The 115,343-nt window shown below is 33.5% G+C and carries 98 protein-coding genes and 4 pseudogenes (1 of these 102 cut by a window edge); 53 read left to right on the top strand and 49 right to left on the bottom strand.

What is annotated here, in order from left to right; translation table 11 throughout:
- Window positions 1-169: 169 nt before the first annotated feature.
- From V6M85_RS07920 to narI, 5 genes are read left to right on the top strand one after another with little or no spacing between them, the layout of a single operon-like run.
- Window positions 170-1,480 (top strand): MFS transporter, encoded by a 1,311-nt coding sequence (locus V6M85_RS07920; RefSeq protein ID WP_338598581.1) that lies wholly within the window; start codon window positions 170-172, stop codon window positions 1,478-1,480.
- Between the two features lie 33 nt (window positions 1,481-1,513).
- Window positions 1,514-5,029, top strand: coding sequence for a nitrate reductase subunit alpha (locus tag V6M85_RS07925; RefSeq protein ID WP_338598582.1), 3,516 nt, complete (start codon window positions 1,514-1,516; stop codon window positions 5,027-5,029).
- A gap of 1 nt (window position 5,030) precedes the next feature.
- Window positions 5,031-6,515 (top strand): nitrate reductase subunit beta, encoded by a 1,485-nt coding sequence (gene narH / locus V6M85_RS07930; protein ID WP_338598583.1) that lies wholly within the window; start codon window positions 5,031-5,033, stop codon window positions 6,513-6,515.
- Complete coding sequence (narJ, locus tag V6M85_RS07935) at window positions 6,512-7,012, top strand: nitrate reductase molybdenum cofactor assembly chaperone (RefSeq protein WP_338598584.1); 501 nt, start codon at window positions 6,512-6,514, stop codon at window positions 7,010-7,012. The genes narH and narJ overlap by 4 nt, the downstream gene beginning before the upstream one ends.
- Window positions 7,005-7,691 (top strand): respiratory nitrate reductase subunit gamma, encoded by a 687-nt coding sequence (gene narI / locus V6M85_RS07940; RefSeq protein ID WP_338598585.1) that lies wholly within the window; start codon window positions 7,005-7,007, stop codon window positions 7,689-7,691. The genes narJ and narI overlap by 8 nt, the downstream gene beginning before the upstream one ends.
- A 490-nt stretch (window positions 7,692-8,181) precedes the next feature.
- Here narI and V6M85_RS07945 read toward each other — a convergent pair whose 3' ends face one another.
- The 5 genes from V6M85_RS07945 to V6M85_RS07965 form a co-directional block, all read right to left on the bottom strand.
- Window positions 8,182-8,430, bottom strand: a complete 249-nt coding sequence (locus V6M85_RS07945) for a hypothetical protein (RefSeq protein WP_338598587.1) — start codon at window positions 8,428-8,430, stop codon at window positions 8,182-8,184.
- A gap of 27 nt (window positions 8,431-8,457) precedes the next feature.
- The gene (locus tag V6M85_RS07950; protein ID WP_338598589.1) at window positions 8,458-9,741 is read right to left on the bottom strand and encodes a transposase; all 1,284 of its coding nucleotides are present in this window, start codon (window positions 9,739-9,741) and stop codon (window positions 8,458-8,460) included.
- Between the two features lie 234 nt (window positions 9,742-9,975).
- Window positions 9,976-10,125 (bottom strand): hypothetical protein, encoded by a 150-nt coding sequence (locus tag V6M85_RS07955; RefSeq protein ID WP_338598590.1) that lies wholly within the window; start codon window positions 10,123-10,125, stop codon window positions 9,976-9,978.
- Window positions 10,107-10,346, bottom strand: coding sequence for a VapB-type antitoxin (locus V6M85_RS07960; protein WP_338598591.1), 240 nt, complete (start codon window positions 10,344-10,346; stop codon window positions 10,107-10,109). The genes V6M85_RS07955 and V6M85_RS07960 overlap by 19 nt, the downstream gene beginning before the upstream one ends.
- A gap of 541 nt (window positions 10,347-10,887) precedes the next feature.
- Window positions 10,888-11,382, bottom strand: coding sequence for a hemerythrin domain-containing protein (locus V6M85_RS07965; protein WP_338598592.1), 495 nt, complete (start codon window positions 11,380-11,382; stop codon window positions 10,888-10,890).
- Between the two features lie 100 nt (window positions 11,383-11,482).
- On the opposite strand from V6M85_RS07965, the gene V6M85_RS07970 reads away from it, so the two are divergent.
- Window positions 11,483-12,478, top strand: a complete 996-nt coding sequence (locus V6M85_RS07970; protein WP_338598594.1) for an alcohol dehydrogenase catalytic domain-containing protein — start codon at window positions 11,483-11,485, stop codon at window positions 12,476-12,478.
- 10 nt (window positions 12,479-12,488) lie between these two features.
- On the opposite strand, the gene V6M85_RS07975 is transcribed toward V6M85_RS07970, so the two are convergent.
- Window positions 12,489-12,728 (bottom strand): hypothetical protein, encoded by a 240-nt coding sequence (locus V6M85_RS07975; RefSeq protein ID WP_338598595.1) that lies wholly within the window; start codon window positions 12,726-12,728, stop codon window positions 12,489-12,491.
- 151 nt (window positions 12,729-12,879) lie between these two features.
- On the opposite strand from V6M85_RS07975, the gene V6M85_RS07980 reads away from it, so the two are divergent.
- The 4 genes from V6M85_RS07980 to V6M85_RS07995 all read left to right on the top strand — a co-directional run bounded on the left by V6M85_RS07980 (window position 12,880) and on the right by V6M85_RS07995 (window position 15,498).
- The gene (locus tag V6M85_RS07980; protein WP_338598596.1) at window positions 12,880-13,476 is read left to right on the top strand and encodes a DUF2249 domain-containing protein; all 597 of its coding nucleotides are present in this window, start codon (window positions 12,880-12,882) and stop codon (window positions 13,474-13,476) included.
- A gap of 396 nt (window positions 13,477-13,872) precedes the next feature.
- Window positions 13,873-14,286, top strand: coding sequence for a metal-sulfur cluster assembly factor (locus V6M85_RS07985; protein WP_338598597.1), 414 nt, complete (start codon window positions 13,873-13,875; stop codon window positions 14,284-14,286).
- Window positions 14,287-14,891: 605 nt separating this feature from the next.
- A complete protein-coding gene (locus V6M85_RS07990) occupies window positions 14,892-15,122 on the top strand; it encodes an AbrB/MazE/SpoVT family DNA-binding domain-containing protein (protein WP_338598599.1) in 231 nt (76 codons plus the stop codon).
- Window positions 15,109-15,498: a PIN domain-containing protein gene (locus V6M85_RS07995; protein WP_338598601.1), complete on the top strand. Its 390-nt coding sequence runs from the start codon at window positions 15,109-15,111 to the stop codon at window positions 15,496-15,498. Before V6M85_RS07990 ends, V6M85_RS07995 begins: the two co-directional genes overlap by 14 nt.
- A 709-nt stretch (window positions 15,499-16,207) precedes the next feature.
- Here V6M85_RS07995 and V6M85_RS08000 read toward each other — a convergent pair.
- Window positions 16,208-16,639, bottom strand: coding sequence for a universal stress protein (locus V6M85_RS08000; protein WP_338598602.1), 432 nt, complete (start codon window positions 16,637-16,639; stop codon window positions 16,208-16,210).
- Window positions 16,640-17,377: 738 nt separating this feature from the next.
- On the opposite strand from V6M85_RS08000, the gene V6M85_RS08005 reads away from it, so the two are divergent.
- The gene (locus V6M85_RS08005; protein WP_338598603.1) at window positions 17,378-18,895 is read left to right on the top strand and encodes a hypothetical protein; all 1,518 of its coding nucleotides are present in this window, start codon (window positions 17,378-17,380) and stop codon (window positions 18,893-18,895) included.
- A gap of 169 nt (window positions 18,896-19,064) precedes the next feature.
- Here V6M85_RS08005 and V6M85_RS08010 read toward each other — a convergent pair whose 3' ends face one another.
- The 3 genes from V6M85_RS08010 to V6M85_RS08020 are packed head-to-tail and all read right to left on the bottom strand — an operon-like array spanning window position 19,065 to window position 22,032.
- Window positions 19,065-20,000, bottom strand: a complete 936-nt coding sequence (locus tag V6M85_RS08010; RefSeq protein ID WP_338598605.1) for a dipeptidase — start codon at window positions 19,998-20,000, stop codon at window positions 19,065-19,067.
- Window positions 19,945-21,141 carry an MFS transporter gene (locus V6M85_RS08015; RefSeq protein ID WP_338598607.1) on the bottom strand — a complete coding sequence of 399 codons (1,197 nt, stop codon included), beginning with the start codon at window positions 21,139-21,141 and terminating at the stop codon, window positions 19,945-19,947. Before V6M85_RS08015 ends, V6M85_RS08010 begins: the two co-directional genes overlap by 56 nt.
- 42 nt (window positions 21,142-21,183) lie before the next feature.
- Window positions 21,184-22,032, bottom strand: a complete 849-nt coding sequence (locus tag V6M85_RS08020; protein WP_338598609.1) for a KaiC domain-containing protein — start codon at window positions 22,030-22,032, stop codon at window positions 21,184-21,186.
- A 566-nt stretch (window positions 22,033-22,598) separates the two neighbouring features.
- Between V6M85_RS08020 and V6M85_RS08025 the strand changes: the two genes are divergently transcribed.
- Complete coding sequence (locus V6M85_RS08025) at window positions 22,599-26,918, top strand: hypothetical protein (RefSeq protein WP_338598611.1); 4,320 nt, start codon at window positions 22,599-22,601, stop codon at window positions 26,916-26,918.
- 290 nt (window positions 26,919-27,208) lie between these two features.
- On the opposite strand, the gene V6M85_RS08030 is transcribed toward V6M85_RS08025, so the two are convergent.
- Both V6M85_RS08030 and V6M85_RS08035 read right to left on the bottom strand, forming a co-directional pair.
- Window positions 27,209-28,618, bottom strand: coding sequence for an aldehyde dehydrogenase family protein (locus tag V6M85_RS08030; RefSeq protein ID WP_338604682.1), 1,410 nt, complete (start codon window positions 28,616-28,618; stop codon window positions 27,209-27,211).
- Window positions 28,619-29,039: 421 nt separating this feature from the next.
- Window positions 29,040-29,525 carry a hypothetical protein gene (locus V6M85_RS08035; protein WP_338598613.1) on the bottom strand — a complete coding sequence of 162 codons (486 nt, stop codon included), beginning with the start codon at window positions 29,523-29,525 and terminating at the stop codon, window positions 29,040-29,042.
- Between the two features lie 359 nt (window positions 29,526-29,884).
- Between V6M85_RS08035 and V6M85_RS08040 the strand changes: the two genes are divergently transcribed.
- Entirely contained in the window at window positions 29,885-31,876 is a 1,992-nt protein-coding gene (locus V6M85_RS08040; protein WP_338598614.1) for a DEAD/DEAH box helicase, read from the top strand.
- 504 nt (window positions 31,877-32,380) lie between these two features.
- Here V6M85_RS08040 and V6M85_RS08045 read toward each other — a convergent pair.
- Window positions 32,381-33,220, bottom strand: a complete 840-nt coding sequence (locus V6M85_RS08045; protein WP_338598616.1) for a DMT family transporter — start codon at window positions 33,218-33,220, stop codon at window positions 32,381-32,383.
- A gap of 665 nt (window positions 33,221-33,885) precedes the next feature.
- On the opposite strand from V6M85_RS08045, the gene V6M85_RS08050 reads away from it, so the two are divergent.
- On the top strand, window positions 33,886-34,407 hold the full coding sequence (locus V6M85_RS08050; protein ID WP_338598617.1) for a DoxD domain-containing protein: 522 nt from the start codon (window positions 33,886-33,888) through the stop codon (window positions 34,405-34,407).
- Between the two features lie 6 nt (window positions 34,408-34,413).
- Window positions 34,414-34,932, top strand: coding sequence for a TQO small subunit DoxA domain-containing protein (locus tag V6M85_RS08055; RefSeq protein ID WP_338598618.1), 519 nt, complete (start codon window positions 34,414-34,416; stop codon window positions 34,930-34,932).
- A 464-nt stretch (window positions 34,933-35,396) separates the two neighbouring features.
- Here V6M85_RS08055 and V6M85_RS08060 read toward each other — a convergent pair whose 3' ends face one another.
- From V6M85_RS08060 to V6M85_RS08085, 6 genes are all read right to left on the bottom strand, one after another.
- Entirely contained in the window at window positions 35,397-36,896 is a 1,500-nt protein-coding gene (locus tag V6M85_RS08060) for a cation:proton antiporter (RefSeq protein ID WP_338598619.1), read from the bottom strand.
- A 230-nt stretch (window positions 36,897-37,126) separates the two neighbouring features.
- Window positions 37,127-38,005, bottom strand: a complete 879-nt coding sequence (locus V6M85_RS08065) for a DUF4143 domain-containing protein (RefSeq protein WP_338598620.1) — start codon at window positions 38,003-38,005, stop codon at window positions 37,127-37,129.
- The gene (locus V6M85_RS08070) at window positions 37,995-38,354 is read right to left on the bottom strand and encodes an ATP-binding protein (RefSeq protein WP_338598621.1); all 360 of its coding nucleotides are present in this window, start codon (window positions 38,352-38,354) and stop codon (window positions 37,995-37,997) included. The genes V6M85_RS08065 and V6M85_RS08070 overlap by 11 nt, the downstream gene beginning before the upstream one ends.
- A gap of 853 nt (window positions 38,355-39,207) precedes the next feature.
- Entirely contained in the window at window positions 39,208-40,467 is a 1,260-nt protein-coding gene (locus V6M85_RS08075) for a TM1812 family CRISPR-associated protein (protein ID WP_338598623.1), read from the bottom strand.
- An 851-nt stretch (window positions 40,468-41,318) separates the two neighbouring features.
- Window positions 41,319-41,987, bottom strand: coding sequence for a hypothetical protein (locus V6M85_RS08080; RefSeq protein WP_338598625.1), 669 nt, complete (start codon window positions 41,985-41,987; stop codon window positions 41,319-41,321).
- Window positions 41,988-42,482: 495 nt separating this feature from the next.
- The gene (locus V6M85_RS08085) at window positions 42,483-42,620 is read right to left on the bottom strand and encodes a hypothetical protein (protein ID WP_338598627.1); all 138 of its coding nucleotides are present in this window, start codon (window positions 42,618-42,620) and stop codon (window positions 42,483-42,485) included.
- Window positions 42,621-42,979: 359 nt separating this feature from the next.
- Between V6M85_RS08085 and V6M85_RS08090 the strand changes: the two genes are divergently transcribed.
- Both V6M85_RS08090 and V6M85_RS08095 read left to right on the top strand, forming a co-directional pair.
- Window positions 42,980-43,990, top strand: a complete 1,011-nt coding sequence (locus tag V6M85_RS08090; RefSeq protein WP_338598629.1) for a DUF4322 domain-containing protein — start codon at window positions 42,980-42,982, stop codon at window positions 43,988-43,990.
- Window positions 43,991-44,151: 161 nt separating this feature from the next.
- The gene (locus tag V6M85_RS08095) at window positions 44,152-44,901 is read left to right on the top strand and encodes a glycosyltransferase family 2 protein (RefSeq protein WP_338598630.1); all 750 of its coding nucleotides are present in this window, start codon (window positions 44,152-44,154) and stop codon (window positions 44,899-44,901) included.
- Between the two features lie 334 nt (window positions 44,902-45,235).
- Here V6M85_RS08095 and V6M85_RS08100 read toward each other — a convergent pair whose 3' ends face one another.
- Complete coding sequence (locus tag V6M85_RS08100; protein WP_338598632.1) at window positions 45,236-46,438, bottom strand: glycosyltransferase; 1,203 nt, start codon at window positions 46,436-46,438, stop codon at window positions 45,236-45,238.
- Between the two features lie 163 nt (window positions 46,439-46,601).
- Here V6M85_RS08100 and V6M85_RS08105 point away from each other — a divergent pair, with 163 nt between their 5' ends.
- A complete protein-coding gene (locus V6M85_RS08105) occupies window positions 46,602-48,749 on the top strand; it encodes a hypothetical protein (RefSeq protein WP_338598634.1) in 2,148 nt (715 codons plus the stop codon).
- Between the two features lie 851 nt (window positions 48,750-49,600).
- Here V6M85_RS08105 and V6M85_RS08110 read toward each other — a convergent pair.
- From V6M85_RS08110 to V6M85_RS08125, 4 genes are all read right to left on the bottom strand, one after another.
- Window positions 49,601-49,969 carry a hypothetical protein gene (locus tag V6M85_RS08110; RefSeq protein ID WP_338598636.1) on the bottom strand — a complete coding sequence of 123 codons (369 nt, stop codon included), beginning with the start codon at window positions 49,967-49,969 and terminating at the stop codon, window positions 49,601-49,603.
- A gap of 291 nt (window positions 49,970-50,260) precedes the next feature.
- Window positions 50,261-51,256: an IS110 family transposase gene (locus tag V6M85_RS08115; RefSeq protein WP_338598638.1), complete on the bottom strand. Its 996-nt coding sequence runs from the start codon at window positions 51,254-51,256 to the stop codon at window positions 50,261-50,263.
- Between the two features lie 183 nt (window positions 51,257-51,439).
- Window positions 51,440-51,688: a hypothetical protein gene (locus tag V6M85_RS08120; protein WP_338598639.1), complete on the bottom strand. Its 249-nt coding sequence runs from the start codon at window positions 51,686-51,688 to the stop codon at window positions 51,440-51,442.
- Between the two features lie 330 nt (window positions 51,689-52,018).
- Entirely contained in the window at window positions 52,019-53,068 is a 1,050-nt protein-coding gene (locus tag V6M85_RS08125) for a glycosyltransferase family 4 protein (protein WP_338598640.1), read from the bottom strand.
- A 54-nt stretch (window positions 53,069-53,122) separates the two neighbouring features.
- On the opposite strand from V6M85_RS08125, the gene V6M85_RS08130 reads away from it, so the two are divergent.
- On the top strand, window positions 53,123-54,532 hold the full coding sequence (locus V6M85_RS08130) for a lipopolysaccharide biosynthesis protein (protein WP_338598642.1): 1,410 nt from the start codon (window positions 53,123-53,125) through the stop codon (window positions 54,530-54,532).
- 18 nt (window positions 54,533-54,550) lie between these two features.
- Here the strand turns inward: V6M85_RS08130 and V6M85_RS08135 are convergent, their stop codons facing one another.
- Window positions 54,551-54,853 carry a glycosyltransferase gene (locus tag V6M85_RS08135; RefSeq protein WP_338598643.1) on the bottom strand — a complete coding sequence of 101 codons (303 nt, stop codon included), beginning with the start codon at window positions 54,851-54,853 and terminating at the stop codon, window positions 54,551-54,553.
- Window positions 54,854-55,563: 710 nt separating this feature from the next.
- Window positions 55,564-56,565, bottom strand: coding sequence for a glycosyltransferase (locus tag V6M85_RS08140; RefSeq protein WP_338598644.1), 1,002 nt, complete (start codon window positions 56,563-56,565; stop codon window positions 55,564-55,566).
- A gap of 72 nt (window positions 56,566-56,637) precedes the next feature.
- On the opposite strand from V6M85_RS08140, the pseudogene V6M85_RS08145 reads away from it, so the two are divergent.
- The 4 genes and pseudogenes from V6M85_RS08145 to V6M85_RS08165 all read left to right on the top strand — a co-directional run.
- A pseudogene (locus tag V6M85_RS08145) lies at window positions 56,638-56,793 on the top strand (IS110 family transposase); the annotation flags it as partial.
- 423 nt (window positions 56,794-57,216) lie between these two features.
- Complete coding sequence (locus V6M85_RS08150) at window positions 57,217-58,662, top strand: methyltransferase domain-containing protein (RefSeq protein ID WP_338598646.1); 1,446 nt, start codon at window positions 57,217-57,219, stop codon at window positions 58,660-58,662.
- A gap of 867 nt (window positions 58,663-59,529) precedes the next feature.
- Window positions 59,530-60,027 (top strand): annotated as a pseudogene (locus V6M85_RS08160) (IS110 family transposase); the annotation flags it as partial.
- A 144-nt stretch (window positions 60,028-60,171) separates the two neighbouring features.
- Entirely contained in the window at window positions 60,172-61,173 is a 1,002-nt protein-coding gene (locus V6M85_RS08165) for a glycosyltransferase (RefSeq protein WP_338598644.1), read from the top strand.
- Window positions 61,174-61,234: 61 nt separating this feature from the next.
- Here V6M85_RS08165 and V6M85_RS08170 read toward each other — a convergent pair whose 3' ends face one another.
- The 5 genes from V6M85_RS08170 to V6M85_RS08190 form a co-directional block, all read right to left on the bottom strand.
- Window positions 61,235-61,387 carry a hypothetical protein gene (locus tag V6M85_RS08170; RefSeq protein ID WP_338598647.1) on the bottom strand — a complete coding sequence of 51 codons (153 nt, stop codon included), beginning with the start codon at window positions 61,385-61,387 and terminating at the stop codon, window positions 61,235-61,237.
- Window positions 61,388-61,486: 99 nt separating this feature from the next.
- The gene (locus V6M85_RS08175) at window positions 61,487-61,864 is read right to left on the bottom strand and encodes a transposase (RefSeq protein WP_338598648.1); all 378 of its coding nucleotides are present in this window, start codon (window positions 61,862-61,864) and stop codon (window positions 61,487-61,489) included.
- 69 nt (window positions 61,865-61,933) lie between these two features.
- A complete protein-coding gene (locus tag V6M85_RS08180; protein ID WP_338598650.1) occupies window positions 61,934-62,089 on the bottom strand; it encodes a hypothetical protein in 156 nt (51 codons plus the stop codon).
- Window positions 62,090-62,273: 184 nt separating this feature from the next.
- Window positions 62,274-63,236, bottom strand: coding sequence for a hypothetical protein (locus V6M85_RS08185; protein WP_338598652.1), 963 nt, complete (start codon window positions 63,234-63,236; stop codon window positions 62,274-62,276).
- Window positions 63,237-63,596: 360 nt separating this feature from the next.
- Entirely contained in the window at window positions 63,597-64,640 is a 1,044-nt protein-coding gene (locus V6M85_RS08190; protein WP_338598654.1) for a glycosyltransferase family 4 protein, read from the bottom strand.
- A gap of 885 nt (window positions 64,641-65,525) precedes the next feature.
- On the opposite strand from V6M85_RS08190, the gene rfbB reads away from it, so the two are divergent.
- Entirely contained in the window at window positions 65,526-66,509 is a 984-nt protein-coding gene (gene rfbB, locus V6M85_RS08200) for a dTDP-glucose 4,6-dehydratase (RefSeq protein ID WP_338598655.1), read from the top strand.
- A gap of 519 nt (window positions 66,510-67,028) precedes the next feature.
- Window positions 67,029-68,102, top strand: coding sequence for a glucose-1-phosphate thymidylyltransferase (locus V6M85_RS08205; RefSeq protein ID WP_338598656.1), 1,074 nt, complete (start codon window positions 67,029-67,031; stop codon window positions 68,100-68,102).
- Between the two features lie 284 nt (window positions 68,103-68,386).
- Here V6M85_RS08205 and rfbC read toward each other — a convergent pair whose 3' ends face one another.
- The 5 genes from rfbC to V6M85_RS08230 form a co-directional block, all read right to left on the bottom strand.
- On the bottom strand, window positions 68,387-68,944 hold the full coding sequence (gene rfbC / locus V6M85_RS08210; RefSeq protein WP_338598657.1) for a dTDP-4-dehydrorhamnose 3,5-epimerase: 558 nt from the start codon (window positions 68,942-68,944) through the stop codon (window positions 68,387-68,389).
- Window positions 68,945-68,948: 4 nt separating this feature from the next.
- Window positions 68,949-69,830: a dTDP-4-dehydrorhamnose reductase gene (gene rfbD, locus V6M85_RS08215; RefSeq protein ID WP_338598658.1), complete on the bottom strand. Its 882-nt coding sequence runs from the start codon at window positions 69,828-69,830 to the stop codon at window positions 68,949-68,951.
- 712 nt (window positions 69,831-70,542) lie between these two features.
- Complete coding sequence (locus V6M85_RS08220; RefSeq protein ID WP_338598660.1) at window positions 70,543-71,784, bottom strand: hypothetical protein; 1,242 nt, start codon at window positions 71,782-71,784, stop codon at window positions 70,543-70,545.
- A gap of 432 nt (window positions 71,785-72,216) precedes the next feature.
- The gene (locus V6M85_RS08225; protein ID WP_338598662.1) at window positions 72,217-74,007 is read right to left on the bottom strand and encodes a hypothetical protein; all 1,791 of its coding nucleotides are present in this window, start codon (window positions 74,005-74,007) and stop codon (window positions 72,217-72,219) included.
- A gap of 14 nt (window positions 74,008-74,021) precedes the next feature.
- On the bottom strand, window positions 74,022-75,107 hold the full coding sequence (locus V6M85_RS08230) for a hypothetical protein (protein WP_338598664.1): 1,086 nt from the start codon (window positions 75,105-75,107) through the stop codon (window positions 74,022-74,024).
- 254 nt (window positions 75,108-75,361) lie between these two features.
- On the opposite strand from V6M85_RS08230, the gene V6M85_RS08235 reads away from it, so the two are divergent.
- Window positions 75,362-75,892 (top strand): PaREP1 family protein, encoded by a 531-nt coding sequence (locus V6M85_RS08235; RefSeq protein ID WP_338598665.1) that lies wholly within the window; start codon window positions 75,362-75,364, stop codon window positions 75,890-75,892.
- A 140-nt stretch (window positions 75,893-76,032) separates the two neighbouring features.
- On the opposite strand, the gene V6M85_RS08240 is transcribed toward V6M85_RS08235, so the two are convergent.
- A complete protein-coding gene (locus V6M85_RS08240; protein WP_338604683.1) occupies window positions 76,033-77,265 on the bottom strand; it encodes a glycosyltransferase in 1,233 nt (410 codons plus the stop codon).
- A 558-nt stretch (window positions 77,266-77,823) separates the two neighbouring features.
- Between V6M85_RS08240 and V6M85_RS08245 the strand changes: the two genes are divergently transcribed.
- From V6M85_RS08245 to V6M85_RS08255, 3 genes and pseudogenes are all read left to right on the top strand, one after another.
- Window positions 77,824-78,360 (top strand): adenosylcobinamide amidohydrolase, encoded by a 537-nt coding sequence (locus tag V6M85_RS08245; protein ID WP_338598667.1) that lies wholly within the window; start codon window positions 77,824-77,826, stop codon window positions 78,358-78,360.
- 441 nt (window positions 78,361-78,801) lie between these two features.
- Window positions 78,802-80,106: an MFS transporter gene (locus tag V6M85_RS08250; RefSeq protein WP_338598668.1), complete on the top strand. Its 1,305-nt coding sequence runs from the start codon at window positions 78,802-78,804 to the stop codon at window positions 80,104-80,106.
- A gap of 230 nt (window positions 80,107-80,336) precedes the next feature.
- Window positions 80,337-80,582, top strand: a pseudogene (locus V6M85_RS08255) (HEPN domain-containing protein); the annotation flags it as partial.
- A gap of 30 nt (window positions 80,583-80,612) precedes the next feature.
- On the opposite strand, the gene V6M85_RS08260 reads toward V6M85_RS08255, so the two are convergent.
- Window positions 80,613-81,791, bottom strand: a complete 1,179-nt coding sequence (locus V6M85_RS08260) for an RNA-guided endonuclease TnpB family protein (RefSeq protein ID WP_338598670.1) — start codon at window positions 81,789-81,791, stop codon at window positions 80,613-80,615.
- On the opposite strand from V6M85_RS08260, the gene V6M85_RS08265 reads away from it, so the two are divergent.
- The 12 genes from V6M85_RS08265 to V6M85_RS08320 all read left to right on the top strand — a co-directional run bounded on the left by V6M85_RS08265 (window position 81,748) and on the right by V6M85_RS08320 (window position 93,680).
- Window positions 81,748-82,104 carry a nucleotidyltransferase domain-containing protein gene (locus V6M85_RS08265; protein WP_338598672.1) on the top strand — a complete coding sequence of 119 codons (357 nt, stop codon included), beginning with the start codon at window positions 81,748-81,750 and terminating at the stop codon, window positions 82,102-82,104. The genes V6M85_RS08260 and V6M85_RS08265 overlap by 44 nt on opposite strands.
- Before the next feature lie 350 nt (window positions 82,105-82,454).
- Window positions 82,455-83,036, top strand: coding sequence for a hypothetical protein (locus tag V6M85_RS08270; protein WP_338598673.1), 582 nt, complete (start codon window positions 82,455-82,457; stop codon window positions 83,034-83,036).
- Complete coding sequence (locus tag V6M85_RS08275; RefSeq protein ID WP_338598674.1) at window positions 83,036-83,734, top strand: hypothetical protein; 699 nt, start codon at window positions 83,036-83,038, stop codon at window positions 83,732-83,734. The genes V6M85_RS08270 and V6M85_RS08275 overlap by 1 nt, the downstream gene beginning before the upstream one ends.
- Window positions 83,724-84,164 (top strand): PIN domain-containing protein, encoded by a 441-nt coding sequence (locus tag V6M85_RS08280; protein WP_338598675.1) that lies wholly within the window; start codon window positions 83,724-83,726, stop codon window positions 84,162-84,164. The genes V6M85_RS08275 and V6M85_RS08280 overlap by 11 nt, the downstream gene beginning before the upstream one ends.
- 415 nt (window positions 84,165-84,579) lie before the next feature.
- Complete coding sequence (locus tag V6M85_RS08285; RefSeq protein WP_338598677.1) at window positions 84,580-85,713, top strand: radical SAM/SPASM domain-containing protein; 1,134 nt, start codon at window positions 84,580-84,582, stop codon at window positions 85,711-85,713.
- Window positions 85,686-86,732, top strand: coding sequence for a TIGR04053 family radical SAM/SPASM domain-containing protein (locus tag V6M85_RS08290; RefSeq protein ID WP_338598679.1), 1,047 nt, complete (start codon window positions 85,686-85,688; stop codon window positions 86,730-86,732). The genes V6M85_RS08285 and V6M85_RS08290 overlap by 28 nt, the downstream gene beginning before the upstream one ends.
- Window positions 86,733-87,078: 346 nt before the next feature.
- Entirely contained in the window at window positions 87,079-88,476 is a 1,398-nt protein-coding gene (cbsA, locus tag V6M85_RS08295) for a cytochrome b558/566 subunit A (protein WP_338604685.1), read from the top strand.
- On the top strand, window positions 88,473-89,432 hold the full coding sequence (gene cbsB / locus V6M85_RS08300) for a cytochrome b558/566 subunit B (protein ID WP_338598681.1): 960 nt from the start codon (window positions 88,473-88,475) through the stop codon (window positions 89,430-89,432). The genes cbsA and cbsB overlap by 4 nt, the downstream gene beginning before the upstream one ends.
- Window positions 89,433-89,473: 41 nt before the next feature.
- Complete coding sequence (gene soxL2 / locus V6M85_RS08305) at window positions 89,474-90,451, top strand: Rieske iron-sulfur protein SoxL2 (RefSeq protein ID WP_338604687.1); 978 nt, start codon at window positions 89,474-89,476, stop codon at window positions 90,449-90,451.
- 131 nt (window positions 90,452-90,582) lie between these two features.
- Window positions 90,583-92,076 (top strand): cytochrome bc complex cytochrome b subunit, encoded by a 1,494-nt coding sequence (locus tag V6M85_RS08310; protein ID WP_338598683.1) that lies wholly within the window; start codon window positions 90,583-90,585, stop codon window positions 92,074-92,076.
- Entirely contained in the window at window positions 92,073-92,363 is a 291-nt protein-coding gene (locus V6M85_RS08315; protein WP_338598685.1) for an antibiotic biosynthesis monooxygenase, read from the top strand. The genes V6M85_RS08310 and V6M85_RS08315 overlap by 4 nt, the downstream gene beginning before the upstream one ends.
- A gap of 867 nt (window positions 92,364-93,230) precedes the next feature.
- Window positions 93,231-93,680 carry a hypothetical protein gene (locus V6M85_RS08320; protein ID WP_338598687.1) on the top strand — a complete coding sequence of 150 codons (450 nt, stop codon included), beginning with the start codon at window positions 93,231-93,233 and terminating at the stop codon, window positions 93,678-93,680.
- Between the two features lie 96 nt (window positions 93,681-93,776).
- Here the strand turns inward: V6M85_RS08320 and V6M85_RS08325 are convergent, their stop codons facing one another.
- The 3 genes from V6M85_RS08325 to V6M85_RS08335 are packed head-to-tail and all read right to left on the bottom strand — an operon-like array spanning window position 93,777 to window position 95,238.
- Window positions 93,777-94,271, bottom strand: coding sequence for a hypothetical protein (locus tag V6M85_RS08325; protein ID WP_338598689.1), 495 nt, complete (start codon window positions 94,269-94,271; stop codon window positions 93,777-93,779).
- A gap of 5 nt (window positions 94,272-94,276) precedes the next feature.
- Window positions 94,277-94,630: a hypothetical protein gene (locus V6M85_RS08330; RefSeq protein ID WP_338598691.1), complete on the bottom strand. Its 354-nt coding sequence runs from the start codon at window positions 94,628-94,630 to the stop codon at window positions 94,277-94,279.
- 5 nt (window positions 94,631-94,635) lie between these two features.
- The gene (locus V6M85_RS08335; RefSeq protein ID WP_338598692.1) at window positions 94,636-95,238 is read right to left on the bottom strand and encodes a hypothetical protein; all 603 of its coding nucleotides are present in this window, start codon (window positions 95,236-95,238) and stop codon (window positions 94,636-94,638) included.
- A 444-nt stretch (window positions 95,239-95,682) separates the two neighbouring features.
- Between V6M85_RS08335 and V6M85_RS08340 the strand changes: the two genes are divergently transcribed.
- Window positions 95,683-95,937, top strand: a complete 255-nt coding sequence (locus tag V6M85_RS08340; RefSeq protein ID WP_338598693.1) for a hypothetical protein — start codon at window positions 95,683-95,685, stop codon at window positions 95,935-95,937.
- Between the two features lie 77 nt (window positions 95,938-96,014).
- Here V6M85_RS08340 and V6M85_RS08345 read toward each other — a convergent pair whose 3' ends face one another.
- Window positions 96,015-96,314, bottom strand: coding sequence for a DUF6955 family protein (locus V6M85_RS08345; RefSeq protein ID WP_338598694.1), 300 nt, complete (start codon window positions 96,312-96,314; stop codon window positions 96,015-96,017).
- Window positions 96,311-97,549 (bottom strand): sulfate adenylyltransferase, encoded by a 1,239-nt coding sequence (gene sat, locus V6M85_RS08350; RefSeq protein ID WP_338598696.1) that lies wholly within the window; start codon window positions 97,547-97,549, stop codon window positions 96,311-96,313. Before sat ends, V6M85_RS08345 begins: the two co-directional genes overlap by 4 nt.
- A gap of 99 nt (window positions 97,550-97,648) precedes the next feature.
- On the opposite strand from sat, the gene V6M85_RS08355 reads away from it, so the two are divergent.
- The 6 genes from V6M85_RS08355 to V6M85_RS08380 all read left to right on the top strand — a co-directional run bounded on the left by V6M85_RS08355 (window position 97,649) and on the right by V6M85_RS08380 (window position 103,354).
- Window positions 97,649-98,371: a phosphoadenylyl-sulfate reductase gene (locus V6M85_RS08355; protein WP_338598698.1), complete on the top strand. Its 723-nt coding sequence runs from the start codon at window positions 97,649-97,651 to the stop codon at window positions 98,369-98,371.
- On the top strand, window positions 98,338-100,245 hold the full coding sequence (locus V6M85_RS08360; RefSeq protein ID WP_338598700.1) for a nitrite/sulfite reductase: 1,908 nt from the start codon (window positions 98,338-98,340) through the stop codon (window positions 100,243-100,245). The genes V6M85_RS08355 and V6M85_RS08360 overlap by 34 nt, the downstream gene beginning before the upstream one ends.
- Window position 100,246: 1 nt before the next feature.
- Window positions 100,247-100,936 carry a uroporphyrinogen-III C-methyltransferase gene (gene cobA, locus V6M85_RS08365; RefSeq protein ID WP_338604689.1) on the top strand — a complete coding sequence of 230 codons (690 nt, stop codon included), beginning with the start codon at window positions 100,247-100,249 and terminating at the stop codon, window positions 100,934-100,936.
- Between the two features lie 119 nt (window positions 100,937-101,055).
- A complete protein-coding gene (locus V6M85_RS08370; RefSeq protein ID WP_338598702.1) occupies window positions 101,056-101,931 on the top strand; it encodes a sulfurtransferase in 876 nt (291 codons plus the stop codon).
- A complete protein-coding gene (locus V6M85_RS08375) occupies window positions 101,928-102,179 on the top strand; it encodes a hypothetical protein (RefSeq protein ID WP_338598703.1) in 252 nt (83 codons plus the stop codon). The genes V6M85_RS08370 and V6M85_RS08375 overlap by 4 nt, the downstream gene beginning before the upstream one ends.
- 68 nt (window positions 102,180-102,247) lie before the next feature.
- Complete coding sequence (locus V6M85_RS08380; protein ID WP_338598704.1) at window positions 102,248-103,354, top strand: FAD/NAD(P)-binding oxidoreductase; 1,107 nt, start codon at window positions 102,248-102,250, stop codon at window positions 103,352-103,354.
- Here the strand turns inward: V6M85_RS08380 and sdx are convergent.
- On the bottom strand, window positions 103,351-103,680 hold the full coding sequence (sdx, locus tag V6M85_RS08385) for a sulredoxin (protein ID WP_338598705.1): 330 nt from the start codon (window positions 103,678-103,680) through the stop codon (window positions 103,351-103,353). The genes V6M85_RS08380 and sdx overlap by 4 nt on opposite strands.
- Before the next feature lie 524 nt (window positions 103,681-104,204).
- Between sdx and V6M85_RS08390 the strand changes: the two genes are divergently transcribed.
- Entirely contained in the window at window positions 104,205-105,890 is a 1,686-nt protein-coding gene (locus V6M85_RS08390; RefSeq protein ID WP_338598707.1) for a thiamine pyrophosphate-binding protein, read from the top strand.
- A gap of 124 nt (window positions 105,891-106,014) precedes the next feature.
- Here V6M85_RS08390 and V6M85_RS08395 read toward each other — a convergent pair whose 3' ends face one another.
- Together V6M85_RS08395 and V6M85_RS08400 are read right to left on the bottom strand one after the other, a co-directional pair.
- On the bottom strand, window positions 106,015-106,758 hold the full coding sequence (locus V6M85_RS08395) for a MinD/ParA family ATP-binding protein (protein ID WP_338598710.1): 744 nt from the start codon (window positions 106,756-106,758) through the stop codon (window positions 106,015-106,017).
- 587 nt (window positions 106,759-107,345) lie between these two features.
- The gene (locus tag V6M85_RS08400; protein ID WP_338598713.1) at window positions 107,346-107,765 is read right to left on the bottom strand and encodes an STK_08120 family protein; all 420 of its coding nucleotides are present in this window, start codon (window positions 107,763-107,765) and stop codon (window positions 107,346-107,348) included.
- Window positions 107,766-108,048: 283 nt separating this feature from the next.
- Between V6M85_RS08400 and V6M85_RS08405 the strand changes: the two genes are divergently transcribed.
- Both V6M85_RS08405 and V6M85_RS08410 read left to right on the top strand, forming a co-directional pair.
- Window positions 108,049-108,456 carry a HEPN domain-containing protein gene (locus V6M85_RS08405; protein WP_338598716.1) on the top strand — a complete coding sequence of 136 codons (408 nt, stop codon included), beginning with the start codon at window positions 108,049-108,051 and terminating at the stop codon, window positions 108,454-108,456.
- Complete coding sequence (locus V6M85_RS08410; protein WP_338598718.1) at window positions 108,434-108,793, top strand: nucleotidyltransferase domain-containing protein; 360 nt, start codon at window positions 108,434-108,436, stop codon at window positions 108,791-108,793. The genes V6M85_RS08405 and V6M85_RS08410 overlap by 23 nt, the downstream gene beginning before the upstream one ends.
- 77 nt (window positions 108,794-108,870) lie before the next feature.
- On the opposite strand, the pseudogene V6M85_RS08415 reads toward V6M85_RS08410, so the two are convergent.
- Window positions 108,871-110,075: pseudogene (locus V6M85_RS08415) on the bottom strand (RNA-guided endonuclease TnpB family protein).
- A gap of 456 nt (window positions 110,076-110,531) precedes the next feature.
- The gene (locus V6M85_RS08420; protein ID WP_338598721.1) at window positions 110,532-111,278 is read right to left on the bottom strand and encodes a ParA family protein; all 747 of its coding nucleotides are present in this window, start codon (window positions 111,276-111,278) and stop codon (window positions 110,532-110,534) included.
- 539 nt (window positions 111,279-111,817) lie between these two features.
- On the opposite strand from V6M85_RS08420, the gene V6M85_RS08425 reads away from it, so the two are divergent.
- Window positions 111,818-112,150 (top strand): hypothetical protein, encoded by a 333-nt coding sequence (locus V6M85_RS08425; RefSeq protein WP_338598724.1) that lies wholly within the window; start codon window positions 111,818-111,820, stop codon window positions 112,148-112,150.
- Between the two features lie 210 nt (window positions 112,151-112,360).
- Here the strand turns inward: V6M85_RS08425 and V6M85_RS08430 are convergent, their stop codons facing one another.
- On the bottom strand, window positions 112,361-113,875 hold the full coding sequence (locus V6M85_RS08430) for an amidase (protein WP_338598727.1): 1,515 nt from the start codon (window positions 113,873-113,875) through the stop codon (window positions 112,361-112,363).
- A gap of 1,011 nt (window positions 113,876-114,886) precedes the next feature.
- Between V6M85_RS08430 and V6M85_RS08435 the strand changes: the two genes are divergently transcribed.
- On the top strand, window positions 114,887-115,343 hold the 5' end (the start) of the coding sequence (locus tag V6M85_RS08435) for an MFS transporter (RefSeq protein WP_338598730.1). Its footprint extends 824 nt past the window's final position; only the first 457 of its 1,281 coding nucleotides appear in the window; the start codon lies at window positions 114,887-114,889; its stop codon lies beyond the right edge, outside the window.

The raw sequence follows: 115,343 nt of genomic DNA on the forward strand, positions 1-115,343 counted from the left end.
TATATAAGATCTTATAAAAGTAGTTTAAATACTATTGTTGTATCCGATTATATAGATTTTGTTATATTTTTATATAACTGTTAATTATATCTCTTGTATAAAAACATTTCTACTCATAGATTAGGCTAGTGACTTATATATAAACAATTCCTAGTTCGTAGCGATAATTATGATTAAAAAAGTTCAAGTAAGTGAAGTTGAAGTAATTAAAAAATATAAAAACGTAAGTAATAGAGCACTTACTGCTGGCACACTAGCTTTTTTCGCAGGGTTTGCAGCAGTTGCTCTCTTTGGTACTACTGTACTTAAAGTTGGTCCTATATTACACTTGAACTTAGTCGAGATTTCATGGTTAGTAGCGATACCTATCGTTACCGGCTCACTTTTGAGAATACCGTTTTCTTTATTGGTTGATAAATATGGTCGTTGGACTCTATTTACACAGCTAGTAATAGGGTTTCTAGGTATGGTAGGAATTGCATATACCCTTAAACAAATTAATACTTTACCGCACACGACAGCTTATTATATGTTATTACTTTTTGGTGCAATCGCTGGTACCTCAATCTCAACGTTTTCTAGTGGAATTACATACGTTTCTTACTTCTTCCCTCAACGTAAACAAGGAACAGCTTTAGGAATTTTTGCTGGTATAGGAAATTCTGCACCGGGAATATTTACTGCAATTTTACCATTCGCTTTAGCGTCTTTAGGACTTGTGAACGCTTACATTGCATGGGCCTCATTTTTAGCTTTAATGATCATCATTTATGCTCTCATTTCGTTAGATCCCTTATATATTACTTGCATAAAAAGGTGTGGTAAGAACAAAGACGAGGCTCAAAATTTATTGAAAGCTGCTGGCTTTGAGATTGTACCTTCTGGTTCCTTATCAGAATCATTAAAGAATGCTAGTAAAGATCCTAGAGTTTGGGCATTGGTTATAATGTATTTGACATCTTTCGGCGGTTTTGAGGCTTTAACTGAGTGGTTACCCACATACTGGAAGAGCTTCATGCATGTAACTTCAGTAGAAGCCGGTATATTGACTGGAGTAGTATATTCTCTAGTGACAGCATTAATAAGAATCTTCGGTGGATGGTCCTCAGATAAGTTTGGAGGTGAAAAAGTTGCCTTGATTTCGTATATCATAATGATTTTAGGAAGTATAGTTTTCATCATGGCTTACTCAATACCAATATCCGTATCAGCAGAGATAATTATGGCCATAGGAATGGGTATAGCCAATGGAGCAGTTTATAAGCTAGTTCCTAGGTATTCACCAAAAGCTGTCAGTGGTGCTTCTGGGCTAGTAGGTGGTTTAGGTTCTGCTGGAGGATTACTAATTCCACCTGTAATGGGATATATTGCAAGTGCAACTAATTTTCCATACGCATTTACTGTATTTACAATTTTAGGTATAGTCTCAGTAGCTCTTTCTGTTACATTATGGAAAATTGGAGGTAATAAAAATGAGTAATTTATTTCGAATTTAAAGTCATGGGGTGAAAAAATGACTTGGCAAAAATTTGAAAAAGGAGGAAGAGATTGGGAGCAATTTTACAGAAATAGATGGCAGTATGATAAAGTCGTCAGAAGTACGCATGGGGTTAATTGTACAGGTTCTTGTAGTTGGATGATCTATGTTAAGGATGGTATTATAATAACTGAAATGCAAGCTTTAGATTATCCAATTATTAATCCTGAAATTCCTCCCTACGAACCAAGAGGATGTCCTAGAGGAGCCAGTTTTTCATGGTATGAATATTCTCCGCATAGGATTAAATACCCTTATGTTAGGAGAGCCTTACTAGAACTTTGGAGAGAAGAACTTCAAAGGATAAAAGATCCAGTAAAAGCGTGGGAAAATATCGTAGAAAATCCTGAAAAGTCAATGCAATATAAAAAGGCTAGAGGTAAAGGTGGTTTTGTTAGAGCATCATGGGAAGAAGTATATGAATTAATTTCCGCTGCACTCATTTACACCATAAAAAAATATGGTCCGGATAGAATATTTGGCTTCACTCCGATTCCAGCTATGTCCATGGTAAGTTATTCTGCAGGAACTAGATTTCTTTCATTAATAGGAGGAGTAGTAATGAGTTTCTATGATTGGTACGCCGATTTACCAATAGCTTCGCCTCAAGTTTGGGGAGAGCAAACTGATGTTCCAGAGAGTGCAGATTGGTATAATTCTACATATATCATTGATTGGGGAACTAACATACCTCAAACAAGAACGCCTGATGCCCATTTCTATACTGAAGTAAGGTACAGAGGTACTAAAATAGTTGCAATTGCACCAGACTACGCAGAATACGTTAAATTCGCCGATTTATGGATACATCCTAAACCGGGAACTGATGGAGCATTGGCATTAGCAATGGCTCATGTGATAGCTAAAGAGTTTCATGTGGATAGAGAAGTGGAATACTTTAAAAATTACATTAAAAAGTACACAGATGCACCTTTCTTAGTGATATTAGAGGAAGAGGATGGAAGGTTAGTACCAGGAAGATATCTAAGGGCTTCTGATATAGCATCAGTCGATAAGGGCGATTGGAAATTAGTAGTATTTGATTTGAATAGTAATAGTTTTTCTATACCAAATGGCAGTATAGGTTTTAGATGGTCCAACGATAAGAAATGGAATCTAGAACTTAAGGATAGCATAACTGGAAAGGATATAGAACCAGCGTTGACATTTTTAGGTATCCATGATAAGGTGGTGAGTGTAAGTTTTCCTAGATTTGATGAGAAAGGTTACATAGAAAGAGAAGTCCCAGTTAAGGTTATCAAAACGACAAAAGGTAAAAATGTTTACATAACTACTGTCTTTGACCTACTATTAGCTAATCTGGGCGTAAAAAGAGAAGGACTAAAAGGATATCCAGAAAACTATGATGACGAAGTACCTTACACTCCTGCTTGGCAGGAGAAAATTACTGGAGTTCCAAGAGAATTAGTTATTCAAGTAGCTAGGGAGTTTGCTCAAAACGCAGAAGAGACAAAGGGTAAATCTTTAGTTTTGGTAGGTGCTGGAACGAATCATTGGTTCCATAGTGATCTAATTTATCGTGCAATCATAACTATTTTAATGTTAATTGGCGCAATCGGAGTTAATGGGGGAGGTTGGGCACATTATGTTGGGCAAGAAAAAGTTAGACCCATAGAAGGTTGGAACACAATAGCTTTCGCTAGAGATTGGGTTCCTGCAACTAGGTGGCAAAGTACTGGGCTATGGGTTTACATGCATACAGATCAATGGAGGTATGACGAGGTCCTAATGGATAAGCTAGCCGTTGGAAAGACTATGTATACACATCCTGCAGACTACGTTAGGCTATCAGTGGAAAAGGGTTGGCAGCCCCTCTATCCCCAGTTTAATACAAATCCTTTACATGTTGGCAATAGCGTAGATGAGGTAATAAACAAGTTAGAGAAAAAAGATATTTCATTCGCAGTCGCTGATATTGATAATCCAATTAATTTTCCTAGAATATTGTTCGTATGGAGATCTAATCTGTTATTTTCTAGTGGAAAAGGTAGCGAATATTTCTTAAAGCATCTGTTGGGTACTGAAAATTCAGTTGAGAATAGAGATGAAGTAGCTAAAAATTACGTTAAAAATATAAGATGGAGAGATCCAGCGCCTGAAGGCAAGTTAGACCTTTTGATTGATCTGAACTTCAGAATGGACAGTACTGCATTATATTCGGATATAGTTTTACCTGCTGCAACTTGGTATGAAAAGTATGACATTAGCTCAACCGATATGCATACGTTCGTTCATCCATTCACTCCCGCTATAGATCCTCCGTGGGAAGCTAAAAGTGATTGGAAAATTTTCGTAAATTTAGCCAAGAAGTTCTCTGAGATGGCTTCCAAATACTTCGATAGAAAAGTTACTGATGTGGTTTATGTTCCACTCTTGCATGATACAGCAGATGAGATAGCTTATCCCATGTTGACTGATCCTGAGGCCCAAGTTTTAATGGAAGAGAAATTAACTCCAGGTAAGAATATGGGTAAAATAATTCTAGTAGAGAGAGACTATTCAAAAGTTTATGAAATGATGATAACCTTAGGACCTCTCGTTAAAGAGAAAAAATTAATGTATTTCGGTATAGAAAACAACTATTCCAAAGAATATGAAGAGTTAAAGGAGTTTTTAGGTAGTTTGGATGATAGACCACTTATTGATGAGGATAAAAAAGTAGCAGAGGCTATATTAAGGCTAAGCGGTTCAACAAATGGTGAGGTCTCTGTCAGAGAGTACAAATATTTGGAAGATAAGACCGGGCTAGATTTTAGAGATTTAAGTGAAGGAATAGAAGAGATAAAGATTACATTTAACGATATAATAGCCCAACCTCGTAGAGTAATAGATAGTCCTATAGAATCCGGAATAGTCAAAGGAAATAGGACGTACTCAGCGTTTACTTTTAACGTTGAATATTATGTGCCATGGAGAACTTTATCTGGTAGGCAGCACTTTTACCTTGATCACATACTGATCAGAGAAGAAGGGGAACAATTGCCGGTATATAAACCACCATTGGAAATTGTAAAAACAACTAATACTGACGGAGTTTTGATCGCTAGATACTTAACTCCTCATGGGAAATGGCAAATACACTCAACTTTTATGGATAATTTGAGAATGTTAACGTTATTTAGGGGCGGTCCAGTAATTTGGATAAATGAGGATGACGCTAAATCTATAGGAGTTAAGGATAATGATTGGGTAGAAGTGTTTAATGAGAACGGTATAATAGTCACAAGAGCGGTGGTTTCTAATAGAATTCCTAGAGGTACGGTAATCATGTATCACGCACAAGAGAGAACAATTTACGTTAAGGAATCTAAAAACGGAAAGATGAGTGGATCTCATAATGCGGTAACGAGGGTTCACATAAAACCGACATGGCTAATTGGAGGTTACGCCCAATTTTCTTTCGCTTTAAATTATTATGGTCCCGTTGGTACGCAAAGAGATACAATAGTTTCAATAAGGAGGTTGGAGTAAAATGAAAATATTAGCTCAATTTATGGGTGTATTCAATTTAGATAAATGCTTAGGTTGTAATGCGTGTACAGTAGCATGTAAGAATTTGTGGACTAACAGAGATGGCACAGAATATATGTATTGGAATAACGTTGAAACTAGGCCTGGTCCCGGATATCCATTAGAATGGGAAGATCAAGAAAAGTACAGAGGAGGTTGGATTTTAACTAGAGATGGTAAATTAAAGTTAGCCATAGGTGGAAGAATAGCTAGATTACTGGAACTATTTCACAATCCATATTTGCCCACAATTGACGATTATTTTGAACCATTCACGTTTACCTATGATAATTTAATCAGTGCTACGCAAAGCGATAAACAACCGGTTGCAGAGCCAATATCACTTGTAAGTGGTAAAAAAATGGAGATAAGATTAGGACCTAATTGGAACGATGATTTAGCTGGTGGTTCTGAAGCTATTTTGAAGGATCCTAATATCAAAAAGTTAGAGAATAAGATAAAGACTGATTTCGAAAATGCCTTTATGATGTATTTACCTAGAATATGCAATCATTGTTTAAACCCAGCCTGTGTTGCGGCTTGTCCTGCAGGGGCTATGTATAAGAGAGAAGAAGATGGAATAGTTTTGAATGATCAAAATAAGTGTCGTGGATGGAGATTTTGTGTTGCCGCATGTCCATATAAGAAAGTATATTATAACTGGGTAACGGGAAAGGCCGAAAAGTGTATATTGTGCTATCCCAGATTAGAGACTGGTCAAATTCCAGCATGTTTCCATGAATGTGTTGGAAGGATTAGATATCTAGGCGTAGTGTTATACGATGCAGATAGAGTGGAATGGGCTGCATCAGCTAGGGATCCTAAGGAAATAATTGACAGACATCTAGAGATAATTCAAAATCCTTTCGATGAAAACGTTATAAAGAATGCTAAAGAGAATGGGATAACTGATGATTTCATAGAAGCAGCTCAAAGAACTCCAGTATATAAGATGATTAAAGTTTGGAAAATAGCTTTGCCATTACATCCAGAATTCAGAACACTCCCAATGATATGGTATATTCCACCTTTAAGTCCTTTAGTGGAGAATATAAGGGTGAAAAGTGATGAGGAATTCTTCCCTATCGTAGATCATATGAGGATACCAATAGAATACTTAGCCAATATGTTTACTGCGGGTGATACTGAAAAAATAAAGGAAGCATTGAAAAAATTGATTGGTTTAAGAATTTATATGAGGCAGAAAAGATTAGGCAAGAAAATTGATGAAAGAGTAATTAAAGAAACTTCATTAACAGAAGAGGATCTTGAAGAGATGTATAAGGTCTTAGCTATAGCTAGGTTGGAAGATAGATTCGTAATTCCTACTGCACATAAGGAGAAGGCTTTAAGCATATTTGAGGAAACATTAGCCCCAGAATACATTCAAGGCAATAGAGGGTTAGAACATACTTCAAGAAGAGATTTGAGGTTGAGGAGAAAATGAACCTACTGGAAATTACTGCGGAATTATTGGAATATCCAACCTCATGGATAGGGAGGAGGAAGGAAATTATCAATTCCATAAGTCAGATATCATCACCTCATAAGCAATTTCTACTAGAATTCTTGGAGAGCATTTCCGTATATAATGAACTAGATCTTGAAGAAATCTATGTCAGTACTTTTGATAATAATGATTATATTACCTTATATATAACTTATTATATAACTGGAGAAGAAAAAGAAAGAATAAAACCGGCTAAGAGAGGTCTATTACTAGCTTGGCTAAAAGAGAGAATTAAAATGAATGGTAAAGAATTACCTGATTATCTACCAGTACTATTAAAATATTTGAGTGCTAATAATGATGATGAAGTAAAGAAAATATTACAAAGACCTATTAGTATTATTTTGAATAGACTTAAAGAGAAGAACTCTATTTTTTATCCTCTCATCAAGTTGGCTTATCTAGAACTTTATGGAGGGAATCAAAATGAATGATCTGTTTTGGGTAATTTATCCTTATATATCAATTACTATATTTTTCTCAGGCTATATTTACACGTATTTAACAAGGAGGTATTACTGGTCTGCCAGATCACTCCAACTTCTTTCAAAACGTACACATTCCTATGCATCTAACCTTTTCCATTATGGTATAGTTATAGTACTTTTAGGACATTTATTCGGAATAGCCTTACCAGCTTCAGCACTACTAGCAATAGGAATATCGTATAGTTTACATATAGCTTTGGCATTTTATTTGGGAGCAACATTTGGAATAATAACCATAATAGGACTAATATGGCTATTAGCAATTTCATATTTTACTAAGGCCGTTGATTCATTATCGGTCACAGATCACTTAGTATACATAATACTAGTTTTAGTGCTAATAACTGGACTCTATAATACACTGGTAGTGCATCCAAATTATGAAGCTACTGTTGCGCCATGGTTCCAAGGACTTATAACATTCCATCCCAATCCAGTCTTAATGACTCAAGCACCTTTAATATTACAGGTTCATGTTGCTTTATCATTCCTATTGTATGCAATATGGCCCTTCTCAAGACTAGTTCATGTCTTTACGTTTCCCGTGACATACTTATGGAGACCTTATATCGTTTATAGAAGATATAGCTTATCTAAAATTAGGAAAAAAGAGAAACCTTTTTGAGAGAAATAAATATCTAACATCAATAATAATTTTCATAAAATCCTCGATAAATGTTTAACTATAAGTAAAAAATAACGTCAGTATAACGGAAAAATAATTGGGGAGCGTTCAGTAATAAATCTTTACTATCAAAAATTTTGCATACCCATGAGAGTGTGGTAATGTTGGATTGTATTCATGAAAATCGACAAATAATAAAAGCTAAGTTGTAATCCGTTTAATCTTCTATGTATCTTGTAATACTTGCCGAGAGAATACTATATAAGTATTTGAATATTTACACGAAATGACTTTTCGTGCATACAATTTCTTTACGTTTTTTATTTTTAGCGCATTACATACTAATTTTCATGACTGCACTCCAACGCTCCCCTTAGCCTAAGTGATTTTTCATTGATTCACGATTTAAATTTTTGCGTGTATGCTCGCTCTGCATTGAAGGGTAAGCTTTCTGCCCGCATTTATGTAAGATATAACCTTTAATAATCTATTATATCAACTCATTAGCTAAAATCACCTTCAATCCAAACTCTTTCAGTCTTTCATAATGTTTTACGTTATTAGTTACTAGAGAGAGTTTGTTTGCAATACAGATGCTTCCTATAATTAGATCGGGATCATCAATTAATTCTCCTTTTCTTTTTAATTCTGCATAAATCCTTGAACTTATCTTAACACTCTCATTATCTAAACAGAGTATTCTGAAGTTTGACTCAATATCCTTTTTATACTCTGTCACGTTTTTTCCTAGATAGGGGTTTGGGTCTCATTGAATTTCATATATTTTGTATTCAATTTTCGACCCTTGGAGTTCACCGAAGTCGCGTATGCTCATCCCTCTCCGTCCCATTAGGGGGATAACCCCACTCACCCTAAAAGGGTGAGGAAACCCCCACATCTTAAGGTTAAATTTCCTCAAATACCTCTTGAAAATGTTAAGAGATGCATTAAATTGCCTATCCAAAGTGAATCCACATTTCCCACACCTAAAGGTCTTGCCAACCATTCGGGAATTAACCCATCCACATCTGGGGCAAGACCTAGACGTAAAACGCGGGTTTACCTCAACAACCCTACAATTATACAACGAAGCCTTATACTTCAACACACTCAACAACCTACCCCAAACAGCCCTAGACAATTTCCTTGAGAGAGAATCACCAGCATCCTCAAACATCTCTTGTTTGTTAAGCTTTTCAAAAACTAGGACGTGATTATTGTAAAGGTTAAGAATAAGATTAGCCAATTTGTGAATCAAATCATTAACCCTATTCCTCTCACGATGAGAGTACTTACCCAACAACCTCCTCCCAATCCTAAATTTCTTAGAAGCTACTGATTGAATCTTACTCCTCTTCCTCTGCATACCATACTTCAAGGAATAAAGTTGTTTCAGTGAAACTGTTACGAACTTCTCTCCATCATAACCATCTAGGGAGAATAAGTTTGAGTCAAAGGCAACAACTTCTAGGGGTGTTGTTGTTTGTAGTTTCTTTCTGAAGACTAAATACACTTTATCTTCCTTGATTATTGGTTCTGTTAGTTCAAAGTCATTAACCCTCTTTGAGAACCACGTTTTATTCCAAGAGTATGTGATGTATTCGTGAGGTTTGACTGTTATCCTAACGCTTTTTCCTATAATTTTTCTTAGTGTTGTTTTTACTCTTACGTAGGCTTTCTTTACTAGTGGTGGTTTTAATTTAGCTTTTCCTTTTTCAAATCTTCTTCTCCATGATTCTAGGATTGAATAAGCATCGTGTATTGCTTGATCAACGTAGTGTTTTGCTAGGTTGTGTTTGTTTTCCTTCATTAAGTGTTCTCTTAGTTCCTTGTATATTTCTTTCTTTTTTGGTAGGGATACTTTCACTCTCTTTTTCTCCTTTCTTATTACTATTCTTGAGAACACGTATTTTATTCCTTTGTTTAGTAGGTGTTTGTATGCTTGTATTAACTCTTTGCTTTTCTCCCTCTCATTGTTTTTTATTGTGTATGTTAGGTGTAGGTATTGTATTTCTGGTTGGAATGTTTTGATTCTTAAGTTCTTTGGCATTTTTTTCTCACTTTTTCCTTTTTATGATTTCTAGTGTTATATAATTCTCAGAGAGTGGGGTGAAAGTATTGTTGGTGAGATTTAGTTCTTGTCTAATCTTTTTACTGGTGTTATTATTACCCCTTTTCTTTTTTTCATGTATTCTTGTTAAGGTTTTGTTTGTATGATATTTCTAGTCTTTCTTATTTTGGTGTAAGTATTGTAAAAGGATTTTGTTCACAAAATATAAGAACTTTATGGTAAAAAGAAAACAGTTTTCACGGCTATTCCTCTTAAGAATTCAAAAAGAGTTATACAAGTTATATAATACCCTTCGAATTTTTCAACAATATCCTTTTTGTAAATCAAAATTAATGCATCAGTATCTAAGCATTTCTCCTCCATGATCTCCTTCCTTCTTCAGTTAAACGTAAAAGAATTTCAGCTTCTTCATCAGAAAGGATTAGTTTCTTATCCTTCTTTTCTTTCTCTGTTCTTTCTTTAATAAGCTCTGAGAAGAAGTCATCCCAACTTAATGTTCTTCCCAGTTCTACTTCCATTTTTCTTTTTAATCTCTCTAGTTCCTTCTTCACGTCTTCACTGACACTTATTGTTGTATGCACCATATGTAATTATATAAAATTATATAATTAAAAGCTTTTTGATTAGCTAGATAAGATAAAAATTTTTCATTGAAAATTTCGATATAGAACATGTAATCACAGCCCTCTTATGGGGGATTTTGATTGTATTCACGTTAATCAATATGTTATACTAGTTAAATTGAAACCTATCACATTTTCTAAGAATCAATTAGTCGAGGAGGGCGTGATACAATTCTAGATAAGGAGTCGTCACGTGATTGGAGGAGGGGTCGTGGTAGGAGATGGTGGTTGAGGTTGTGATATCTGCTGTAAATTTTTGGTCATGGGATTCGTGCTAGGGGTGTTCTTCAAGCTACTTTTTTTGAAGTTTTGGCTTTATCACGTTATGATTGCTGATTTCTTGGTGAGCGCAGTTCGCGTGGCGTAGCGTGTAGTCTAATGAGTTTAGTCTAGAGGAAATTTAGTGAAACAAATATATACTTCGCAAAGAGATAATTCAGATATTACATACACTAAATCTAAAATTAAGAAAAAAAGAGAAACTTTTTGAGGGAAATAAAAATCAAAGTTGTGGTCTTTTTCTAATAGTTGTAGACCACTTAGTGAGAGGTAGATTTTCTTTCATCGCTTTCTCTCTGCTCTCGAGAATGTTTTTGACTTGATGATCCGGCATTTTTTCCACGAATAGTGTTAGCCCTTCACAATCTGTCACATGTGGTAGGAGACCGAGAGTTAAGTCAACTGCCTTTTCTTTTTCCTCGTTGTTTAACTTGTCTTTGCTTAACAAGTTCTTAAGAGTATTAGCAGTTTCTATCGCACCATCATGTTCCTTGAAGAGTTTTTCAACATTCTTTTTACCCAAGAATTTAACTAGAGCAGGATACATAGCTTCCTCTTCATATCTGAAATGTGGTCCAGTTAGCTGGTCCAATCTAACTAAAAGTTCTCTAGCCTCATTTATTCTTCCTTCATTTATTGCTAAGCTTAACTCAAGAATTGTATCCCTTATTCTTCTGTGTTCATCCCTGAAGTTTTTTGCAAATTCATTGTAACTCATGTATTCACCAAAAAGAAGTTAATTTTTAAAATATTTAAAACGTGAACCTAAAATATAAGGGTATTAACATAAAACCATTGCCATCTATCATTATCATATTATGAAGGCCTTAGTCTTCGAAAGGAGAATCGTAGATGATATCAAAATAGCTGAATACAAAGACCCTGAAGTTAGATCACATGATGTCTTGATAAGAGTAAAAAATGTTGGCGTTAGTCCAGTGGATTACCTAACTGTAACGCTTCTAAACGTGAATCCAATTCCCCATATTCCAGGAGTAGAGTTTGCTGGAGTAGTAGAAAAAGTCGGAGAACATGTCAAATCTGTTAAAGTTGGTGATAAAGTGACCATATTCGGTAGCATTTTTGACGGTACATGTGATATGTGCATGGAGGGATATGAAACCATATGTAGAAATGGAGGCAGAATAGGCATAGAAACAAATGGTGGAATGGCAGAATTAATATCGTTAGAAGAAAAATACGTATTTAAACTGCCGGAAGAATATGATTGGAAAGTAGCTAGTAGTTTACCCGTTTCTGGACTAACAGCGTATCACTCCTTAAAAGAAGCCAAACTTCACGCAGGAGAAACTTTAGTAGTGTTCGGCGCCAGTGGAGGTACAGGTCAATTTCTCGTACAATTAGGAAGGAAAATGGGTGCTAAAGTTATTGCAGTTAGTAGGAAAAATTGGTTAAAAGAACTAGGCGCAGATGTAGTAGTAGGATACGAGAATGTGGAAGAGGTTGTAAAAAATTATACTAATAATAAAATGGCAGATGTAGTTGTAAATAGTTTAGGGTCTGCATTTTGGGAAAAGGGATTTTCAGTCTTAGGTAATAAGGGACGTCTTGTCACATTTGGAGATATAACTGGTGCAGAAGTTAAGTTAGATCTACGAAGGTTATACCTATCACATCAAATAATTATGGGAATTTTTAGAGGAAATAGAAAAGATTTATTAGAACTAATGGAATTGTGTAAAGAATGCAAAATAAAAGTTTGGAAGACTTTCACTTTAGATGAGGGAAGAGATGCAATAAACAGTATATACGACAAAGAGAGAGATGGTAAGATAATACTAGAAGTATCGTGATTTTTATTCTCTACGATGATGACAGATGATCTTTCCTTTTAATTATTTCCACAAGCCATTTATTTTTGTTAAGTCTTTTAGCAACTATATCAGCATACCTTATCTTATGAAGTAATTTAGCAGGTTCCCTACTAATAACTATCATTATTGCAACTTCTCTCTTTTCTAATTCCTTAAGAATATTTTCAATTAATTCTTGTTTGGCACCGTCAGGTAGTATCCAAAATAAATATTCTGACTGCTTTGCCATATGAAAGGTTGTTAGTTCTCTGATAATTAAATGAATAGCCTAAAATTTTAGCCTCATTGAGGAATAATCTAGTAAATAACTGAGGTTTTCCAAAATATGACCTTATAGCTTAGGCTTTTGCTATTTATAAGGGCAAGATACAACTCTAGTCATGGAACTAGATTTAAGATCCATAGAACCCCAATATAGGCATAAGCTAGTATTAGATACTTTCGCTAAGATGCATGAAGGAGAAGAGTTAGTTGTGATAGCCGATCATTATCCTGCACACCTATTACAACTTCTTTCAGGTCAGATAGAAAAATATAATGTAGAAGAAACTCCTAATGGAGACTTCATCTTGAAGGTGATAAAGAGAAAGAGCAAGCTTCAACCAATAATTTCACATATTTCAGAATATAGAAGAACTGGGGATACATTTACGCCAGTGCCAGTGCTGAGGAGAAGTGAATATGGAGTCATTTTAGTGTTTTTTAAACCTAACCAATACATACCAGTGCACGCTCCAGATTCAGACCTAATATTCTACGTAATAAACGGTAAAGGGAAAGCTTATGTAGACGGTAAAGAAACTGATATTACTGAAGGTTCAATAGTGATTGTACCTAAGGGAGTTAAGAGAGGAATAAAAGCAGAGACGTATATGGAGGCACTTCATATAGTAATACCTTCGCCTTCCCCAGAGGATCATGAAAAAGTCATGTTAGCTGCCTCTAAGGGATTACCAGAAATAGATTTAAAACATTAAATAGGGGTATTATTATAAGAAACTTAGATATAATTATAATTTAAAATTTTTTATATATTTTCAATTCACTTTGAAAACGATGGAAATTAGCTATTTTGTAGTTTGTGGATTTTATAACCTATCTAGATCATTACGTTCTCAACAGGGAATACAGAAAGTAACGTAAACTTTGAAAACCACCACAAAGTACATATTTCGTGATATTTTTGTAAATTTTCATACTATTCTCGTTATTAAGATTTTCCGTAGATTTCATAAAATTTTCTGGTATTGATAATAACTTAAAGATCGTAGTAGAGGGCTAAGATTTCTCGACCTCGTTAACGTAACCCACTACAATAATCCCTTATCGGTTAGGCTTGATATATATAACTCAATTTATATGAAGAGTTACACATGAATATAGCTTCAAATAAACGTTTAAATGTTAAAGTAGACAAAGAAGAGTGGAAGAAAAAGATTATGGAAAACCTGCATCAAGTTTATGACCCTGAAATACCGATAGATATTGTGAATCTAGGATTAATTTACGAACTTAAAATTAGCGATGAAGGAGATGTATATGCTAGGATAGGCGCTACAACTCCAGCTTGCCCCGTAACAGAGGATTTACAATACACTGTAGAGCAAGTTATAAAAGAAACAGTTCCTGCGAAAAGTATAACAGTGGATCTTGATCTAGAAACTGAATGGACTCCATTAATGATGACTAAAGAAGGTAGGCAGGAATTTATAAAGAAGTACGGTTACGATCTAGTAAAGGTATGGGCTGAGAGAAATGGTATAGAATTAAATGAACAACAATCATAAAAAAAGAACTAAAATATTCCCTTTCTTACGTCCAACCATGATTGTGCGAAAGTAATTTAGCTACTAGTTTGAGATGTATTTTAAAGGTAATATTAATTAAATATTCTTTTATAGTAAAAAATTCTAAACTACGATAGTTTGCAAATAATATGTAACCGTATAACGAGGCAACGTGTTGCAATATGTTGGTTTTCGATATTGAGTCTACACTTTTTGTGCTTAAATTCTTGTAATTGCTAACGCGTTACTAAGAAGAAAGCAGAAAGCTTAGCTACTCTGTGGCTGGAGGTAGAAAGCTCTAAAAACCCAACAAGTAGTTTTTCATAAACTTCTCTAAGTAGAAAACATGTCGTTGAACCCCCTATTAACGCTTAGCTCCTTCCCTTTTCTTGTCATGGCTACATAGTTTATAAAGATAACGCATTATCTTTAAAACCATAGAGGTTTTACAGAGTATTCTAAAACTATCTAGGTTGGAACTACTCTTTCGAGTAGTTAGCTCTGTTATCCATTTCTTAGCCTCTAGAGGTGAAGCCTTTTGTCCTCGACTTTTGTAATGGTGAGTAGTAGATAGATTTATATATCTACTATTCCTAGAATTAACTATGAAATACGCTTCTAAAGTTACAAGAAATTACCAAGTTACAATTCCTTCTGAGATAAGGGAAAAGCTTAACATTAAAGAAGGTGATTATGTCGTATTTGAGCTTAGAGGTGACGAAGTTGTTATTAAAGCTTACAAAAAACCATGGACTACGATCTCTCTCGGCAGAAAGGTAAGTGTTGAAGAAATAGAGGAGATTGCAGATAAGGTTTTTGAAGATGATAGTAGTTGACACTAATGTTTTAGTTTATGCAACTTTAAGCGATAGTGAGTTCTTTGATAAGAGTGTAGAAATAATTCAAAGAGAGGACGTTATAATTCCCCAAATTGTAGTTTATGAGTACATAAAAGTTATGATAGAGTTAACAAAGGACTTATCTTTTGTTAAGACGAAACTAAGGGAATTGGAAAATTTTAATGTAAATCAGGAAACTTTAGGCATAATTGAAAAGGGCATTGACATGCTTGAAAAAGATAATGGATCACTTAAAGACATTAACGATTATGTGATACTCTCCTTTGCAATTCATCATAAGGCCAAATTAGCCACTTACGATAGAAAGTTGAGGAAAATAGCAAAGGAGAAAGGAATTGAAATTCTTCCTTAGAAAGATTATTTATCAAACCCTCAATTTAGGGTTTATGTTAATTTTAAAAATGACTTTAAAAGGAGAAGGCAAGATATCTTGTTTGTTATTCTAAAAGCAAACGTGAACTTAACGTTAGGTAGTATGATAAATTTTTGCGTCCTACTTAAGTATTTAGTATCTTAGTTAGTTAGTTTGTGGATTTTCTGAAAATTGAGGCTATTCTCTCTATCAGAACTATTCATAGAATTATCGTCTAGTTTTCAAATGATACACACACTACTTAGTTAGTTCAAGATTATCAGTATTTGTAGCAGTTTGTGTAGCATCTGAATATTTTACGCTATCTATGCTAATTTAGAGATGAATCTTAATTTTCTTCACAAGCTATATTTGTCTAATTATAATCGACTTCTTAGCTACCGCAACTACTATAAATGAAGTTCTATGAATCCATAACATGCTAATTAGTTATAATTGATAAAGTAGTAGAACTTACGTTTACGTCCCAACGTGGATATTAAGGGGTAATTCGAATCTGCTAGAAAAATACAAATTATCGCTTCTCTCCTTAATTCTCTTATAAAATTCCCTAAATATATCATCTAGTCTATTAGTGGCAAGAAGTAAAATGTCCTTAAATATTTATACTAAGGCTAATGGAACCTTATATGAAAATTCATAGATGCATCTTTATTATGTTATAGAAAATTTAGGCAAAGAAAAATCTTTACTTAACTACTAATACTGGTATTTTGGCCTCATGAACGAGTCTAGACGAGACACTTCCAAGAAACAGCCTTTTCACAGTAGATAATCCTCTACTGCCAGTAACTATTAAATCAGCACCTACTTTTCCTGCGTAGTCTAATAACGCTGATGCAGGGTCTCCTTCTATGTTTACAGCTTCTACTTCCTTAACTCCACTGCTAGTAGCCTTTTCTTTAGCCTCTTCAACATCCCTTTTTGCCTTATCGTACATTTGATTTATTACCTCGCTGGGTACGGGACCAAGACCCATTCCAACTAATACAGAAGTATCTATAACTTCAACTATTGTAAGTTTTGCCTCATACCTTTTTGCTAAATCTACCGCTACATTTAAAGCCCTTTTTGCATTTTCAGATCCATCATATGCTAAAATTATGTGTTTAAACACCATATTTTAAACCCAAGAAATAATAAGAAAACTCAAATATAAAAGATTTTGGTTGTGGGAGTTAGATTAATTTTTAACTGTTTCGAATGTAAAACTGTTATAGTTCATGACGATTTAGTAGCAGAATACATAAGGGATAAAAATGTAACCATCAATTAATAGATAATATTTTTTCAATTTAATAATCTATGTTGGAGGTTCTCGATACTTGATTACAGCGCTTTTCATAGTGAGAGAAATATACAGCTACTTAACGAGAGAAAGTTTAATGGAAATTAATCGGTCTCGGTTCCAATCAAAAATATTATATTAGAGAAAATCACGCTACAACTAGTTAAAACCTGAAACAGTGTGAATCTGCTACAATACTATAAATCATTAATGATAGTGAGTTAAGAGGATAGCAAGGATCACTTCGTTATAAGTTTTATTATAGTCTTTATTCAGGTGAAACTTGACTTCCTCCCCACTATTAAGTGGCGAGGTTCCCGTCATCAGTATTGTAATGTGATTTTTATCATTGACCTTATTAACGTGGAAGTTTAAACATACTCATGCTGTCGCCACTACTAAGAAACTTAGCATACCATAATATAATAGTATAAATCTCGATGATTATAGTTTAATTTAAGATGCTAATCGCTAATGAAAGTATTAATGTTTGATAATAAAAGAAAAGAGAAACAAAAAACAAGTGATATTTGGATTAATTTTATAAGGTAGCCTAGGAGAGATACCTTGATGAGTCCTAGAATTTTCCTTCTCTTCTTAATTATCATATCCTCAGTAACATTAGTTGCCATGAGCGATAGTAATAGCAATTCCTTGCTTGTGATGTATCAACAGTACTCTTCAACCCTTCAGATAACCCCTTCACATATCACGTATAAATATTCCTATACTACATATAATACTACACTCTCAAGATCCAACAACGAAAGGACAGTAACGTATAATAGCTATAGCTTTGATGTAAATGTCGGAAACACAGCGAACTATACTGGTCAAATAAAGGTAACAGTTTCGCCATTTACCATAAGCATAAACTCTCAAATACCCCAATTAGCTAGGGTAATACTAATTGAACCAAACTTAATGGAGGAATTGGTATGGTCTGGATTCACAAATGGTAGCACCACAGTAACGGGTATAGCGTATTTTAATTCCACTGTACAGCTAATTTTACAGTTCTTGAACGGAACTAATTTTGCAAATGTTACCTTTAATATATCTCATAGTCAACAAGCTTACGAAAAAAGTGTCTCATTGTTATTGCATAAGGTAACTCTTACGATGACTGGTGAGACTCAGCTAACTATAACACTGCAAAGTACATACCCCGAAAGATACAGTGGGATGGAATTTAGTTATGAGGGAATTGAGACTGAGGCCCCATATAATACTTCCATAGCTTATTATAATGGAACCTATGTTCCAGCAATGATATGGGAAGGAGAGGCTAGCGGATTATTCAGCACAGAGGTAACGCAGGCAAGGGGTAATGTAGGGTTTACCAATATTGAATTCTTTGGAGCAAATGGCAGTATAATAGGAGATTTAGATAGTTCGTTTTCGTCAATTTACCTTAGCCATCAAGGATTATTAATAAATATAACCTATAATAGTATAACATCGCACCTAAAGGTCATAATCAATCCAAACGCACAATACATAAAGGCAAAGCCGGAAACAGTTAGTGTAATTCCAGTAAACGGTAATCCAGCTGTTGTAGTAATAACAAACCAAGGAGTAGAAAGCACAGCAAACGTTAATTTATATCATCAAGTTGTAGTTTTGAAACCAGCAACATTAGTATTCTTGAACGTTACTAACGCTAGCGGGTACGTTATGATCATGCCTAACGGATCCTACGAATACGTGAATCAAGTTACTCCTAGCTCCGTAAAAGTAACTAACGTTAGTATAGGGGGTAAGAGTTATATCTCACAAGTAGTTAACGTGAGTGCTTCAGGATACATAGTTTTCAATGTAAGTTTAGCGAGGAATGAAAGTGTGACAGTCTTTAAGGAAGCTAGTAATGGAATGGAGCAACTAAATCCGAATAATTACTTCGTATATAATGGTAAGGTTGTGGTATTTGACGATCCAGCAACTACATACTATATAGTATATGGTTATGCTCCTCAGATGCAAGCCTCGAATCTGTTATCCACTCCTATTCTAATATATACGCTAATAGGTATAATAGTAGTTGTGATAATAGCAGTTGCAATTCTATTAATGCTTAGAAGAAAGTGAATGTTTTTTATTTATCATGCCATTAATCAAAGTGTATCTTCTAGTAATTTAATATCCCCAGTTATTTAAAAACCATTTCTTATTTTTCCCTCTCATAAAGATTTATTTTAGACAGCTTAAGACATCTCTCCTTATAAAAATGCGCTAACTGACGCTTAAATGTTATAATTTAGGGAGTCAGATTCTCCTTAATTACTCTGTATGCATTCTTCCATAGGACTTCTTCTTCATGTCCTTCTATCACCTTAGCCAACTCTTTAATCTTTAGCACGTTCTCAAATCCCTTAGGTGTTTCTTCTATACCTAAAAAATCTGTCCCTAATGCTACGTACTCCCATCCGAAAGACTCTCCTATGTACTTTATATTTTCGATTACTCCATTTATCGTTGGCTCCTTTAGTGTTGATACTATTGCTGTAACTCCGATAACTCCTTTAGTTTTGACAACTGCCTCGATCTCCTCATCATCTAAATTTCTCCTATGAATCTTAAGCTTACTAACATTTGCGTGAGATACTATTACCGGCTTCTTAGAAATTGACGTAACATCTAGGACAGTTCTCTTACCTGCGTGGGCTAAGTCAATTATAATCCCCAATTTGTTACTTAACTTAACTAATTCTTCCCCTTCTGAGGTTAACCCATAATCTTTTTTTGACATACATGAAGAGGCGAATTTATTATCATAGTTCCACGTTAACCCAAGGTTGTATACATGCAACTCCTTTAAAATATATAGGTCGTTATAGTCCCTTAATACATCAGCGCCTTCTAGAGATAACAATAGTTTAACGCCTTGAATGTTAACGTCATCTATGCTCTTAACAACCCTAGCTAAATTTTTCCTATCAAGGTAATAATAGAACTTAACCTGGTCTAAGAATAATTCTAAAGAGAAGTTAGTCGACCTTGTAGGTGTTCCGTAAAGAGCTGTTAGCTCATCACTCCTCTCATCCCAGGTATTCACATGGGGGAAAATTGAGGCAAATACCAAAGAATCATATTCTTTAAGCATTTTTATACTAGATTGTATATTACCATTAATTACGTCAATTCCTTGTTGATTTGAATACGCTAGATCCTCGTGTAGGTCTATTAATTTCATTTTTACCTCCGAAGAATCTATAATACAAATAAATATTTAAAAACATAACGACACCAGAAATGAAAAACGGTAAGTCAATCTCTGACTCTGAGAAGAGATAGCCAGTAATGCTTGTAGATGCAGAAGATGAAGCTAATCTAGTAACTTGATTAATTCCCATAGCTCTCCCTACTTCGTCTTCACTTACCATTTGCGTCATAGCTCTTTGTTGTATTGGCAAAGATAAAATTCTCATTGCAGGGAGAATTAGATATATCCCTAGAGAAACAGAAAAGATTCTTATGATAGGCATTATTACGGATAGTACACCGGCAATGCCTCTAGTAACAGCAATGCTCATTAGGAAACCCATTTTCTTATCTATATAAGGTGCTAAAAGAATTAAGACGGAAGCTATTAAGCTACTATAGAAAGTATAGATGGACATCTCAGACTTAGGAACATGATAGACCAGTATGAAAAACGGTATTAGGAATGGGGTTATTAAACCCACAGAGAAGCCATTTAACACTCCAGTGATTGAAAACTTGCCAATGACAACTTTACTCTTTAGGGAAGCAGAATGAGCCCTTATATTCTTACTTTTAACTGGAATTAAAGCTATAACAGAGATGAAAGCTAAAAGCATGGCTATCATGAATCCTTCATCTACCTTAAAGAATCCAGCAATATAAGCCCCAACTGAAGCAGCGATCCCAGATAGGAAAGTGAATAGAGAGAAGTAAAATGTCCTGTTCGTCTCATCTGTTAATTCAGTAAGTAACGCATTTTGTATCGGAGCCACAATACCTCCAATACCACCTCCTGCTACTGCTCCAGTGGCTGAGTAGCCACCTAAAGCGGATGCTATAAATAAGGATATTAGAGAGTGATTTAAAACAATTAGCATTGCGCTAAGTGGCAATAGGAATGATGCTAAAATTAGAGAGTACTTTCTACCATAGAGATCTGCAATATATCCTACTATTAAGCCTAGTACAGCGGTTGAGAGGGTGCCAACAGTGTATGCGAAACCTAAAATTAAGGAAGAATACTTTAACTCTAAGAGAACTAGATAAGGTAAAATTACGAATATTATACCAGCTGATAAGCTTCTAAAAATCCTTGCAATAATCAAGGAAAAAATGCTTATCCTATCCATGCATTATAAGATACATTTGTTAGTTAAATAACTAATGTATCTTCACTCTTCCTCTTCTTCCTCCTTAATAGTGACCTCAACTCTCTTTTCAGCTTCTTCGACTGCTTTCTTCATCTCCTCTATTTCTTTCTGTGGCAATGGCTCCACGGACGCTTTAAAATTGGTAATTTTTAAATACTTATCCCATTGCACTATAATGCCATTGTCAGTTATATCCATTGGGTGTCTAACCATAGATATCTTAGTATCTCTCATTTTCCATACAATTATTGACCTATACATTATACCCTCAATTTCATCTAGATCTAACCTTATTATACCATCAACTGCATGCTCAACACCAGGCCCACCAAATCCCCTTTCTCCGACTGATACTTGACTTACGAAAATTGCAGTACAGCCTAATCCGGATATAACCCTCTTTAACATCATTACTATGCTTCTAGCCATCGCCGGTTTAGTTAAATATAAGGTACTTACGGAGTCTATAACTACCCTAGTTGCATTTAGGTCCTTTATAGCACTTCTCAAAATATCCGACAGTTCCTTAGCGTCATCAACATTCTTAACCACGTACTTCTCTCTTTGCGCAGTGCTTCCGTAGCCTCCAGTAAATGCGTCGATTATAGCGAACTTTCCTTCTTTTTCATATTTTTTAACGTCCCATCCGAAGTGTTCAAAACTTCTTAATACTGATACTGGGTGTTCCTCTAAGGCTACAAATACTCCGCTCTCACCATTAGTCAGACCATTATAGAGGAATTGTTTTCCCAATATGGATTTTCCAGTACCTGGTCCTCCAGATACAAGAACTATATGCCTATCCGGAATCCCTCCATAGAGTATCTCATCCAATCCTGGGATATAGGTTCTTATTCTTCTACTAGCCATATGTTATTTAATAGAATTTCCATGTTATAAAACTAGCGCGTTCTTAATTATTAATTAAATTAACTCGTTCTCATAACCCTACTGAGTACTTCAAAAAGTTCATTAGAAATAAGTTATAAAAACTGTGCAGACAAAATAATGGAATAAAATTTATTATGATACAAAAATTGTGGAAGACATAAGGTGATTAAGTAATACATGAACAAAGCAATACATAGGATAGAATTCCATAAATAATATTTGGTGACGTATTTTTAATGTTAACAATTTAGGACTTACTTATATTAAGTAAAGAACTTGGCATTTACTTCGTTTTCCTAGGAATATGAGTTATTTGAGGTGAAATATGTGAGTTTTTCGTATGAGGATTAACGTAAATAAACCCATAGACAATATTTATAAGGAATAATGGATAACTTTTCTCTTTCTATTTTATATTCTCTCATTTTAAAAATTATTTTGAGATATTAGCCATTTTTATCTGAGGTAATTAAAGGTGTTTAAGAAAATTAAGCTTCATAAGAACGTGAAAACACATATAATGTCATTTCTCGAAAGTTATCTTAATGGAAAGTGAGAATTACAGCAATTCTAATGAGTTTAGTTTAGATTCTTCTTATGGTAATTTGAAAAGGAAAATTGATGAAATAATAAAAAATCATAAGATTATTTTCTTCATTCCCTCAGGTTCGAATAGGTATAAGCTAATTAGCGATCTCAAAAAATCATATTCCAATTTATACGTAATTGGTTATAAGCAACACGAGGGAGTAGACTACGTACTGGAAAAAGTAGATAGTAATATCGTAGATCATATAGGAAGGAAGCTATCAGAAAATATGATCATTATAGCCATACCTCGTGATACAACTACAGCGTTTCATCTCGCGAGGTATTTCTCAAGTTCGAGTTTAGGCAATCAAACAATAGTTTATTACTTACCAGCTCTTCATGAGGATATAATCGGAAAAAAGAATATAGATGAATGGTTACTTATTAATCATGAGCATCTCAAAAATTCTTTAAATGAAATAAATATTGGACCTCGATTAAAAGGTTTAAATATTAAACTTTATCAGAATCCGAATTCAAATGATAAAGAAGCTGTTGAAAAGATTAGAAAGCTAGGTAAAGAGTTTATGGGGATCAAAAAGTTACTTGCAGAAATTAGCAGTGATACTGCAATTCCTATTTGGACTATTGTAGTGCTGTCATCCTTTATAAAGAGTATATTCTTGATCGACGTATTAGCTATCTTATTGGAAAGCCTAAATGATAGATTATTACCAAAATTTATAGAACGTTTACGTAAAAAAATTAAAAAGCAAGAAAATGTTTTTCTCAATTATCTGGCTGAAAATAAGGAACTCAAGAAGAATTTCGTAGAAGATTTAGCTCAATTTATAATAACAGTTAAGGAGGCAAAAGATTACGTCAATGATGATCGCTACGAAGCATTAGTTGATGAGATAGCCTCCAGTTGGGGATTGACAATAGATGAGTTCAAGATATTCATAAATAACATTTCAAAATTGATAGAATCAAATATAGTTACAGAAGCAGATGTGAAAAAACTCAATGAACAAATAGATAATAGAATTTCTGAGAAAATAAAAAAACTGAAAGTGATGCTAAATGCAATAGGGTTTTATGACAGTCCCGATAGTTGGTTTATATATTCTAAGAATGGCAAGTGGGTAATAAAGTGGGATAATACTGAACTAGTAACTGAAGGAATTTTTAATGAAATGGCTAACAAGATACTTAGTAAAATTGAGAGAGATGGTAGCAATTTAATCGTAATAAAGGGATCTATGGGCAGTGGGAAGTCTAGATTAGCGGAATATGTGATGGCAAATCTCCTCAAAAAAGGATGGTCTATTTATTACCCTTCTAGTATAAATGAAATTATAAATAGAAATATCAAAAATACTTTAATAAGAATGGGAGAAGAGAAATATCCAATAGCAATCTTGTTTGACGTTTTTCCGCCAGAACTCTATGGAGATAATAGAGGAGAGGTTGCAAGACTAGGGAGTGTAAATAATCTATATGAATCCATAACTGAAAATGTAAATTTATTAGTAGATCTGTCAACGAAGTTTGAAATCCCAGTTCTTATAGTAATGCCCTCTAATATTTATGATGTATTACAAAGTAAATTAAGCTCAGAAAAGAAAAGGTACCTTAAGGAAAATATAATCGATTTTGATGAGGAATTCAATAAAAGTGTTAATTCAACTTTAGAATTTATTAAAGGTATTATTGAAACCTATAGCCACTGTAAAGACTCTACAAAAAATGAAATATTAGGTAAATTAATATTAAAAGAGTTCAAAGGCAATTACGCATTAATAAGTAAGTACGTCGGATTAGTCATTAATGAAACAAATTGTAAAATCGATAATGTTGAGCAAATAATAGGTAAGGCTAAAGGAGACGTAAATTCACTTATTGCTTTAATTATTTGGGAAGTTTATTTTAGATCAGATAAGAGGATAGCAAGTTATCTAGCCGTTCCTTTAATAATTAGGGGAAAATTTGGGGCTATACCAATGAAATTCTTCGAAGAACCTGTAACTATTAAGAATATTGACAATGAAGTTAGGCTTGAGTACATAGATTATTACACCACAATCGGTGGTAATGCTCAGCAAGCAAAATACTTCATTAGGTGGCTATCCATGAGAAAAGAGGACCTTGTTGAGAATATATTACGAGACTTAATAGTTAACAACGCTAGTAGCGTAAATGAAGAGGTTAAAGAGGTAGTTGAACCCCTTATAGACGCCTTAAATGACGCGAAGAATAAAATGGGTAAAATAAGTGTGGATAGGGAGGAAGCAATAACGCAGATAACCCTTAAAAGTTTCATTCACTACCTAAACGAAATTGAGATGGATGAACAAGCTAAGAGGAGATTCCTATATATTTTAGGCTCAGCGATAAGTGATTATCCCGTCGAAGCCATTCAAAAATTCAAAGAGACGTATAGTAATGTCTTTCCCATTACCGATAAGCATAAAATGGATAAATTACTCTTAGTAGAGTCATCAGATGGCTACTATGTTCCTCAAATATTCTATGAATTATTCAGTAACTTTGTTTTAAGTGAAGGTAGGAAAGATTTAGAAAAATCTATAGAAAGTAATAACACTACTTTAGAAACTATATCATTGACAAATATAGTTAATAAAGTGGGAAGCGATTTTCTCTGTTCCGAAATAAATAGAGTAACCAATAGAATACAAGAAAGTAAGGTCGGATTGCCACTAATTCCCTATCTTGCTGGCTTATCCCTATTGGGAATGACAGCACAAAGTGGATGTATAAATGACGCTTTGTACCTATCGAACATTGCAATCCCGCAGATGTTAGTTGGCGGATACAAATTAATATGGTATTTAATTATTTTAGCAAATCAAGTTTCAAGAGTATTAAGAAGAAAAGATAAAAATCTTCTAATAGATAATGTTTCACCTGTTCTTTATTCATTAACTCTACGATATAGTTTAGAACCAAGACATACGGACTTATGTAAACAATTAGTATGGCTTCTAAATGGAATTAGTTATGGCGTCACCTTTCAATGGTCAATTGCATGGCTCATTAAGACTTATAATCTATTGTCCACTCTATGTAGCGTCCCCAAAGAAGTCGCACAAAATATACTACTAAAAAAAGGCAAAATAACAGACCCTGGATTAATGTCTATACTGAATATAGATTCGCTTGAATCTGAGATAATAACATCGATTAATTCTGGAAAATTAGACGAAGCGGAGAGTAAAATAAGGGATCTCGAAAATCAATTAAAAGGGGTATCTATTACAAATGAAGTGAGGGAATACCTAAGATGGCATGACCTTGATGTAACTTATGAAGAATTTATCAATGATTTAATTAACAACACATCAGCGTTTATTAACGGTTACCGCGGTAGAATTTATTTTTTAAAAGGCTTAGCCAGTGATGATCCATCTTATCTGAGACAAGCAATTAATTTTTATCAAAATGCGTCACGTAATCCAAAAGAAATTGGAAATTATCTATCTTATAAACCATTTGAAATTATGTTAAAGATGCTAATTACTGATTCAATTACTCAATTAGATACGTCTGAACTCCAAATTACTACAGACGTACAGACTCTATGGAATAATATCGTAAACAATTTTATTAATGTGTTAATCATGAGCTTAACCATACCTTCAACAGCCCTAGCATATTATATTATATTGCTTGCACTGACTGGAAAGGAATACCAAGATTTAATGGCAAATTACGGTTCGCTATTAAATTTTGCAAGTGAGTCTAAGGTTCTAACTCAACTTATGCTCACGATATTAGGCGATAAAAATCAAATAACTCCCTCGAAAAATGAAGTATTAAAAGTCTTTAAACCCGATATGAACCCAGTTTATCTTCCAGCACTGGAATACACTACAATGCTTAACACTAACAATTTTGATAGCTTTATAGACGAATGTATGAAACTTGACGCAATTCACAAACTTATTTGCCAAGAAATCATACTTTCAATTAAACAAAAGAAAAAACCACCAATTCCATTAAATTTCAAAAGACCGTTAGAGATTCAACATAATGAAGTCCAATCTATTTTAAATAGCCTAAGTAATGAGCAGATTGTGGAGATCCTAGCACCCAAATCGTTATTGTCAAGACTTCCCTTTATCTTACTCTCCATAATCGAGAATAATTGTAAATTAGCTAAGGCTCATATACTCCATGAGGTTCTAAATACTTCATATAAATACTATGAGAGAATCCTAAAAGATCTATATGTAAGTCTTGGAGATGAGTGTACAATAAATGACAATGCCAAACTACTACTAGCCAAATTATTTTACCTCTCATTACTTTAACCAAATCTCTAGTATATTTTCTTTTCTCCGAGGACATAATTATCATTGATATTGCGTATCTTAACCTTAATATGAATAAAGAAATTAATATATAATTATAAGTAAAAAACTAATATAAAATAATTTTCTTAATAACTCTAATATTGAAATATCATCTGAAATATATCTAATAATTTTCTTAATTGAGTTGTTAATAAAAATATATAAATTGTAATCATGAACTGCACTTCAACCAGAATTATTTTTGGCTTACAGAATGGAGACTTAAGCCACCATGAGCTATATAAAAATCATAAAAGCGTTATTGCTATCAACTTGTTCTCAGTCATCTCAAGCATTGTATCTCTAACACCTTCTCTTCCAATACCAGTCTTCTTGAAACCTCCAAATGGCAATGAATCCCATCTTAATCTAGTACTATCGTTTATAATAACTGCACCAAACTTCAATTCTCTACTTATCTTTAGAGCCCTATTCACGTCGTTGGAAAAGATGGCAGATTGTAACCCATAATCCGTTGAATTAGCTATTTGAATAGCTTCTTCATCACTTCTTACACTAACAATAGGTGCTACTGGTCCAAACACTTCGCTCTTTAATACTAACATATCCAATGATGGGTTTTCCACGACTGTTAATGGGAAGAAGTAACCACTCTCTGGTCCTTTATTTAACACTTCCACTTTCCCACCCTTTGACTTAGCATCTTCAATCACACTGCTCAAGTTCTCAAAACTCTCCTTATTAATAACGGGACCGACGTCAGTAGTCTCGTCTAATGGATCACCTACTTTTAACGCCTTAACTCTCTCATTAAAGGCCTTAGTGAACTTATCAGCTATCTCTTCCCTAACTATAATTCTCTTGCCAGCGTTACAATTCTGTCCAGCATACTCAAATCTAGCCCTAACAGCTATTGATACTGCCCTTTCTATATTGGCATCCTCTAAAACAATTATGGGATCTGAACCACCTAATTCCATGATTATCCTTTTACCTAGTGAAACTGCCTTTGACGCTATTCTTAATCCAGTTTGAGTAGAACCAGTCAAAGTGATTAAACCTATTAATGGATGTGTAACCACCTCATCTCCTATCTCGCTACTATAACCAGTAACTACTCTAACTACACTGTCAGGTAATCCGGCTTCAATAAGGATCTTTCTCATCTCGATAGCTGCTAGAGGAGTATTTAGACTCGGTTTGACCACTACTGAATTACCTACGGCCAACGCAGGAGCAACCTTATGTGCAAATGAATTTATAGGGAAATTAAAAGGCAGTATAGCACTTACAACACCTATAGGTTCCCTAGTACTAATAACTATTCTATTCTCATTTCCGGGAGGATATTCATATGCATCTACTCTATAATTCTTACCTTCTAACACAATGGACGCTTCTTCTGCAGCTTGTCTAAACAATCTAGAAGCTCTCATAACCTCAACTCTAGAATCTCTGATTGGTTTTCCCGCTTCCATAGCAAGTAGTTTAGCTAGCCTTTCTTGCTCTCTTTCTAAGATTTCTGAAACTTTTCTTAGAATTGCAGTTCTCTTATATAGGGGCATCTTTGAAATTATCTCAAATCCTTTATAAGCTTCCTCTATTTCCCCTCTGACCTCATCTTTGCTCATTCTTTTAACTGTGCCAATTACCTTTAAATTGGAAGGCGAACGGACTTCTATAACCTCGGACATTATATAACTCTATACCTGGAAGTTTTTAAATAATTATGGAAAACTTAAAATCAAAATTTTTTATAATGTGAATCAAAATTGTGGTTATGAGCTTAAGAGAAAGGATCTGCAACCACATCAACGTAATTGCTGTTTCCTTTTCCATTATTCAATTGCCTTCATATTTGTGAATTACGTGATTACATTCTGCTTATATAAATTTCTAACATTGGTATAACGATAAAATTTCAGTAAATTTACAAATCTAACACAAATTTCACGGATTCTTTGTAAGAAATAAATCTATAAAAATTGTACACCTTGTAGGGAGTTTTACAAAATTTACCTTACTTTTTATATTCTCTACATAGTAACAACATATCAAGATGCAATAGTTTACAAATAACCCTAAAGAATAAACTTATATTCAAAATATTTTTAATTATCATACAGTATTTTGTACTATTATTCTCTTTACCATTCTGCATTTCTGTGATAATTTTATTTTATTGACATTCGGTGATACTATAAGCTCATCAACGCCACTTATTTCTTGTATATACTTATCAATATCTTCATTAGTAAGTCCTACTAAATTTAGTCTCTTTATATTTCTAAACACAATAGGTTTACCAGCTTCCATTAACTCTTCCCTATTAATTGATAACTCATCTATATCAGAAATTACAAGGATGTTTCCTATTCCTTCCTTAAAACCCTCAATAAACGTCTTTCCGCTCTCAATTACCCCAGATGCAGTTCGCTTAGCTGTTTCAGTAACGTCTAAAAATGTCCTAAACGCTTGATTTGCAACTTCCCCAACAGTCTTACCGGACGTTCTAGCTATTTCTGTTAGCTTTCTATATATTTTCTCATCTACTCCCCTTATTGTAACTGTTTTCTTCTTGTTTTCATTGTTTTCTTGACTCATATGTTAATCTTGTAAAACATAATTATAAATCTTTTTCGGCTTAATCGTCGTAGAGAAATCTATTTTTAATTCTAAGAGTTCTATATGATTTCATAAATCTTTCTTACAATAAGTGATAGAAATCTGATTATGCTCTAAATTAGGGGATTGATAATGAAAAACAAGTTACAGTTCTATGATGCAATAATGTATTAATGTGTTGAAATAAAATCGGCAGAGTTATTCATGCGTTTTAAAGCAATGTATAGTTATGAAGAGCATTTCAATTTCAACGAACAAATTTCATCTTGATTTTAAAAACCGTTCTCAATAAGATCAGACACAAACTTTTTCACTTCGGCACCTATTATCTCTATACCGTGACAATTAGCGACTTCAGTAAGCTTATTAAGGAAAAACTTGGAGTTGAAATTTACGCATACCAAAAGTACATTAGTGAAGAACTGGAAAAAATGATGAATGAAAAACGATTTATAATAGTATCAATGCCCACAGGTAGTGGAAAAACGCTAGTTGAACTATACGTTGCTTATTATCTTTCAAATAAAGTGGATAGGATAATAATTATAGAACCTACGAGATTACTTTGTGATCAAATGTATCATAGATTCTGGAAGCGAGTTTTCGGCAATGATGCGGGAATGGAATATGAGGGAAATTGCGAATCCTTCGAGCAAGGTAAGAAAATAATAGTTTCAACCCCATTTACAGCTGCTAAATGTTTGGACTATGCAGATTCTATAATAATTGATGAAGTTCATCATGCCTTTGGAGATGCAAGATATCAAGATTTTATAGTTAATTTAGAACCTAAATACCTTATAGGATTTACAGCCTTATTACCATCTTATAAAAAGTACTTAGTAGACTTACGGCTAGTCAAGGTTTTAGGGGAGCCTGAATATTTAGCCTATGATTTCAAAGCGTTATCGCAAATAGATCCTACTTTTAAACTTCCAAAAGCAATAGCAGATATCTTTGACTCTGAATTCAATAGCCTAGAAGACTCCGTATATGAAGCCTTCTTTAAAGGAAATATAAAGGGAAATAAGGAGACTGTTAAATTCCTAGAGTTAACACTTTACACCTACGGTAAGGAAGCTTTTTGCGAAAGTTATAGACGATTAATGGGAAAGGTGGAGGAAAGTCCCTATATAGATTCACTTTGTGATTCTAAGGAGTTAAGCCATAAGGCTAGAGCCTTGAGGAGCGTTTTAAACGTATACAAAGTTGAGGAGTTTAAGCCAGTCTTAATATTCACATCTAGGAAGTCTACTGCATTTGAGTTCGAAAAAGCCATTTCTGATTTGGGGAAAGTGAAAGTACTAACTGGAGACTCTTCAAGGTATGAAAGATTAAAAGTAGTTCAAAGTTTAAGGAAAGGCGAAATTGATATTCTGATCTCAACATTAGTTGGAGAGGAAGGGATTGACATTCCAGAAGCAAAACTATTGATAATGACTGATGTACCTCAAAGTCCTTTAAGGTTTTATCAGAGATTGGGAAGGTTAATCAGAGGTAAAGAGAATAATAATGAGGACTCGTCATCCTCTCCTACTCCTATAAAGTATCTAGTTGTTACACTAACTCCTAAGACCGCGGAATATGACAATTTAGATGAGGCTCTGAGGAATTTATATCTTGAAGGAGTTGATGTAAGCTATATCGTGGAGAAGAGAGAAGATAAAGGTCCAGTTGCTAGAATAGTTGAGATTATAAATAAAAGTGGTGGACAGATTTTAATTAATCAGATCGATGATACTAAAAAGAAAATTAACCCGTCTCTGCTTTCATTACTGAATGAAAATGAAAGTAAATCACATCTTGACGAATATGTGGATAGGACTCTAAGAGATGGAAAGGCCATGTACTATTACGATTATACCATGTTGGGTAAAGTAATTGCCCAGATACTAATGGGAAGCTATTGTAATATAGGTTATGGAGAGGAGTACATGAAATTATGTAATGATGAATTCAAAAAGGTTGGGGAAATGCTACTAAAGAGAAAAGGGAATATAAAGTTAGATAAGAAAACTTCGCTAAGACCTTTCATGAAGCTGTTCTTATCTTCAAATTTAAATGAGGTCATAGAGTCGTTAAATAAGAAAAAGGAGGAGTTTGAAAAAGAATTAGAGGGTAAGGAGTACAGAGTAAGCATAAAGTTAAGTAAGCTGAGTAAAGGAATGACTTCTCAGATGGCAATTTCTGCGAGTCTCAACTCTGTTACAGTAAATCCTATTATTCAAATAAATTATTACGATCTAACAGAGGAGAAGTTAATAAGGCTAAACTCGTTAGTGATCGCTTATAGCGGGTTAGTAGAATTTTATAAAAAATTCTCTTTATAAAATAGTTTATGTGCTATCTCTAACTTCACCCTCTCTGTTCCTCTTCTACTGTCTTGACCTAGAGGTGAGTTTGCTTGTTATCCTTAAGACTGTCAATTATTATTTGACAGATCTACGTTCAGCTGTAAAATAAGATTTGACAGATTTCTAAGACTCCCTTCTAATCTTGTGAAAGTGTTTAACCTCTGATTTCCTCATTACCTAAAGGGCCCCCTCATCAATTCGGAGTTGCATCTCTCATATGAGAGGCGGTTAAGAGGATAAGAACTCCCTTCCATACAATTTCTTCACAGCAATATGATCATGATTATCCTCGAAACCACATCTATTGAACGCAAATTTTAAAATAACTTATTTGTCCGAATTTCTCTCTAAATTTTGTAATAATCTAGTACTTTCATATCAAACTTACCTTAAGAAATAGCATACTTATTACCGTTTATAATTATTTCACGACCTTTATTTAACATATCTACTCTTTTCTCCTTCCCCTAAATAGGTCAATCACCTCTTATTAGGTCCTCCCCTACTTGTTATGGTTAGATAAACTCCTATTAATGTTATAATCGATCCAATTATTTGTGGTAATGTAGGTACAACTCCTAAAACTGCAAAACTAAAAAGGTAAGCCATAACTGGCACTAAGAGTGCTCCAGAACTAGCGTAAATACTTCCAATTTCCCTTACTCCGTTAAACCAAAAATAAAACCCTAAGATTTGCGCCGTAATTGCTAATAATAGAAGTAAAGCTAACGTGATCAAACTAAATCTAAAGTAGTAATCGAAGGGTATAAAAGCTGAAACAAAGGGAAGTGAAGTAAGCGTCATAAACGCATTCAGCTTAGCTACGTTTTCTCTAGCCAAGTATCTGGAATAGTATACTGTTCCTCCAGCCCATAATATTCCAGCTGACAAACCGAAAATCAGTCCAATATCAAACGATAAAGTTGCTGAAGATATTACGCCAATAACTCCCAGTACAATACCAATAGTTCCCTTAATGTTAATATTGGAACCCAATATTCTCTCTATTATAAGGACGAAAATTGGTTGTGTATATATCATAACCGCGACTAGACCGGGATTTGGGGATAGAGTGATGCCCACATTTAATAAAATTAGAAAGAACGCAAAATTAAGCAAGCCATTAACGAATTGCCTTACTCCTATGGATAATCCCTTTCCTAGTATTAAGAAGAAAATTGAAGCCACTCCAATTCTAACCACGCTAATAACCATCGGCGATACGGAGTAAGTAATTATCTTAGTTAGGGGAAATGCGAAACCCCAGAATATCGATAATGGAAATATCCACTTTACAAATGATAGAATAACCCTCTGCATGCAGTTAATGTGAAAATGGGCACAGTTAAAAATCTTCCCATACTCTTTTTCATTGTTGACGTTAACAAGCCCTCAAAATGATACCTGCATTTTCTGTCTCTCTTAAACGTTAATAAAAATTCACAATATGGGCTTGCGGAAAGAAAGTCTCTATCATTCATAAGATTTGATATTTCCTATAATAGTCCTACAAGTAGTAAACTCAAAGGAAATATTGCTTACTTCTAGGTTTTTCCTGACTTCCTCCACGCCTTAAAAAGGCGAAGCTTTCTGCCCGCAATTTTTGTAATTAGATTAACAATCATATCAAGTACTTTTAAACTACTCCTTTCCTAGCGCAGATAGTGTAAATTATGTATTATTCTCAATAAAAAGTGCTTTGTGGTGTATTTGTAAATTATCTGGTTTGGAACGCTCTTTTTACTATGAAGAGAATATGAAAGAGTAACGTAGAGCTTGAAAAACCACACAAAGTAATAAAAAAGTCCAATAAATGAAAAACTCAACTCAAATTCAATAGATGAACATCTATTGACGAGGTTTTTTAGAGCTTCAAAGGCAAACTATATAATTTACTTAAATGTAGATAAAAAATAAAAAACATTATCTTATATTACAGAAAGGCTTATTAATTAGTAAGTAGATATAATTATTTGGGATAACGTATGTCCCAAGTCACAGTAGATCAAACTCAAAAATTCCTCCCAATTCTCAGAGTTACATTAGGGTGGATGTTCTTCTCCGCTTTCGTTAGAAGGGCTATTAACGTACCTGCAAAACTAGATCCCAATAGTAGCCAATACGTGGGTGGAAAGCTCATAACTTTCCTACCTCATGCATGGGCACCAATAAGAGGTATGTTAGAAAGTATTCTACTAAATCCCGCTCAGTTATACGATTTTATAATATTATTTACTGCATTGGAGGCGATCTTTGGACTATTTATGATAGTTGGATTTCTAACTAGGCTATCTGGATTAGTATTAGCGGGATTAGCGTGGGGAATAGGTTTAGCGGCGGGATGGCTAGGTTCGACATGTGTAGATGAATGGCAGATAGCTTCAGTGGAAGGTGCTGCAGCATTTATGTTCGTATTTACAGGGAGTAGATGGCTTTCAATAGACTCCCTCCTATCTAAGAAGTCCAAGGGAATAAGAATTGGAAAATATCACATCCCATTATGGTGATGAGCTATGAATGGCAAAGCTATAAGCTTAATTGCAATTATTATGATGTTATTAGCGACTGGTGTGACATTTGGCCTTTATCAAATTAACTTTCAAGGATTTGGCAAACTGACCAACTACTCTAAAACTCCTGCTTACTCTCTTATAGGTACTAAACTTTATGAAAATGGTACATTATTCTTGCAGATATCAAGAACAGCAGGACCAGATACTTATGGCGGATTTGTCGTTTTAGTTCAAGTGCTATATCCTAATGGTACAGTATTATATCAGTGGACTGGCCAACAATTGGGCAATATACCAGCTAACGATATAAAGAACGAATTTCCATTACATCCTTCTCAACCAATTAAGATAGGAAATTACGGAGTCGGTATAATGGTACCATTAGGACAGAACTCTACTATAATATTACAAATACCGCATCAAGTCCCACCTGGAATCTACATTGTAAAAGTGTGGGATGCTGATGGCCAATCTTCAGCTTATGGAATGAAGTTCCAAGTTACCGTTAAAGTGAAATAAGACGGTGTCCAATGCTAGTCGTTCCGTAAAGTTTTAAAGCTAGTAACATCACGCAAAATAGTCGAAGATTTGCAAGGCGCTTATGATAGAAACTAATCCCAAAGATCTTTAGACTAGTGTTTTTTTATTTAAAGGTATTATGATAAAAGGTCCACATTGTACAAGGTTGAAATGAAAACTCCCCAAGAAGTGGTGATGTCTCAACAGCATTAAGGGGCTAATATAATAAAAATTTCTAAGTTTTTAATGAGAAAAAGAAGATATGATTGGAATTATCAAACTATTTTTAAAAATTTTTAGGTTCTTAGAGTTATCGTATGCGAATACTCATGCTGCAGTATTTACGTATAGTAAAAATTGATAGTCCTAGAAAAGTAAGGTACGCATAAAGTTAAATTGATCATCCTTCTTTTTTAATATAAAAAAGAATAAAGAAGAGGAGAACAGAGGTAGAGGATGAATACTCAAATAAGCACTCTCAATAATTCTCTCTCATAAACTACTGTGGTTAATCTACCATCTTTATCTACCACAGCAATTACTGGAGCTTCAGTCCTTCTGAATTCCCTTATTACGTCAATCACTTTTGACTTCTCATCCATTATGTTAACATCGTATTTATCTAAATCCCCAACCTTAAGAGTCTCATACTCTGAAGGATCAATTTCTATAATTTGAGTAATGGAAATATATCCTTTAGGTCTATCATCTTCATCAACAACTACCAACGCTCTATATCCATTAGCAGTCATTTTAGTTATGGCTTCTCTTAGAATTTCGTCATCTTTAGTCACAATTTTATTCTTAATAACTTTTCCTATTTCTTGTGCATAGTATATCTTCTCCTTCCTTTGAACCTTAGGCTTCCCATACCTAAATCTAAAAACCAAAGGGACAATCAAGGATGATAAAGCAATTGCTAGAGAAGAAAAAGAGTAAGCAAAGGGTGAAATCAAACCAGCAGTCAATGCAGTTATGAGTAAAGATACGTCAACTCCACCCTTTACAGAAGTACCTAATGAATTTATTATTTTATCCCAACCGTAAAAATTTGAAGCGATAAAACCTGATATAATTTTAGATCCTAAAACTACTACTAGAACAATCGCTGAGACTGCAAGTAAGTTTAAGCTAATTCTCACGAAATATAAGCCTATACTAACGAAAAATAAAGGTTCAAAAAATCCATATGTAAAACCGTGTAATCTCTCAAGAATATGAGGTCTATCCTTTAAATAATCCCTTAATAGGAAACCCAAAAAGAGTGCAATAATCGCAGAATTAAAATCATACAATTCAGCTATAAATCCAACTATCAAAATCAAAGAAATTATACTAGCGAATTCTATTTCCCTTACCTTAATGTATTTTTCTATTAACTCCAGTGTCCTAGCGATTGACTTTCCCAAAGCAAATATTATTACTACTAGTATGACTATACCAACGATACTGGAAGTCCTAAAGTTAGAATAAAATAAGGCAAATATTATTACGGAAATTATTTCATTGATCATAGATTGATAAAAGATAGAAATTCCAATCCTTTCCTTTGCAATATTCAAATCTATTAATAACCTAGTCAATGGTCCAACGCTAGTCATAGCCAAAGGTATCAAAATTAAGGGAGAAAATTCATGCAAATAATATAAAGTAAGACCTATGGCAACAATTGGTATAGCTAATTCTATATCTGAAGAAAGCACGTCTTTAAAATTAAACTTTATTCCCTCACCTAATTCCTCAGCACCAGCTAAAAATAGGAGAAAAACAATCCCTAAAGACGTTATGAAGGAAATTATAGCGTTGATCTTTATGACGTTAAGTACGCCTTGACCCAAAATTATTCCCACAAATATTGGTCCAATAAACCTGACTAAGTTAAGCCTACCTAAAGCTTCTTCAGCCAACTTAGCTAGAATCAACATTATTCCTATGTAGAGTAAGCTTATTACCGAAATACTCATGATGCATATTTTGCACGTAAGCTTAAATGCTTATACTTAATGTAAATTTTTTAAAAAAAGCACTAGAAAAACTATTTTGCTTGATCACTCACTGAGTTCTTCTCTTTATCGAAATTCATTAAAGTTATAAACCGCTTTTTATTTTAAGGAGGTGATTTTAGGGACTACCAATAAATAAAATTCACAGCCCCTTTGAATTTATAACTTCATAACGACACAGTGAGAATATTTCACACTATTTCCATCATCTCTACACTTTGTGGAATATCGAGTAATGCTAAGAATAAAGGGATTGGTATTACGTTTTCACCAATCTCCTCCTTAGAAAGGAAAGTTATATTCTTAATTTTTCCTATATACTTCCTTCTAACTGCTTTACCATACTTAACCTCAAATCCCCTAAATTTCTCCCCTTGTCTTATCACAATATCAACTTCACCATTTCTCTTCAAATAGAATAAAGGAAATATCCTCGATAAATGAGAAACGACTACAGCCTCAATTAGCTCATTTTCATTGGGTAAGTTAGCGAAAGCCCATTCGGCAAAAGCTCTATAAATGAAAGGATCAACAAAGTAAAACTTCTTCTCTTTTCTAGGAATTGGTGATCCAGTATTGGGATCAATAGCGAGAATTGTCTTTAAGAGAAATAATTTTTCTAAGATAGAGACATAACTAATTGCAGACTTAACACTTCCGATACCCTGCTTAGCAATTGTATGATAACTAAATTCACTTGTAGTTCTTTCAATTATTGCCTTAATTGTAAGTTTGAACAAACTTTCACTCCTCTTTAGCTTATTTACATCAAGAATTAAACTTGAAATAAAATCTGAGATCGTACTTTTATTTACTTTTCCCGTCGTAAAATAATCTCTTATAGCATTAGGAAAACCACCGATTAATAAATACACGTCAAGTAACTCCGTGAGCTTTTGCCTATACTGAATATAGTCTAACGCTTTGCTCATTGCATAATCTACATCACCTTTAGGAATTTTCATCCCAAACAGTTCTACGAACTTAGAAAAAGGTAAGGGATACATAATCAACGTTTTTCCCCTTCCTCTTCTTCCCGGAAAGCTTTCCACCTCTCTCTTAGCTTTCATAGATAGTGAGAATAATAACATCGTTTTTGAAGTCTCCCTTGTCTATCCTATACTTTATTGACCTATACCATTCCTTAGGAAAAGTTATTTCATCAAGGATAATGTAAGATGTTCTTATGTTTTCCCTTTTCTTAACTTTTAAGTATTCTTCAAGAACTTGATCCAGTTCTTTATAATCTGCTAATTTATCACATGAGAAGTAAAAGATTGATTTAGGATTTTCGATCTTTTTCAGAAGGTACTCAATAAGGAGTATTACAGCAGTAGTTTTTCCAACCTGTCTAGGACCAAAAATAATGTTTAAAGAGAAGGGTTCTAATGAAACGTGATCTATGACGTCTGAATCCATTTAATTTCAGACTCTTTATATTTTCGATAATTTTCATTTTCAATAATCATTTCTTTTGATATCCACCAAGGATTTTGTTCCTCAATCACTGTGTATTCTGAGTAAACAAGCATTTAAAAAGATTGTGTACTCTGAATACACAACTATTTAAAAAATGAGAAAGGTATTTTGATCAAAGGTTTAGGGACGATTCACATCTCTATTGCGAATTTAATAGTGAATAATATAGTAAAAAATATTATAATGAAGCAAACTATCACTTTCGAGACAGTGTCCGGATTGTATAAAATTCGGCTTGTTTTTGATATAAAGAATAAAATTAACTCTACACTCCAAATTATCATCTTAATCCAAAGCTAAATTAATTGATTCGGATGTCCGTTTTCATCAACTTAAGTATTATTCATCAATGAGATAGATTTCAAATAATTGTTCACTGAATATTTCTCGTTAAGAACACTCTCTCATGCCCACACCCTTATTGTATTACTTGTAAATGATAGATTCCCTTAAAATTTTTTACTATTGATCACTTTTTACAATTCTCAATGAAGCCCTGAATTACCCCTAATGTACAATCATAATGAATTTCTTAACGATAACAACACCTACTTCTCTGGCCATATATGAATGTATAATCATAATGAATGAAAATTACTTTGCAGTAATAATAATTTTTAGACCTCTAGCTTCCTTCCCTTGTATCACTATATTAATTTCTGGGTGTGTTGCAACAGCATGAATAACGAAAGATCAATTATCATCAATATGGGAAAAAAGACCATAAGATAGAAAAGTGTAAAATCAACATGTACTGCATTATAAAATACTTTTCTCCCTCTTAATTCACTACTTAATTACGATTTAACAATTCATTTAATTCAACGTCTAATATTTCACTTAACGTCTTTATATTTTCACTGTTTGCATCATAACTGATCTCAAGTTCTTTATCGCTTACTTTCTTAACCTTTACTATATCTTTCAAAAGTCCTGCATGGGCAATAAAATTCCTTATAGTCACATCTTTCTCTTCCTTTTCTTTTTTAGTTTCCGTATCCTCAGAATTCTGGTCCTTCATCCTAATATCTTTGTATAATTTTTCCTCATTAAACCCTAGGTTGTTCCTAGCAATAGACCACAAATCATTCAATTCCTTATCCGTAATCACCGCAAAGGCACTATTTCCATAGATCTCTTTTGCTAAATCCCTTAAAGAGCTAAGATATCTCTTTTTCTCACCCTTCGATCTCACTTTCTTACAAAGGTAATCAGATATTATGTCTGCCCATGCTTCGTCTTCTTTTTTAACGTTTAAGTCATTTACTAACTTTATTTCATTTCCTTCTATTACTGGTTTAAACTCATAACCAGAAAGGGAAACGGAATCACATAAGTAAGCAAGCATAAGAACTGAATTTCTCTTTAGAGACAATATTATAGCTTTCTTTACCCTGTCCTTGCCAATGTTCTTTTCGTCAATAGAATCATAATCGAAAACACTTGGTTTTATCCTATAAACTTCCGTAAACGAATATTCCTTAAACATCACTGTAGGTATGAAATTAATAACAGTTAGTCTAAACTTTAGCAAAGTTGAAAGTTTCTGTAACGTTAAAAGTGTTAAAGCTCCAACGTAATTTACGCCATGAGTTGTATCTAATATTACTTCTTCATTTTCCCTTATCTCTTTTAACTTTTTGTATAATTCATAAGCTAGAATTATTTTCAAGTGCTCTGGCCTAATCCACGTATTTTTATATTTCCCGTAAGTGAAATCACCGTATTTTCCTATTGCAGGTAAGACAATGACATCTGGAATATAGTTTGAGATAATGCACTTTATATATTCCTCAGTTTTAGTTTTCCAAGTATCATAATCTTTGATTTCACTAACGTTAATTTGCTTTATACAATTATAGGCTTTAGTGTTTTTAGGTTTATCTTTCCCTATTGGCGTTAATATAGAATCTAACGTTATAATTATAACTCTATCAAATTTTTCATAACAGAAAATACCAGAAAAACCTTCTGTTACTTTTGAATCCTCACAGACATACTTTGCGTCAGTGCTCCAACCTAAGGGATCTCCCCAGGTGGCTATATAAATCATAATATAAAATAGGGGAAGAATTTAATATATTTTACTAAAGGTCATTTTTCTTTCTTTTTTCCTTTTCTTAATTATAACATATACCCTCATTTTTTATAACCTTTGTTATGACTGAGAGTATGTATTTAGCAAGTAATCATTACTTAACTTAGATACTTAGTGGATAATGATTTAGATCATATTATATCATAATATCGATTTCATTTATTTTCCTTCTCTACCATAGAGGTCTTTTCTCTCTCCCCCTTTGCTTTAGTTCTGAAGAGCATTGTACGGTATCGTTTAATAAAAAGTTTATTTAGTATTGCGAATGAATATTTCAGAATAGCCAATCAATTCCTTGTCAGAATTTCTACTAGTTTTACATCCGATTATATGGTAATTTTCACTCTTCTCAGATAGTGTGTGTACCATTTGAATGTTTAACGCTACTAATTTTATGAACAGTTCTGATTAAGAGAATAACCTTAATTTTCAGATATCCCACAAACTACTTCTCAGATGAAGATTTTGTGAGGTATTGGTTTAGAGGATTTAAATAATTATTTTTCCTTTTTTCCCTTCCTTTCCCATTTTTATTGTAATAACGTAATTACTTTCTTTCTATTACATATTCTCTATCATTTCTTCATTGTATTATTGTAACTGGATGAGATTATTACAATTTGTAATGAAAACGTAAATCACCCATAACAATCTGACTTCCTCCCCACCATCAAATAGTGAGGGTTCCCGTCATCGATTCATGATTACATCTGTAACTTGTCTGAGTTAAGACAAACTTATTATCATTATTATTATATGTGTTAATGTTTTATTAGTATACAAATTATATCCAGTTTTTTATTTAGTTAGATATTTTTTATCTCAATAGTAGTAAGAAAATTTATGCATGGACTAAGCTTATCTATCCATTCATTCACTAGCTCACAATATTTCTGAGGATTGAACCCATTTTCACTGCAAATTTCGTAATCTCGGGTTAAGCTAGCTACATAATCAGATGCAGAAATCCATATATCTCTATCTTTGCCCTCAAGATAAACTGTAACTCTTGGCTTAAGAACTTTAGCTATTCTTAACCAATTGTGAAAATTATTCATAATGTACTGTTTATCAGATGCTTTCAATAAAGGATTTCTATCATAATACACAGAAATGCTATCGCTGTATGCTATGTTTTCTGCAACATACTTGCCTATGTAATGTGCTACAACTTTTCCGTACACATTAACTGCTAAGTTTTTTATGTCTTCAAATTTTTCTATTATGACCGACACGGAAATAATGTTAGAGGATAGAAAATTTATGAATTGATCCTTAATGTTCTTATCATAGGGTTTATCCTTTTTTGGACTATCATTAGAATATTTAAATACTTTTTTAAGATTAAGTTCGTTTAAAAGTTCCTTATATCCTTGTTCGTATCTTCTAGTATCCTTTATTATCGCAATACCAATGACAAAAGGATAAGGATCTTTAACCGATTGATTTCCAGACTCGTCCACAGAAATGTTCATCAACAAATATAATAAACATTGAGGTTTTTAACACTGCATCATCCTGTCCGTATCCCCGGACAGTCCGCCATTTTTGATCATCCTGTCCGTATCCCCGGACAGTCCCACAATCCTTTTTAAAATATATATCTTTAAAGTTTTCTCCCGATTTTGAGTGAACTGATAGAGAGTTATTAGCCGAGACGTGTTGGCACCTTTGAGTTTTCCTCTCAAAAATCTCAAAAATATCATAGTGTGTGTACATATATGATATATATCTATCGATTAACATATCTAAAAACAAATAAATAAATAAAAATTAGATAACTCCTTTAATCTCAACATATTCTCCTTCTTTCTTAATTTTATCTTATTTTAATTTTAGAAAAACTTCTCTCATTAAATAAAGATATTCTCTATGATTAGAAAAACTAATTAAAAGCACTCAACGAGATTATTACTCTTCAACGACTCTTGAGGTAAAATAGTGAAATTAAGAACACCTTAATTGACTGACTAGCTGACTAATTTCTCCTTAAACTCACTATCAATAACTTTAGCAGAAATTAACTCATCCAACTCCTTCCTTTCTCTCTCCTCCCTAGTTAAATTTCTCTCCAAATGAATTAGACAAGGTTGCCTAACAACCTTCAAACCACTTATATTAGACTGGGAGAATATAATCTAATCTCAATCTGAGGGGAATGATCAACAAAACAACTATATATCCTTTTAAGCTATTTTAAAAGTCAATCTTATTTGGTGGTTTGCCGAGTAAATGAAAGTTTAGATTATTCTCTTAATCAGAACTATTCGTAGAATTAACGTTAAACATTCAAATGGTGCACACTCTTTCTTATTTGGACATATAATTCCTTACTTTTTCGGTACTTCAAAAGTAGTTTATTAGAAATAAAGTGTAAAAATAATATATGAAAAATATTACAATAAAACTCATTTATAACATGAAAATTGTGGAAAAACATAAGGTGGGTGGGGGTTAAAGTAATACCATGAACCAAATATTACCCACTAGAGACCCCACCCACCAAGTTATTATAAAAGAAATCACAAATAAAACCTTAACCTCCCTTGACTTCAAAGGAAAGAACGGAGAAAAAGTCAAACTAACACTAGTAAAAGCTAGTATATCGAACACATCAATACGAGCAAACCTAGAAAATGTATCAGACCAAACAGTGAGAAACTACGTAAAACAACAAGGACTAGAAGTAGCAGAAAAAATACTACACAAAATACAAGAAATAGCAAAAAGAAAAATCAAGATCAAAACAATAGACATAAGCATAGACTGGACAGAAATACCCTATGAAGGCGAAAAAATAGAAGGAGTAGGAGGAAGCAAACAAGGTTACGCGTGGAAATACGCAGTAGCAACAACAAAATACAGAAACAAAACCCTTATGCTAGCATTCCTCCCCTACACAGACCTACCAAAAGAAGATATAGTGAAAACCCTTGTGGAACAAGTAATAAGCCTGGGATTTAGGATAAGAATAATAGCCCTTGACGCTGGATTTTACTCAAATGAGGTTATTGATTTCGTTTCTCAATTCAAGTTTATCATTAGCGTGTCAAGGGCTAGTATTAGGAAGAAGTATGATGGTGATTATGAGACTAATAAGGGGGTTAGGTTTAGGCCTGTTGTTGTAAAAAGGCACGGTAAGTATTTGCGTTATGGTACGAATATTTGTACTGGTAGTGGTTCAAGTTTGGTTAAGCTTTATAACAAGAAGAGGGGTTTTGTTGAGAGTTTCTTTAGGAATGTGAAAGAGTTCTTGCCTTTCACTTGTTCTAGAAGTTTTGTTTTTAGATTAGTGGTTTTTCTCTTGGCTGTCTTGATTTACACGTTGTATTTGATTGTGAGGAACAAGAGGTTTACTTTGGGTTTGATGAGGAGTTTGTTGATTTTATATCTTTCATTACTTTCCTTGGAAAGGATAGATAATGAGATTTATAATAGAATTGAACAATATTTAGAAAATTGTTATTATGGGGGGTGAGAGTTTTTTGAAGTACCGTTTTAAAGTCACTGATTAATTTACGTTCAGTTTTTTCTTTTTTTAAAAAATTAGTATTGAACACACATCAGTATAGATGACATTATTGACCAGAAAAAACACAATTTAATTAACCTTTTTTACTCCACAAACATTTATTTTATGTGTACTTTTCAGTAATAATACCGACACTAAACTCAGCAAAACATATCTCCTCAGCGATAAAGTCAGCAATATCCCAAAAGGCAGAAGTAATTGTAGTAGACTCATACTCAACAGACGGAACGGACAAAATAGCAAAAGAAGAGGGAGCGACAGTCCTACAAATAAAGGGGACCAGACTAAAAGCCAGAATAGAAGGAGCAAAAATAGCCTCAGCAGAATACATAATTAACCTAGACTCAGACATGATATTAGTAGAAGGAATATTACAAAAAATACCAAAAGCAGAAGCAATAGCATTAGGAGAAATAACAATAGGAAACGGAATAACAGCCAAATTAATGAAAATAGACAGAAAAATAATACAAGAAAAATACCAAGAAAACCTAAAAATAGAAGGAGGAGTAATCCCAAGAGTATACAGAAGGGATATCCTATTAGAAGCTTATAGAAAAATCCCAGAAAGACTTCTCAGTTTACAAGCCTTTGAAGACTCGCTCATTTACTACTTATCCGGAGTAAAAGACGTAAAATTCGTAAAAGACGCAGTATATCACATAGAAGATGACCCTCTTCCGAATTTTCTAAAAAAATGGTATAAATATGGGAAAAACGCTAAACTACTTAAAGGAACAGAATTCGAGTTTCTAGTAAAGAGAGGAAGACCGGGAACATCCGCGAAAGAGAAGATAGAATTACTTCCAATAATGTTAGCAAAAGGAATACCTTTCGCATTAGGATATTATCTGTGATAATTATCCCATTTAGAATTTATAGAAATGGTTTTTAAAACTAAATACTTTCCGCTCCATTTCGTATAGCGGTTTACGGAAATTGTTTATCTTAAATAATAGTTTCTTTATATCACCCACTTCAAGATAAAGAGTTTTCATGAAGCAGAGTAACATCTTAACCCTAAAATTAACCATTTTGTTTTAGCGTTTTCCTTAAATGAACATATTTCATCAATTGTAGGCAATTTATCGTCAATGTAATATTTGTAGAATTTAGAAATTCACTAACTTTCTAACTTTATAATAGAAAGTAATTTTCCTCTATATTATAACTTAAATTTATTTTAAACAATTATTTTTTAGTTAAATACAATAAAGTATCTTGTTCCATTTTAGCTACTCTATCCCATGAGGAATGTAGTTCTATAAACTTTTTTGTTTTCTCATCAAATAATTCCTTATATTCACTATTAGTGAGATTGTTAACTTTTATTACGTTATCTGCGATTTCTTCTATACTACTGCCTAAAAATACGGGTTTTAGACTTCCATACAGATATTCTAAAGTTGGTGTTCTAAATCCCAAATACACAGTGCCTAAATAAAGACTTTCAAGAGTTGTTAAAGAGTACGTCTCTCGTAGTGATGGTACAATCACTCCTTTAGCTTTACTTACGTATAAGGAGAAGTTGAAAGTATCTAGAAATCCTACATAAACTATATTCTCTAATTTGAATTTCTTCGATAATCTTATAAATCTTTTAACATAAGGATTATTAAAATCATTAGTACTAACGTATAATTTAATATTATATCCTCTTCTGGTAACTTCTTTCCATATATAAGGAAGTAGTAAAAAACCTTTGGAAGGGTTATAACGAGCCGGATATATAAAATAGTCTTCTTTCATATTTTGATCTAGCTTATTTAATTCACGTATTGCGTTACCTGGGAAAATTATATTTTTTCGTATATTTTTCTTTTCTAAAGTCATATACTCTTGATTTTTAGGATTTATTGTATTAACAAAATCCATATATTTCACGTAATGAACAAATAAGTTTCTATAAATAGCTCTTTTTAGACTAAGGAATCCAATCGATAAAATATCATACATTACGTCTCTATTTCCCATAAAATCAAGTTTTAGATCTTCCCAAAAATTCTCTGAAAACCACACTCCTTGAATTAGAAATCCCCTATGTCTTCCATTAATTTTACTTGCTAGAATAATATCTTCAAGAATGTCGGCTTGTGAATATATTATCTCGAAAGTTTTGTTTTTCATAAAATTACTTATTTGTTTAATTATCTGTAATTTACTTAATGTCTTTCTTGTCTCTAATAATTTCAAGATACAAGGTGAAACATTAAGTTTTAACTGATTTATTTTCTCAAGGAGCTTTTCTTTATAACTATGATCTCTTAATGCATTATAAATATTATAAGTAGAAGGAATAAATTCAAATTCAAAGTCAAACCTTCTAAGTATCTCTACATTTCTTATACCTCCTCCTCCCGAAGTAATAGGTAATTCTCCTATGATAAGTATCATGAGTTAAAGTAAATAACAAAACATTATAAGCATATAGGTGGAAGAATTTTGAAAGTAAAAGCGATTTATCTATATCAAAAGCTAGAAAAGTTTATCAAAAATAAAAATTCAAAAAGCTTTATAGAGAAAATTTTAAATACGAGCAAGCAAAGTAGCTATCAAAATGGAATTTAAGATAACATGGTATCGTTTTAAACATGCTGATATTCTAATTCTTTTTTTAATTGATTTGTTGTTATCTATAGATTTTTCTAGACTAGGAAACGTGTATACCATTGACGACAATATCTTTCCTTATTATAATACTCAAGTTGCTTATAAGTATCTGATTATGTCTATCTATGGGTATAATCCTTGGACTGGGCAGTTAGGTGGATTCTCACTTAGTAATTTTTTAGTTAATTACCCTGTCTATTTATTTTCTAATATCCCATTTTCATATACTTTTTATTCATTGTTTATGATATTTATAGGTTCTATTTTAGTTTATCTTACAATTAAAGAAATTTTAAGAGAAAATTCATTACCCGCAATATTAGCCTCTCTAATCGGCTCTATCTTTTTTATTATAAATTTAAGTTCTGGAGGTATATATTCGACAACCTTAGAAGCAATTTATTTATATTATCTCGCATTACCTGCAAGTATTTTTGTAATAAGAAAATATTTTACAAGCGACAATTTTTCTTCTTCTTTAATATATTTCTTCTTCCTAATAATTACAATGGCTTTATTATATTATTACGCTATACCCGTTTATGCATTATCCACGTTTGTATTATTATTTTCAATAATTTTATTTTATAGTATAAGAAGTTTGATTGATAGAAAAGTTGGAAGAGTTTTACTATTGTTGTTAAGTATTATTGGATTTATTTTAATTAGGATGAGTCGATTATTGGCAATTTATAGTAGCTTTAGTCAAGATAAGAGTTTTATAGAAATATCATTCTATTATTGGGTAACTAATTCTTATGGCTCTCCTCTATATTTAACATTAAGAGGTATAAACGCTAATTTCGGTTTACCACCCTTATATATCTATCTATCTACCTTATTTATTCCAATACTATATCTCTTTATCCTATTTAATAAAAAGACTAGAAGAAATGGAGAAACACTTTTATTCTTATTTCTTATACTAATTTTTGCATTCTTATACTCAATGCCTAATGTTCCATTTTCTTCTTTTTGGGAAAAACTGTTTTTTGAATTCCCCATAATGACTGATATAAGAACACAATATGTATTAGTAGCACCATTTTTAGGCTCAGTCATGTCGTATGGAGTAGGTTTTGGAGTATATGCTATACTTGAAGAGATAAAAAGAAGAAGAATTTATCTTAAAGCACTTGCAGTAATTCTAATTATTGTAGCAGTTTTCTTGCCTGCTGGAAATGTCTTAGTTAACGGAGGTAATTACATAATAGTTCCTTATCAGTTCTTAAAAGTAGTTAATTTTATTAATGATAATTCTAACTATAATTCTTCTGTTATTGTTTTTCCAATATTTCCTACGGAAAATTCAGAAATTTGGTATCACGGACCTAGTTTATTTCCATTATTTTTAAAGCCTTATGTAATTCTAGGGGGTGGTTATTATAGTCCATCCCCTACTGCTATGGGAGAAATAGCGACTTTTTACAATTACATATATTTGGGTAATTCTAACGCTACTAGATATGTTAGTAATTTTATATATTTGTTTAATATTCATTACATTATAGTTGAGAAAACTGCAGCTGGTTTTGGACCTCTTGGACCTTGTCCTAGTGGCTTTAATGTGAATCAGTTAGAGAATGGCACAGAAACCTATGAAAAATTAGGTCTATTAAAATTAGTATACAATAATTCACTTTATGAAGTACTGAAAACAAATGTTTCTTCTTCTTTAGTTTTTATAGGCTTTGAAAATTATACCATTCAAAATCTATTGAATTCGACTGACTTATCCGCTATCCTTACTCCAGCAGATATAAAATACATTTCTCCTATAGAATACATGGTTAATGTTAATTCAGCATTTATTAATAACACAGTTTACTTATACTTCACGATCCCGTACTCTCAAGGTTGGGAAGTTAGAGGAGCGGAAGTTTATAATTATTCTGACTGGTACGGATATACATTGTTTAAGTTAAAGCCTATTAATAATACTTTAATATTATATAATTCTTTGCCTAACTCAACGTTCTCAGCCCAAAAAACCGATATAGTTGGACTCTTCGTTTTGCCTAGCATAATAGGCACAATGCTTCTTATATTAAATAGAAAATTCAAGGTGCTAAAAATTTCAAATAAATATTTATAATCTATCATATAATCTAGGTTACTAGATGGAATATATAGAAAGAAAATATTTAGTTACTAAGATAGGAAGTCTAATTATTAAAACTTTCATTTTGTATAGATTATTTTTCCTTATTGGATTACTTGGAAGCATTTACTAATTCAATATATAATCTTAATATCTTATAGCTACAAAGATATATGAATTTTTTAATATGATATTTTATATATATATATGGTTAATATTAGGTTAATTACTTTTATTACGCAATTTTTTACTCAATATATGATTGCATATAAGTATGAGTGAAGTAGAGGAGGGTAGTTCAAGGTTCCATTGTGAATTGTAAAAAGTGATTAATAGTAAAAAATTTTAAGGTAATCTATCATTTACAAGTAATACAAATAAGGGTGTGAGCACGACGTAATACCATGAACACCATAAACATACCCAAAGCCGTGCTCACATCCATAATAAATAGTGAAAACTGGTTATTAAACAAAACCCCACAAGAACTCGAGAGAGCGTCCCACTTGCATAAAATTGAATAAATAACTTGCGTAGTTAATTCATATAATATCATAGTAAAAGTATATTTACAGTTTCTTGTTCATTCATGTTGTTACATCTAAGAAAACTGAAAAAATTTATACTAATTGAAAGAAAATATCTGAATTCCCCCATAGCGAACATTACTCTTGAGAAAACTAGAAAGTTACATGAAGGAGAACTATAACTACACGAGGAGAAGAGACTCATTAGGCACACGATCAAGAACAGAAACGTAAATCAAAGAATTATAAATAATAGCAATCAAATAAATAAACACAAGATTCATCACAAGACTATTCCCATGAGGAACCCAAAACCGCTTAAGAAAAACACCAAAAAAACTCCACATGCCTCCTAAACCAAAAACCACTCAAAACCTTCCAACTACTCGACAAACCCCTAAAACCCCTATCAACAACCTTATAGTCAGGGTAGTTGAAAGATATAGAATTATCCGGTAAATTAGCTAATTTGACCTCAACATCATGAACAAGCAAAGAAGTACACATAATTACAAAAACTTTATAACCAAAATAACTCCTATTCCTCTTCTTCGTGAACTCACCTTGAAACCTCCTCCTTATCCTCGCTCTTATACTCCTTATCGCAGCTATTATTACTCTCTCCAAGTTCTTCATTGTTGGTTTCCTCTTGTAATTTTGTGCCTCTAGTCTTGCTTTCTTTCTCAAGGTCTCCTTGTTCGTTTTTCCAAATGGTACTTCTATTATGAATGAGTCTACTGCCCATAGTTTGTGTAGGTTTACTCTTGGTATTGGTGTGTAGTTTTCAAGTTTTTCAAGTCGTTTTTCTATTTCTTTTGTTAGTGTGTGGAATATGGTTTTGATTTTTTGGCTTTATTGTTTTTCTTGTTTTTCTGTGTAGCGTTCAGTAATAAATCTTTCTGTCAAAAATTTTGCATACTCATGACTACCATCGAGCACGAGGACCTCAATTCCTCGTGCTCTCAAGGCAAGGGGAGATCAAGCATTAGGATCAAAAGGCTCATTATGATAACAAACACTCCACACTATTCTAGCTAACTTCCTTGCACAAGCAACAACAAGCTTCTTATGAGGAACCTTATCCTTCCTCTCATCATAATACTTAACTATAACTGGATTATTACGATGCAAAAGTATTGTTAAAACAGCTAAATAAAACATCTTCCTCAAGTACTTATCACCACGTTTCGAAATACCATGTGAAACAATCCTTGTGCCACTTCTCTCAGTAACAGGATCTAAACCACAATAAGCAACAAACTTCTCCGCCTTCTTAAAACGTGAGAAATCACCAACCCTAGCTAAAATAACAGCACCAGTAACCAACCCAATACCCGGAATAGTAAAGATCACGTGATCCTTAGGAACTACCTCCTCAATCCTCTTCAACAACTTCCTCTTCATATCCTCAAGTTCAATTATTTGCCTTGCTATTCCTCTTAGTTCGTATACTACAGCCTCAGCATATGGTAACTTCAAGTAATCCTCGTTGTACTCATATTTTCCCTCTACGATTTCCCTTAATCTCTTCTTCGTTATTTTGTCATCATCATCATCTATCATTATTATTGTTCTTTTGAATCTGTTCTTGTACCTTATTATCTCTCCATCAAGGAATTCCAAGTATGACACTAGTTCTTTCAAGTTGTTTAATTCTATCGGTTTTCCCTCATTTGCCATATTTGCTAATTTCTCTGCGTCATTATAATCGCTTTTCTTCCTCGGATCCTTGTTTCTAGCTAGTATGTTGGGGCTTATTAGTAGTACTTTGTGACCCCTTGTTTTTAGCCAAGATGCTAGTTTTGTGCTATAGGTTGCAGTTGCCTCTATTACCACTGTATCATCTTGTATTTCCTCCTCAAGCTTTTTCAAACCCTGTACGTTATTTTGGAATTTTGTCTTCCTCCCCTTGCCATCTCTTAACACGTAACATTTCAGTTCTTTCTTATCTATGTCTATTCCTATTATCCCCATGTTAATCACACTTATATGTTGTGGTTACCCCGTGTGGGGTTCCACATTGTTCAAGTTCGATTTTTACCATGGGGTGTTTTAATGAGGGGGAGATCACGCTACACATGGTGCATTTATGCACAGGTTGTTTGCCGATCATCCCCCTCATGCTGGGATTAAATTATACTCCCAGCCTAATATTACTTATATAAGTGTTGTTTTTGTTATTGGTTGTTTTAGGAACCATGCTACTACCTTATCCACGTAGTAGTATTTTGATACGTCACTGTAGGAGCATTGCATTATTATCATTACTATTAGTGCTCTTATTATGAAGTTGTCTAAGTCTTTGAGTAGGGTTATTAGTACGTAGTTTATTTTGACAAGATTTTTATGTTTTGTCGGTAGTTGATTATAGGAGACTGGGAGGTCTTGGCTTATGTAGACCTTCATGGTATTATATTCTCCCAGTCTCCCTTAAGTATTATGCTTGTTCTTATCCCTTAGCTAAATTCAATTAGTTTCTAATACTTTCAAAGTATTTTGTATTCCTTTAATACAAGAGAAACTAGTTTTATTCAATTTTATGCAAGTGGGACACTCTCTCGAAAAACTAGACTAACAAGAAGCAGACATGATAAGCCCCAAGTACAAAAGAGGAAAATCAATAAAAAGAAAAGGCTACCAAAACTACAAATTCTTCGCAGGCTATACAATAACACAAATAGGAAGAACACTTGTACGCAAATCTGTTAGTAAAGAGAGCATTACTATCTGCAATTCCTAAGATAATAGCTCAATCAACGCTTTTTTCTCAATCTCTGATGCTTTCTCCCAACTAAGGTTTTTAGCAAACTCCTTTCCCTCAAATCCCAACTTTTTTCTTATTTTCTCGTTCATAAGGAGAAAAAGGATTTTTTCAGCAAAACTACTTGTATCTGCAAACTTAACTTTAATTATACCTCTCTCAAACCTTTTATTCCATGATAAATCCCAGGTTATAACAGGTAAATAAGAAGCTAAAGCTTCAGCTACAACTAGGGAAAATCCTTCATACACTGAAGGAAAAACAAAGACTTTAGATTTAGCTAGAATATCTCTCTTTTCTCTTTCTGGTACAAAGCCTAAATAAACAGAATTTTTTGGCAATTCCTTTCCTTCCCATTTTCTACCTAAAATACAGAGCTTAAAATTTCCTTTTTCATTAACTAAATTCCAAATTTCTCTAAGATATTTAACTCCTTTCCTTTCACCATAATCACCTATAAATAAACCATCACACATTTTCTCATCTGAAGTATAATATTGATCCACATTAACGCCATTAGTTGATGTAACTATTTTCTTCCCTTTACCAAACATTTTCTCTAATTCCTCTTTAACCTCTGGATTATCTAAGCATATAATTCCTTTGCTCCTCTTAAATGCTCTCTTTAATAGGAAAGAGTACTTGCTATTCCCCCTTAATTCTTCGGTAACATGATGAACGAAAATTATCAAAGGCTTTCCCGAAAAGAGAGAAAGAAAATAAGAGTAAATTACGCTAAGAGAGTATTCAGAATAACTTAAGATCACATCAACCTTTCTAGCCTGGCTTAAACAGTTTAGAAATCCTCTTATAATATAGCCAAACCCGCCAGAAGTACTATCACTCTTAACCAGTTTTAAACTAGAAAGTAAGGGTTTTATCTCCTCATCAACGTATTGTAACGTATTACTATCAACACATAGATAAACTTCTTCACCTATCCTACTATAAATCTCCAAAGTTCTTCTTGCTGCTCCAGTAAAATCTTTACCAAACCTCATAGGAGGTGAAACGAGAATCCTCACAATATAAACAATGCTAGAAAGTTTTTAAAATCTATGACAAATAATAGAAAACGAATGAATCCAATAGTAAATGCATTAAAGAACTTAAGTGTTACAACAGTTAACATAATTGTCGCTTTAGTATTTTTCGTCATTACGGCCAAGATAACTAATCCATCATTCTTTGGAAAAGTAGCAATTATTCAGCTATTAGAAGTAATCTCAGTATCGTTCTTTTCATTACTTAACGGTAATTTAATCACTAGAGAAGTTAGTTACATGTACGCAAAAAAGGAAATAGATAAAAAATTCATAAGCACGGTACTCTTAACACCTTTGATTATATCACCAGCATTTTTAGTCCTTCTTATTTTTCCTACTTACGTTAAATTAGTAATTCCATATCTTGTACTATATCTTCTTTCCAGTTATACAGGGAGTATAATGTATGGGTTAAATAGGTATACTGAAGGAGCAATCTCTGGTATTACTTTCCTTATAATTAGGTGGGTTATTTCAATTATTGCAGTAATTAGACAAGATATCTTCCTATTTATAGGAATATGGACAGCTGGAGGAGTTTTTTCAACTATTTTCAATACTCTAGTAATAATTAGAGCTATAGGAGGATTTAAATTTTCATTTGAATTCACAATTTTTAAAAAAATTTTCAGAGAAGGAATTAATTTATATTTAAGTACTACAGCTGGATTTCTCTCTAGCCAAGGAGATAGAGTAACCACTTCCTATCTTTTAGGATCATACTATCTAGGAATTTATCAATTTGCTGCATTAATAGCTAACGTACCTAACATGATCTTAGGAGGATTAACTGGAGTATTACTTCCTTCTGCGTCTTATTATAAAGCTTTAGGTAAGGATGAATTAAGCATTTCTAAGCTTTCATTTAAAGTAACTTCTCTGTTGACGTTTTTAATAGCTATAATTTCTTTACCTATAGCGTATTATCTTTTACCTTCATTATTTCCTGCATATAAGAGTGGAATTGAAGCTATGACAATCCTTTTATTAGCTATTACTCTTCCTCAACCTATTCTAATCTTAACAGGATTTTTGATAGCATTTAAGAAGAGTTTGAGACCATTCCTCATTCTCTCTATTATAAATGCATCTACTGTCCTTACTACGTCTTTTATACTTATTCCAAGGATAGGTATAATGGGAGGAGCTATATCTCAGCTAATTGCATCTGCTGTTTCGTCAGTTTTTACGTTATACTACGTGTTAAGTAGTCACGTGTTTCATCCCTCCTGGAAAGAAGTTGGAATTCTCACTTTTATTCCTGTGATTTTCATTTACGAAATATTTATAGATCCACCATTTTTTGATTTTGTCTTAGTTCTAGTTATCATTCTCTTCTTTAAGATGAGCAAAATATTTAGTGAGGAAGAAAAAAATGTTATTTTTAACTTTTTACCAAATAAGCTTTTTATCATTAAAAGATTTATTCAGATTCTTTTATGATCTTAGCAATATTTTCTCCTACTTTCTCCCAATTATGTTCTTTTTGATAAAATTAAGTGTTCTTTCGTCGTTTACTGAATTCTGAAATTCATCATTAAGAGAGCTGTAAACAATTTTTGCGAACTTACTATTGTTGAATGAAGAAAACCTCACTGCTGGAACATTCTTGTACGCTGAATAAATAGGAAAGAAATTGTAACTAATGACTGGAGTACCTACAGCTAATGACTCCAGAATAACTAAGGAAAAACCATCTGCTAATGAAGGATAAATTAATAATTTTGCTTTGCTAACATTTTTATATAATTCGTCCTTATTCAAAAAATCTAATCTACTCCATTTCCGGGATATAGGAGAACTTTTTAGCATTTATTTCTCTCACTGAGTGAAGAGAACCTTTGCTTACTCCTCCTAAGATTTTTCACACAAGACATTCACTAAGGTTAATACCCCAAGAATTATGACAGAAAAACAAATAAACACTCAAAAAATCAGCACAAGCCGACCTCCTCTAAGCTTCCGGTATAAAAATCTTTCTAACAAAATTTTTGCATACTTAATATAAGTAATATTAAGCTGGGAGTATAATTTAATCCCAGCATGAGGGGGATGATCGGCAAAAAACTTGTGCATAAATACACTATGTGGAGCGTGATCTCCCCCTCATTAAAACACCTCATGGTAAAAATCGTACTTGAACAGTGTGGAACCCCACACGGGGTAACCACAACATATAAGTGTGGTTTCGGCCTCATTCTGATCGGGTTTGTATAACTTAAACCCGACTAATATGTTTTATATGAGGATTGTTTGGAGTGTTTGTTATCATAATAAGCCTTTTGATCCTAGTGCTTGATCTCCCCTTGCCTTGAGAGCACGAGGAATTGAGGTCCTCGTGCTCAACGGTAGTCATGAGTATGCAAAATTTTTGACAGAAAGATTTATTACTTAACGAATACCTCATAATTAAAACAATTGGCAAAACCACCTAAAGTTCTTAAATCTCCTTCAGTTGATAATACATACTTTTTTCATCTTACAATTGCCTCCTTTTCATATATTTTTAATGTTTCTTTAGCAGTTTTATCCCATGTAAATTGTTTTGCATATTTTATCATTTCTTTCTCATATTTTTCTTTAAATTCCTTAATCTCTTCGATACTAGGCAATTCATCATTAATCTTTATACAATATTTACATACTTCTTCCGGTATCAATGAATCCTTAAACACAATTACCGGTACTCCTCTAGATTGGGCTTCTAAAATTGGTAAGCCAAATCCCTCCTCTTTAGATGGTAAAAAGAAAGCGTCAAATGAATCGTAAATAGTAATAATATCTTCATCCTTAAATGGACCCTTGATTTTAATTCTTGGATCCTCTATACTTTCTTTCAATATCTTCTTACTTAACTCGTTATCTTCACTATATCCTCCCCAAATTTCAAATTCTGCATCTTCCTCAAATTTTTTGAAAACGCCAATACCTCTAATTAAATTCTTTCTTTCATGATCTACTCTTCCAATATAGCCTATTTTAAACACTTTATTTTTTCTTTTCATCAATGGAGTGGAAAAAAATGTGTCGCTTACTCCTAAATTTACTACATACACTCTCTTGTTATATTTTCTTACCTCTTTAGCTGTTAACGAAGATACTGCTATTATAGCATCAGCATAGGAAATACTTTTAAGTGTACTTTTAGGATAAAAGGAGGTAAGTATACCTTTACTTTCTCTGTATCTCAAAAAGAAAAGATCATGTACTGTAATTACAAATTTCTTTTTTAAGAAAGGAAATAAGGGCTTTGGTTCTAAAAGATGAATAATATCATATTGTCTATAATTTTTGAAATTTAAATTAATTAAAGATTTAACACTATGTAATAAAGAAGAATTATCATATCCTATTGTATCAACTTGTAAGTTCTGACTAAGTTTTTTCTTTAATTCTTGAACATATCTTCCAACCCCTGTTGTATTCGAAATGTTATTCTTTAGCGAACCAATTGATGCTATCAATGCAACTTTCATATTTACTGGTAAATTTTAAAACGTAATTAAATATTTAGCTCTCATGAAGTTAATTCTGGTAACCAGTTTACTTCTGCCGTTAGGGTTAATCCCACTATTAAGGAGTTTTACGAGAAGCGTAAGGGAAAGTTGAGGGGAAAGAAGTTGGTCATAACTTGTGCGAGGAAACTAGCTGTTATTACTTGGGCTGTTTGCTATTACAATAAGCCTTATGACGAGTTACAGTGACTGCCTAGTAAATCAACCTTAAAGTTTGCATAAGTAGTGAGGAGTATGCGAGAAATTCGTCTAAAAGATTTTTATACCGGAAGCTAACTATTTTTCATAACTTTCCTAAAGGCTGAAAACAAGGTTAAATCTTCATTAACACTCAACACCTCTCTTGACTTTCATGATCTCATTGTGTGAAAAATCGTAGGAGGAGCTATGTTTTTGTACTCTTTGTTCTTGTTTTTTAAGGTTAAGAGGGTTTATGATTTCAAGCTTTTCTTGCCTTAATTTTTGTAAATGAGATGAAGAATGAATTTATACCAAAATAGATTAAAGTTATGGAACTTCTTTTTATTTTTAAGGAGGTGATTTTAGGTACTACCGTAAAGGGCAAAGTTTTTTATCTACAATCATTTATAATGGTAATAATGTGAATAAAATATGGAGATTCCGAGTACTATAATTATGGATAAGAGAGAGGATAATCCAAAAATTCCTGATCCAGTAAAGGGGTGGGATATACAAAACGTTTTACAGTTAGCTGATAAATTAGATAAGAATGGGTATATTTTAAATACTGGTGCTTTTAATGATTATTCACTTCTTTTCCTATATGAGAAGGGATTTAAGAATTTAATTGGTATTGACTTAAATCAGAATATAATTAAGCAAGTTGGATATACTAACGTAAAGTACATGGTAAATAATATGTATAATACTCATTATCCTTCACATATTTTTGATGCCATCATTTCTATTAGTACAGTAGAGCATTCGCATGGGGTAGAGGATGTAAAGAGATTTTTGAATGAAGCAAAAAGACTTTTGAGACCTAATGGGATTCTTTATATGAGTACTGACTATAATGAAACTAAAATAAATACAATGAGGTATAAGATTTTTAATTTACCATGGAATATATTCAGTAAGGATGAGATAAGAGAAATACTGGATTATATGGAAAAAATAGGATTTGAGGTAGATAAAAATATTCCATCACAAACATCTAAATTAGTACATTGGAATCGAAAAGATTATACGTTTTTAGCAATAATAGCTAGATTGAGAGCAGACGTTCCAGATAATATGAAAAAGCAAACAGATGGTGTTTCATTATTTGTTGACACGTATGGTTTTCATGAAGGAATCTCAGAATATACTAAAATGCTAGCATATCATTTTCAAAATAATGGATATGAGGTTTTAATAAATGAGAGGAAAAAAGGCTATCCAGTAATCTATGAGTATCATCCTGGTATAACTGCTACTAATTTTAACCCAGAAACAGATATATTAGATAATCATGGAAACTCAGGTATAACTGGAAAACATATTATCGTCCATGATACAGAACTACATTATACAGATAATTATTATGTAATCCCCCATATAGAATATTTAAATACAGCTAATGTAAAAGTGAATCCCAAACAAATAATATGTAGTTTTGGATTTGGTTTTAAATTCAAAAGATTTGATTTAGTAGAAGCATTTGCATCAAAACTATCAGTACCAGCTAAAATTCTTGTATCAGTAAATCAAATAACACCATCTGTTATTGCTCCTAAAAGTGCTAAAATAGGATACTGGGAATACAATGACTTATTGAATGAATTGAGCGAATGCGGCGTAGTAGTATTTGCATATGATAATAAGAAGACTCAAGTAAGTGGAGCAATGAGATTAGCTACTACTGCATTAGGCATACCTGCTGTAAGTATTACAAAATCGTATCAAGCGTATGAAGCACAATTACCAATAGTTGATCCAGCAGCGATAACTAAGGAGGAATTATTTAGTATTAAACCATCAAATATATTTAAATCTAGTAAGCTTTACATTGGATTAGTGAACGAATTTTCAAATACTTCCTCTCAATCTATTTAAATAACTATAATATTTAATAATAGCTATACTTATGTACATATATTGAAAGATTTGATATTGTTCCTCATAAAGGTGGCGTCGGTAAGTCTACAATTTCGCTTGCATTAGCCAGAGGTATGGTGGAACAGTGTGGTAAAAATGTGGTTCTTTTGATGCGGACTATAATTATACAATTAGTACAATTTTTTGGGATAAGGAATAGTTTAACTCATGAGAGAATGGAGAGGGTGATTCACGTCTTCATTGTGAATTATATTAATCTCACTCAATTATCATAATACAATGAAGGAATAAGTGAAAAAGTATATTGGAAATGAGAAGAAAACCTGTGGCTGTAATAAAAATAGAAAGATGAGAAAAATTTTTCAAACCCCTAAACCAAAAACCAATAGCCCACAAAATCTGAAACAATCTATGAGGAGAATGAAAACAACCAAACAAGCGCCTCTCTAGAAGAGAATTAAAACACTCAACCAAATTACTACTCCTCAACAACCCTCCTCCTACGTTTTTTCATGCAAGACATTCACCAAGGTTAACGCTCCAAGTATTATAACAGAAAAACAAATAAGCACTCAAGAAAAAATCAACATAAGCCAAAAGCAAAGTAGGGGCTAAAAACCCCGTATACAAGGCTGGCTCACGATCCCCTCAATAATCTAACAAATGGGGTTAAAACCCCGTGTAGGAGAATATCACCTTTTTTACAAGGAGCAAAAAGTAGTCATAACTAGGAAAACAAGTGAAAAATAGTCTGATATTCTATAGAAGTATTATGATAGAAAACCTAATACGAGAGGAAAAACAATATAACACGTGCAACAAATAAAATTAAAAACCTTTGGAATTGACGTTGGAGAATCAAAAATAGTAGTGACAAAAATAAAACTAGAACAACAAGGGGAACAATTAATAGAGAGAGAAAGTGAGACAAGAGAATTCAAATACGACAACGAAGGAATACAACAACTCATAAACTTCCTAGGAGACTACAAGGAAGGAATAATGGAAGCAACTGGAGTATACTTCTACTACCTATACGACAAGCTAACACAAAAAGGATACAACATAGGAGTAGTAAACCCATTACAATTAAGAGAAATACTTGGAAAGAAGACAGACGAACTAGACTCAAAAAGACTAGCACTAGCATACGCAATAGGAGCAATAAAAACATCATACATACCAAAAGAAAACGAAAGAGAACTAAGAGAACTAGAAAGACACAGAAAACAACTAGAGGAGAGAATAACACAACTAAAAAACATGATAAGAAAAACATTACAAACAGCAGGATACAAGATAGAACCATTCAACAAAGAAGGAAGACAAATACTAGACAAACTAGTAAAGGAACAAGAACTACTTCTTTCCCCTCAACTTTCCCTTACGCTTCTCGTAAAACTCCTTAATAGTGGGATTAACCCTAACGGCAGAAGTAAACTGGTTACCAGAATTAACTTCATGAGAGCTAAATATTTAATTACGTTTTAAAATTTACCAGTAAATATGAAAGTTGCATTGATAGCATCAATTGGTTCGCTAAAGAATAACATTTCGAATACAACAGGGGTTGGAAGATATGTTCAAGAATTAAAGAAAAAACTTAGTCAGAACTTACAAGTTGATACAATAGGATATGATAATTCTTCTTTATTACATAGTGTTAAATCTTTAATTAATTTAAATTTCAAAAATTATAGACAATATGATATTATTCATCTTTTAGAACCAAAGCCCTTATTTCCTTTCTTAAAAAAGAAATTTGTAATTACAGTACATGATCTTTTCTTTTTGAGATACAGAGAAAGTAAAGGTATACTTACCTCCTTTTATCCTAAAAGTACACTTAAAAGTATTTCCTATGCTGATGCTATAATAGCAGTATCTTCGTTAACAGCTAAAGAGGTAAGAAAATATAACAAGAGAGTGTATGTAGTAAATTTAGGAGTAAGCGACACATTTTTTTCCACTCCATTGATGAAAAGAAAAAATAAAGTGTTTAAAATAGGCTATATTGGAAGAGTAGATCATGAAAGAAAGAATTTAATTAGAGGTATTGGCGTTTTCAAAAAATTTGAGGAAGATGCAGAATTTGAAATTTGGGGAGGATATAGTGAAGATAACGAGTTAAGTAAGAAGATATTGAAAGAAAGTATAGAGGATCCAAGAATTAAAATCAAGGGTCCATTTAAGGATGAAGATATTATTACTATTTACGATTCATTTGACGCTTTCTTTTTACCATCTAAAGAGGAGGGATTTGGCTTACCAATTTTAGAAGCCCAATCTAGAGGAGTACCGGTAATTGTGTTTAAGGATTCATTGATACCGGAAGAAGTATGTAAATATTGTATAAAGATTAATGATGAATTGCCTAGTATCGAAGAGATTAAGGAATTTAAAGAAAAATATGAGAAAGAAATGATAAAATATGCAAAACAATTTACATGGGATAAAACTGCTAAAGAAACATTAAAAATATATGAAAAGGAGGCAATTGTAAGATGAAAAAAGTATGTATTATCAACTGAAGGAGAAATTCGTGTCTTTATTGTGAATTATATTAATCTCACTCAATTATAATAATACAATGAAGGAATAAGTGAAAAAGTATATGCGTAAAGTTGAGAACACCTTGTGAAATCAACTCCTCCTTAAACCTTGTATCAACAACCTTAGTTGAAATCAACTCATCCAACTCCTTCCTCTCCTCCTCACTCATATCAAGTGAACTAAGCAAGGTTGCCTAAACACTCTTATTCCACTCCTAAAAACGGCATTATCAATACTCTTGTGTAAATCTGCAACAATGAATTGTAGATCAAATTTTATCCACAAATCTAACAAGGAGATTCCAATAAGCTTGCGTGTTTTCTGAGTCTGCTAGCATTGTGTCTGCTATTCCCCAATTTCCATTCTCATCTACTCCTATTGCTATTAGGAGTACTGCTTTTTTGTCCTTTAGTTTCACGTATTTTCCATCAAGTATGAAGTACTTGTATTCGTGTTTTTCTTGTTCCTCTGGGATCCATAGTTTTTGATTTAGTTTTCCTGGCAAGAGGGAGTAGATTGTTAGTAATAAGGTTAGCAAGATTTTCTCTTCTCTTAACAACTCTTGTTCTACTCTTGTTTTTATTCTTTTTCCATTTTCGTCTAGTAGTATTGGGAGTTTTACTGTTTTGAATTCTGGTTTGTACAAGAGTGTTCTTCCTATTTGTTGTATTGTGAATCCTACGAGGAATTTGTAGTTTTGGTAGCCTTTTCTTTTTTATTTTATTGTTTTTACTCTTTTGTACTTGGGGCTTGTTTCTTCTGCTTCTTTGAGGGCTAGTTTTTCAAGTTCTTGTGGGGTTTTGTTTAATAACCAGTTTTCACTATTTATTATGGATGTGAGCACAGCTCTTGGTACATCTAGGGTGTTCATGGTATTACGTCGTGCTCACACCCTTATTTGTATTACTTGTAAATGATAGATTACCTTAAAATTTTTTACTATTAATCACTTTTTACAATTCACAATGGAACCTTGAACTATCCATTTATAAATGTCATATAATATTTAAAAGTAGTATAAAAGTAATCGAAAAATATATTTGATAGTTTTATTTTTAAGTCCTTTTATTTAATATTTCTTTCCATATAGATAATCCAATGAGAACTACTGTAATCATAATTAGTACAGTCTGTACTATAGGAAAATTTTCATAAATATCTGAAGATTTTGTCGTACCTATTGTAATTACTTTGTATAAGTGATATTGCGGGAAAGTTATGTTTATGACAGAAGGTAAAAATATTCTAAGAGTTATGGAAGAACTCCCATTACTATAACCTGATGTATATTCATTATCATTTATGTATACAACGTACTTAGCAGGAATGGATGATTCTGCTCTAGGCGGTAAGACAGTGGCAATAAATTCCAACGGCACAACAATACCGTTATCAGTCCTAATTCCAACATAACCTATACTATTCCAAGGTATTCCAGTGTTATATTTTACTAAGTAGGTTGAAGAAGAATTAATAGTTATAGAGTAGACACATACGGAAGAATTTACATCCTTGAAAATTACAGTGTAATTACCAGAAGAAAAAGTAGGTAGTGTTGATATTACTGAATACCATCCATTAAATTTATCTAGCCACAAGATACCACTCCATGCAACTAATATTTCATAAGTTCCAGACTGACCATCAGAGGTATCCTCTAAGTTGAAGTTATTGCTATAAAGTACTATTCCCGGATTATCACCACCAATTCTCTCTCCTTGAAAGGAAACTATCAACTCACTAGCATTAGTCAAATTAATTTTATCAACTAGCCAATATCCTCCAAATCCTTGGTAACCAGTATTCCCAGAAATATTCACTATTTTAGTACCTGATGTTACATATTCAAAGTTTGTAGAATTAATTACATTGGATGTTAGTCCGAAAGTTATCGTAAAGTTCTGTCCCATAAGTACGTTTTTTGGATACTGAACGTAGGGAAAGTAAGTCGTTGCTAATGATACTACTGAAGATATTTCTAGCAAAATAATCATGAATATGATGATTTTAGATAGCATAATAGTATGAGTTTTTCTTCAGTTTTTAAAACTTGTCGAATATAGTCATTTGTTCCTTCAGTGCTATGTGATAATGCTATTTTTCAAGTATTAGGAGGCATTACATGTTTCATCTCTAACAATTTAACTATTTTTCATAACTTGTCTAAGGTTGAAGACAAGGTTGACTCTCCATTAACGCTTATCCCTCTCTCTCGACCATCTCATTGTGTGAAAATCGTAGGGGTTTGGGTCTCTCATTGAATTTCATATATTTTGTATTCAACTCTCAACCCTCATATAAAACATATTAGTTGTGTTCAAGTTATACAAACCCGATCAGAATGAGGTCGATTCAACCCTCATATATAATGGGAATCACTAAAGTAATTTTTGCATCAATTCCTTTATTTTCTCAGCATGGTTTTTCCAATGTAAGGATTTGGCAATTTCCCATGAGTTTTTACTAAATTCTATTCTGACCTTTTCATCTTCAAGTATTTCATTTATTCTATCAACGCTTTCATCCCAGTTGTTTACTACATAACCGTTATCCTTAATTAGCTCTCTACTTCCCAACTGGTCATTTACGATTACTGGCATGCCACTAGCCATGGCTTCTAACACGCCTAAGCCCGGTCCTTTCTCATGAAAGCCAAATCTAATAAAAACGCTTGCCCTATCATACATTCTCTGTAACTCTTCTTCAGATATAGGCCCAGTAACTATGACCTCAGGGTATTTTCTCTTAAATTCTTCTAAATCTTCTTTATTAACCCACGAACCAGCCATAATCATTTTACCCTTTATTTTCTTAGCTATTTCTCCATAAACTTCCGGCTTTCTTCCCTTATCCCACAAGGATACAGTGAGGACTATCTTATCTCTCTCAAGGTTTATCTTTTCTTTAGGATAACAGCCGGGGTATACGACCTCTGAGCGAAAACCGTTTTCCTCCATTATCTTTTTATTCCAATAACTATTAGTCACTATCACTTTACTTTCTTTTAAAATTCTCTTTTCTAAAGCTCTTGGGAAAGCCCACTTTATTCCTTTATTGTCCAATGATGTTTCATGGATATATACAGCGTAATCTTCTCCATATTTCCTTTTTCTCAGATAGCCAGTTAATCCTGCGAATTGATCATGAAATAGTGACGGTCCCTTTATTAAGTCTCTAGCCTTAATTATCCTATCAAGGTCTACAGTAGCCTCATTACCTCTCTGCTTAGCGTAAATAGAAGTTAGAAATGTGTAAAGCCATTTTGACTTACCTTGGAATAAAACCTCAACGTTCACGTTAGTTAAATCGTACTTAGTCTCTCCTCGCCTATAAACTATTAGCTTAGCTGGAATTAGCCTTGCCTCCTCTAAAGCAACTCTAGTTACTCCACCTTTCCAAAGTATTCTGAGAACAATATTCACGAAATAGTGAAAGTGTGAGAGAAAATAAAGCTTTAGACAATAGCGTTTAAAAACTATTTCGATAATGCAATGAAATTTATATTCTTTGTATATAAATCTTCTTTTTTTTAACCTAGAAAATAATAATAATAATGTAGACTAAAAGAAGTATGCAAGAGACTAGGAATATCATACAGAACACTACAAGAATACGTAAAGAAAGAGGTATTAATAATAACACCAGCCTACAATCAAGGAAAAGAACAGATTCAGTGAAGAAGACGTAGAAAATTTTGCATTAAGGGAAAAAACGGAATTAAACAAAAGATTTGAAATCGATTGAATTTAACTAAGATTTATGTTTCTGTTCTTGATCGTGTACCTGAGGGGGCTCTTCTCATAATAGTTATTCTTTTGTAATAGAGTTCGACTCATTTCTTAAGTTTTTAATCTATATTTTTTCCGTCTAAAATAAACCTAGTAATATTTTTCATTAATTGAATTTAGGGAGTATAATTATGGATGGAAACTTTTCACCTTAACCCCCATAGAGTTAAAAAAGGGAGGGAAGTTAGTATAGGGGTTTGGGTTTCATAGAATTTCATATATTTTGTATTCAACTCTCAACCCTTGGATTTCACCGAAGTCGCATATACTCATCCTTCTCCATCCCATTAGGGGGATAACCCCACTCACCCTTTTAAGGTGAGGAAACCCCCACATCTTGTAACTATCCTTACCCCATTCGGGAATTTCCCATCCACATCTGAGGTAAGGTTACTATGTCTTTTAGACTGTGTGCAAATTATATAAATTTTACGCTAAGACAGAAACAGTTTTCCAGGGCACACCTAACTAAGCTTTCTAACATCTATTTTTATATGTGACATGTTTATCTTTATACTAATGAGGGCAATAATAACTGGTGGTTACGGTTTTATTGGGTCTAATTTCGTTAGAAATCACTATAAGGACTTTTCCCATTTAGTAGTTTTAGATAATCTCTCTTACGGAAGTAATGTGAAAAATTTGGAGGGAATACCACACACCTTCATTAAGGGTGATATTGCTGATGCGGAATTAGTTCCCAGATTAATAAGGGAATTTGAGCCAGATGTAATAGTTAATTTCGCTGCAGAGTCTCACGTGGATAGGAGTATTTCTGATCCAATAACTTTTCTTCACAGTAATGTTTATGGAGTAGTAAATATTCTAGAGGCAATCAGAAAGGCTAAACAAAACGTTAGGTTAGTTCAAATAGGTACTGATGAAGAATACGGAGATGCATTAAATAGGACTTTCTCAGAAGATGACCCTTTAAATCCCTCTTCACCTTATTCAGCGTCTAAGGCATCAGCTACGCTTTTCGTCAAAGCCTACGTTAGAACTTATGGAATTGACGCTGTAATTACTAGATCCTCAAACAATTTTGGCCCTTATCAATTCCCAGAAAAGTTGATTCCAAAGACGATAATAAGAGCCTTAAAGGGGTTAAGTATTCCAATATATGGCAGTGGCGAGCAGAGGAGGGATTGGATTTTCGTTGAGGACAATTGCTCAGCAATAATGACAGTTCTAAAGAAGGGGAAGAAAGGGGAAATATACAATATTTCAGCAAAAAATGAGAGAACAAACATAGAAATAGTTAGTGCCATTTTAAAGATAATGGGCAAACCGGAAAGTCTTATAGTTCACGTTGAAGATAGGCCAGGCCATGATTTTAGATATAGTATAGATAATAAGAAAATAATGGAACTGGGATGGAAGCCGAAATGGGATTTCGAAAAAGCTTTAGAGTATACTGTTAAGTGGTATTTAGATAATAGATCGTGGTGGGAGGAATTAATTAAGGATGAAAAAGTGTTAGCAGAAACCCCGTGGAAGTATTAACTTTTTATTAGAAATGTTACTGCGTGCCCTTCTCTTAAACTAATTCTATTGTATTGTCTGTCTTGCATTAAAAGTTTTAATTTTTAACAATCTTACATCTGAACTTAACCCTTTATATTTATGATTATTGGAGAACAATATACACCTAAATAGCTTGTTTGATATCATTTAATGGTATGAAATTCACCAATATTAATGAAAGCTTAGTCTTTACCGATGGTCGATATTTTTCTTTCTTTTCTTCTCATCTATTTCTCTCCCCCATTATAATGTACCTATTTACTAAACCTCACTAATTTCAAAGTTATTACAAAATATTCGTTACAGTCCTCTATCCCATTTCACGGTACTCACAAAATCACACTCTCAAAAAAGTGGAATATCTGGAAATTGAGATTCTTCTCTTATCAAAACTGTTCGTAAAATCAGCGTTAAGCATTCAAATGGTACACACACTACGCTATTACCTACTAATATCAACAGCATAAAAATTTTATGCCCCTCTTCGAAGTGTCTATAATGAAAGGACTTTTATTAGCTGGTGGGTCTGGTACTCGTTTAAGACCATTAACTTACACTGGTAATAAACACACTTTACCAATTGCAAATAAACCAATGATTCTTTACGCTTTTGAAAACTTAGTTAACCTAGGTGTTAAGGACATTGGTGTAATTATTGGTCCTTTAAAGGAAGGCGTAGTTGAGATTCTCTCTCACACAAAATACCCTGACGTAAACGTTACTTTTATTGAGCAACCAGATCCTTTAGGTTTAGCTCACGCTGTGATGACAGCTGAACCCTTTCTAAAAGATGAACCCTTTGTTATGCATTTAGGTGATAATTTACTGAGTAGTGGTATTTCAGATTTCGTCCGCGTTTTTGAGGAAACTAAAGCTGATGCTGTTGTTGGTGTAACAGAGGTCAAAGATCCTAGGCAATACGGTGTAGTAGTTTTAGATGAGAGAGGGAGAGTTAAGAAACTAATAGAGAAACCTAAAGAGCCTCCCTCAAATCTCGCTTTAGTTGGTGTTTATGTTTTTTCTCCAGAAATTCATAAATATACTAAAAAACTAAAGCCTAGCTGGAGAGGGGAATATGAAATCACTGATGCGATCCAATTAATGGTTAATGATGGTAAGAGGGTTGAAGTTGTTAAGATAAAGGGTTGGTGGAAGGATACTGGAAAACCCTATGATTTGTTGGAGGCTAATCAACTCATCTTAGATACTATTCAAACTGATATTCATGGTAAGGTTCATGATTCTTCTTTAGTTCAAGGAAGGGTAATTATCGGTGATGGTACAGAGGTTAAGGAAAACGTCACGGTTCGTGGTCCAGTTATTATAGGTAATAATTGCGTAATTGGTCCCAATACGTACATAGGTCCTTATACTTCTATAGGAGATAATTGCGTAATTGAAGGTGTTGAGATAGAGAATTCAATCGTGATGAGTAACGTAAAGATAAGGAACGTTGCAATAAGAATCTCTGACAGTATAATAGGTAATTACGTAGAAATTACAAGGGAAAGTTCTATACCTAAAACTCATAAATTTATTCTTGGAGATAGAACTAGTGTTAAATTGGTTTAACTCTAATGGGGGTTAAGGTGAAAAAGTACCCATCCTAACGGTAATCCCTAAAATCAATTGATTCTAGATGAACATCGTCATCTTATTAACCTCTATAAAGGAAGGAATAATATCTCATTAAGTGAATTTAGAATTCTCTATCTACCTATCTAATTTGTGGGGTATCTGAAAATTAAGGTTTATTCTCTTGATCAAAACTGCTCGTAGAATTAGCGTTAAGTACTCAAATGCTATACACACTACTACCTATCTTCTCTTCTTCTTTTTCCTTTTCCTCAAGCTTATTAACACAAATCCATTCCATATTTGAAGTTAGCTTTTGAATCTCTTAACAAAGGCAAATTTCTGTCCTTTTCTGAAACTATAACGTCCTTTATTGGCCATTGAACATTTACCTCAGGATCATTATAGGCAATTCCAGAATCATGGTCCTTAGAGAACTCCCTAGTGACAAAATAAATTACATGAGAGTCTTCCAAAGCGACAAAACCATGAGCGAAACCAGATGGAATCCAAAACAATCTCCCCGGAATTAGTTCAACAGAAACCCATTTTTTATATGTAGGTGAACCCTTCCTTAAATCAACAGCAACATCGAAAATTCTACCTGAAATAACAGTAACTAACTTGCCTTGAGGAAATGGCATTAACTGAAAATGCAAACCGCGAAGAACTCCTTTTCTGGAAAAAGAATGATTTACTTGAACGAAACGACAAGGAATCTCCTTAAAAAAGTCACTTTCCTTATATATCTCCTCAAAGTAACCTCGATCGTCTGGGAATTGTTTAGCTTCAACTAAAATAACTTCCGGAATTTCGAGTCTTTTAAAGGAAAAAGGCATTTAACTATCCTCCACTTTCCACCTCTTCCTTAAGTAATTTTAAAGCTTTTTCTACAGTCATTGGCTTTTGAGACAAGATAGCGGAAGCCATTGATACGTTTAAAGAGGAGTTCTTTGGCCTTTTAGCCAACCACCTCATCAAATCTGAAGTTACAGGTTTTATCAAACTCTCACTCAATCCAAAAACCTTAGCTAACGTAATGGCAAACTCAAATCTACTTATTTGTGAGGCATCAGTCAAATGTAAAATCCCTTCCAACTTTCTCTCTACACTTTCCCTTAGCATTAACGCAAAATTAGTATTCAACGTTGGGGATGTAATTTGATCTGTCACAACTCCAATCTCTTCCCTATTCTTCAACTTCTTCAAAAGCCATAAAGCGAAATTATCCTTTCCACTAGCTGGATTACTTCCATAAGGTGTACTGGTCCTTACGATCAAATACTTGTCTGCATATTTCTTTACCATTTCCTCACCCTCAAGCTTTGTCCTTCCATAAACGTTTATTGGATTAGGCTTATCATCTTCTCTATAATTACCCTTTTCGCCATCAAAGACGTAATCCGTAGAAACGTAAACTAAGAAAGAATCAGTCTCCTTACTCAGCTTAGCTATTTCCTTGGTAACTTCCACATTTAGCAGTCTAGCCAATTCGGGTTGCTTTTCGCACTTATCCACATCTGTCAAAGCTGCAGCGTGAATTATAACATCTGGAGAGAGATCTCCTATCTTTTTAATCTCCTTTAAGTCGGAAAGATTCAATTGCAAGAAATTAGGAGTTTCTGGTTTACTTGAATAATAAACCCCAATAACCTCGTAATTGGAAAAAACCTTAACAATTTTCTTTCCTAAAAGACCACCTGCACCAGTAACTACAATCCTCACAGTAGAATATAAATCACCTTTGTCTTATAAATGATCTTCCTAGTCAAGGTGACGAGAGTGTAACCTAACGGTAAGATGAAAAGATACATCATAACGGTAGTCTCTTAAAATCAGCTTAAAAGGTTAAAAAAGATAAAAGGTGAATCTTTAATTTTAATGAATTAGATATAAACTCATTCTGTATCTTATTCCCAAAAAGTAAGGCAAGGAAAAAGCTAGAACTCTCCACTATTTTTAACGTAATTTTCGTTTTATTTCTTAAACTTTTAATTCATACCCTTTTCTGTTATCTTAAGATAAAGTTCAAGTAATATTTTTCATGAATTAATTTTAGGACTATCAAGGGCAAGGGAGGGAGTCAGAGCTTCACAACTTGAAAACGATAAATTATCTCATCGACAGTATGAGTATGATTATCAGTATTAATATCCAGCATATCTACTTTATCATTTTATAACATGGGATAGCTGAGTTGCTTTAATTATATGGGCTATTGAAATTCATTATGACTAGACGATTTATTTAAAGGGAGCAATTCATTCAGTAAATGAGAAGAAATATGTTAAATGTTAAAATTAAAAATACTATATAATTTGTTATTTCGTTTCGATTTTTCATTACTGTATAATTGATCCTCTTTTTAAACTACAATTGAATTTTTCTCCTCTTTTCTTTACAAATATTAACACTATTTTTTATACATATATATTATTTATATATAATTATTGCTAGTTTGATTCCTAAGTAAATTTGCTATGTTAATTTGCCAATCAGCTTTAGCATTTAATATTGTAATTTTCACATCATTGCTACTACTATAGTCATCAATAGCAATCCATAATACGTTAGCTAAATTACTTGATGATCTTGATGATATTGCGTTGTATTGTAAATCGGATCTGCAACGTATTGCTAAAATGACATTGTTCTCATTTGCGGAAACTGGTGGTATATTTAGGGCAAAAGGAATTGTGTAAATATATATTACTGAATCCGTTTTAGAGGCTAAATATTTACAATAATAGGATGCACATTCTATGAAATCTATCTTATATCCTAATTTTTCAAATACGTTCTTAAAATACTTATTAATCATCACGTTACTTTGAACTCTTAATAATTCATCAAATGCATTTATTATGTAGTAGACTAGTAAGGGATTTACTAGGCCATTATATACTATTTTATTGATACTCAAACTATTAGTAATGGAGGAAATTTCAAGACCATACGCTTCTTTATAAAATGTAGAATCATAGTTGTTATCGTCTTTTTTCTTATCTATTTCATACATTAATGCCGCTATGCTGTAAGGTTTAGATGAATTTAACATCTCTAATTTATCATATACATATTTATAGTCTGGGAACTCACTTTGAACTTCATTAGATAATTTTTGAATTGTAGTTTTGTTATTATCAGTTAATATTAAATACATTTCAGGATAATCTTGTTTACTGCTACTATCGTGTTTATTTACAGCTAGAAGCGACTTTACTAGTACTCTTTCCACTTCTTCGCTATCTACCTTAGATGACAACATTGGGGATACGAATCCTGCTGTTTCATGTGAATCAATAACGCTTCTATTTAACGCGCCTTTCTTTACAATATAGAGGGATATCATAGCTAGTAATCTATGGTAAAAAGGTCCTAAGCTATCCACCTTATTATTACCTATACATTCGTATATTACATTTTCAAGCTGTTTCTTTCTATCAGTACGATTTTGTACATTTAGATAATCCACTATTGGATTACGTAACTTCTCTAGCTCTTGATATATTTGATTTATTTCAATATTTGATAATCCATAATATTGTAGAGTATTACTAACATTGATATATGTATAGTAATACGATGAGTTAATAAATGCTAAAGAAGCTAGAGCTCTTCCAACGCTCATGCATGCAAAGGCTTTTATTGTGTTTAATATGTCGATTGTGTGATCCATAATTATTTTAACAATTAGTTACTTTTAAATATTCTTTTTGGAGGTGTTCAATATAGCCATAAAAATATAATATAATACTATAAAAATTCGAAATATTAAAGAGAGATATCTAAATCATTTAGAGAGTTGATTTGAATTACTAATTCAATTTTAATTATAGCAATACTAAAGAAAATATGGAAATGATTTTGATGCAAATTAATCTAAGTTTAAAGGGGAGCATGTGATGATTCCATTACTCTGATAATGACGAACAGCTTGAAAACTGACGCTGTGACTAGCTTCTAATCTTTAATCTTCCCGCTAAAAAAGGTTTATTCTAGATTTTTAGTTAGTTAGACTGACCGACTTTTTCCCATTCAGTATTAATGGTTAAGTTGTTGAGTTCTAAGGATATCTACTCGACTAATAATTTCCTCTGAAAGATTTTTATTAAAAATTGTTTTTATTTAGGCTCTCGTAATACTCTTTTCCTTTCTTTATTAATGCGAATAAATCTATTAACTCCACCTTATCATTCTCTTTAACTGGTATTAATACTGATAAGTTAATGCTCTCTTCCTTAGCTGATTTAATTCTTGCTTTTATTGCCTTAAAATTAAGTAATGCTGGTAAAGGTCTCATAACTGCGAAAATATTTGAAGATACTTTAGAGTACTTCTTTTGTAATTCGTATAGTTCATCCGAAGGTAATTTTCCGTAGGAAGTTTTAGCATCATATATTTCTCTAGTGGTATATACGTAAATATCTGGTCTTAGCCCTTTTATTGAATATGGATCTGTCATTACATTTTCATCTATTTCTTCTTCTACTTTTATTAAGTTTGGAGGGATATTTCTATTTTCTATTAAATCCCTAATCGTGACTGCTTTTAATTTTCTGTGCAATAACGATTCGTTTTCATCTGGATCTTGATTACTGGGTACGTCTAGTTTAATATATTTCTCTTGTAGCCATTTCCAACTCTCGTTTAGAATTTCCTCGTATTTTAGTCTGATATTTGATAAGCTATTGTAACCCTCTAAAATAGGTACTAAGCCAGAAGCTAAGTATGCCAGAGTTTGTATTTCTTCTTTAGTGAAGTTTTCTTTAATTATTGTTGATGGTTTTAATCCTATTTTGGTTTGATATATCTCATATAAGCAATTTGGAATAATTATGATACTAAACTTGTCTCCTATTATTGCTGAGATTACAATATCAAATAGAACATCTAAATTATCATCATCATTAGACTTACCAATTTTTTCACATAATTTGTGGTCTAACACGAATATCCCTTCTCCTATATCTTTCAATTTAGGTAAAGTCGAGTAAATTGTATTAGGGATTGAAGAGATTAATCTTGGAGAAAACTCCTTACCGCTTATAATTTCCGCTATCTCCACTGCTATCTTAGATAGAGAATTCTCAATGTCAGTTTTATTTTCGTCATATATTATTATGTTAGGTCCTCTAGACGATATATTACTTAGGAATTTTCCTAGTTTAATTATAAATTCTGGTTCTTCTTCCGTCATACCACCCGAATTACCTGGATTCGAACTTAAAGAATTAGTCTTGTGTTCTTCAGCATCTTTTGGTTCCGGTTGAGATAATTTTGAAGATGAAACTTCACTATTTATATATAATGAAATTTTTTGAGGTTTAGTGAAATTTGGATTCAGCCTTAATTCTTCTTTTGAACTATCGGGATTTTTTCCAACTTTTGGTAAGGAAGAATTTATCTGAATTGATAAAGAGTAAGGTTTAATGAAAGCAAATTTTAGTATTTTTAAACTTACTTTGTCAGAGTATTGATTCTTAGGAGAATAAACATAAGATGAATTTAAGGGTATTAATACTTTTGGTAATTGACTGAATTGTGGTTCATGTATTAATTTTTCAATTTTGATAATTCTTATGTTTTGACTTTTCATTGCCAAAGCAGGCGATTGTTCCTGTTTTTGAGATTTTGATTCAAGATTGGATTGTGGATAGATGGTTATTCTTATAGGTTCAGGGACTTCAGTTTCTGTTTTACTCTCATGACTAACGTTTGAGGTTTCTGGATTTTGTTTATTGCTTGATGTATTTTTTTGATTTATATTGTCATTATAAGCGTCTACCCTAGTATTATTTTCTTTTTTCCTCCTCCTACTTGCATTAGGATTTTCTTCCTCTGTATTCTCTTCTATTATGCTTTCTTCGTATTCATTTAGCTTATCTTCTTTTTCTTCCATATTGCTCACCCAGGTTATGATAGTATCTTAGAAGGAGTAATCTCTGATCCAATATCGAATCTTTCCCATAGGGATTTTTCTCCTACAAATTCTAGCATTCCATTATCAGATTTCGTCTGTAGAGTTAGAGATGGATCTAAGAACAAGACAATATTAACTTTATTATCCTTGAAAAGACTTTCTACATCATAATTTCTTTTACAAAAAACAAGGTTATACTCATCATCCAAAGATCTGCTAATTAACACATGGGCATTTTGGCCTTCAATTACAATTTTTTTGAATCTTGCATTTTCTAGTTCACCTACTACTAAGTTATTACTTTTTAAGAGGCTGTTCATAAAATCTATATAATTAATTTTAACTTGTAGTTGGGGAACTACTGAGTGCCAAATTGTCCTAAATATTATGTCTGCGATTTCGTTTTGCTTATGAATATATATACTCAAATTTTTTTCCTGCGAATAAATTGGAATTTTTTCTAACCCTAGGAACTTTTGAAGAGATTCATCATTAAATATCTCTGGATATTGAGCTTCTAGCATTGGTCCTAATAAATGCCTTGTGGTAACTGTGACGAAAGAATAATAATTATACATTGGTAAAATTGAAATCATACTATTTTCCAAATTTTGAATAATGTTCTTAAATTGTTCTACGTTTGTAATGTCTTCTACTGAAGGTACAACTATTCCTAACTTTCCAAATAGTACTCCCAGATCATTTACGAGAGAATGTATAATACTTATAGCAGAGGTTGTATTTATTTTCTGTATGTTAACTGTAGAGTAATCTGAACCTTGTGTGGAGTTTAAATATACTTTTGGATCTACATATATTCCATATAAACCTCTAGTGAGTTTAGCTAAACTATCTTGTACGTATTCTCCTTTTTCGTTAATTCCTCCGATAAAGAATGGTAAGAGATTTTGATTTATTTTATCTAGATTTATGTTGTTACTTACTTCTCTCATTAAATAATTTCCAAAATTGTCAAGAGCTTTCAGATTAACATAAAGAGGTACAATACAATTCTTGATGTAGCCCATCCAAGAATCTTTATTTAATGGACCTGCAGTTTGATATGAGCATTCCTCCATAAAATTTCTTTACCTTTTCATACTATATAATTATTTCTCTCTATTTTTATACTTGCGTAATGCATGAAATAATATTGAAAAGTAACTTTTTGATTTCTAGTATTCATAAACTTTTAATTCATATTCTTTTTCTGATATCCCAAAATAAAGTTCAAGTAATATTTTTCATGAATAGAATTTGGGGGCTACCGGTAAGGGCGGAGCAGTTCACTGACTTTCATTAAATATTTTAACGTAAATCGAGACTTTTTATTATGGAAAGGGATTTACTCAGTGTTAATGAAGATTACATTTATGCTAGAATCGCTGAAGCTTTAAGTGATGGTCTTTTAGCTATTGAACTCTTTAAGAGAGGGTTTAGTAGAAACTCTGCTGGTAAGGCTTTTTCAGCAGTAAAAGCTTTGTTATCAGCTTTAGTAATTAAATATAACGATAAGCTTGTTGAAATAGCTAAGGATGAGGAGGAAAGGAAATGGATCATGAGTAAAGCCCACATTGTTACTACACACTCAATGAAGACGCTCAGCATGTATCTTGAGAAAATTGGAATAAGCGTAGATACAGCTGTGAATTTAGCCTTAGATCTTCATGAATATCAATACAACGGTTTTGAGCCTGATTTTTCACCATATGGGAAAAAAGATGAGGTGAAAAATGATATGATAAAAGTAATTAATCAGATAATACAGATAATCAGACAGAACTTTGAAATAAAAGATGAGGAAATTTTGAGATTAAAGGAAAAGTTGAAGGACGGACTTGAGAAATTTTCAAAGATGAATTAATTATCTCTTTTGAGAGTGTCCAGATTTAGTTTGTGGGGTATCTGAAAATTAAGGTTATTCTCCTGATCAGAACTATTCGTAGAATTGGCGTTAAGTATTCAAATGGTACACACACTACATAAGCGCATAAATATTAGACTTCACATATACTTTAGTATTATTTTCCTTACGGATTCTGCAACGTTATCCCAGCTGGAATGTAATCTAAGAAAAGAGAGGAGTGTTTCATTATTCATCATATCCTCTATCTCTCTCTCGTTCATGGAAATTATCTTCTTTGACTCTAACGCCATACTTTCTTTATCAAACTCTTCCACAATTTTCACTGCCTCTAAACCAGAATAAACACTCCTTATTGCTGGTATCCCATAAGCGACAACTGGCGTACCTAAAGCTAAAGCTTCTAAAACCGCTAAAGAAAAACCGTCAACATGAGTAGGGTAAATTAATAACTTCGCCTTTGAAACCACTTCGTTAAGCCTTTTTCTTTCTACAAACCCTAAATACTCTACGTCTAGGTCATACTTTTTCACCTTGCTCCAGAACCTCCTTTCATTGTATTTATCAAAGAACTTTCCCATCACTACTAGTTTAATCTTCCTTCCAAGCTTAGAATAGATGATCTTCATTATATCCGGAATTTCATGAATACCCTTATCATTATTAAGCCTACTCCAGAAAACTACATATTCCTCCTTTCCTCTGTTTCTATACTTTAAGAGTTCTGGATCGAAAGCGTTTCCCGGTACAATCACTTCTCCTTGTAAGCCACTCTCCTCCAAAGAACCTTTACTTACGCTTGCAATGAAAGTCGGTTTATATTCCTTCAATAGTCGCGTATACTTCGGTTTGGCATAAAGGGTGTTGTATAGAAACCTAGTGTAAAATCCCCTTCCAGTGGATAAATTAATTCCATAAAATTTCATTAATCTACGTAAATATCTAATGGAATTCGCGTAAAACAACGGTTCATGGATGGTTAATCCAAATTTCGCTTTCCTTCCCAAATAAAAAATGTCAAAGGAAGTATGATCTGGTTCGTATAAGAAATCAACGTCAACTGTATACTTTTCCGAAACTTCTTTAGCTATCCTATCTGCATATAAAAACCTCTTAACGCCAGTTAGTCTATATTTTTCCATATCATCTAAAAGTGTGTAAAAATCGGGGGCAACTTTAATTCCTTGCCTTTCTAAATCCTTTGCCCTTCTCTCTAGCACATCTTTACTCCAAATGAATACAGGGCTTGAAGGGTAATAAACAATATCAAATGTTTTCCTCAGCCTTGTAACTACCTCATAAGCGTGGACAGAGCCACCACCGGCAAATTGAGGGGAGAGAAAATTGTTATACACAATACCTAACTTCACAATTGGTTAAGCGAGATGTAGAATAAAAAATATTATTAAGGGATAGTTTAGGTCTTATCTCTTGAATTAAAGCACTTCTTTGTTCATATTCATAAGTTATCTAATATTCTTGTTTTAAATAGGTATGGGAAATCGGAGCTAACTTATAAACTATTTAATTTACTGTTGAATAGATATGTATATTTTTCATATTTATTACTCATTATATAACGCGAGTATTTATGCAGTTATATCTCTCTATATGAGGAAATCTATTTAATCTTTTATCAATTATCACATCCAATTTATAGAAATTTTATATTGCACTATTGTAATCTCTAATTAACATAAAAGGGTAAATAGTGTGTGTACCATTTGAATATTTAAAGCTAATTCTATGAACAGTTCTGATTAAGAGAAGAATCTCGATTTTCAGATAACCCACAAACTAAAACGATAAATATTATTATTGTAAGAAATTATGTTTTACTATTTGTAATATTTTAAAACAAACTAAGTTTTTACTTTCATTCCCTTAATTCCCAAAAAGTTAAAAGCTTTGAAAATTTTATTCTATTCAGCATGCAGTATAAAGTCATAAAATTCGATCTTGGAAACGAATACATAACGTTAACTTCTGCGTTATATCCGGAAGGAATAATAAGGGTTAAGGAAGTTTGTAGTATCTTTGTTGATAAAAGTTACTGCAGCAACGATCCTTGGAAAGACGCAACTAATTGGTGTAATTCTAAAAGTGCAGTAATTTTCATTACAGCTGCTAAAAATTATAAATTTAGTGAGCATATTTGGGGCAAGCTCTTCGTAAGTGCAGGTATTGGAGAGAGTGGGGAAGACGCGGGATGTACAATAAATATAGCAGTCTTCGTTAATCAAGAATTAGCAATTAATGGTTTAGTTGATTTGATAAGGACAGTGACTGAGGCTAAAGCTGGTGCATTAAGAGACCTAGGATATAATATGACGGGAACTGTAAGTGATGCATTAGCTGTTGGTTCATATCCGGGGAAAAACTACTTCATAGGGCCTGGAACTGAACTAGGTAGTAATATAGCAAGAGCAGTTAGGAATACAATAGTTGAACTACTAAAGGAAGAATGACATATATATACATACTAAACCTTATAATACTTGTAATAAAATGAAATATGGGCAGGGCTGAGTTAGTGAGGAATGGTCTCAGGGCTGAACTGATGATGCCGATAGCCGTCGAAAATTGTTTTTACAATGATGTGAAATTTTTATAGTTTGTATACAACTCTCTTTTAGAATAACGCTTAGACAAAAATGTGTGTCCATAGCGTGATCATATGGGTATAAAATAAATCACCTAAAATTTCATTTATTTCTAAATAAATACTATAATGTAAGGTTATGAATGAAAATAGTAGTCCCTTTGAATTTATAACTTCATGATAACATTAGACACACATTCATCTTTCTTTAACTAATTTTTATTTCTGACAACGCTTATGATACTAGAAAACTATTCATAAATCATTAATAAGTAAATTTATAATCAACTAATTTCCATTTTATCATATGGAGAAGAGTACTATAAAGTTAATTGATTCAGCTAAGTGGACCTCAATTCACTCTCTTATGTTCGCCTCATTAGCTGTGGGCTACTTCATGTGGGGAGTTATAGAATCAATCGCTCCTTTAACTTATCCTAACATTAATAATGTACTGTTCTTACTTACTCCTACTTTTGCAACTATTGCTGGCGATTTAGTCTTACCATTCTTCTCTGATAGAAGACTAGGTAGGAAAACCACATTCTTCATAACTATGTCAATGTACTCCATAGGTACGCTACTCTTAGTTATAGCATCTCTTATAGCTGGTTTTAATACTGATAATTTAGCTAAATTTCCTTCAATTCTCTTGATAATTTTGGGAATAATATTTGGAGTATTTGGAGTTGAGGGAGAAGTACCAGTTATGTTGTCTTATACTGCGGAGATGATGCCTCTTAAGTATAGGGACTCCATATTGGTATTGGCTCCAAATTTTGACAATATTGGGGCAATGGTAGCTGCCTTAATAGGATACTTAACCTACAGCTTATCTAACTCCTTCGTAATAGAGCTATTAGCAATATCTATTGTAGCAATTTTGGGAATCGTAACTGCTATCGTAATAAGACTTCTATTACCAGAGTCCGTGAGGTGGTTAATAGTTAAAGGTCAGGTTGATAAGGCTGAAAAAGAAGTTGAAAAAGTTGCAAAATCTGGTGTCACAAACGTTAATGAGAGTAATGTGAATAAGAAATTAAGTGTAAGCTCTAGATACGCCTTCCTAGCAATAATTGGCCTTTCTCAGTATTTAACTTATGGTTTAATGGCCTTTGTAGTTGCGGATTACTACTTCTCTAGCTCTGAAACTCCATTTATTATCTTCATAGCCAACTTAGGAGCTTCGATTGCAGGTTTCATAGCGGCATTAATTGCTAAGCAAATGAGAACTAGAATCTTTGCCTTATTGTCATATGTAGGTGGAACGCTTAGCATGATACCCATAATTCTTTTAACTAAGAACTTCGTTTTAACTGCTTTCTACGCGTTACTGATAGTAAACATGCTATTCAGTGAGTTCGGCTGGGCAGTAAGGACAATTTATGAGCCTACACTTATGCCTAAAAATTTGAGAGCCTTCATGATAGGTTTAATCAGGTTAGTGCCAATAACAGCTTACGCGATTTCGGTATACATAACCTCTTCATTTAACCTGACAGATTACCTAATATATAATTCTGTATTATGGGCAATTGGAGGCATTGCTAGCATAATATGGTATTTCAAAGGAATAGATACCAATTACGTACCACTAGAGAAAGTGGATTAAACTAAAATAAGATTACATTATGTGCAAAAATATACTACGATTTTAAAAACATTTTTAATGAGTCAACTTATTTACAAGGGAACGATTTTTGGGTCTACCGATAAGGCATAGTTGTTCACTGCGATAAGATATATACACCTTTTTACGTTATTTTGCGTATGGGAGAATTTCTAAAAAATAACGCAATTGACTTTTTCCGACGAAGCAGAGAGTGATATGGAAAATGGAATTTAGCTATGTTCCATCTTGAACAAGCTCTTCAATTATCCCTTAAGTACACTCTCTTCATTTTTACGGGCTCATTTCCTAAAACTCATGACATAAAGGATTTGTTGAGACATGTGATCAATGTTACAAATAGTGAAAAACTCATGGATATTATGAAAAACGAGTCAGTAATTTTAGACCTCCTGGTTCAAGCATATATTGCTAGCCGTTACGTTCCAACGTCATACTCAGAGGAAACCGTTAAAAAGGTATACGAAGTACTGACTTCCTCCCCGCCATCAAAATGGCGAGGGTTCCTCCCATTGGTTCGGATTTACATCCCGCATCTGGGAGGCAGTCGCGAGGCTCAGAGAACCCCGCCCATACAAATTACACACAGCTACATAATCACGATGATCCTCAAAACCACACTTCTCACACTTAAGCATCCTATATCCATTTCCTTTCAGCTTATTACCGCACTTGGGGCAAGTAGTTGAACTATACGCTGGCTTAACGTATATCACGTTTAACCCATGTTTCTTAGCCTGCCACTCAATCCAGTACTGCACGCGTCTGTACTGCATCAAATATAACCTATCTCTGTAGTCTTTCTTCAACCCTTTCACGTGAGAAATCATCTTGTTCAAGTCTTCCAACACGATGTAGTTAGCGTTTAGCCTCTTTGCTTCATCAACAACCCATTTGCCAACTTTCCTAGCAAAGTCTTGTATAACGTTTCTTGCCTTTATATGAAAGCTCCTAATCCTATTGAGAATCCTCTTATTCTCCCTCCACCTTTTTTGATACCTCTTCTGCAGATTCTCAGCTAATTTCTTAAAATGAACAGCGTCATGGAGACGTGTTGGAATTTCTATAACTTGTTTATCATTACCTAACGTGATAAAGTCCATGTTTATGTCAACAGCTATAAGCCCCTTAACTTGCTTCTCTACTTGTACTTTCTTTTTCATTGTCACGTTAAGATACCAATTATCTCCTCTCTTAACTAGTCTTGCTTCTTTCACTTTGAAGTCCTTGTACTGTGAAAGATTGTGAGGATATCCCACTATTTTCACTTCTTCCCCCAGTATCTTTGCAGTCATCGTGTTGAAATCAACGGTATAGCTTAATTTTGGTGTTAACCATAAGGAAACGTTTCTTAGTACTGGAAATCTCCCTTTTTTGGGATTCTCTAACCAACTTTTATACACGGCAATGGCATCACGATAGCAATCTTGAGCAAGTTTTGATTTCAAACCAAATTTCTCCCTGAGGACTTCATACAATGCTTTGTGGACTTCTTTTAGAGAAGTGGTTTTGTGTTCATATAACCATTGTAGAACGAACCTCTTACCAGCCAAATAGCGTTCTGCTAAGGGCTCCAGAGCCGAGGAGCAGATCTTCATTTTGATTGTCACGATCTCCTCCTCGATGGAACTACCCTCACGGGTAGCTCGCTCTGGAGCCCTCAGCATATGTTTATTTCTGAAGAAACTGTTTAAAAACATTACGCGGGCATTCATCTCCGCCTTAAAAAAGGCGAAGCTTTCTGCCCGCATTTTTGTAATTCTTTTTGGTTCAGTAGCGAGAGGAAATTATAGAATAGATAGTGATGTCGATGTTTTAGTTATCACGTCAAAAGTCAAAGATGAATGGGATAGAGCTAAGATTTCTTTAATTCTCCATAACGCAATAATGGTAGAGGAACCTTTTGAGATCCATGTCGCAACTAAAGAGGAGTTTGAAAGTTGGTATAAACGTTTTATTAACGTTTATGAAGAATTCTAAATTGTAATGTAATAATAACTGTTATCCTAATTTAGATACGAACTGAAATACGTTACTAGATAATGTGAACTATCCCCACCCTTAGGACGAAGCGTCTCGTGATGTGAACTTCTACCCCCTTAACTCCCAGAGAGCTAAATGTAAACAGTAGAATAAGGGCAAGGAATCTGTACTTTGTGGTGTATTTGTAAATTATCTGGTTTTGAACGCTCTTTTTACCATGAAGAGAATACGAAAAATTGACGTAGATTTTGAAAAGCCCCACAAAGTAAAATGATTAAGGATATTCTCAAAAGAGTTCGTAATAGCTTTAAATGAATGTGTTATGTATTATGTAATGTGCAATAAAAATGAATTTTGATACTGTAACTGTTTCATTGTTGTTTGACGCTTTGCCTAAGGAGGCGTTTAATAGGCTTTTATCTAATGAGAAGGTTAAATTATACATTCCTACTATCCCTGTTGGTGGAATTCCATTTATGTTGAATTTTACTTTTAGTTATGATGATTTATCATTCACCGTATATAACGTTGGATTTCCTTCAAAGACTAAAACAATTTTTCAAGTAAATAGGAATATAAGTGATATGGAGGCATTAAGGGATGTAATAGAAAAGTTAGCGAGGGTGGGAGATTTAGTAGGTAGTGAATATTTGATTGAAATGCTTCTGTCATATACCCTAGATTATGAGTTAAAACGCGTTGAAAATCCGTTTAAGTCTGTGACTGGTTACGTTTTTGTTGATTTTGACATTAATTCTCCTCAAGATTTAAGGTTAACCAGTTACTTATTAGATGTGAGGATTGTCCCAAATTCTGCTAATCCAAAAAAGACGTCAGTCCAACTTGTATATAGGGATAAAAGGATAGACATAAATAAGATAGAGGAAATAATGAACAAGGTTAAAAAATTTTTAGAGGGTGAGAAATAATGAGTACCACTTATTCTGTTGCTCTTTCACCTTCAGTTATTACACCATTATCATCCGAAAGTTTGAATTATCAGATACAAATTACCTCTTTGCAAACTAACAATCTTGACCAATTTTTGAAAGATATTATGAAATTAATTCCCCCAATAAGCGATGTATTGCAAAATTTTGTATCTTACTTGCTGAAGATATTAACTGATATATCAAGCTTACTAGGGAAATTGCCCAATTCAGAAGTTTTAAATGATCCTAAGGTTCAAGAGATATTTCTTAAAAGATTATTGCAAGTAAAAAGCTATGGTATAAATATTATAGAAATTGATGTTGATAATGAAGGAGAACCAGCATTTTATGTTTCATATGAGGACTGGCTTAGATATGTAAAGGAATCGGACTTACAAGCTTTTGTGATTCCTACCCGAGGTAATCTAAATATAGAAAATGTATTAAAAGATCTTGGAATATATGATTATAAACTAGAGAGGAATGATAGGGGGTTAATCGTACATCTTACTAATTGTAACGAGGTGGATAGGGTAGAATATGTAGCTTTTATACTGCCTATTGCGAATGGTAAATATTCTCCTCAAGATAGGATAATTCCAACGTGTAAGGCTCCTCCAGATTATGAAAGGCACTTTTTGACTCAACTAAAACTAGGCGTTAGATATACTCAAGGTGTTTTGTATGTGCACTAATGTTGTTGTAGATACGAGTATACTTATCAAAAAAAGCCTTGGCATTTTTGAATATCTTAACAGTAAAGGATATAATCCCTTATTTCCTACGGTAGTTTTATATGAGTATATGAATTTTGTTAGAAAAAGATGGAATGAGCTTAGGAATAAGAAGAATATTAAAAGCGCCAGCGGAAGAGCCATTGGACATATTGAAACTGCTGATACGTTATTTAATTTAATTAAGGATAGAATAAGCAAAAATACCACTACTTTATTAAATCCTGATATTGATGATTTCATAAAAAGTTTACAAATATTAAAGGATGCCGACGTGGATGCGGGAGATGCAATAATTACGACTATTGCTGCAAAATTACAATACAAGGTTATTACGGGTGATAGAGATTGGGAAAGGCTCAAGGATTACGTAGATTATGAGATTCACTGATGAAGCTTCCAGGAAGTTCTCTTCGATTCTTGGTTTAACCATCTCGACTACGGGTTTGAGGAGGAAAAGTGTTCTTTGGATAGCATATCTTCTATTGGGGGAACGGGCATCATCACGTATTGAGGTTGTTGGATGGTTTCTGTATTCGTAGTATGATGCCCGCTTTCCTCAACTTAAGTATTACTCATGTTTTTCATTAATGAGATAGATTTCAAATAATTATTCACTGAATTTTTCTCACTCCGGGCACTCTCTCGTGGCTTAGTAGTTAGTGTAATTGTAATAGAAGCCATTTTATAACTTAATTATAATATTAAATTAAAATTTATAATAGATTTCCTTTAAACCGTGTTAATCAACTATACCCCTAATTATTTAGGGATTTAAATTTAAGACACGCATCTAATCTATCATTATGATTCCAATTAGTGTCATGATAACAAATATGGGAACCGTTTCCTTTCAAGTTAAGGGGGAGTATAGCCCAAGGAATCCTAGCAGGTTCAGTCAGGTTTTTAGACCAGTTATAACATGGAATATGACATATAAATGTAATCTCAATTGTATACATTGCTATATAAACGCCTCTCCCACTAGAGAAGACGGCCTTACGACTGAGGAAGCCATTAATCTAATTGATCAAATGGCAGAGATAAAGATACCATTACTTATTATGAGTGGTGGAGAGCCATTAATGAGAAGAGACTTTCTGAATTTATCAAAATATGCGTCAGAAAAAGGAATCAAATTAGCTCTCTCTACTAATGGAACTCTAATAAGCGAGAAAATGGCTCAAATGTTGAAAGAGATAGGATTTGTGTATGTAGGAATTAGTTTAGACAGCCCTAGTCCAGAATTTCATGATAAATTTAGGGGGCTAAATGGAGCATTTGAAATGACTATTAAAGGAATTAAGAATGCCATTAACGCCGGTTTAAATGTAGGGTTAAGATTTACCATAACGTCAAAAAATATTGATGATTTAGACTCATATGTCAACCTTGCATTAAAATTGGGAGTGAAGAGGATTACATTTTATCATATATCGGCAAGCGGAAGAGGAAAGGAGTTGAGAGATTGGATGTACACCCCAGAACAATATACTAGATTCATGGATAGGCTAATAGAGTATGCTAGAAAACTTAAGGGGATAATTGAAATTGAAACAACGTTAGCTCCATATGATGGTATTTACATTGCTAAAAAATTGGCAAGAGATGAGAACGAATTAAATGAGTATTTACGCTTTGTTGAAAACAGCGGAGGCTGTGGAAGGAAAATGATCTCAATATATCCTAATGGTGATGTTTACCCTTGTCAGTTTATAGATTTTCATAAGTTGGGTAATGTGAAAGAGAAACCACTCAAGGACATTATACAAAATATTCCAGATATTTTCATAAATACTCACAAATATTTAACTGGAAAATGTGCGTCATGTGAGTATAAAGCGTACTGTAAAGGAGGAGATAGAGCAAGAGCATATTATTGGTATGGTAACCTATATGGAGATGACCCACTATGCCCTTTGAGGAATCTCCACATTTAGTGTTCTGGGAAGTAACGAAATCTTGCCCTTTAACATGTAAACATTGTAGGGCTAACGCAATAGATAGACCTCTGCCGGGAGAACTAAATACTGAAGAAGGAAAAAGGCTATTAGAGGATATAGCAGGATTTGGAAGAGTTGTAGTAGTTTTCACGGGTGGAGATCCCTTATCTAGGCAAGACATATTTGAATTGATGGATTACGCTAAGTCATTAGGGCTGGTAGTTTCAATTGCCCCAGCTCCATCTCATAGATTAAATGAGGATACTATAAGAAAAATAAGAGAGACTGCACTTTATATGTCAATAAGCCTTGATGGTTATAAACCAGAAACTCATGATTGGTTAAGAGGCTTTGGAAATTATAAATACACTATAGAGGGAATAAGACTCGGCTTAAAATATGGCTTGCAAGTGCAAGTTAACACTGTAGTTTGGAGAAAGAGTTATCCGGAATTACCGTATATCGCTAAAACTCTTAAGGATTTAGGAGTAAAAGTGTGGGAAGTATTCTTCTTAATTCCAGTGGGAAGGGGAACATTAGAATTAGATATTCCTAAAGAGAAATACCAAGATGTAATTGATTTTCTAATTGAGACTAGTAGATACGATCTAATTGTGAGAACAGTTGAGGCACCCTTCTTTAGGAGGGCAAAGTTTGAGTATAAAGAAGGAAAAGTGAACGAGCTAATTAAGAAATTAAGGGAATTATTAGGGAAGCCTATAAAACCAGTTGATAAGAACGTCATGCCTACTAGAGATGGTTCTGGCGTTATTTTTATTTCATACAATGGTGATGTCTATCCTAGCGGCTTCCTTCCATTGACTCTAGGAAATGTGAAAAAGGAAAGTATAGTGAAAATTTATAAGGAGTCTGAATTATTGAGATTGATAAGAGCAGGTAAACTAAAGGGAAAATGTGGAATTTGCGAATATAATAATATATGTGGTGGAAGTAGGGCTAGGGCATTTGCAGTTTATAATGATCCGTTAGCTGAAGATCCTGCGTGTCCTTTTTAAAGCCCTTCTAATATAATTAACAAATCATTTTTCCTTTAGATAAATTTAAGGCTTAATAACTAATTGACAGAGTTTATTTATTTTTGTATTTTAGTAATGGTATAATTCACTTCTCACCTCAAAAAGCTTCTCTCTTATATCGCATTGCAGGAAGGTATACCAGATGTGACTTTAAATGCTTTATATTGGTTCTCAAAGCTTAGTATTACTCGTTGATATTGTAAAATATTTTTGAGATAAAAATAGCTAGTTAAACCACTTTGGGAACAAAAGTAAAACAAGATAATGAGTCCAACGCTTAAGATTTTTGGACCCTACTGGATATTTATTTATTGTGACTAAGCCAATGAGTATAAAGTCCTCTTCCAAGGTAACGTTAGGAATAATATTAGGAATAATTCTTTTAGGAGTATTATTAGCAATAGCAAACATTCCTATGGCTCAAACATCACCTCAAATTCCCGTTTACAAAGTAGTTGGTACAGCAGATCTTTCTAATCCGGGATCTGCTCCTTTTTGGTCCAACATGTCATGGATTAATATTTCACTAACAGCAAATATACCTCAAGCCCCAACTTCTGGTTTAACGCACGAAATCTACGTTAAGGCAGCATGGAACGGTTCATGGATATTTGTGCTGGTCAGATGGAATGCGTCAAATCCTGCTTTTGGTGCATGGTCTGCAGCTGCTGCAGCGTTATATCCACAAGCCTCTGGACCAGGATTATTTAGACAAATCATGTTAACTCCGGGAACAACTTATTCGATAGAAAAGAATTACACTAATTATATATCTATTGTTAATGGAAAAACTCTTCAAGGAAGGCTTATATTAAATTACTCTGGCATTTTATTACCTGCACCAAACAATACCCAAATAACTGTAATGCCTAATGGGACCATAATATTATGGCATTCATTAAGACCTATGGAAGATCTTTTGTACTCAGATGGCATGTTTTATGGATACTACACTAATTCAACATGGTACTATCCAGATAGAGTAGCGATGATGTGGTATATGGGAAGTGTGATACCACCAAGTAAAGATGGAATGAATATTGGTGGAAAATATCCTGGTCAAACATTTGACGGGGTAACATTTAAAGATGCAGGCGGATCTTTAGCACAAACAGGAGGAGCTGCGAATATTTGGATGTGGGTATCTGGCGCGACCTGGAACAATTCAACCTATGATCCTGCATTTCAAGCTAATCTATGGCAAAACGAATCATTAACTGGCTTGCCCTATGTTGACGTTGGCAATCATGGATTCGCAGTTCCCCTTTACTCTAACAATACGAATATGTACGAAGTGGATTGTGCAGGAATATGGTATACTCCAGTAGCTTCCAAAGGACTAAATGGTTCATTGTTCTTCATATGGACTGGAGCTAAATACAGTAATGGGACATGGACTGTAGAGTTTGCAAGACCTTTAGCTGTACCCTCAAATTACTCCAAATGGATGCCTAATATTACTGTGGGTCAAACTTACTATGTTGCATTTGCAGTATGGCAAGGTAAGCTTGGAGAAACGCTATTTGATAAATCAATAACCCCCTCATTCTTAACATTAGAGTTAGTTACTACGCCACCAACTACTACCACTACAACTACTACATCTACTTCAGTGACATCAGTATCTACAGTAGTGCCTGCTGCCACTATTGATGTTACAATAGCCGGAGTGGTAGTTGCTCTTATAGCTCTTATAGTATTATACGCGGTGTATAGAAGATGAAAATTCTTTCTTTTGTGGAAAAAGATATTAAATATTTTTTAATAATTCTAGGTGTCACTGGCTTTTTTCAGTTTATGTTCTCTGAAGCTTTTATTTTTCCTTCTGCCCTTCCCATAAATATACCAGCTGAACCTTATCTTTTAGCACTTGGAGCAGTATCGTTTTACATCTTTTTCGTATCTTTAATAGTTGTCTCGCTTATACTATCAAACAAAATAAAGGGATTGTTACCCATAGCAATAGTGCTTGTCGCTTCTCCATTTTTACCTATTCTTCATCTCTCCTATCTCGTCTACTATGGTATTGAGGTGTTCATTATAATTATTTCGTTTGCAACTCTTGTAGAGACCTTTATGAAAAGCGATATAAGATCATTTCTCTTTCTTCCCACACTTGCTTTAGTATGTTTAGGATTAATCGCATCATTTAGTATTGACTTTTATCATGATACACTAACAACTAATTACTTGGATTTCTTCGCGGCTTCCGCTATCAGCTTCACAGTCTATTCAATTTTATGGAAGAACATCTTAAACAAAAGAAGCTTAATAGCATATATATTAGGGATAGTATGTACAGTTCCCTTTATTCAATTTGCTCATCAAATGCTGACTAATAGGTATATTGAAATTTTGATGGAGATGATTTTACCATCGGCACTAGGAATAACGATTTACAATCCATCCCATATAATTTACTTAGTCTATATATTGGCTCTTACTACGTTCTCCATAGTTTCGATAATAATAAAGGGAAATGGATCAGCTGGAATAGGATACTTCTTAATCATATCTAATGTATTCTTCGGCACTTATGGATATCTTTTACTATTTTACATGATGTTACCCACGATTGGTTATGTTATTATGAATTATAATGAGATTAAAGAAAGAAATTTGCTATCACTATTAAGCAGTTTAAGGACGATAAGAACAAGTCATAAGTCCAACGCATAAAGATTAAATGCAAGGGAATGAAATATATTTTTTGTGATATAATGATAAAAATAAGACTAGGTAAGGAGGAAAAGGGCGTATTAAATTATTCTGATTTGCAGTTTATAAGGAAGCTTTTAGCTAAGATGAGAGATCCAAAGACTAGATTTGATACGGTTCAATTTATAGAAAAAGGTAGCGATTATTTATTTAATTATGTAAATAAGAACGTTGGAAGCGTTGATGAAAAGAGAAGAAGATTTCTTAAAGGGTTAATATTTGGAATAGCCGCAGCTGCAATAGCCGGGATAATCCCTGGAGTTGAGGTAGTAGTGCCTCCCAATGTTACTGCCGTATCTGGATTTCCTAAATCACTTCTAGTAGATGCTTCTGGTAATCCGATAAAGGCTTCAAGTCTTCCAGTTAATAGTCCATACATTGTTTTATTTGAATATCCTATGACAGGAGAACCTAACTTTTTACTAAACCTTGGAGATTCTTCTGGTAAACCAGTAGAAATACCACCTAGCAAGGTAGTTATACCACAAACTGGAGACACATACGATTTTCCTGGTGGAGTTGGACCTAATAAATCAATTGTAGCATATAGTGCGATTTGTCAACACTTAGGTTGTACGCCACCTTACATTCATTTCTATCCACCACAATATGTTAATCCTTCACAATTATCAGCCTCTGAACCAGATCAATTAACTGCACAAGCGCTATTGGCAGCAAAGCAAGCTAAAGTACCGGCATTAATTCATTGTGATTGTCACGGTTCTACGTATGATCCTTATCATGGAGCTGCAGTATTAACTGGACCCACGTTAAGACCATTGCCAGCAGTAATCTTAGAGTGGGATTCTAGTACTGACTACTTATATGCAACTGGTTCTGTAGGTGTTGGCGTATATCCGACGGGTTCTAATGGAACTCCGTCACAAAATCCAAAAAGTGATCTAGATAGTAGTTTTGGCTCTCCAGTTGGAAATAAAACTACAGTAAGTGAAGTGGAAGATCCATTCAGTGGAGGTTAAATTTTTGTTTTTATCTAACCTATTTTTATTACATTTTATAAATAACGAGACAAATACCTTATACTCTTTCCGTTTTCTTTAATATCAGTCCAACGCTAAATCCTTTTCTAATAAATTTCCAATTTAATTTTATGAGCGATAAGGTTTCAAGTTGGTTTAGAGAAAGACTGGGATTAGATGATTTACCATTCTTTAGAACGCCAGACTATATGTACAAGGTAAATTATTGGTTAGGAGCACTAGTAGCATCGGCATTCATATATACCGTTATATCTGGATTGATCCTATTATTATACTATAATCCAGATCAAGGCTATGAATCAACTATGTTTATCATACAAAGCGTACCTTATGGCTCAGTAGTATTGTATAGCCACCTCTATGGTGCTTATGCAATGATTATTTTAGCGTATGTTCACATGTTTAGGAACTATTTCGCTGGAGCTTATAAAAAACCCAGAGAGCTGTTATGGATTATTGGCGTGATAATGCTAGTGTTAACGTTAGGTACAGCTTTCTTAGGATATAGCTTAATAGGAGACGCATTGGCCACGAGTGCTGTAGATGTGGGCTCTGGTATAGTATCATCAATTCCAGGATTATCTGGATTCGTTCCTATTCTCTTCGGTAATTATGATGCTGGACAATATGGTAGAGTCCTAGCACTTCATATAATATTCGCTGCGTTGATAGGAGTGTTATTCGTCTTTCATTTCTTCTTAGCAGAACACTATGGAATGATGCCCTCAAGAAAGGAGAAATCAAAGGCTCCAGCAATTTATACAAAAGAGGAATGGATGAGATTTAATCCATGGTGGCCTAGAAACTTCGTTTATATGATATCTTTGGTGTTTTTAACTTGGGGCTTCATACTCTTAATACCAGATGCTCTAGCCTATCTACCTAGTTTGCCCCAGCAGTTGAATCCATTCCTAAATCCAAAACCTGCTCCTCCACCAAATTCTCCAGCAGCGGCTCATATAACGACTTATCCTCCATGGTTCTTCTTATTTCTATATAAGATAGCTGACTTTACGTCGAACGTACTGATATTTCTATTAATATCTTCAATAATTCCGTTGTTATATCTTATCCTAGTACCATTTCTAGATAGAAGCCCAGAGTTACATCCATTAAAGAGGAAAGTATTTACGGGAATTGGCATATTAATGCTGACATATTTAATTCAAAATACCATATGGGGAGATTTAACTCCAGGTGTTCCAATACCATTCAACCAACAAGTAATGGCGTTTTTACCTCCTGCTATTCTTATAGCGATAGGTATGTATGCATTACCATCACCTAAAGAAGATAAGAGTATGTCATCGAGCATACAGATTACGCAACAGGATAACACTGTAAAGATACTGGCTAATAATCCATCCAACATTCCATTTGCAAATGCTTCTGGTAAGGTTGAGGTAAAAAGTGAAGCTAAAAAAACGTTTGCCGAAATATTAATTTCAATACTTTTCATACTGTCAGTAGTTTTGGCTGCTCAATTATGGGTGATACCATCAACTGGTTTTGCTTCTAACCTATTCGGCATTGATTTAGGATTAATATTTATAATGTTGGGAGAGGCAATATCATTATATCACTATGTGGTGTACAAGAAATGATTAACGTCGGCTTTTATTATAAAGTCAAGAAGGGTTATGAGGAGGAATTTGAAAAGAAGTTTAAAGATGTAGTTGAGTATTTAAAGACATTCCCTGGCTTTAAGGATGCTAAACTATATAAGAATGTGGATAATCCCTCAGAATACTTAATTTATAGCGAATGGGAAGACTTGGACTCCTTTAGAAGGTTCACGGCAAGTATGGCTTATAAAGAGACCATTAAATACGGTAAGTCAATAATTGAAGATAGGCCTAAACATAAAATTTTCCAAGAAGTAAACATGTAGTCTCGGAATTTTTAAATTTTTAAGTTATATATTTATGTTAATATCGGTTTCTAATATAAAACTTAATTTTAAAGAATACGATTATCCTGGAATCTTTCATCCTCCTTATATAAATCAAATCTTGATATCGTGATTTTTCTGTACTGTTAAGTTATGAGTTTAAGTTTGCAATCTCACACTCTCACTATTTTGATTTTAACACCATTAAGGAACAGTCTTTCTTCATAGTTCCTACATTAATCAGCTTTCTTCATTTTCTTTAACTTTATTGTATATAGAAGGGGGTTTATTTGCAAGAATGATTAAAGAGAAAATTCTTAGCAGAGGATATAGAAATGGAGGAATATATAAAGTTTGTAAAATATATGGAAGCATAAATGAATTGAATGCAGAGAATTGCGATATCTGTGGTTCTAAAAATTTGTCAATTTGTAATTTATTTTGGCTGGATTAGAAGAGTTTTAAGTTAAAGCTATTATCTGTTTCCGTTATAAACCGTGATTTTTAACATACTTTATAAGAACGTAAATACAACTTATTGTTCAAAGATTAATGATTAAACTATTCTTATTTTTTATATATTATATTATTACTTAGTTAGCATATAAGCTGAAACAAATTAGGAGATTTTTATTTATATAGAGTAAGTTAAAAATTCTTAATTAATTTTGAAAACTCATATAGGCTATTTTTCATTGATAAATAAACCTCTAAAACAAAATAACTATGAATGCTTAATCGTTAAAACCGAAGTCTACTTATATAGAATATAATTTAAAAATCTCTATTTTTATGTGAAAGAAGAAGGCTATAGGGGTTCACAGCAAAGTTTATAAGTATATATTATAAAAATAAATTTGATGATATATGAAAGTAACCATTGGTGAAGTAATTGCACTAGTAATAATTTTAACTGCACTATCAGCAGGATTTCTATCAGCAACACCTACAACTTCCTCACATACCTTAACTATTATCCCTACATCAGCTATTACTAAGTTTCTTGGAGGATCGTGGAGTCTAAATTATTCTTATGTAGGTACTGGATACAATGCTAAGCTAATATTTCTACAAAGTTATAAGAATTCACAAGTAGTATACGAAACTCTTACTGATCCAGCTGGAGACGAATTAATAATATTATACGTATACCCTTCATCACATGGTGTAACTAGTGTTTACTCTACTGGGTATGTTGTCCTTTATAGTGCGTATAAAGGAAATGCTTATGTAATGATAAACTATGTAGGCAATACAACTGCTGTAAGTGTGTCTCAAATAGAAAGTCTAGCTAACTATATAATATCAACTGAATAACTTTAGGAGTTAGGGGGCGGAAGTCCTCATCCGTAGAGGCAGAGTAGTTCGCTATGTCAAATTATTTTTGCGAGGGGTAAATAAGTGGTTTAAGTTTTAGGAGGGGGATTTCATAAAAGTTAGAATTGAGGCTATCATGTAAAATATATCTCCTATTCTATGTAGAGGAAAAGATAAGATTAGACCAAAGAGAAAAATTACTGAAATTATGACAAGCCATTTATTTTTCCAAAGGGAATATAACCTGATTCCACCTACTACTAAGGCAGTTAAGATTCCTATATCAACAAATAATGCCCCAATTAGAACTAACGTTATTCCCAATAAATGAACGGCGGAAATAGATGATGTAGGTATCCCTATTATTATCCCCATATATCCAAGTAACATTAAATATGAGCCTGCATAAGGTATTTTAAACTCAATTCGTGATGTAAAGTTCTTAAACTCTTTTCTCAAGAAGAACGATGCTATTAACCCTAGAATAATGGAAAAAATAGAAACTAACATGTTCGAGATTAGTGTTAAATTTATGATAGAGAGTAAAGAATAAAATGAGAAAAGAATTGAAAAAATCTTTAATGGTCTCATGTCTTTTACCTTTGACAAACTCTCATAAAGCAATATAAATAGCCTACTAACATTGATGTTAAGGCTAAGGAAACTTCAAAACCGTAGAGCATTATCCTGGTGAAGTTATCGTTACTGGTAAGTAAATAACTAAGGCCAGAAAGTCCAGCTACTGCAATAGCAGATATGTTGCCCAGAGCGACAAACTTCGGAAAAATCAATCCAGTATTTTTAGCTAAGTAATAAAGGTAAACCCCAAATCCCCCTGTTATTATAGCGAAAATTATATGAAGTACTAGTACTTCTTCTGACATTGAAGCTCTAATCAGGCTGTTATCTATTAGCGCTCTGATCAAGCCTAAGGAGAACGTGATGAACATTACAATTAGTCCGTAGATTGAATATTTGTAGATCTGCTGGGGATTCGTACTTTTTTCACCTCTTCTTCCTTATAATTTACCTTATTTGAGATTGGGATTTCTCCTAGTTTAAGTTTCAATGAAACAGAATACTGAATAATAATCTCTTTAATACTTTCCAGAATCCTATACCAAGCTATATTTGGAATATCACTTCTTATTTGAATCCCTAATTCATATGCTATTTGCTTCAGAGCAGGTACACATGATGAAAGAAGCGTACAGCTATTACATATGTATGTTGATTGGTCATCTGCGTCGAAAAATATCATCTGTTTTTTACTTGATATGTAGAGAATTCCATCTTCTAAAAGTACTGTATTATTTTTAGTCTCATAAGGTAAAACAGCTTTAAAGGAAACAGCGTTATCTAAGAGTAGATTCATTTTCCTTAACTTATCTACAATAAAATAAAAATAGCTCTTGCTTATTTCTTCTCCCCTTTTATCAGTACTAAGAACTCTTAAGTAAATATCATCTTTAAGTTTCCTAAAGATGTCACGTCTTAATAGTACAATATCATTAGATATGATAGGTCTTGTAACCTCAATAATCCTCAAAAAACACATAAATATAAATTCTGAACGTTAAGTAATAAAGTCTTTTCATGCGTTTTCGTAAACTTAGTATTGATGAATATTATTTAATTGGTCAATGTTTAACACAGAAGCTCTATATAAAATTAGTGAGTATCCTGTCTAATTACTTTTTACTTTCTCATTACATATTTTACCTAGTTGTTTATGACTCAAACTATCGATAATATGAATTATTTTGGTATTATGAATACCAAAAGACGTAAAAATAGTGACAAGTTGGAAACTTTAATAATAAGTATTTAACATAATGGATGGGTTGATTATTTAGCTAATTAACTACTAAAGAAAAATATCTAGTAAATAATATATATATATATCATTAAAAATCTTTGGAGAGAAGAATTAAAGATCTATGTTTCAGTATTAAAGAATTTAACATTAATGGGGGGTTAAGGGGGTGGAAGTCCCCATCCGTTGAATAGCCCCCTTATAGAAAAAGTTTTCATATGTAAGGAAAATATTTTTATTAAGCCCTATAAGGCTGTAAGAGCTGGTAGGGCTGATGAGGGTTGGGACTGCCTGCTGAGGGGGAACCTCTGCTATACGTTTATGCGTATAGTATTTTTCCCAGAGAAGCAGGAAATCCTCATCGCGAAGTGGGGATGCTTCGTCCGTAAGGCCAGAGTAGTTCACTCCCAAATATCCCCTATCTTTAGAGACGTTAAGTGATTATAACACTGAATGAATAATTATAGACATAAAACACGTTTTTAATCTAATAAGTTCTTATTTCTCACTCTCACTTATTATCTTAAACGCTTAAATGTCTCTAAAGCTTCTAATAATGCTTCTTTAGGATCTTTTCTTTTTTCTATTATTACTTTAAGAATCTCATTTTTGAAATGTTTGGGTAATAATTCAATAGAGTTAGTAGTAGACGTATCTACTTTTACATTGGGGAACAACTTCACAATTTCATTTACAGTATTTTCCTCAACCTCTATCTCTATCCTTTTCATTCCTCCAAGAACATCTTTAGCGTAATTGAGACCTAATTCCTCTAATTTCTTACTTATTTCTTCACTAAGCCAAATATATATCTTCATATCCTTTCCTCACCCAATTCAAATATTTTCTGTCTTTTCTCTAAGTACTCCTCAGTAACAAAGGGACTTCCGAACCCATATTCCTTAGCTGTCTTCATTAAAACGTCATATACTTCTGGTCTCATCACCATCTTAGTGGGTTTTACCTCATCTAATATAACGCTTCTCAATAAACTTCCGCTGAACTCTTGTTTTTCATCCTTATGATCACAGAGGATTTCGTTTTCTATACTTCCACATTTAGGACAATAATAGTTTTCTCTCAAAAAAATAGGTTTAATTAGAAGATCTTTTTCATCTATATTATCGAATATCTTATGTGCTTCATATGGAGAATAATAGTTTCCAACTCCAGCATGATCCCTACCAAAGACGTGATGTGTACAGCCTAAATTACTTCTAATTATTGCGTGAAGAACAGCTTCTCTAGGTCCAGCATACCTCATATCCCATAAGGTAAATGAAAGGAGATGTACTTTTTTACTTATATAACCATATCTGGATAAGGCGTCATGAGTTAAGAGTATAGCCTCATCAATATAATCGCCTACTCTTTTCTCACCTATTACCACATTGACTAAGATTCCAGTTCTAGGTTCGTCGACTTTTTCATTTTCGTTTGCAGCAAACCACGCGTATTTCATCAAATATTCATGACCAGTATGAGGCACATTTCTGGTTTGGAATGCCACTATTTTCTTCCAACCCTTCTTTTCGAAAACCTCTCTATGCATTCTTGGAGTTAACCAAAAATCAGAATATGGGATATTGAACCTAAGTTTATTAACTAGCCAAATATCTCCAGCTAAGAATCTATCTGCGTAATTTAACGTTCTCTTCACCCCTGGGTGCTTAATGTCTTTCGTCTTATACACTTTTTCAGCAATTTTTACCTTGTCGTAGGTGAAGATTTCTTTAATCTCCATAACTGCTAAAGGCTTTCCCAAATAAGTTATTCCTATTATGTCACCTTCTTTAACATCTATTTTGTGAGCTAAGTCAAATACGATAGGAATTGGCCACAGTATATCATTTGGTAACCTCATTTCATTTACAACTGAGTCAACCTCATTATAGGTCATAAAACCCTTTAACGGTGAGAGAAAGCCATAGGCTATACTTATTATTTCATGTGCTAATTGTCTCTTTACCTCAATTTTTTGTAACTCTCTAAATTCCTTAAATTCCTTAACTCTTTCAATTATTTCAACTCTTCCATGACCTAATAGGTTCACAGGTTACTTTCATTAAGGGGAAGCTTATATATTTAGCTATTTGTGCAAATTTTGCACATATCGAAACACTAAAGTATTAATCTTTATACAGTTATTCTGATGCTAGGCAAAGAGGAGCTAAAGGCTCTAAATGATTATTTTGAGGAGAAGGAGCCATTAGAAGTATTAAAGTGGGGAGTTGAGAAGTTTTATCCTAAAATAGTTCTAGCTTGTAGCTTACAAGCAGAGGATATAGTGATATTGGATATGCTAAGTAGGGTAGTGGAAAAACCAAAGGTTTTCATAATAGATACCGGTAGGCTACATCAAGAAAGTTATGATCTTATAGAAGAAATAACCAAGAAATATAATGCGGATGTTAGGTTATATTTCCCAGATTATAAGGACGTCGAAGATATGGTTAATAAATACGGAATTAATCTATTTTATAAAAGTGTAGAATTTAGGAAAATGTGTTGCGAAATAAGGAAAGTTAGACCTCTTAAGAGAGCATTGGAAGGGATGGAAGCTTGGATAACCGGATTAAGAAGGGAGCAAAACTTTACAAGAGGAGGTATTAAGAAAATTGAGCTAGATGAGGTAAATGGTGGAATAATAAAACTAAACCCATTAGCAGATTGGACATGGGAGCAAGTTTGGGATTACATAAAGAAGAATAATGTGCCTTACAATAAACTTTACGATAAGGGATATAAGAGCATAGGCTGTGTACCTTGTACTAGACCCGTTAAACCGTGGGAACATCCACGAGCAGGTAGATGGTGGTGGGAACAAAATAGCGATAAGGAGTGTGGTCTCCATTACAGAAAAGAGGTGAAGTAGGCATTCCAATAGAGCCGATTTTTAGGACGGATCCAAAAGATTATAGTGAGGAAGAGAAAGCAAAGCTAAAAGTTAAAGGTCTAAAAGAAGACTCCATAGGCATTTATACTTCTTTTCGCGATTTATCCCATGACGATTTAGAAAAAGAAGTATCATTAATAGCTAAAAGTTTCGGTATATATTTAGAATTTAATAGAGATAAAATGAAATTAACCAACGTTAAAGATTGGATCTACATGATTAGAGTTCCAATTCCTGGAGGTGGGCCAATAAGACCGAATCAATGGAGAATATTAGACGACATTTCTAATAAGTACACAATCTCAGATGCTTATACTGGTTATCCTTTGCCCTCTCTAAAACTGACTACTAGGCAGGCAGTTCAATTTCATCATGTAAAGAAGAAGGATCTAGTTAACGTTATTAGGGAAATAGCTCAATCTGGTTTTTTGACTCTTAATGGGTGTGGAGATAACGTAAGGAACACGATAGCGTGCCCACTCTCTAAGTACTACATATTCGATTCCAACAGCTTAGCGATAAAAATAGCTAATTACTTTAGGTTGCCCACAGAACTTTTCATTCAAGTTTTTGAAATTCCAGTAACTGAAAATATACCAAGTGAGAAGTCTTTTGAATATGCTGATAATTTGCTACCTAGGAAGTTTAAAATAGGAATAGCAGGTGTAGTAAGAACTACTGATGGGAAGTATGTTATTGATAATTGTGTTGAGATACGCGCAAATGATATAGGTGTAGTTCCAATAATAGAGGAAGACAAGGTAGTAGGCTACCAAATATACGTTGGTGGATCAATGGGTGAGAATAATTCCTACCCTACGTTTTCAGCCTTTGGACTCCCGCTTGGAACTGTGGGCAGTGAAGATGAGTTAATTAAGGTATTAGATTCTCTAGTTAAAATACAACAAGAATGGGGAGATAGGAGAAATAGACATTGGGCTAGATTTAAATACGTAGTTTATAAGATGGGGTTGAATTGGCTTAGGGAAAGAGTAAAAGAATACTCTGGGATCTCATTGGGGAAAGTAAGGGAAGTTGATCTAGGATGGAGAGATCTACACTTAGGATGGATAGAATTAGGTAGTAAATGGGCTTATGGAATTTTTGTTGAAAACGGGAGATTAATTGATGGTAAGAACGGTAAGATAAAGAGCATGATAAGGTACATAGTCGACAACTTCGATAATGTGAGGCTATATATAACTCCAAATCAACATTTACTGATCACTGAAATAGAAGAAGAACAAAAGGAGCAAATAGAGAAGATATTAAGGGAGTTTAACTATGGAGTCAGGGATGGTAAACCGTACACTAGGTTAAGAGTTAATTCCACAGCGTGTGTAGGTTTTCCAACATGTAAGTTGTCATTTACGGATTCTGAAAGATTTCTACCGAAATTAATTGATGAACTTGAAAGAAGGGGATGGAGTGATATTCCAGTATCAATAGGTATCTCTGGATGCGTTGCACAGTGCTCGAGGCCAGCTACTCATCCAATAAGTTGGGTGGGTAGTGGATATGAACTTTACATGTTAAAGATTGGTGGAGGTAAGGATTCTCTAGGAGAGCCATTGATAGATTGGGAAGAGAACGTCATTTATCTCTATCAAGTACCCGCAAACAGATTAGTAGATGTGACTGAAGCGTTATTTGAGTTGTATGAGAAAAATAAGAATTTGGGCGAAAGTGCAGAATATGTATTTAGGAAACTTGGAAATAAGAAAATAATTGAGTGGTTAAAGAGTAACGAGAAAACCAAAGATCTAATGAAGCCACATAAGTTCGATAAGAAAATAGAGGGATATAGGGAATATCATGAATTGTTAAGTAAACGATTAGAGGAGGTGGCTTAGTATAGGTAAAGTGGTATTAGTAGGAGCTGGTCCGGGTGATCCAGAGCTAATAACGTTAAAGGGGATCAAATATTTGCAAGGTGCTGATGTTATAATATATGATAAGCTAGTACCTAGGGAGTTAATTAATTACGCTAAACCATCATGCATTGTGAGATATCTCATAAGTGATGATATGGAGATTGATCTACTAAGGAAATACGCGTCAGAATATAAACTGGTAGTTAGGCTAAAAAACGGAGATCCTTATGTTTTTGGTCGAGGAGGCAACATTTGTTACGAGTTATCTAAGGATGGCATAGAATGTGAAATAGTACCGGGCGTTTCGTCTGTTAACTCAGTTCCAGCTTACTCTGGTATACCGCTAACCTTCAGCGGAATTTCGGATATGATAACAGTTGTAAGTGGAGTTACACAAGGAGGAAAACTCTTTGATTTTCAAAAAATTCCAGATTATGGGACGTTAGTAGTTTTAATGGGCAGTAAAAGAATGGAAGAGATAAGCAAAGGATTGATGATTAGGAGAGACCCCTCAGAGGAAGTTGCAATAATAGAGAGGGGTACATATCCAGATCAAAAGGTTCACATAACTAGCTTAAAGGAATTACACAAATTTAATCTGACTTCCCCTTCAATGCTAGTCGTAGGAAAGGTGGTTAGGTTAAGAGAGTTATTATGGAAATTATCCTAAAAAATAGGTATAGAAAACATCCTATTCTTATTTTTAAACTTTTCGTTTAGTGCCAATTTTGCACAATTCAATAGATATATAAATCTCGTTAAAGAAGAAATATATTAGGGGTTGTAAAAATGAGCCAACAACAACAAGTTGTGGTAGATAATAAGTGGTTAATAAACCACTTAAAGGATCCGAACATAAGGATTGTTGAAGTAGATTACGATCCAAACACCGCGTACAATGTGTGGCATATTCCGGGAGCAGTCTTAATAAGATGGAGGGAAGATCTAAGGCATCCTGTACTGAGAGATTTCATAGAGCCTAATCAGTTCGAAAAGTTAATGGAGAATAAGGGGATAAATAATAATACGATAGTGGTATTATATGGGGATTACAATAATTGGTTTGCAGTTTATGCTTTCTGGCTGTTTAAGGCTTATGGTCATGATGATGTAAGAATATTAAATGGTGGAAGAACAAAATGGGCGAAGGAAAATTTACCTACAGAACAAGGACCTACAGAGCCACAATATCCTAAAGGCAATTATAAGGTTAAGAAGGTTGATTGGGGAAGCCATAGAGCTTTCTTCTGGGAACTTCTTCAAAAAGTGACTAAAGGCGAAGTTGGAAAAACTACAATATTAGTCGATGTCAGATCACCTAAGGAATACACTGGTGAGATAAGGGCTCCGCCAGAGTACGCAGATGAACAAACGCAAGTAGGAGGACATATACCTGGAGCAATTAGTTTTCCATGGTCACAAGCAGTTAATCCAGAGACTGGAGAGTTTAGATCCATAGAAGAGTTGAGGAGGATAGTTGAGAGTGCTGGTATATCTCCAGATAAGGAAGTGATAACGTATTGCAGAATCGGTGAGAGAGCCTCGCATACATGGTTCGTATTAAAGTACTTACTGGGATACCCTGCAGTCAGAGTTTACGACGGCTCTTGGGCAGAATGGGGAAATATTGTTGGAGCTCCAGTTAAGAAAGGATCTGAGCCATGAAAATCATAGAGAGGGTAAAACTCGATAGAGTAGAATCTTGTGGTTCGAGGAGTCCGTTAACCATAATGTTAAGTGCAATTAAGAAGATTAAGGATTGCGATGAAGGTGTGGAAATTCTAATGAATGACTACGATTGGCTATTAAGTCTAAGATATATTCTTCAAATGAATGACGTAAAGATGAAGATTGAAGAAAAGGGTAAGGAGGAAGACTTTTTAAAAATAGAAGTATCGAGGGATTGTTCATAAATTTAATATTTTTTATATAAATTTTATCTTCCACTAAGTTTAAATTCTACTATTAACAGTATTTACTTATGAAACGCTTAGTGATTGTAGGAGGAGGGAACGCTGGTACTTTAATTTCAAATTTACTGGCTGGAAAATTAGATATCACAGTGATTGAGCCAAACGAGTATCATATCTATCAACCTGGCTTAGTTGATTACATAATAGGTGATGTGGGAGAAGATAAGATAAAAATGCCCACCAGATCAGTGCTAAAACAGTCTATAAAGTGGGTTAAATCAAAGGCAACTAAAATAATCCCGGAAGATAGGGCAGTGATAACTGAAGATGGACAGAGGTATGAAGGTGACTACTTAATAATAGCCACAGGTGGTCAAAACAAGTCAATATTTAACTTGAGGGGTTACCATACTTTAGATGAGGTAAGGGCTATAAGAGAAGAAGTCCTAAATCCTAAAGGGAAGAATTTCGTAATTGGGTCTCTTCCTGGTATAATAAAATGTCCTGCCGCGCCTTGGGAATTGTCTTTCTTGATAAAGAGGAAATACCCAGATGCTAACGTTAATGTAATAATTCCAGCTAAGCAACCGCCACCACTTCAAGTTCCCATGTCAAACATGTTTAATAAAAAAGCCAGTGAGCTAGGTATAAAGGTTTATAAGGGCTTTGTGATAAATGAGGTAAATCATAATGAGAGGTATATAGTATCGACAGAAGGGGAGAAGGTGAAATTTGATCACTTAATAATAGATACACCGATATTCACTAGCTTTACGGAATTGGCTGACAAATCTGGGTTAATACCAGTTGATAAAGATACGTTAATACATAAAGATGGCGTATTCGTAGTTGGCGATGTAAACAATACTCCGACACCTAAAACTGGTGCAGCAGCTCACTTTCAAGCAGAAGTTGTTGTAAATAATATTTTATATGAGATAGAGGGAAACAGAAGCAAAGAGAAATATGACGGTACTGCGATGTGTGCAGTATATTCTGGTATAGGCGAAGGAATGCTAGTCTGGTTAAATTACGAGAAGAGCAAAGCATTAGGCCCCATATCGCTTTATTATCATATGAAAAAAATGTTTACTAATTTGTATTGGGCTAGCCTAAACGGTTCCATAGATGTTGTACTAAGGCCAATGGTTGCGTCTATAAGAAAAATAGTTTAGACGTCTACTTCTATCCACCCGTTATTGTCCCTTATTTGATAAGTCTTTAGCCCCAGTTTCTCCTTTGGTGCATCTGGCGCGACATAAGGTGGTTCTAACATTTGACCCGTCTTTAAGTCAAATAGAGCTAAATGACAATAACATCTTACGGTTAGTTTTTCTTCATCCAATTTTCCTAATATACATCTAGCATGCGTGCACACAGCATCCATAGCGTAAAGGGTTCCATTAATGTTTGCAATGAATATTACTTTATCATCTACCTTAACTGCCGCACTTTTAGCTTTTTCCAAGGCTTTTGCGGAAATGGTTCTCTTCCAGACCATATCTATATAAGAGAAGTTGATCTTATATTCCTTAATTTGATAAGGTTTAAAATTACTTTACCAGTTAATGATAGAGCTTAAACCTTAACAATAAATGTATATTTTTATAATATGAGATTAAATATAAATAACAAATAATTGTAAAACTAAATTTGTTTCATTCTTAAACATTAACTTAACCTTATTATAGCTCTCATGAGAACTCGTTTTGATGAATTAGTTAAATTTATCAGAGTAGATTCTCACCGAAAACGCATTCATTCGATTTTAATGAGTAATGATTTAGGCGTAATAGAATTATATAAGAAGGTAGGGTAAAAGTAATCTAGAAATTTCATAAAAAGAGTGTGTACCCTTAAAGATAATAAGATTCCTTATATCAGAACTTACTCGGCACTTAACTGATTACTAAGAATTTAATAATTCGTCTTAGTAGTTTTCACTGGATTAGTTAACGTATCAACTCAATTGAAACCTATTCCGATTGAATAAAGCTTTTTAGAACTTACAACAAGTAATATTCCATGAAGACATCAAAGCTCCTATTATCTTTCTTAAAGGAGTATGAGGTAAAACATGTTTTCGGCTTGCCAGGAGAAACTTCGTTATCACTATATGAAGAGTTTAAAGGTGAAATTCAACATATATTAACTAGAGACGAGAGAAATGCCGTTTACATGGCAGATGCCTATGCTAAACTAACCTTTAAACCCGGAGTAGTTGAAGGACCCAGCGTTGGTTCTGTATACATGATACCTGGAGTAGTTGAGGCCCATAAGTCCTCAACGCCTTTAATAATCATAACAACAGATACTATGCTATATGGAGAGAAATTAAATTACTTAACGGCATTGGATCAAACTTCCATATTTAAACCAATAACTAAGGAGTCGATAACTGTAACTAAGCCAGAGGAATTAGCTCATGCTATTAGGAGAGCATTTAGACTAGCTACAACCGGAAAGCCGGGACCAGTTCACGTAAGAATTCCCTCTGACGTTTTAGAAGGTGAAATAGAGAAAGACAAAATAACAATGTTAAAAGCACAAAAGGAGTTTTCCAGATATCCCGCCTATAGACCTATCCCAGATAGTCAAACTATAGATATGGTTACAGATCTCATTTTGAAGAGTGATTTCCCGGTACTAATTTGCGGTCAAGGAGCATTATATTCAATGGCGTGGGATGAAGTTTTAGAATTGGCTGAACTTTTAGGAATACCAGTTGGTACTACTATAACTGGAAAGGGATGTATCCCAGAAACAAATCCTCTTTCAATAGGTGTTATAGGTGGGAGAGGGGGAACTAGTTTTTCTAATGGCATAGTGGAAAATGCGGATTTGGTGATATTAGTAGGGAGTAATACCGACTCAGCTAACACTGATAAGTGGAATATACCACCTAGGAATAAAAAGATAATTCACATTGATATAAGCGAAGCTGAAATTGGAAATAACTATGATAGTGTGAATGTATTGGGCGATGCTAAAGCGACGTTGAGGTTAATTATCGATAATATAAGGAGAAGGGGATTACCAGCGAGAAAGAACATCTTCTTAGATAGAAGTAAATTTGAGGAAAAAATTAGAGAAATCAGCGAGGAGAAAAGAGAGGTAGTTAATCCTCTAAAATTCATTAGAGAACTTTGGAGCTTAACTCCAGACGATTCGGTATTAATAGCGGATCCTGGAATAGGTGCAATTTACACTTCAGCCTTCTATAAGGCCAAGAGAGCTGGAAGGTACTTCATCTTCAATTACGGTTTAGGTGGATTAGGATATGCTATCCCAGCTTCAGTAGGGGCCTACTTCGCTAGGCCTAATAGTTTGATAGTCTCCTTAACTGGCGATGGTAGTTTTGGATTTTCAGCAGGAGAGTTGGAAACAATAAAAAGAGTTAACGCAAACGTGGTTATAATACTATTCAATAACGGCGGGTACGGCTGGATAAGAGCGGAAATGAGTATAAATTACGGAGATGTAGTAGGGACTAATTTCTCCAGTCCAGATTATGTTAAAATAGCAGAGGGATTTGGATTGTCAGCGTATAGAATAGCTAAAGATGAGGAAATAGTAGAAACGTTAAGGAGTGCAATTAAAAATACTCCGTCACTGGTAGAAGTGATTGTGGAACCAGAGGACAAATTCGTTCCACCAGTTACTCACTGGGTTAGGTCCATAAAGACAAAAGATACTAAAGTAGTATACTAACCGGGGAGGGTGTTTGTAAACTATCTTAAGTAAATTTATGTAGTTCTCTATATATCAAAGTATTCTGTGAAAGCGATATTGATTACAAAGGATAGACAAACCCTCGCACTATGCTTCAATTCACTTATTTATTTAGATACGATTCCACTATTCTTCCTATGCGTATAAAGTCCTCATAGTTTCCTAAGTTCTTATATTGTAAATACTCTTCTTTAAATGGTATCAATAACACCTCACAATCTATTTCTCCCCTCAATTTAGAAGCTATCTCGCCTAACTTTTTCTGAGCCTCAGGCTCTTGTGGTACCATATTAATTACAAAAGCCAACGGCTTAAACGCAATTTCAGTTCTTAACCTAGTAAAATAGCTAATAGCTGAAGTTATATTTTCCATTTCAGCACTAGTAACCCCTATTCCACTTATGACATATTCACTAAAGTTATTCACAAACAATTCATATTCATCATACACAATGGGATCCTTTAAACTAAATACTACTCCATAATCCACTATAATTACGTCGTAATTTCTTCTTACCACGTCAAGATATGCTGACCTTATCTTCTCTTCACCTTTGAATTTAGCAATATCGTAAAATGTCTTTTCAGTATTAGGCTCTCCATATATCTTGAAAATAGTTAAATTGTCATTTACCTTATACTCATACTCCTCTTTACCTAAATCATCCGCTATAGCCTTGTGAAATCCCTTTCCATTAAAACCTAAAATTAGGGAACCCATTGACAGAAAATCCTTGTCAATGTAAAGAACTTTATACTTCTTTGAAAGGTAAAATGCCGTATGCAACGCTATGGTTGTTTTTCCAATACCTCCTTTAAGACCTATAATCCCTATCCTTAGTTTCATAATAATGATTTATCTTACTCAACAATATAAGCTTATTTTCAGTAAGTTATATATAAATTTACCATATAACTACAAACCTTTAGTATATACCTAGCTCAATGTTAATTATATGCGTAATATCTGAATAAACACCTATCAACATAGCTTAAAGCGGTTATTTAAGAAAACAGTTGTATTTTACTATCTCAGACAACAGTCTCAAATTCCCCCAAAACAGTGAGTCAAGCTTACGTAAGCCTCTTCTACCTTCCTCTTTATATTGTAGCTATTGGCTTTCCTTCAACCCTAGCAATCACGCTCATCCCATTTGTGCATTCCTTTAATACTCTTTCCTTTTCCTCCTTACCCGTTTGCATTTGCCATAAAATGTTGAGTTTTACGTTTAGTTTTCATGCTATAAGAACATTATTTAGAATTTCATTATTCACTCATTTTTTTACTCTAAAGCATATCTAATAAGAACAATACTTAATGACACTCACCTTAGATAGATTTTCTATATCATAATCTGTTCTTTACGAAATTACTTTTAAAAATCTCTCTTACATTCTCCACTCTTATTTGAGAGTATCGTAACATATGATTCCTCAAATCTTCCTCTTTATTCTCTCTAGCCTTATTAGCTCATTTGCATTGCTTTTAAACTCTTTTACTTTCCCCTTTATTATCCTTCCGTTCAGAGTTTCTGCTGGAATGTTTAGGGAAATGTCTATCTTTATAACATTCTTGTTAAAGTCTATTCTGATTTTCCCACCTTTATCTGGTCCATATCCTGCAACATTAATGACATATGTTATAGAATTCAAAGAGGTAAATATTTTTCCATGTATCAAGAAAGTCCCTCTTCCAAAAAGTATTGACATTGGAATTTCAGCTTTAAAGTCGTTCCCATTAACTTCAACGTTTAAAGCACCCAATAAATTAGGTAAGAGAAATTGTGGATCAGCAAATATCACAGATAGTCTCTCATCATAATCTTCGCCATATATTTCTATCTTATCTTGCATATTCTTCTATATATAACTGTCTATATAAACTTTTTTGCTAACTTAACACAAATTGACAATACTCTAATTATTCCTGCTTTGTGGGGCATCTGTGAACTATCTCTAGATTGGTACGTTCTTTTTTAACTGTGAAGAGAATATGAAAGAGTAACGTAGAGCTTGAAAACCCCACAAAGCACTTTTAAATAGAAAGAAAATGTAAGTAAGAAAAGAAGTCCGTAAGGTAGAAAATATAATCTGAGACACTACATATTTCTCTGTGAGTGGTTATAAAGTACGAATAATGAAAAAGACTGCTTTACAATTTTTAAGGGATGGAAAAAGGGACTTAGAAGAAGGAGCATATAACAATGCAATTTTCTATGCTGAGGAAGCTGTTCAACTTTATATTAAGACTGTGCTACTAGAGCTCTTTGCTACTGAAATTAGGTCTCATGACATACGCTCCCTACTTTCTTCCCTTTCATTAAACCTAGAGGAAAGTGGCTATTCAAGATTTTCCCAAGAGATTAGGGATTTAGCAAGAAGTTATAGGGATGCGTTGACTGACCTTGAAAATGCATATATTAATAGTAGATGCGGCGGGATAGAATACAATAAGGAACAAGTAGAAGAGTTAATTAAAATTGCTGAAAAGGTTATTAATAAACTAGAGGAGATAAGCAAAAATGTCAAACTGGGTAAAGAATAAATTCAAGCACTTATCTAGATGGAGAGAATACGCTGAAATAATACTACGCTCAGCTAAGGAATTCAATAATCACGTTAAGGTTTACGTTTTTGGAGGAGTTGCCGAAGATAGAATAACAGTTCTAAGTGACATCGATATATTAATACTTTTCCCAGGGAAGTTAACAGATAAGGAAATAATAGAACTTAGAAGAAAAATATTTTTGAATGCTGTAGATAAATACGGTTTACCTTTCGATGCCCCAGTTGAACTTCACGTTGTTGATGATGAAAGGGCTAAGGAATATTTTAGAATAGCTAAAAAGATGATTTTAATTGCAAATAATCTAGACTTATGACTGGATTGTGGGATAATTTTTTAGCGTTCATCTCTATCTTGATGAAGAGAAACTTTCTCCCCACTATTTTACAATGTCTAAAGGCTGACTTCCTCCCCGCCATCAAATGGCGAGAGTTCCCCCCATCGATTCGGAATTACATCTCTCATATAGGGGGCAGTCGCGAGGCTCAGAGAACCCCGCCCATACAAATTACACACAGCAATATAATCACGATGATCCTCAAAACCGCACTTCTCACACTTAAACGTCCTATATCCATTTCCTTTCAGCTTATTACCGCACTTGGGGCAAGTAGTTGAACTATACGCTGGCTTAACGTATATCACGTTCAATCCATGTTTCTTAGCCTGCCACTCAATCCAGTACTGCACGCGTCTGTACTGCATTAAATATAACCTATCTCTGTAGTCTTTCCTCAACCCTTTCACATGAGAAATCATATCTTGTTCAAGTCTTCCAACACGATGTAGTTAGCACCCAGTCTCTTTGCTTCCTCAACCACCCACTTACCAACCTTTTTGGCAAAGTCCTGCACAATATTCCTTGCCTTCATATGAAAGCTCCTAATCCTATTGAGAATCCTCTTATTCTCCCTCCACCTTCTTTGATATTTCTTCTGCAATTGCTCTCCTAATTTCTTAAAATGAAAAGCGTCATGGAGACGTGTTGGAATTTCTATAACCTGTTTATCATTACCTAACGTGATGAAGTCCATGTTTATGTCAACAGCCATAAGCCCCTTAACTTGCTTCTCTACTTGTACTTTCTTTTTCATAGTGATGTTGAGATACCAATCATCTCCTCTCTTGACTAGTCTTGCTTCTTTCACTTTGAAGTCCTTGTACTGTGAAAGATTGTGAGGATAACCAATGATTTTCACTTCTTCCCCCAGTATCTTAGCTGTCATCGTGTTGAAATCAAGAGTATAACTAGCTTTTGGCGTTAACCATAAGGAAACGTTTCTTAAGATTGGAAATCTCCCTTTTTTGGGATTCTTTAACCAACTTTTGTATGTAGCTGTGGCATCACGATAGCAATCTTGAGCAAGTTTTGATTTCAAACCAAATTTCTCCCTGAGGAGTTCATATAATGCATTATGTACTTCTTTTAGAGAGGTGGTTTTGTGTTCATATAACCATTGTAGAACGAACCTTTTAGCTTGCATATATTTCTCGGCTATGGGCTCCAGAGCCGAGGAGGAGATCTTCATTTTGATTGTCACGATCTCCTCCTCGATGGAGCTGTCCTCGCGGACAGTTCGCTCTGGAGCTTGTAGCATGAGTGTTTTTCTGTTTTTGCTTTTATTTTAACTTTTCGCGGGCATTCATCTCCGTCTTAAAAAGGCGAAGCTTTCTGCCCGCAATTTTTGTAAAATCTTCGAAATTCATTGACAAGGAGAACAAAAACCCAAATTTGCAAATCTTTCAAATCAAACTTGAATCGGTGAATTGACAAGCATTGAGAATTTTTTGAATTTCTCGTTAAGCGTAAAGATTATGTAGGAAATGTCTGAAAATCTACTTTGTAGAGTTTTCAGAAACTTACATTGATATTCTCTCCATAGTAAAAAGAGCGTTCCAAACCAGATAGTTTATAAACACCTCTACAAAGCACTGAAAGATCCATCATCTGACAGCGATTTTCTAAACTTCTAAGAAGTGCAATCTGTCCGTTTTGTGCTAAACTTGCAGTTTTATGTGAGTGAAACCTATAACTCGTCTAGACTTCGATCTGTTCACGTTTGGTTTATATACCTTTCGATAATTTTTCCTACTTGTATTAAATCCTCGTGTCTTCCTAGGTTATTATATTGTAGGAATTCTTGTTTAAACGGAATAGTCACGACCTCACAGTTTAATATATCTCTTATTTTCTTAATTTCTTCATTAATTTCCCTTTGTATATCTCCTATTTGAGGTACCATATTAATCACAAAAGCTAAAGGCTTGAAGTTTATTCGCATTCTTAAATCTATGTAATATCTTACATCTTTAATTACATCTTCTATCAAAGCATTAGTAATTCCCACTCCTCCAATAAGATAGTCATGAAAGTGTTTTCTAAATAAGTCAAATTCCGTGTATACTAATGGATCATTTGTTTTAAATATTCTCCCATAATCTACAATTATCACATCATAACCTTTAGAGATCACGTCCAAATAGGCTTTTATTAGCTTATCACTTTTAGTTTTAGCCCTTTCTTGTAGAATCTCTTCATTTACTGGATCACTATAGAATTTGAAAATAGTTAAATTGTCATTTACCTTATACTCATACTCCTCTTTACCTAAATCATCCGTTATAGCCTTGTGAAATCCCTTTCCATTAAAACCTAAAATTAGGGAACCCATTGACAGAAAATCCTTGTCAATGTAAAGAACTTTATATTTTTTATTAGAGAGATAAAAAGCAGTGTTCAGAGCCAATGTTGTCTTTCCTACACCCCCTTTAATACCTATGAAGCCAACTCTAAGCTTCATTATATTATAATGACAATTAATGGTTAAAAACTTTGGGCTTAAATTCTGAATTAATATTGCGTTTTCTAGATATATATAAACTTATGATATTCTTTTTTTAACCATAAAAATATTTGTCATGAGTATACCTAAATTTGCATGCCATTAACAGTAATCATGGAATTTACGTTATGTCTAAGAATTGAAATTGTTATAATTAACTTCTCTAAGTAAATCATGAGGGGAATTTATATGAGCGCTATTTCGGCTCATTAAATTTAATCAAGCTAATCCAAACTGAAAGCTAGAGTTGAAGTTTGTTTTGATCTAAAATATAATAGAACTCGTTGAATAGGAATCCATCTTAAGAATAATCTAAGTTAAATTTCAGATCTTACTCTCGCATGACTCTTTTAACTCCAAAATTGTAAATTACTAAAATTCCTTCACTACTCTGATAGTTCATATATTTCTTCAGATTAACATTAATTCTGATATCCCTTTATTGATGAAACTTAAGTATGACTAAGAATAAATAGCTAAAAATTGGAAATTAGGATATGAATGAGAAGCTCTTTAAGGAATATGAGAGGTTGAGAAATATCCTTAAAGACAATTTAGTAGGAATTGATATTATAAATAACGAGGTTATAGTATATGTTAAAAATAAGGTAAGTATACAAGGGTATAAAGTACTTGATCCCATAGATTATATAAAAGATCAAATTACTTCGGCAATAGGCAACTTAGTCAGAAATATAGAGGTAAAAGATGATGTTATAGAAGTTCACGTCAAGGATTACACACCTCAGATGTTTGAATTGATTTCTGTAATAGAGTATGAAACAAACAAAAAATTTAACACTCGTTTAACAGTAAGAGTTTTATCGTAGTTAAAAGTATTGCAATTAGTACCCTATATGTCCTTTTAAAGTGTGAGTCCATATGCATTTAACAGTAATTTAGGCATGGTCACAATTTAGATATCCCATTAATCAGATCCGCCATTAGTTGGTTAATCTCTGCTTAAATATTATTAGAATGAGTCTCGAATGATCTCAGCTTACATAACTTTTTGTCACAATTAATCAATTTCTTAGCTATTAGTGTTTGCTCTGTTCAAATGCATATGCAAGTTTAAGGACCTTATCCTCTTCAAAATGTCTTCCTATCAACATTAAACCTACCGGCAAGCCGTTTGAATACCCTACTGGGATATTTATTGCTGGATGTCCCGTAACGTCGAATGGTGCTGTATTGTTTATCATCCCTAGTGACATCATGAAATACTCCTCGAAGCTAGGTTCACTTTTGTATTTCATAGCTTTCATGGGTGTTGTGGGCATTGCTAGTGCATCATATCTCCTTAAGGCTTCATCGTAAGCTTGCTTTAACAATAACGCTAAATTTCTCGCTTTTGCATAATATTTATTGTTATATCTCGTTATCATGAAGTATCCCAATAGAAGTACTCCCTTAACGGTGTTTGGCAAATCTCTTGCTCTAGACTTTAATGAGTTACCAAAGAACTCAGCTATTTGGGTTTCAAATAACCCTTTTCTTCCCCATCCTAATCCACTTCCCAATATCATAGTCGCAGTTGCTCCTTCAATACCTATTGGAGTCCATATATCTAATCCTAACCTATGTAAAGGGATAGAAACTTCTTCAACCTTCACTCCAAGTTCTTCGAATTTTTTAATTGAACTTAATACTACCTCATCAACATCCTTTTCCGAATTGGGCCATCCAAATCCTTCCTTAACTATGCCTATACTCATTCCTTTAACCTCTCCTTCAATCAGTTTAGAGTAAGGCTTTACCGGAGGAGGAGGTAAAGTATCTGGTTGCCTAGGATCTAAACCATCTCTTCCTGCAATGACCTCTAAAAGTAATGCTAAATCCTTAACTGTATTAGCCATAGGTCCTAAATGGTCTAACGTAGGTTCTATAGAAAATGCACCAGTATAAGGAACTAGTCCATAAGTGGGTTTAAGGCCAAATATTCCAACCCATGAACTAGGAATCCTTATGGAACCACCTTGATCTCCACCTACTGCCATGTCGCAGTACCCAGATGCTACAGCTGCAGCACTACCACTAGACGAACCTCCAGCCATGTATTCTGGATTTCTTGGATTTAAGACTGGCCAAGGATAAGACGTATGACTACCACCGGAAAAGCATAAATCTTCACATGTCGTTTTAGCGACGATTTCTCCACCCTCATCTAAAATTCTGGAGACCACAGTTGCATCCATATTGGGTACGAAACCTTCTAACATTCTCGAACCGTTAAGCATTGGTATTCCCGCAACCATTATATTGTCCTTAATGCAAATTCGTTTTCCTTTCAACTTACCTTCATCTCTACCTTTAATTGAGGTTATCCAGGCTAATGCGCCATAAGGATTCTCTTCTCTTGTAGGAGGTCTACCTTGAGTTCTCTGATATTTACTCCCTAAATTATAATCTGGTAAGGAGTCTAATCGTTCATACGACTTAAGCTGAACTATAGCTAAGGATAAAAACTTCTTTAATTCTTCATCATCTAGATCTAGATTGAAATATTTTGATATTTGCCTAAGTTCATCTAAGGTGGGTAATTTTATATTCATAAAATCTTTATCACAATTATCACTAATAACTTTTTATGGTATTTTTAAGTTCAACAGCTTAATTATCATAACGTTTTCTTTAAGCTTAATCAGAGCATTAATAGACAACATAGCGATTAGAACGTAAATGTCAGATCTAGCTAGCTACTATAATATCTAATTCATTTCATTGTCACATGAAGACTTGAATACTCTACATTTGACTGTTAACGATAGTCATGAACGTTAGTAATTATTAGACCAGTTTTACATGAAAGTATTAGATGAAATATCCATATCATATAAGGAATTTGCAGGAGGCATGAAAGGGTCTTCCGCGATCCATTAAAACTATCTATTTAACATTTAATATCTCCGTCAGCACTCTTTGTCTCGTAATTATTTTCATATAGAATGACATATATTACATCATTCTCTTTATACATATCCCCTGCATCTATGTTATGACGTATTTATTGCGTCGATACTTTAAGTTGAAATTATGATTACAGAATCTTGATTGAATTGAAAAGGAAGTTCTATTTTCTTCTTAAGTAATACTGGATGAAAAGTAAAGTTATCAGCTTAATTATAAGCTAAGGTATTGATTATCCTAAAAGACGTTACATACTATCGCCCGATAATTCAGTTATTTTACGTTGTGAATTAGTGGGAGTCTTTAGACTAGTTCTTACGTGAAAGTACTAGTTTGAATGTCCATATCCTACTAAGACTTTCGGAAATAGTAATACTTGAAGATAATTCGTATGAACATGAATTTATACTAATCTAGATGATCAGAGTTTTGTAAACTAATTCATAATATAAAAATAAGTTAATCATTGTATATTATTATTATGTGAATATGACTAATTATGTTAAATAAAATCTGATTTTTAGGTAGAGAAACGGTCTTACCAATAATTGTTAGGTTGTACATTGTCCAAAACTCACGTGGGTAAATCATGAATTCATCTAATCCTGTATATATAAAATATAAAGGAAAGCTCAAATAAATAAAGAAAGAATGTTATGAAGGAAGAAACAAAAGTTTCAATAGCTGCTATGATAGGAATAGCTTTTGAGTTTTATGACTTCCTAATCTTTGGTTTTGTGTCCAGTACTTTGGCTGCACTTTTCTTCCCTTCCCACAATAAATTGGTTTCCCTATTGGACACATTAGCAGTATTCGCTACTGGTTTCGCTGGAAGACCTTTAGGAGCTATAGTTTTCGGTCATCTAGGAGATAAGATAGGTAGAAAATACACGTTAATAATAACCATGACGTTAATGGGACTGTCATCTTTGTTTACGGGTCTATTGCCTGGTTACGCTGTATTAGGTATTTTAGCTCCTGCGTTATTAACTACGCTAAGACTTCTTCAAGGTTTTTCATTAGGAGGAGAATTTGGTGGAGGAATAACGTTAACTGCAGAGTTTGCTAAGCCAACTAATAGGGCTTTATATGTAGGAGTTGCTCAAATGGCAC

Source organism: Sulfolobus tengchongensis (genome assembly GCF_036967215.1).
GTDB classification, from domain to species: domain Archaea; phylum Thermoproteota; class Thermoprotei_A; order Sulfolobales; family Sulfolobaceae; genus Saccharolobus; species Saccharolobus tengchongensis_A.

What these genes read in the sequence shown, in the direction of transcription:
- V6M85_RS07920 (WP_338598581.1), top strand. Translation starts at nt 170, where the DNA reads ATGATTAAAAAAGTTCAAGTAAGTGAAGTTGAAGTAATTAAAAAATAT.
- V6M85_RS07925 (WP_338598582.1), top strand. Translation starts at nt 1,514, where the DNA reads ATGACTTGGCAAAAATTTGAAAAAGGAGGAAGAGATTGGGAGCAATTT.
- narH (WP_338598583.1), top strand. Translation starts at nt 5,031, where the DNA reads ATGAAAATATTAGCTCAATTTATGGGTGTATTCAATTTAGATAAATGC.
- narJ (WP_338598584.1), top strand. Translation starts at nt 6,512, where the DNA reads ATGAACCTACTGGAAATTACTGCGGAATTATTGGAATATCCAACCTCA.
- narI (WP_338598585.1), top strand. Translation starts at nt 7,005, where the DNA reads ATGAATGATCTGTTTTGGGTAATTTATCCTTATATATCAATTACTATA.
- V6M85_RS07950 (WP_338598589.1), bottom strand. Translation starts at nt 9,741, where the DNA reads ATGCCAAAGAACTTAAGAATCAAAACATTCCAACCAGAAATACAATAC.
- V6M85_RS07955 (WP_338598590.1), bottom strand. Translation starts at nt 10,125, where the DNA reads ATGGAGGAGAAATGCTTAGATACTGATGCATTAATTTTGATTTACAAA.
- V6M85_RS07960 (WP_338598591.1), bottom strand. Translation starts at nt 10,346, where the DNA reads ATGGTGCATACAACAATAAGTGTCAGTGAAGACGTGAAGAAGGAACTA.
- V6M85_RS07965 (WP_338598592.1), bottom strand. Translation starts at nt 11,382, where the DNA reads ATGAGTTACAATGAATTTGCAAAAAACTTCAGGGATGAACACAGAAGA.
- V6M85_RS07970 (WP_338598594.1), top strand. Translation starts at nt 11,483, where the DNA reads ATGAAGGCCTTAGTCTTCGAAAGGAGAATCGTAGATGATATCAAAATA.
- V6M85_RS07975 (WP_338598595.1), bottom strand. Translation starts at nt 12,728, where the DNA reads ATGGCAAAGCAGTCAGAATATTTATTTTGGATACTACCTGACGGTGCC.
- V6M85_RS07980 (WP_338598596.1), top strand. Translation starts at nt 12,880, where the DNA reads ATGGAACTAGATTTAAGATCCATAGAACCCCAATATAGGCATAAGCTA.
- V6M85_RS07985 (WP_338598597.1), top strand. Translation starts at nt 13,873, where the DNA reads ATGAATATAGCTTCAAATAAACGTTTAAATGTTAAAGTAGACAAAGAA.
- V6M85_RS07990 (WP_338598599.1), top strand. Translation starts at nt 14,892, where the DNA reads ATGAAATACGCTTCTAAAGTTACAAGAAATTACCAAGTTACAATTCCT.
- V6M85_RS07995 (WP_338598601.1), top strand. Translation starts at nt 15,109, where the DNA reads ATGATAGTAGTTGACACTAATGTTTTAGTTTATGCAACTTTAAGCGAT.
- V6M85_RS08000 (WP_338598602.1), bottom strand. Translation starts at nt 16,639, where the DNA reads ATGGTGTTTAAACACATAATTTTAGCATATGATGGATCTGAAAATGCA.
- V6M85_RS08005 (WP_338598603.1), top strand. Translation starts at nt 17,378, where the DNA reads ATGAGTCCTAGAATTTTCCTTCTCTTCTTAATTATCATATCCTCAGTA.
- V6M85_RS08010 (WP_338598605.1), bottom strand. Translation starts at nt 20,000, where the DNA reads ATGAAATTAATAGACCTACACGAGGATCTAGCGTATTCAAATCAACAA.
- V6M85_RS08015 (WP_338598607.1), bottom strand. Translation starts at nt 21,141, where the DNA reads ATGGATAGGATAAGCATTTTTTCCTTGATTATTGCAAGGATTTTTAGA.
- V6M85_RS08020 (WP_338598609.1), bottom strand. Translation starts at nt 22,032, where the DNA reads ATGGCTAGTAGAAGAATAAGAACCTATATCCCAGGATTGGATGAGATA.
- V6M85_RS08025 (WP_338598611.1), top strand. Translation starts at nt 22,599, where the DNA reads ATGGAAAGTGAGAATTACAGCAATTCTAATGAGTTTAGTTTAGATTCT.
- V6M85_RS08035 (WP_338598613.1), bottom strand. Translation starts at nt 29,525, where the DNA reads ATGAGTCAAGAAAACAATGAAAACAAGAAGAAAACAGTTACAATAAGG.
- V6M85_RS08045 (WP_338598616.1), bottom strand. Translation starts at nt 33,220, where the DNA reads ATGCAGAGGGTTATTCTATCATTTGTAAAGTGGATATTTCCATTATCG.
- V6M85_RS08050 (WP_338598617.1), top strand. Translation starts at nt 33,886, where the DNA reads ATGTCCCAAGTCACAGTAGATCAAACTCAAAAATTCCTCCCAATTCTC.
- V6M85_RS08055 (WP_338598618.1), top strand. Translation starts at nt 34,414, where the DNA reads ATGAATGGCAAAGCTATAAGCTTAATTGCAATTATTATGATGTTATTA.
- V6M85_RS08060 (WP_338598619.1), bottom strand. Translation starts at nt 36,896, where the DNA reads ATGAGTATTTCGGTAATAAGCTTACTCTACATAGGAATAATGTTGATT.
- V6M85_RS08065 (WP_338598620.1), bottom strand. Translation starts at nt 38,005, where the DNA reads ATGAAAGCTAAGAGAGAGGTGGAAAGCTTTCCGGGAAGAAGAGGAAGG.
- V6M85_RS08070 (WP_338598621.1), bottom strand. Translation starts at nt 38,354, where the DNA reads ATGGATTCAGACGTCATAGATCACGTTTCATTAGAACCCTTCTCTTTA.
- V6M85_RS08075 (WP_338598623.1), bottom strand. Translation starts at nt 40,467, where the DNA reads ATGATTTATATAGCCACCTGGGGAGATCCCTTAGGTTGGAGCACTGAC.
- V6M85_RS08080 (WP_338598625.1), bottom strand. Translation starts at nt 41,987, where the DNA reads ATGAACATTTCTGTGGACGAGTCTGGAAATCAATCGGTTAAAGATCCT.
- V6M85_RS08090 (WP_338598629.1), top strand. Translation starts at nt 42,980, where the DNA reads ATGAACCAAATATTACCCACTAGAGACCCCACCCACCAAGTTATTATA.
- V6M85_RS08100 (WP_338598632.1), bottom strand. Translation starts at nt 46,438, where the DNA reads ATGATACTTATCATAGGAGAATTACCTATTACTTCGGGAGGAGGAGGT.
- V6M85_RS08105 (WP_338598634.1), top strand. Translation starts at nt 46,602, where the DNA reads ATGGAATTTAAGATAACATGGTATCGTTTTAAACATGCTGATATTCTA.
- V6M85_RS08115 (WP_338598638.1), bottom strand. Translation starts at nt 51,256, where the DNA reads ATGGGGATAATAGGAATAGACATAGATAAGAAAGAACTGAAATGTTAC.
- V6M85_RS08120 (WP_338598639.1), bottom strand. Translation starts at nt 51,688, where the DNA reads ATGAAGGTCTACATAAGCCAAGACCTCCCAGTCTCCTATAATCAACTA.
- V6M85_RS08130 (WP_338598642.1), top strand. Translation starts at nt 53,123, where the DNA reads ATGAATCCAATAGTAAATGCATTAAAGAACTTAAGTGTTACAACAGTT.
- V6M85_RS08140 (WP_338598644.1), bottom strand. Translation starts at nt 56,565, where the DNA reads ATGAAAGTTGCATTGATAGCATCAATTGGTTCGCTAAAGAATAACATT.
- V6M85_RS08150 (WP_338598646.1), top strand. Translation starts at nt 57,217, where the DNA reads ATGGAGATTCCGAGTACTATAATTATGGATAAGAGAGAGGATAATCCA.
- V6M85_RS08165 (WP_338598644.1), top strand. Translation starts at nt 60,172, where the DNA reads ATGAAAGTTGCATTGATAGCATCAATTGGTTCGCTAAAGAATAACATT.
- V6M85_RS08170 (WP_338598647.1), bottom strand. Translation starts at nt 61,387, where the DNA reads ATGAGTGAGGAGGAGAGGAAGGAGTTGGATGAGTTGATTTCAACTAAG.
- V6M85_RS08180 (WP_338598650.1), bottom strand. Translation starts at nt 62,089, where the DNA reads ATGAACACCCTAGATGTACCAAGAGCTGTGCTCACATCCATAATAAAT.
- V6M85_RS08185 (WP_338598652.1), bottom strand. Translation starts at nt 63,236, where the DNA reads ATGCTATCTAAAATCATCATATTCATGATTATTTTGCTAGAAATATCT.
- rfbB (WP_338598655.1), top strand. Translation starts at nt 65,526, where the DNA reads ATGAGGGCAATAATAACTGGTGGTTACGGTTTTATTGGGTCTAATTTC.
- V6M85_RS08205 (WP_338598656.1), top strand. Translation starts at nt 67,029, where the DNA reads ATGAAAGGACTTTTATTAGCTGGTGGGTCTGGTACTCGTTTAAGACCA.
- rfbC (WP_338598657.1), bottom strand. Translation starts at nt 68,944, where the DNA reads ATGCCTTTTTCCTTTAAAAGACTCGAAATTCCGGAAGTTATTTTAGTT.
- V6M85_RS08220 (WP_338598660.1), bottom strand. Translation starts at nt 71,784, where the DNA reads ATGGATCACACAATCGACATATTAAACACAATAAAAGCCTTTGCATGC.
- V6M85_RS08225 (WP_338598662.1), bottom strand. Translation starts at nt 74,007, where the DNA reads ATGGAAGAAAAAGAAGATAAGCTAAATGAATACGAAGAAAGCATAATA.
- V6M85_RS08230 (WP_338598664.1), bottom strand. Translation starts at nt 75,107, where the DNA reads ATGGAGGAATGCTCATATCAAACTGCAGGTCCATTAAATAAAGATTCT.
- V6M85_RS08235 (WP_338598665.1), top strand. Translation starts at nt 75,362, where the DNA reads ATGGAAAGGGATTTACTCAGTGTTAATGAAGATTACATTTATGCTAGA.
- V6M85_RS08245 (WP_338598667.1), top strand. Translation starts at nt 77,824, where the DNA reads ATGCAGTATAAAGTCATAAAATTCGATCTTGGAAACGAATACATAACG.
- V6M85_RS08250 (WP_338598668.1), top strand. Translation starts at nt 78,802, where the DNA reads ATGGAGAAGAGTACTATAAAGTTAATTGATTCAGCTAAGTGGACCTCA.
- V6M85_RS08265 (WP_338598672.1), top strand. Translation starts at nt 81,748, where the DNA reads ATGGAACTACCCTCACGGGTAGCTCGCTCTGGAGCCCTCAGCATATGT.
- V6M85_RS08260 (WP_338598670.1), bottom strand. Translation starts at nt 81,791, where the DNA reads ATGCTGAGGGCTCCAGAGCGAGCTACCCGTGAGGGTAGTTCCATCGAG.
- V6M85_RS08270 (WP_338598673.1), top strand. Translation starts at nt 82,455, where the DNA reads ATGAATTTTGATACTGTAACTGTTTCATTGTTGTTTGACGCTTTGCCT.
- V6M85_RS08275 (WP_338598674.1), top strand. Translation starts at nt 83,036, where the DNA reads ATGAGTACCACTTATTCTGTTGCTCTTTCACCTTCAGTTATTACACCA.
- V6M85_RS08280 (WP_338598675.1), top strand. Translation starts at nt 83,724, where the DNA reads ATGTGCACTAATGTTGTTGTAGATACGAGTATACTTATCAAAAAAAGC.
- V6M85_RS08285 (WP_338598677.1), top strand. Translation starts at nt 84,580, where the DNA reads ATGATTCCAATTAGTGTCATGATAACAAATATGGGAACCGTTTCCTTT.
- V6M85_RS08290 (WP_338598679.1), top strand. Translation starts at nt 85,686, where the DNA reads ATGCCCTTTGAGGAATCTCCACATTTAGTGTTCTGGGAAGTAACGAAA.
- cbsA (WP_338604685.1), top strand. Translation starts at nt 87,079, where the DNA reads ATGAGTATAAAGTCCTCTTCCAAGGTAACGTTAGGAATAATATTAGGA.
- cbsB (WP_338598681.1), top strand. Translation starts at nt 88,473, where the DNA reads ATGAAAATTCTTTCTTTTGTGGAAAAAGATATTAAATATTTTTTAATA.
- soxL2 (WP_338604687.1), top strand. Translation starts at nt 89,474, where the DNA reads ATGATAAAAATAAGACTAGGTAAGGAGGAAAAGGGCGTATTAAATTAT.
- V6M85_RS08310 (WP_338598683.1), top strand. Translation starts at nt 90,583, where the DNA reads ATGAGCGATAAGGTTTCAAGTTGGTTTAGAGAAAGACTGGGATTAGAT.
- V6M85_RS08315 (WP_338598685.1), top strand. Translation starts at nt 92,073, where the DNA reads ATGATTAACGTCGGCTTTTATTATAAAGTCAAGAAGGGTTATGAGGAG.
- V6M85_RS08320 (WP_338598687.1), top strand. Translation starts at nt 93,231, where the DNA reads ATGAAAGTAACCATTGGTGAAGTAATTGCACTAGTAATAATTTTAACT.
- V6M85_RS08325 (WP_338598689.1), bottom strand. Translation starts at nt 94,271, where the DNA reads ATGAGACCATTAAAGATTTTTTCAATTCTTTTCTCATTTTATTCTTTA.
- V6M85_RS08330 (WP_338598691.1), bottom strand. Translation starts at nt 94,630, where the DNA reads ATGTTCATCACGTTCTCCTTAGGCTTGATCAGAGCGCTAATAGATAAC.
- V6M85_RS08335 (WP_338598692.1), bottom strand. Translation starts at nt 95,238, where the DNA reads ATGTGTTTTTTGAGGATTATTGAGGTTACAAGACCTATCATATCTAAT.
- V6M85_RS08345 (WP_338598694.1), bottom strand. Translation starts at nt 96,314, where the DNA reads ATGAAGATATATATTTGGCTTAGTGAAGAAATAAGTAAGAAATTAGAG.
- V6M85_RS08355 (WP_338598698.1), top strand. Translation starts at nt 97,649, where the DNA reads ATGCTAGGCAAAGAGGAGCTAAAGGCTCTAAATGATTATTTTGAGGAG.
- V6M85_RS08370 (WP_338598702.1), top strand. Translation starts at nt 101,056, where the DNA reads ATGAGCCAACAACAACAAGTTGTGGTAGATAATAAGTGGTTAATAAAC.
- V6M85_RS08375 (WP_338598703.1), top strand. Translation starts at nt 101,928, where the DNA reads ATGAAAATCATAGAGAGGGTAAAACTCGATAGAGTAGAATCTTGTGGT.
- V6M85_RS08380 (WP_338598704.1), top strand. Translation starts at nt 102,248, where the DNA reads ATGAAACGCTTAGTGATTGTAGGAGGAGGGAACGCTGGTACTTTAATT.
- sdx (WP_338598705.1), bottom strand. Translation starts at nt 103,680, where the DNA reads ATGGTCTGGAAGAGAACCATTTCCGCAAAAGCCTTGGAAAAAGCTAAA.
- V6M85_RS08390 (WP_338598707.1), top strand. Translation starts at nt 104,205, where the DNA reads ATGAAGACATCAAAGCTCCTATTATCTTTCTTAAAGGAGTATGAGGTA.
- V6M85_RS08395 (WP_338598710.1), bottom strand. Translation starts at nt 106,758, where the DNA reads ATGAAACTAAGGATAGGGATTATAGGTCTTAAAGGAGGTATTGGAAAA.
- V6M85_RS08400 (WP_338598713.1), bottom strand. Translation starts at nt 107,765, where the DNA reads ATGCAAGATAAGATAGAAATATATGGCGAAGATTATGATGAGAGACTA.
- V6M85_RS08405 (WP_338598716.1), top strand. Translation starts at nt 108,049, where the DNA reads ATGAAAAAGACTGCTTTACAATTTTTAAGGGATGGAAAAAGGGACTTA.
- V6M85_RS08410 (WP_338598718.1), top strand. Translation starts at nt 108,434, where the DNA reads ATGTCAAACTGGGTAAAGAATAAATTCAAGCACTTATCTAGATGGAGA.
- V6M85_RS08420 (WP_338598721.1), bottom strand. Translation starts at nt 111,278, where the DNA reads ATGAAGCTTAGAGTTGGCTTCATAGGTATTAAAGGGGGTGTAGGAAAG.
- V6M85_RS08425 (WP_338598724.1), top strand. Translation starts at nt 111,818, where the DNA reads ATGAATGAGAAGCTCTTTAAGGAATATGAGAGGTTGAGAAATATCCTT.
- V6M85_RS08430 (WP_338598727.1), bottom strand. Translation starts at nt 113,875, where the DNA reads ATGAATATAAAATTACCCACCTTAGATGAACTTAGGCAAATATCAAAA.